The organism is Pseudomonas sp. NFPP02 (assembly GCF_900119355.1).
GTDB classification, from domain to species: Bacteria; Pseudomonadota; Gammaproteobacteria; order Pseudomonadales; family Pseudomonadaceae; genus Aquipseudomonas; species Aquipseudomonas paracarnis.
Map to the genome: position 1 here is coordinate 176407 of NZ_FPJI01000004.1, position 113519 is coordinate 289925.

The 113519-nt window shown below is 59.1% G+C and carries 108 protein-coding genes, 1 tRNA gene and 2 pseudogenes (2 of these 111 only partly in view); 62 read left to right on the forward strand and 49 right to left on the reverse strand.

Annotated features, from left to right (window positions below; translation table 11 throughout):
* Together BT204_RS09010 and BT204_RS09015 are read left to right on the forward strand one after the other, a co-directional pair.
* On the forward strand, positions 1-443 hold the 3' portion of the coding sequence (locus BT204_RS09010) for a glycoside hydrolase family 19 protein (protein ID WP_072446511.1). Its footprint begins 121 nt before the window's first position; 443 of the gene's 564 nt are visible here — the last part of the coding sequence; its start codon lies off the left edge, out of view; its stop codon occupies positions 441-443.
* Entirely contained in the window at positions 425-967 is a 543-nt protein-coding gene (locus BT204_RS09015) for a lysis system spanin subunit (RefSeq protein WP_072446513.1), read from the forward strand. Before BT204_RS09010 ends, BT204_RS09015 begins: the two co-directional genes overlap by 19 nt.
* 402 nt (positions 968-1369) lie before the next feature.
* Here the strand turns inward: BT204_RS09015 and BT204_RS09020 are convergent, their stop codons facing one another.
* Complete coding sequence (locus BT204_RS09020) at positions 1370-2365, reverse strand: LysR family transcriptional regulator (protein WP_072446515.1); 996 nt, start codon at positions 2363-2365, stop codon at positions 1370-1372.
* Between the two features lie 110 nt (positions 2366-2475).
* Here BT204_RS09020 and BT204_RS27300 point away from each other — a divergent pair.
* The 7 genes and pseudogenes from BT204_RS27300 to BT204_RS09050 form a co-directional block, all read left to right on the forward strand.
* Positions 2476-2553 (forward strand): annotated as a pseudogene (locus tag BT204_RS27300) (hypothetical protein); the annotation flags it as partial.
* 122 nt (positions 2554-2675) lie between these two features.
* The gene (locus BT204_RS09030; protein ID WP_072446518.1) at positions 2676-3995 is read left to right on the forward strand and encodes a serine hydrolase domain-containing protein; all 1320 of its coding nucleotides are present in this window, start codon (positions 2676-2678) and stop codon (positions 3993-3995) included.
* 171 nt (positions 3996-4166) lie between these two features.
* On the forward strand, positions 4167-5081 hold the full coding sequence (locus BT204_RS09035) for an alpha/beta hydrolase fold domain-containing protein (protein WP_239695912.1): 915 nt from the start codon (positions 4167-4169) through the stop codon (positions 5079-5081).
* A 296-nt stretch (positions 5082-5377) separates the two neighbouring features.
* On the forward strand, positions 5378-6316 hold the full coding sequence (locus BT204_RS09040; protein ID WP_239695913.1) for a DUF481 domain-containing protein: 939 nt from the start codon (positions 5378-5380) through the stop codon (positions 6314-6316).
* Positions 6317-6499: 183 nt separating this feature from the next.
* Positions 6500-6832: pseudogene (locus tag BT204_RS28095) on the forward strand (kinase); the annotation flags it as partial.
* Between the two features lie 159 nt (positions 6833-6991).
* The gene (locus BT204_RS09045; RefSeq protein ID WP_204840107.1) at positions 6992-7972 is read left to right on the forward strand and encodes an MBL fold metallo-hydrolase; all 981 of its coding nucleotides are present in this window, start codon (positions 6992-6994) and stop codon (positions 7970-7972) included.
* Between the two features lie 722 nt (positions 7973-8694).
* Positions 8695-9522, forward strand: a complete 828-nt coding sequence (locus BT204_RS09050; RefSeq protein ID WP_072446527.1) for a toll/interleukin-1 receptor domain-containing protein — start codon at positions 8695-8697, stop codon at positions 9520-9522.
* A gap of 1826 nt (positions 9523-11348) precedes the next feature.
* Here the strand turns inward: BT204_RS09050 and BT204_RS09070 are convergent.
* Positions 11349-12536 (reverse strand): hypothetical protein, encoded by a 1188-nt coding sequence (locus BT204_RS09070; RefSeq protein ID WP_072446531.1) that lies wholly within the window; start codon positions 12534-12536, stop codon positions 11349-11351.
* A gap of 693 nt (positions 12537-13229) precedes the next feature.
* Between BT204_RS09070 and BT204_RS09075 the strand changes: the two genes are divergently transcribed.
* Complete coding sequence (locus BT204_RS09075; protein WP_229999884.1) at positions 13230-13949, forward strand: META and DUF4377 domain-containing protein; 720 nt, start codon at positions 13230-13232, stop codon at positions 13947-13949.
* A gap of 436 nt (positions 13950-14385) precedes the next feature.
* On the opposite strand, the gene BT204_RS09080 is transcribed toward BT204_RS09075, so the two are convergent.
* Complete coding sequence (locus BT204_RS09080; RefSeq protein WP_072446534.1) at positions 14386-15327, reverse strand: aromatic alcohol reductase; 942 nt, start codon at positions 15325-15327, stop codon at positions 14386-14388.
* A gap of 96 nt (positions 15328-15423) precedes the next feature.
* Here BT204_RS09080 and BT204_RS09085 point away from each other — a divergent pair, with 96 nt between their 5' ends.
* From BT204_RS09085 to BT204_RS09100, 4 genes are all read left to right on the forward strand, one after another.
* Complete coding sequence (locus BT204_RS09085) at positions 15424-15873, forward strand: winged helix-turn-helix transcriptional regulator (protein WP_072446536.1); 450 nt, start codon at positions 15424-15426, stop codon at positions 15871-15873.
* Positions 15874-15995: 122 nt separating this feature from the next.
* The gene (locus BT204_RS09090; RefSeq protein WP_014718583.1) at positions 15996-16604 is read left to right on the forward strand and encodes a LysE family translocator; all 609 of its coding nucleotides are present in this window, start codon (positions 15996-15998) and stop codon (positions 16602-16604) included.
* A gap of 944 nt (positions 16605-17548) precedes the next feature.
* Entirely contained in the window at positions 17549-18532 is a 984-nt protein-coding gene (locus BT204_RS09095) for a GlxA family transcriptional regulator (RefSeq protein WP_072446538.1), read from the forward strand.
* 37 nt (positions 18533-18569) lie between these two features.
* Positions 18570-19484: an ADP-ribosylglycohydrolase family protein gene (locus BT204_RS09100; protein ID WP_072446540.1), complete on the forward strand. Its 915-nt coding sequence runs from the start codon at positions 18570-18572 to the stop codon at positions 19482-19484.
* Positions 19485-19487: 3 nt separating this feature from the next.
* Here the strand turns inward: BT204_RS09100 and BT204_RS09105 are convergent, their stop codons facing one another.
* The 5 genes from BT204_RS09105 to BT204_RS09125 form a co-directional block, all read right to left on the reverse strand.
* On the reverse strand, positions 19488-20735 hold the full coding sequence (locus tag BT204_RS09105) for an NAD(P)/FAD-dependent oxidoreductase (RefSeq protein WP_072446542.1): 1248 nt from the start codon (positions 20733-20735) through the stop codon (positions 19488-19490).
* A gap of 2 nt (positions 20736-20737) precedes the next feature.
* Positions 20738-22309, reverse strand: coding sequence for an aldehyde dehydrogenase (NADP(+)) (locus BT204_RS09110; protein ID WP_072446544.1), 1572 nt, complete (start codon positions 22307-22309; stop codon positions 20738-20740).
* A 162-nt stretch (positions 22310-22471) separates the two neighbouring features.
* Positions 22472-23419, reverse strand: a complete 948-nt coding sequence (locus BT204_RS09115) for a dihydrodipicolinate synthase family protein (RefSeq protein ID WP_072446546.1) — start codon at positions 23417-23419, stop codon at positions 22472-22474.
* A gap of 37 nt (positions 23420-23456) precedes the next feature.
* Positions 23457-24383 (reverse strand): 4-hydroxyproline epimerase, encoded by a 927-nt coding sequence (locus tag BT204_RS09120; protein WP_072446548.1) that lies wholly within the window; start codon positions 24381-24383, stop codon positions 23457-23459.
* Positions 24384-24394: 11 nt separating this feature from the next.
* Entirely contained in the window at positions 24395-26020 is a 1626-nt protein-coding gene (locus BT204_RS09125; RefSeq protein WP_072446549.1) for an APC family permease, read from the reverse strand.
* A gap of 187 nt (positions 26021-26207) precedes the next feature.
* On the opposite strand from BT204_RS09125, the gene BT204_RS09130 reads away from it, so the two are divergent.
* Both BT204_RS09130 and treS read left to right on the forward strand, forming a co-directional pair.
* Entirely contained in the window at positions 26208-26996 is a 789-nt protein-coding gene (locus tag BT204_RS09130; protein ID WP_032897151.1) for an AraC family transcriptional regulator, read from the forward strand.
* Between the two features lie 185 nt (positions 26997-27181).
* Positions 27182-29245, forward strand: a complete 2064-nt coding sequence (treS, locus tag BT204_RS09135; protein ID WP_072446551.1) for a maltose alpha-D-glucosyltransferase — start codon at positions 27182-27184, stop codon at positions 29243-29245.
* 163 nt (positions 29246-29408) lie between these two features.
* Here the strand turns inward: treS and BT204_RS09140 are convergent, their stop codons facing one another.
* Positions 29409-29837 carry a glycine zipper domain-containing protein gene (locus BT204_RS09140; RefSeq protein WP_034127523.1) on the reverse strand — a complete coding sequence of 143 codons (429 nt, stop codon included), beginning with the start codon at positions 29835-29837 and terminating at the stop codon, positions 29409-29411.
* A gap of 226 nt (positions 29838-30063) precedes the next feature.
* Here BT204_RS09140 and BT204_RS09145 point away from each other — a divergent pair, with 226 nt between their 5' ends.
* Positions 30064-30522, forward strand: coding sequence for an Hsp20 family protein (locus BT204_RS09145; protein WP_014718573.1), 459 nt, complete (start codon positions 30064-30066; stop codon positions 30520-30522).
* Between the two features lie 66 nt (positions 30523-30588).
* On the opposite strand, the gene BT204_RS09150 is transcribed toward BT204_RS09145, so the two are convergent.
* Entirely contained in the window at positions 30589-31485 is an 897-nt protein-coding gene (locus BT204_RS09150; RefSeq protein ID WP_054898127.1) for a LysR family transcriptional regulator, read from the reverse strand.
* A 339-nt stretch (positions 31486-31824) separates the two neighbouring features.
* Between BT204_RS09150 and BT204_RS09155 the strand changes: the two genes are divergently transcribed.
* The 9 genes from BT204_RS09155 (at position 31825) to BT204_RS09195 (ending at position 41050) form a co-directional block, all read left to right on the forward strand.
* The gene (locus BT204_RS09155; protein ID WP_057975819.1) at positions 31825-32511 is read left to right on the forward strand and encodes an isochorismatase family protein; all 687 of its coding nucleotides are present in this window, start codon (positions 31825-31827) and stop codon (positions 32509-32511) included.
* 66 nt (positions 32512-32577) lie between these two features.
* Positions 32578-33204 (forward strand): isochorismate family cysteine hydrolase YcaC, encoded by a 627-nt coding sequence (gene ycaC / locus BT204_RS09160; protein WP_003191542.1) that lies wholly within the window; start codon positions 32578-32580, stop codon positions 33202-33204.
* 442 nt (positions 33205-33646) lie between these two features.
* Positions 33647-34678: a phosphate ABC transporter substrate-binding protein PstS gene (gene pstS, locus BT204_RS09165; RefSeq protein WP_034127521.1), complete on the forward strand. Its 1032-nt coding sequence runs from the start codon at positions 33647-33649 to the stop codon at positions 34676-34678.
* A 74-nt stretch (positions 34679-34752) separates the two neighbouring features.
* Positions 34753-35718 (forward strand): phosphate ABC transporter permease subunit PstC, encoded by a 966-nt coding sequence (gene pstC / locus BT204_RS09170; RefSeq protein ID WP_003191517.1) that lies wholly within the window; start codon positions 34753-34755, stop codon positions 35716-35718.
* Positions 35718-36611 carry a phosphate ABC transporter permease PstA gene (pstA, locus tag BT204_RS09175; RefSeq protein WP_014718563.1) on the forward strand — a complete coding sequence of 298 codons (894 nt, stop codon included), beginning with the start codon at positions 35718-35720 and terminating at the stop codon, positions 36609-36611. Before pstC ends, pstA begins: the two co-directional genes overlap by 1 nt.
* 76 nt (positions 36612-36687) lie before the next feature.
* On the forward strand, positions 36688-37449 hold the full coding sequence (pstB, locus tag BT204_RS09180) for a phosphate ABC transporter ATP-binding protein PstB (protein ID WP_019817112.1): 762 nt from the start codon (positions 36688-36690) through the stop codon (positions 37447-37449).
* Positions 37450-37505: 56 nt separating this feature from the next.
* Positions 37506-38204 carry a hypothetical protein gene (locus BT204_RS09185; RefSeq protein WP_034127520.1) on the forward strand — a complete coding sequence of 233 codons (699 nt, stop codon included), beginning with the start codon at positions 37506-37508 and terminating at the stop codon, positions 38202-38204.
* Entirely contained in the window at positions 38204-38821 is a 618-nt protein-coding gene (locus BT204_RS09190; protein ID WP_072446554.1) for a hypothetical protein, read from the forward strand. Before BT204_RS09185 ends, BT204_RS09190 begins: the two co-directional genes overlap by 1 nt.
* Positions 38822-39190: 369 nt before the next feature.
* Positions 39191-41050 carry a calcium-binding protein gene (locus BT204_RS09195; RefSeq protein WP_072446557.1) on the forward strand — a complete coding sequence of 620 codons (1860 nt, stop codon included), beginning with the start codon at positions 39191-39193 and terminating at the stop codon, positions 41048-41050.
* A gap of 154 nt (positions 41051-41204) precedes the next feature.
* Here BT204_RS09195 and BT204_RS09200 read toward each other — a convergent pair whose 3' ends face one another.
* Positions 41205-41672, reverse strand: a complete 468-nt coding sequence (locus BT204_RS09200; RefSeq protein ID WP_233453309.1) for a MerR family transcriptional regulator — start codon at positions 41670-41672, stop codon at positions 41205-41207.
* A gap of 94 nt (positions 41673-41766) precedes the next feature.
* Here BT204_RS09200 and BT204_RS09205 point away from each other — a divergent pair, with 94 nt between their 5' ends.
* Positions 41767-42405, forward strand: a complete 639-nt coding sequence (locus BT204_RS09205) for an NAD(P)H-dependent oxidoreductase (RefSeq protein ID WP_034127517.1) — start codon at positions 41767-41769, stop codon at positions 42403-42405.
* 156 nt (positions 42406-42561) lie between these two features.
* Here the strand turns inward: BT204_RS09205 and BT204_RS09210 are convergent.
* Positions 42562-42648: transfer RNA gene (locus BT204_RS09210), tRNA-Leu, on the reverse strand.
* Positions 42649-42871: 223 nt separating this feature from the next.
* Between BT204_RS09210 and BT204_RS09215 the strand changes: the two genes are divergently transcribed.
* Positions 42872-43348, forward strand: a complete 477-nt coding sequence (locus BT204_RS09215; RefSeq protein ID WP_060764279.1) for a hypothetical protein — start codon at positions 42872-42874, stop codon at positions 43346-43348.
* Between the two features lie 131 nt (positions 43349-43479).
* Here BT204_RS09215 and BT204_RS09220 read toward each other — a convergent pair whose 3' ends face one another.
* Complete coding sequence (locus tag BT204_RS09220; RefSeq protein ID WP_072446559.1) at positions 43480-44007, reverse strand: DinB family protein; 528 nt, start codon at positions 44005-44007, stop codon at positions 43480-43482.
* 124 nt (positions 44008-44131) lie between these two features.
* Between BT204_RS09220 and BT204_RS09225 the strand changes: the two genes are divergently transcribed.
* A complete protein-coding gene (locus BT204_RS09225; protein ID WP_034127613.1) occupies positions 44132-44830 on the forward strand; it encodes a tellurite resistance TerB family protein in 699 nt (232 codons plus the stop codon).
* Here BT204_RS09225 and BT204_RS09230 read toward each other — a convergent pair.
* The 8 genes from BT204_RS09230 to BT204_RS09265 all read right to left on the reverse strand — a co-directional run bounded on the left by BT204_RS09230 (position 44827) and on the right by BT204_RS09265 (position 52674).
* A complete protein-coding gene (locus BT204_RS09230; protein WP_072446561.1) occupies positions 44827-45639 on the reverse strand; it encodes a hypothetical protein in 813 nt (270 codons plus the stop codon). The genes BT204_RS09225 and BT204_RS09230 overlap by 4 nt on opposite strands.
* An 18-nt stretch (positions 45640-45657) precedes the next feature.
* Positions 45658-46005: a DUF2493 domain-containing protein gene (locus BT204_RS09235; RefSeq protein ID WP_003191350.1), complete on the reverse strand. Its 348-nt coding sequence runs from the start codon at positions 46003-46005 to the stop codon at positions 45658-45660.
* Between the two features lie 64 nt (positions 46006-46069).
* Positions 46070-48784: a magnesium-translocating P-type ATPase gene (mgtA, locus tag BT204_RS09240; RefSeq protein WP_072446563.1), complete on the reverse strand. Its 2715-nt coding sequence runs from the start codon at positions 48782-48784 to the stop codon at positions 46070-46072.
* 236 nt (positions 48785-49020) lie between these two features.
* The gene (locus tag BT204_RS09245) at positions 49021-49314 is read right to left on the reverse strand and encodes a hypothetical protein (protein WP_054897297.1); all 294 of its coding nucleotides are present in this window, start codon (positions 49312-49314) and stop codon (positions 49021-49023) included.
* Positions 49315-49632: 318 nt separating this feature from the next.
* Positions 49633-50244 carry a LysE family transporter gene (locus BT204_RS09250; RefSeq protein WP_054919097.1) on the reverse strand — a complete coding sequence of 204 codons (612 nt, stop codon included), beginning with the start codon at positions 50242-50244 and terminating at the stop codon, positions 49633-49635.
* A 276-nt stretch (positions 50245-50520) separates the two neighbouring features.
* The gene (locus tag BT204_RS09255; protein WP_072446565.1) at positions 50521-51003 is read right to left on the reverse strand and encodes an arsenate reductase ArsC; all 483 of its coding nucleotides are present in this window, start codon (positions 51001-51003) and stop codon (positions 50521-50523) included.
* 11 nt (positions 51004-51014) lie between these two features.
* Positions 51015-52298, reverse strand: a complete 1284-nt coding sequence (locus BT204_RS09260; protein WP_057975833.1) for an arsenic transporter — start codon at positions 52296-52298, stop codon at positions 51015-51017.
* 19 nt (positions 52299-52317) lie between these two features.
* Positions 52318-52674 (reverse strand): metalloregulator ArsR/SmtB family transcription factor, encoded by a 357-nt coding sequence (locus BT204_RS09265; protein WP_034127507.1) that lies wholly within the window; start codon positions 52672-52674, stop codon positions 52318-52320.
* A 177-nt stretch (positions 52675-52851) separates the two neighbouring features.
* Between BT204_RS09265 and BT204_RS09270 the strand changes: the two genes are divergently transcribed.
* The 4 genes from BT204_RS09270 (at position 52852) to BT204_RS09285 (ending at position 54669) form a co-directional block, all read left to right on the forward strand.
* Positions 52852-53067, forward strand: coding sequence for a hypothetical protein (locus tag BT204_RS09270; protein WP_003191339.1), 216 nt, complete (start codon positions 52852-52854; stop codon positions 53065-53067).
* Between the two features lie 71 nt (positions 53068-53138).
* Positions 53139-53834 (forward strand): AzlC family ABC transporter permease, encoded by a 696-nt coding sequence (locus tag BT204_RS09275; RefSeq protein WP_054897293.1) that lies wholly within the window; start codon positions 53139-53141, stop codon positions 53832-53834.
* Positions 53831-54142 carry an AzlD domain-containing protein gene (locus BT204_RS09280; RefSeq protein WP_014718527.1) on the forward strand — a complete coding sequence of 104 codons (312 nt, stop codon included), beginning with the start codon at positions 53831-53833 and terminating at the stop codon, positions 54140-54142. The genes BT204_RS09275 and BT204_RS09280 overlap by 4 nt, the downstream gene beginning before the upstream one ends.
* Positions 54143-54315: 173 nt before the next feature.
* Positions 54316-54669: a hypothetical protein gene (locus BT204_RS09285; RefSeq protein ID WP_072446567.1), complete on the forward strand. Its 354-nt coding sequence runs from the start codon at positions 54316-54318 to the stop codon at positions 54667-54669.
* Positions 54670-54817: 148 nt separating this feature from the next.
* On the opposite strand, the gene BT204_RS09290 is transcribed toward BT204_RS09285, so the two are convergent.
* From BT204_RS09290 to BT204_RS09335, 11 genes are all read right to left on the reverse strand, one after another.
* Positions 54818-55522 carry a YoaK family protein gene (locus tag BT204_RS09290; RefSeq protein ID WP_072446569.1) on the reverse strand — a complete coding sequence of 235 codons (705 nt, stop codon included), beginning with the start codon at positions 55520-55522 and terminating at the stop codon, positions 54818-54820.
* 69 nt (positions 55523-55591) lie between these two features.
* The gene (locus tag BT204_RS09295) at positions 55592-57226 is read right to left on the reverse strand and encodes an ABC-F family ATP-binding cassette domain-containing protein (protein ID WP_072446571.1); all 1635 of its coding nucleotides are present in this window, start codon (positions 57224-57226) and stop codon (positions 55592-55594) included.
* Between the two features lie 124 nt (positions 57227-57350).
* A complete protein-coding gene (locus tag BT204_RS09300) occupies positions 57351-58400 on the reverse strand; it encodes a DNA topoisomerase IB (RefSeq protein WP_072446573.1) in 1050 nt (349 codons plus the stop codon).
* Between the two features lie 74 nt (positions 58401-58474).
* Positions 58475-59554: a molybdenum ABC transporter ATP-binding protein gene (modC, locus tag BT204_RS09305; protein WP_060764760.1), complete on the reverse strand. Its 1080-nt coding sequence runs from the start codon at positions 59552-59554 to the stop codon at positions 58475-58477.
* Between the two features lie 5 nt (positions 59555-59559).
* Positions 59560-60240 (reverse strand): molybdate ABC transporter permease subunit, encoded by a 681-nt coding sequence (gene modB / locus BT204_RS09310; RefSeq protein WP_003191329.1) that lies wholly within the window; start codon positions 60238-60240, stop codon positions 59560-59562.
* On the reverse strand, positions 60241-60993 hold the full coding sequence (modA, locus tag BT204_RS09315) for a molybdate ABC transporter substrate-binding protein (protein WP_072446575.1): 753 nt from the start codon (positions 60991-60993) through the stop codon (positions 60241-60243).
* 112 nt (positions 60994-61105) lie between these two features.
* Positions 61106-62170 (reverse strand): NAD(P)H-dependent flavin oxidoreductase, encoded by a 1065-nt coding sequence (locus tag BT204_RS09320; protein ID WP_054919079.1) that lies wholly within the window; start codon positions 62168-62170, stop codon positions 61106-61108.
* 71 nt (positions 62171-62241) lie between these two features.
* A complete protein-coding gene (ada, locus tag BT204_RS09325) occupies positions 62242-63315 on the reverse strand; it encodes a bifunctional DNA-binding transcriptional regulator/O6-methylguanine-DNA methyltransferase Ada (protein WP_054919077.1) in 1074 nt (357 codons plus the stop codon).
* A gap of 75 nt (positions 63316-63390) precedes the next feature.
* Positions 63391-64056 carry a DNA oxidative demethylase AlkB gene (alkB, locus tag BT204_RS09330; protein ID WP_072446577.1) on the reverse strand — a complete coding sequence of 222 codons (666 nt, stop codon included), beginning with the start codon at positions 64054-64056 and terminating at the stop codon, positions 63391-63393.
* A gap of 3 nt (positions 64057-64059) precedes the next feature.
* On the reverse strand, positions 64060-64227 hold the full coding sequence (locus tag BT204_RS27850; RefSeq protein WP_014718516.1) for a hypothetical protein: 168 nt from the start codon (positions 64225-64227) through the stop codon (positions 64060-64062).
* 26 nt (positions 64228-64253) lie between these two features.
* Positions 64254-64556, reverse strand: a complete 303-nt coding sequence (locus BT204_RS09335; protein WP_003191319.1) for a DUF1883 domain-containing protein — start codon at positions 64554-64556, stop codon at positions 64254-64256.
* Between the two features lie 213 nt (positions 64557-64769).
* On the opposite strand from BT204_RS09335, the gene BT204_RS09340 reads away from it, so the two are divergent.
* Together BT204_RS09340 and BT204_RS09345 are read left to right on the forward strand one after the other, a co-directional pair.
* Positions 64770-65120 carry a hypothetical protein gene (locus tag BT204_RS09340; protein ID WP_003191317.1) on the forward strand — a complete coding sequence of 117 codons (351 nt, stop codon included), beginning with the start codon at positions 64770-64772 and terminating at the stop codon, positions 65118-65120.
* A gap of 146 nt (positions 65121-65266) precedes the next feature.
* Positions 65267-65497, forward strand: coding sequence for a hypothetical protein (locus tag BT204_RS09345; RefSeq protein WP_034127497.1), 231 nt, complete (start codon positions 65267-65269; stop codon positions 65495-65497).
* 5 nt (positions 65498-65502) lie between these two features.
* Here the strand turns inward: BT204_RS09345 and BT204_RS09350 are convergent, their stop codons facing one another.
* Positions 65503-65784: a hypothetical protein gene (locus tag BT204_RS09350; RefSeq protein WP_054898427.1), complete on the reverse strand. Its 282-nt coding sequence runs from the start codon at positions 65782-65784 to the stop codon at positions 65503-65505.
* Between the two features lie 143 nt (positions 65785-65927).
* Entirely contained in the window at positions 65928-66113 is a 186-nt protein-coding gene (locus tag BT204_RS09355) for a hypothetical protein (RefSeq protein WP_034127495.1), read from the reverse strand.
* Between the two features lie 311 nt (positions 66114-66424).
* Between BT204_RS09355 and galU the strand changes: the two genes are divergently transcribed.
* Both galU and gorA read left to right on the forward strand, forming a co-directional pair.
* Positions 66425-67264 (forward strand): UTP--glucose-1-phosphate uridylyltransferase GalU, encoded by an 840-nt coding sequence (gene galU / locus BT204_RS09360; RefSeq protein ID WP_003173830.1) that lies wholly within the window; start codon positions 66425-66427, stop codon positions 67262-67264.
* 105 nt (positions 67265-67369) lie between these two features.
* A complete protein-coding gene (gorA, locus tag BT204_RS09365) occupies positions 67370-68728 on the forward strand; it encodes a glutathione-disulfide reductase (protein WP_072446579.1) in 1359 nt (452 codons plus the stop codon).
* Here gorA and BT204_RS09370 read toward each other — a convergent pair whose 3' ends face one another.
* The gene (locus tag BT204_RS09370; RefSeq protein ID WP_054919075.1) at positions 68729-69736 is read right to left on the reverse strand and encodes a DNA-binding protein; all 1008 of its coding nucleotides are present in this window, start codon (positions 69734-69736) and stop codon (positions 68729-68731) included. It lies immediately after the preceding gene.
* 170 nt (positions 69737-69906) lie between these two features.
* Between BT204_RS09370 and BT204_RS09375 the strand changes: the two genes are divergently transcribed.
* The 3 genes from BT204_RS09375 (at position 69907) to ahpF (ending at position 73232) form a co-directional block, all read left to right on the forward strand.
* Positions 69907-70839 carry a site-specific integrase gene (locus BT204_RS09375; RefSeq protein WP_072446581.1) on the forward strand — a complete coding sequence of 311 codons (933 nt, stop codon included), beginning with the start codon at positions 69907-69909 and terminating at the stop codon, positions 70837-70839.
* Between the two features lie 133 nt (positions 70840-70972).
* Positions 70973-71536 (forward strand): alkyl hydroperoxide reductase subunit C, encoded by a 564-nt coding sequence (ahpC, locus tag BT204_RS09380; protein WP_003191303.1) that lies wholly within the window; start codon positions 70973-70975, stop codon positions 71534-71536.
* Between the two features lie 130 nt (positions 71537-71666).
* Positions 71667-73232 (forward strand): alkyl hydroperoxide reductase subunit F, encoded by a 1566-nt coding sequence (ahpF, locus tag BT204_RS09385; RefSeq protein WP_072446583.1) that lies wholly within the window; start codon positions 71667-71669, stop codon positions 73230-73232.
* A gap of 132 nt (positions 73233-73364) precedes the next feature.
* On the opposite strand, the gene gloA is transcribed toward ahpF, so the two are convergent.
* On the reverse strand, positions 73365-73886 hold the full coding sequence (gene gloA / locus BT204_RS09390) for a lactoylglutathione lyase (protein WP_054919070.1): 522 nt from the start codon (positions 73884-73886) through the stop codon (positions 73365-73367).
* 178 nt (positions 73887-74064) lie between these two features.
* On the opposite strand from gloA, the gene BT204_RS09395 reads away from it, so the two are divergent.
* Positions 74065-74601, forward strand: coding sequence for a DUF4946 domain-containing protein (locus tag BT204_RS09395; RefSeq protein WP_054919069.1), 537 nt, complete (start codon positions 74065-74067; stop codon positions 74599-74601).
* 111 nt (positions 74602-74712) lie between these two features.
* On the opposite strand, the gene BT204_RS09400 is transcribed toward BT204_RS09395, so the two are convergent.
* Positions 74713-75078 carry a histone-like nucleoid-structuring protein, MvaT/MvaU family gene (locus tag BT204_RS09400; RefSeq protein ID WP_014718508.1) on the reverse strand — a complete coding sequence of 122 codons (366 nt, stop codon included), beginning with the start codon at positions 75076-75078 and terminating at the stop codon, positions 74713-74715.
* A gap of 194 nt (positions 75079-75272) precedes the next feature.
* Positions 75273-76817: an EAL domain-containing protein gene (locus BT204_RS09405; protein ID WP_072446585.1), complete on the reverse strand. Its 1545-nt coding sequence runs from the start codon at positions 76815-76817 to the stop codon at positions 75273-75275.
* Positions 76818-77110: 293 nt separating this feature from the next.
* On the opposite strand from BT204_RS09405, the gene BT204_RS09410 reads away from it, so the two are divergent.
* Genes BT204_RS09410 through BT204_RS27310 form a run of 5 tightly spaced genes read left to right on the forward strand, consistent with a single transcriptional unit; the run spans position 77111 to position 82936 of the window.
* The gene (locus tag BT204_RS09410; protein ID WP_054898434.1) at positions 77111-77671 is read left to right on the forward strand and encodes a fimbrial protein; all 561 of its coding nucleotides are present in this window, start codon (positions 77111-77113) and stop codon (positions 77669-77671) included.
* A gap of 45 nt (positions 77672-77716) precedes the next feature.
* The gene (locus BT204_RS09415) at positions 77717-78499 is read left to right on the forward strand and encodes a fimbrial biogenesis chaperone (RefSeq protein WP_034127487.1); all 783 of its coding nucleotides are present in this window, start codon (positions 77717-77719) and stop codon (positions 78497-78499) included.
* A 2-nt stretch (positions 78500-78501) separates the two neighbouring features.
* Positions 78502-81123 (forward strand): fimbria/pilus outer membrane usher protein, encoded by a 2622-nt coding sequence (locus tag BT204_RS09420; RefSeq protein WP_072446587.1) that lies wholly within the window; start codon positions 78502-78504, stop codon positions 81121-81123.
* A complete protein-coding gene (locus BT204_RS09425) occupies positions 81123-81872 on the forward strand; it encodes a fimbrial biogenesis chaperone (protein ID WP_054919065.1) in 750 nt (249 codons plus the stop codon). Before BT204_RS09420 ends, BT204_RS09425 begins: the two co-directional genes overlap by 1 nt.
* A gap of 17 nt (positions 81873-81889) precedes the next feature.
* Positions 81890-82936, forward strand: a complete 1047-nt coding sequence (locus tag BT204_RS27310) for a fimbrial protein (protein WP_139271495.1) — start codon at positions 81890-81892, stop codon at positions 82934-82936.
* On the opposite strand, the gene BT204_RS09435 is transcribed toward BT204_RS27310, so the two are convergent.
* Positions 82927-83814, reverse strand: coding sequence for a LysR family transcriptional regulator (locus BT204_RS09435; protein WP_054919063.1), 888 nt, complete (start codon positions 83812-83814; stop codon positions 82927-82929). The two genes, BT204_RS27310 and BT204_RS09435, sit on opposite strands and share 10 nt — an antisense overlap.
* Before the next feature lie 77 nt (positions 83815-83891).
* On the opposite strand from BT204_RS09435, the gene BT204_RS09440 reads away from it, so the two are divergent.
* The 7 genes from BT204_RS09440 to BT204_RS09470 all read left to right on the forward strand — a co-directional run bounded on the left by BT204_RS09440 (position 83892) and on the right by BT204_RS09470 (position 92437).
* Positions 83892-84812: a DMT family transporter gene (locus BT204_RS09440; RefSeq protein WP_072446589.1), complete on the forward strand. Its 921-nt coding sequence runs from the start codon at positions 83892-83894 to the stop codon at positions 84810-84812.
* Positions 84813-85058: 246 nt separating this feature from the next.
* The gene (gene hppD / locus BT204_RS09445; protein ID WP_034127483.1) at positions 85059-86135 is read left to right on the forward strand and encodes a 4-hydroxyphenylpyruvate dioxygenase; all 1077 of its coding nucleotides are present in this window, start codon (positions 85059-85061) and stop codon (positions 86133-86135) included.
* A 234-nt stretch (positions 86136-86369) separates the two neighbouring features.
* Entirely contained in the window at positions 86370-86933 is a 564-nt protein-coding gene (locus BT204_RS09450; RefSeq protein WP_034127482.1) for a fimbrial protein, read from the forward strand.
* Between the two features lie 93 nt (positions 86934-87026).
* On the forward strand, positions 87027-87818 hold the full coding sequence (locus BT204_RS09455) for a fimbrial biogenesis chaperone (protein WP_239695914.1): 792 nt from the start codon (positions 87027-87029) through the stop codon (positions 87816-87818).
* 68 nt (positions 87819-87886) lie between these two features.
* A complete protein-coding gene (locus tag BT204_RS09460; protein WP_060764754.1) occupies positions 87887-90559 on the forward strand; it encodes a fimbria/pilus outer membrane usher protein in 2673 nt (890 codons plus the stop codon).
* Positions 90560-90623: 64 nt separating this feature from the next.
* Complete coding sequence (locus BT204_RS09465) at positions 90624-91658, forward strand: fimbrial protein (RefSeq protein WP_080757688.1); 1035 nt, start codon at positions 90624-90626, stop codon at positions 91656-91658.
* The gene (locus BT204_RS09470) at positions 91655-92437 is read left to right on the forward strand and encodes a fimbrial biogenesis chaperone (RefSeq protein ID WP_052199965.1); all 783 of its coding nucleotides are present in this window, start codon (positions 91655-91657) and stop codon (positions 92435-92437) included. The genes BT204_RS09465 and BT204_RS09470 overlap by 4 nt, the downstream gene beginning before the upstream one ends.
* On the opposite strand, the gene rarD is transcribed toward BT204_RS09470, so the two are convergent.
* The 3 genes from rarD to BT204_RS09485 form a co-directional block, all read right to left on the reverse strand.
* Complete coding sequence (rarD, locus tag BT204_RS09475) at positions 92406-93287, reverse strand: EamA family transporter RarD (protein WP_034127481.1); 882 nt, start codon at positions 93285-93287, stop codon at positions 92406-92408. The genes BT204_RS09470 and rarD overlap by 32 nt on opposite strands.
* A 36-nt stretch (positions 93288-93323) precedes the next feature.
* The gene (locus BT204_RS09480) at positions 93324-94334 is read right to left on the reverse strand and encodes an aldo/keto reductase (protein ID WP_072446592.1); all 1011 of its coding nucleotides are present in this window, start codon (positions 94332-94334) and stop codon (positions 93324-93326) included.
* Between the two features lie 76 nt (positions 94335-94410).
* Positions 94411-95313: a LysR family transcriptional regulator gene (locus tag BT204_RS09485; protein WP_057975870.1), complete on the reverse strand. Its 903-nt coding sequence runs from the start codon at positions 95311-95313 to the stop codon at positions 94411-94413.
* Positions 95314-95414: 101 nt separating this feature from the next.
* Between BT204_RS09485 and BT204_RS09490 the strand changes: the two genes are divergently transcribed.
* Entirely contained in the window at positions 95415-96119 is a 705-nt protein-coding gene (locus tag BT204_RS09490; RefSeq protein WP_054898443.1) for an SDR family oxidoreductase, read from the forward strand.
* 48 nt (positions 96120-96167) lie between these two features.
* Here BT204_RS09490 and BT204_RS09495 read toward each other — a convergent pair whose 3' ends face one another.
* Entirely contained in the window at positions 96168-97478 is a 1311-nt protein-coding gene (locus BT204_RS09495; RefSeq protein ID WP_072446594.1) for an MFS transporter, read from the reverse strand.
* A 157-nt stretch (positions 97479-97635) separates the two neighbouring features.
* On the opposite strand from BT204_RS09495, the gene BT204_RS09500 reads away from it, so the two are divergent.
* Entirely contained in the window at positions 97636-98736 is a 1101-nt protein-coding gene (locus tag BT204_RS09500) for a sugar diacid recognition domain-containing protein (protein WP_072446596.1), read from the forward strand.
* A gap of 205 nt (positions 98737-98941) precedes the next feature.
* A complete protein-coding gene (locus BT204_RS09510) occupies positions 98942-100081 on the forward strand; it encodes a glycerate kinase (RefSeq protein WP_072446600.1) in 1140 nt (379 codons plus the stop codon).
* On the opposite strand, the gene BT204_RS09515 is transcribed toward BT204_RS09510, so the two are convergent.
* The 4 genes from BT204_RS09515 to BT204_RS09530 all read right to left on the reverse strand — a co-directional run bounded on the left by BT204_RS09515 (position 100071) and on the right by BT204_RS09530 (position 104300).
* Positions 100071-101183, reverse strand: a complete 1113-nt coding sequence (locus BT204_RS09515) for a class II histone deacetylase (RefSeq protein ID WP_072446602.1) — start codon at positions 101181-101183, stop codon at positions 100071-100073. The genes BT204_RS09510 and BT204_RS09515 overlap by 11 nt on opposite strands.
* Complete coding sequence (locus tag BT204_RS09520; RefSeq protein WP_072446604.1) at positions 101180-102334, reverse strand: MFS transporter; 1155 nt, start codon at positions 102332-102334, stop codon at positions 101180-101182. The genes BT204_RS09515 and BT204_RS09520 overlap by 4 nt, the downstream gene beginning before the upstream one ends.
* Before the next feature lie 22 nt (positions 102335-102356).
* Positions 102357-103229 (reverse strand): transporter, encoded by an 873-nt coding sequence (locus BT204_RS09525; RefSeq protein ID WP_072446606.1) that lies wholly within the window; start codon positions 103227-103229, stop codon positions 102357-102359.
* Between the two features lie 99 nt (positions 103230-103328).
* On the reverse strand, positions 103329-104300 hold the full coding sequence (locus BT204_RS09530) for a helix-turn-helix transcriptional regulator (RefSeq protein ID WP_072446608.1): 972 nt from the start codon (positions 104298-104300) through the stop codon (positions 103329-103331).
* 227 nt (positions 104301-104527) lie between these two features.
* Here BT204_RS09530 and BT204_RS09535 point away from each other — a divergent pair, with 227 nt between their 5' ends.
* The gene (locus BT204_RS09535) at positions 104528-105040 is read left to right on the forward strand and encodes a GNAT family N-acetyltransferase (RefSeq protein ID WP_072446610.1); all 513 of its coding nucleotides are present in this window, start codon (positions 104528-104530) and stop codon (positions 105038-105040) included.
* Between the two features lie 409 nt (positions 105041-105449).
* Here BT204_RS09535 and BT204_RS09540 read toward each other — a convergent pair whose 3' ends face one another.
* Positions 105450-106142, reverse strand: a complete 693-nt coding sequence (locus tag BT204_RS09540; protein WP_054896527.1) for an aspartate/glutamate racemase family protein — start codon at positions 106140-106142, stop codon at positions 105450-105452.
* A 357-nt stretch (positions 106143-106499) separates the two neighbouring features.
* Here BT204_RS09540 and BT204_RS09545 point away from each other — a divergent pair, with 357 nt between their 5' ends.
* The 5 genes from BT204_RS09545 (at position 106500) to BT204_RS09565 (ending at position 112409) form a co-directional block, all read left to right on the forward strand.
* The gene (locus BT204_RS09545; RefSeq protein WP_072446612.1) at positions 106500-108725 is read left to right on the forward strand and encodes a cytochrome P450; all 2226 of its coding nucleotides are present in this window, start codon (positions 106500-106502) and stop codon (positions 108723-108725) included.
* Positions 108722-109519 (forward strand): class I SAM-dependent methyltransferase, encoded by a 798-nt coding sequence (locus BT204_RS09550; protein WP_054896525.1) that lies wholly within the window; start codon positions 108722-108724, stop codon positions 109517-109519. Before BT204_RS09545 ends, BT204_RS09550 begins: the two co-directional genes overlap by 4 nt.
* 49 nt (positions 109520-109568) lie before the next feature.
* A complete protein-coding gene (idi, locus tag BT204_RS09555) occupies positions 109569-110138 on the forward strand; it encodes an isopentenyl-diphosphate Delta-isomerase (protein WP_054896524.1) in 570 nt (189 codons plus the stop codon).
* A 126-nt stretch (positions 110139-110264) separates the two neighbouring features.
* Complete coding sequence (locus BT204_RS09560; RefSeq protein ID WP_072446614.1) at positions 110265-111623, forward strand: M10 family metallopeptidase C-terminal domain-containing protein; 1359 nt, start codon at positions 110265-110267, stop codon at positions 111621-111623.
* Between the two features lie 114 nt (positions 111624-111737).
* A complete protein-coding gene (locus tag BT204_RS09565; RefSeq protein ID WP_054896522.1) occupies positions 111738-112409 on the forward strand; it encodes a DUF3313 domain-containing protein in 672 nt (223 codons plus the stop codon).
* 55 nt (positions 112410-112464) lie between these two features.
* Here the strand turns inward: BT204_RS09565 and BT204_RS09570 are convergent, their stop codons facing one another.
* A protein-coding gene (locus BT204_RS09570; RefSeq protein WP_054896521.1) for a DUF1254 domain-containing protein crosses the window boundary here: on the reverse strand, positions 112465-113519 show its 3' portion. 346 nt of this gene lie beyond the right edge of the window; 1055 of the gene's 1401 nt are visible here — the last part of the coding sequence; its start codon lies beyond the right edge, outside the window — the gene reads right to left on this strand; the stop codon is at positions 112465-112467.

Sequence of the window (113519 nt, forward strand, 5' to 3'; positions counted from 1 at the left end):
AGGCCGCATTCCTCGCCCAGGTCGGACACGAATCGGGTCAGCTGCAGTACGTACGCGAACTGGGCAGCGATCAGTACCTCAGCAAATACGACACCGGCTCTCTGGCGGCCAAGCTCGGCAATACCCCGGAAGCCGATGGGGACGGTCAGCGTTACCGTGGCCGTGGGTTGATCCAGGTCACCGGGCACGATAACTACCTGCGTTGCAGCCTGGCGCTGTTCGGCGATGAGCGATTGTTGCGCACACCGGAGCTGCTCGAGCAGCCGCAATGGGCGGCAGAGTCGGCAGCGTGGTTCTGGTCGGTGAACGGGCTGAATACGCTCGCGGATCAGGAGCAGTTCAACACCATCACCCGCCGGATCAATGGCGGCCTGAACGGTCTGGAGGAACGGCTGCAGCTGTGGGCGAGGGCGAGGGCGGTGTTATGCGTCTCTTCGACCTGATCCCTGCGCAGTTCCGCATCGCTGCCGTCGGCGTGCTGTTGTTGATGGTGGTCGCCGGATCTGCGGCGTTGGCCTGGACTGCCCAGGACTGGCGTTATGGCCGAGTGCTGGAGCGCCAAGCCCGGCTGCAAGCGGACACCCTCAATAAGTTATCCCAGGCGTCTGCTGCCCTGCAGCGTACCGAGCAGGAAAAGCGCCTGGCCTTGGAACAGCGCCTGCAGACCAAAGACGAAACCCACCACAAGGAATTGATCAATGCGCAAACCAAGCAGGCTCGTCTGCGTGATCGCCTGGCTACTGCTGATCTGCGGCTGTCAGTCGTACTCGCCGCCACCGATGCCACCAGCAGTTGTTCAGTGCCAACCACCACCGCCACCGGCCGCGTGGTTCATGGCACCACAAGAGCCGAACTTGACCCAGCGCATGCTCAACGAATTATCGGAATCACCGATGCCGGCGACCAAGGATTGATCGCCCTGCGGGCCTGTCAGGCTTACGCAAAAGAAGTTTCCACACCGAAGTAAAAGGAGCGGCCGGGGAGGATGCGTCAACATCCAGCCCGGCCACCTTTCCCGCAGATTGCCCCTGCAAGTCCAGCCAAGGCTCCTGCTTCGTGCAAAAAGCGGAGCGAGCCTAGAACTGTTTGTCCATACAGCAACGGTCTTGCTATTTATGTCTACACCCGTCATTCCTTGGATGGGCGGCAAACGCCGCCTGGCCGCGCCCCCAAATAGGGCTTCAAAGCCAGACCAAAATGGCGGCTGCTGACATCCTGAAGTTGGCATAATGGTGGTGCGTAGTCATGGCATCCACCGCCAGCCGGAAAGGCGGTTGCTCCAGCAGATTGATCCAGGTCGAAAGCGGCCTCCCCCCCCAGCCCTGTATACAACAGAGGGGAAAGTGAGAAAGTTCGGTTCTCATGCTGGTCAGCGCTTCTTTTGCTCAGATGGAACTCGACCGTAGTCTGAGATGACCGCTGGCTGAGTTATGACAGGCAGGCGTCTTTCTGCCTCTTCGACAATCAGTGCGATGGTTTTTCTGGCGATGGGTGACAACGTGCGGCCGGCATGAAACACGATGGTTTCCGGGATGTAGCGCAGATGTTTGGGGATCGCGGGCTGGATTTTTTGGATTAGATCTATCAGCACCCCACTCTCTAAATCAGGCGCTAGCCAAGATTGCCAAGTGAGCAGTAGGGCGTCGCTAGTCAGCGTGGCCTGACGCAGGCAGTTCAGCTCATTGCACACCAACGTCCACGGCAGTAGCGTCGTCGAGGGCATTCCGAATAGCGCCCGGGCGTGCACGTCGTCCGTGGTCACGGCAGCCCACGGGTAGGCGAGCAACTGCTGATACGTCACTGGCTCGACCTGTAGAGCCAGTGGGTGCTCGGGGCGACAGAAGATAGAAGCCGGTTGTGGCGGCAAACTCCGAACATCAAAGCGTGGGTCCACCCCCTGCTCGACCCGCACGCTCGCTACGACAAACTCGATGTCTTCCTGTGCCAGTTGGTTGGCCAGGTGATGCCAGTAATTGACCTCAGGCGTTACCACCAGCTTGGGTGCGTTCTTGCGCAAGGCGAGCAGCACGTTGGGAAGAGTGGTATTGGCGGTCATCATGCCGACGCCGAAGTTAAGTTCACCTCCCTGCCCCCCGGCGATATCGCTGGCCTCCGCGACCAGCTTGTCGGCGCACGCCAGCATCTCGCGCGCCCGAGCAATGAGCTGGTGACCGGCGCATGTCAGCGTCACTGAACGGGTGTCCCGATCAAACAGGCGCACCCTTAGGTCTTTTTCAAGCGATTGGATGCTACGGCTGAACGCCGTCTGCGAAAGATGGGCTCGCTCCGCAGCCCGAGAGAAGTGTAGTTCCTCTCCAAGCAAGACCAGGTGACGAATTCGCTTCAAGTCAATTAAGTCGTTCAATGCATCAATCGCTCTTCATATTTGCATTGGACGGTTGTACCTCACTCCCAGAAACTTCGCCATAGTTTGCGCTTGGGTGGCAGCCTGCGCGTTTGGTTTCGATGTCCTGGAACGATGACGGCCGGCTCAACTTTAAAAAGGGTCAGAACTTTTCGAAGATCCTCAAAGGCATTCACGACCTGCAATTGAGTACGGAGCTCGCTGGTGATCTTGCGGCCTTAGGTCTAATTGGTTGCCGTGAACGGAAAAGGACTACCGGCTACCCGATTGCGACGCAGTCCGAATAATCAAGCGTGCGAAGGAGACAAAAATGCAAGTGAAAATAGACGCTCTGCAAACCTTGCTGGACAGCGCGACCTCGTCAGGTGTTCTGGTCCAGGCTGACGGCCAGCCGCGGTTCCTCAGCGCCGACGACAGCAATCCGCAGGTCATAGGCTGGATGCAAGGTTCACCGCCGGTGCCGGGAAAGGTCGTGCGGTTCAGCGACATCTTGCAGTTCCCGCAGACGCGCTGGTCGTTCTCGCATCTGCGCGAGTTGTTGCCAAGCGTGCAGGTCGCGCGTGGAAAGGGAGCAGTCAGCCCGTTACCTCGCGCCGAACGCGGAGACATCGACGCCTTGGTATTCACTCCACTGGGCAGCGACCGCACTATGACTTGGGAACAGTCACTGAAAGCCAACTACACAGATGGGATCCTTGTACTGCACCGTGGGCAAGTGGTCTATGAACGCTACTTCGGTGCGTTGACTGATCAGGGCCAGCACATTGCGATGTCGGTCACCAAATCTTTTATTGGCACCTTGGGAGCGATGCTGGTCGAGGAGGGTAGTATCGACCCACAGGCTAAGGTCAGCCACTACGTTCAGGAGTTGAAGGACAGTGCATTTGGCGATGCCACGGTACGCCAGGTAATGGATATGACAGTCGGTGTTCGCTACTCGGAAGACTACGTCGACCCCAAAGCGGAAATCTGGGAGTACTTCCGAGCCGCCCATATGATACCGCGGCCGGAGGGATACGCTGGCGCTACCTCGGTGACCGAATATCTGATGAAACTGAGCAAAGAGGGCGAGCACGGTCAGGCCTTTGCATACAAGACGGTCAATACCGAAGTTTTGTCCTGGGTGATCCAGCGCGCGACTGGCAAATCCGTCGCGTTCAATCTACAAGAACGCATCTGGAGCAAGCTGGGCGCCGAGCAGGACGCCTACTTGATCGTTGATGAGGTGGGTACAGCGATTACCGGTGGCGGTTTCAACACCTCGTTGCGTGACTTGGCCCGTTTCGGCGAGATGATGCGCCTGGGCGGCAAGTTTAATGGCCAGCAAATCGTGCCCAAGAGCGTGATCGCCGATATTCGCGGAGGAGCGAGCCAGCAAGACTTCGCCAAGGCAGGCTATGAGCTGCTGCCTAACTGGAGTTATCGCGACATGTGGTGGGTGTCCCACGACACTCATGGCGTCTACTCGGCGCGTGGGCTCCATGGACAATGCTTGTATATCGACCCCAAGGCGAAAATGGTCATTGTGCGCTATGCATCGCACCCCCTGCCTAGCAGTTCCAACTTCGATCCGACTACCTTGCCCGCCTATCGAGCGGTGGCCAATTACCTGATGTCTAACTCGCTATAGTGAGATGAAAAGCGGTAATAACAGACATTGGCGAATGGGCGGCAGTGTACCGCGATGTACCGTTCGCCAATGTTGAGTCGTTTCGCTGGAACGAATACCGCTTAGACCGGTTGACCAACGTAGGTCTGAACAATTACTTGTTTTTTTAATAAGTTAATACTGGAGCATGCTGTGAGCTCGCTAACTAATTCTCAAAAACCTAGTTATAGAAATTGCGTGCTTATAGCATATCTTTTGCTGGCTAGGCGAAAATCAGTTTATGGTTCCTTGGATAAGCTGCTCAAAAATTTTCGAAAATTACGAGAGCAGGGCCCTGCAAGACCAACTATTAAAATGCAAAAAAAAATCTCCATACAACTCCAAATGGTTGATGGTGTCGAAGTTTACAGGTTAGCCCCTAAGGATGACCAAGCAAGCTCCAAACATATTTTCTATCTTCATGGTGGAGATTACGTTTTACCTATCACTTTTTTGCACTGGCGCTTTCTTCAAACTTTAGTCGAAAGATATGGCTATATTATTATAGTGCCGCTCTACCCACTTGCACCAGAAGCCAAATGTAAAATCGTTATTTCTCGCATGCTATCTATATATAAGCTTGCTTGCTTTAACGCTCGCCGTCACGCAATGAATGTAATGGGCGACTCAGCTGGCGGCGGCCTTGCAGTTGCCCTCTGCTACGCGTTAACAGACATCGGATCCATTCAACCTACAAAGCTAGTATTAATTTGTCCGTGGATGGATGTCACTTTGAGCAACGAGTTGATTTCAAAAACCGAAAAGTCAGATCCAATGCTCTCCGCGAGGGGGGTAAGAGCAGCCGGTATGATGTATGCGGGAGATCTTGGCACGGACCACAGCTACGTGAGTCCGATTAACGGAGATCCAGTAAATCTACCTCCGATCCTTATTTTCGCTGGCACCCGCGATATTGTTCACCACGATACAATTAATTTCTGTGAGAAAATGTTGGCTCTTGGAGGTGAGATTCAATTGCATATAGGGCGAGGAATGATTCACGCGTGGCCAATCTTCCCGATACCTGAAGCGAAACAAGCCATGGATAAAATAGCTTGTTTTCTTTAGCGTTAGTATGAGTGTCAGCTATCAAGTACATAAGTGTTTTAGAGTAATGCTATATGGTGCGAATTGCTCTATTTGGAAACTTAGATCTCGCGGCTAACGACGGCATTGAGATTGCGATGCTGACTTCATGCTACAACGCGAACGGAGGGCGCTTCTTTGTAACGTAAGATACGGTAGTTGTAATATATGGCAGGTGTCTCAAGACCAGTAGGTTCGTTATGCGATTAACAGTGGTAATATTATCCTGCTCTGTCTACGTGAGTATTTTTTCACTGTGCGCATCTGCGGATAACGTAATGCTGAAAAATGGTGACCGTGTTAGCGGAGACATCATTTTAATGGAGGGCGCAAATCTTGTTCTAAGTACTAGTTACGGAGGCGATATAACGATTAGTAAGAGCCAGATTCAAACTTTGGAAAGCAAGCAACCACTCATGGTAAAGCAAGTGGGCCAGTTGCAAGGAACTGTTGAATCGATTCAAGCCGCCCCGCAAGGCAATGTGCGAGTTGGTGTGGGCGTTGGTTTGAGTCTCGTCGATCTTAACAATATCAACCAAATTATGAAACCCCAGCCCAACCTCGCGACTGCAATTTGGAAGGGAAATATTGACCTTGCGCTTTATGCCGAAAAGGCTAAGACAGAGAGTGATAATGTTGAGCTTGCGACAAAAACAAGTTTTGTCAATGGCGCTTGGCGGCATAACGCGAATGCTCATTTCCGAGAAGACGAGGCTGAGGTTTCAAGTACGGCAAGCTGGAGTGCCGAGTACTCCGTTGATCGTTTCCTTACCGATAACTGGCTTTGGGAAGGAGGCCTCAATTACAAAAAGGATCAGTTTGAAGACCTAATAACTAGGCGAAAAATTGGCACCGGTCCCGGCTACCAATTCTGGGACGACCAATTAGGCAAGCTTACCGTTGTTACACTGTTGAATCGTATGCGTTTCGGTTACTCGAACGGTAGCAGCAATACATTTTACTTCACATCTGTCCGCTGGGACTTCAAGAGATTTCTGGTCGGAAGAAAGTTTGATTTTTTTGCATCGGGTGAGCTGGGAAGGCCACTCAGCGATATAGCATGCTATGCTTATGACTCTGAACTAGGCTTGCGCTACAGCGTCACGGAATGGGCTTCCTTAAATCTGAAATATGAGCGCGCGGTAGTCGCGGGTAAATCCGACAATACCAACTTGGATAGTGCTAGATATACAGCTGGTTTTGGTGTGAATTGGTGATGAATATTTTGCATGCATGGATGAGTGCCCAGTGCGAACTTGTACCCGAATTTCGGCCATCGGCAGAGCACTCGATTATAATCTCAAACACTGCGCAGCGCTGGTGGCTACCGCAACGGCGGGGCTGTGTCCATTGATAGTAATTGGGCGGATGAACAGATCAGCTCATGAGCTATTGGACGTAATTTCGTTTTGGCAGTACCGTCATAGTTGACTGTGTTAACCCAGTAATCAAAAACCGAAAGACGGCGAGTGATATTGCCATACGCTTTGGTGATACTTTAATGACAGCCAAGTGATCTGCTCTGATAAAAACGAACACCAGCACCGGGTAGAAATCAGAAAAATTGATATTCTTAGGCTGACTCCGCCGACCTGGCAATCTGTACTGGATCACGAATATGAGACGTGGGCAAGCGATCCATTTAATTTAGACACAGCCCTGACGTCTCCGGTGCAGCAGTGGCGATGATTACCGAATGTTTTATCCAAAGAGTAGCGTCATCTAAAGTCTAAATCGCAAAAAATGCGATTAGCAGACGCTTACTTAGAAGGTGCTTACGGCGTAACTTAATGCGTCTCGTCTTATATGAGGCGAGCTGTTTAGATGTAAAAACTCAGATTCGGCTATGGAGGGCTGCGACGCCTATCCATTTCAATACTAGGAGATAAAGCGTGAGTCGTAGCAAAAAATTGTTGGGTTGTGCATTTGTTATGGCCGTGTTGGTAGGGGCACTCTGGGGGGCATGGGAATTTTCATCACCCTCGGTTCAACCCTTTGCTTCGCTAAGACCGCAAGTCGGTCAAGGATCTCCAGACTTGACTGTGCGTTTTCTGGGCGCTGGCACATTGAGCTTCGATGATGGGGAAACTGCGATCATGGAGGACGGTTTTTTCTCACGACCAAGTATTTATTCGGTGCTACTGATGCCTATACAGCCTAATGAGCAGCGCATCGATGCAAGTTTGCGCAGCGCTGGCATTTCCAAACTTGCAGCGATATTCGTCGCGCACTCGCATTACGACCATGTCCTGGACAGTGGCTTGGTAGCTCTCAAAACAGGCGCTACCGTATTGGGAACAGCATCGACTGCCAACGCCGTTTTAGGTGCCGGATTACCTTCTGAGCGTATAAAGATAATCAAAGACGGAGAATCTTTTTCGTTTGGTCAATTTCAAATTAAAGCCTTTGAGACCCCGCACTCACCAAATCCCACCTCACCAGGCTTCATAGATCATCCGCTACACACCCCTGTCAGGCAGGGAGATTTCAAAGTTGGCGGAAACTTCTCATATCTGATCATTCATGGCAGCCGTCGCCTTCTGGTGATCGCCAGTGGTAATTACAGTCCAGGCAAGTTCAAGGATGTCAGGGCAGATGTGGTATTTCTTGGCATCGGAACTTTAGGTAAACAAACCCCGGAGTTTGTCGCTCAATATTGGCAAGAGGCGGTTGTCCAGACTGGCGCTAAAATCGTGATCCCGATCCATTGGGATAATTTTTTTGAGCCCTTGGACCAACCGTTGACCGCTATGCCGCGTATATTGGACGCATTCGATCAGAGCATGGGCATGTTGATCCCTCTGGCACAACGGGACGCTGTGAAGATGCAACTGCCTGTCGCTTTCGCCCCTATCAATCTAGATGCCTGGTAGCCATCGAATAGGCCCGCCATTCGGTTGGCATACGGAAGCCTCGGCCAAATTATGAAAGCGCAAGGACCTGATTTTATTAGGGAAATACGGGCGGGCTATGGCGTCCAAAAAATAGCCCCATGTGCTCGGTCTTGTGTCGGTTAAAGGCAGCAGTAACCAGCCAATTCAAGCTCTTTCTGAAGGAATGCTTTAGGCCGATAGTTGCGTCTTGCCGTTGTGTCGAGGGCCAATTCAGGGAGTGGGTGAAGCGATGGCGGCGATGCTGACCAGCCAAGATTGGAGCGAAAACAGTTCCGCAATGAAAAATCAACGTCGCGCAAACGAAGGTCTCCAGCCGTTTTGATACATCACAAATGCGGAAAAGTAGTTTGTTTAACTAATTGATTTTTAAGGTTTTACTTGTGGATTGCAAATCCGCCTACGCCGGTTCGATTCCGACCTCGGCCTCCACTCTTAGAAACCCCGTAGATTAGCGTCTACGGGGTTTTTTGTTGTCTGGGATTCGGGAAGTGTTCCGCAACCTAGAGGCAATTGCCACGTTATGGCGTACGCTCTGGGCGAAATCCTTGTGGTAGTCATGCCTGATAGCTGAGCCTTGCTTTTGAGCTGCATGAGCGAACGCTGGCAATCTGTGTTTTGTCATAGGCGCATGAAACAGTGTGGGGATTTAATATTTACAGTACTTATGGCATATTGCTTTTTTACATGCCAAGGGATCCGGGATGAAAGTTTTCGTAAGCTGGTCAGGTCAGCGCAGTAAAGCCGTTGCAGAGCTGCTGAGTGACTGGATAAAGTGCGTGTTGCAAGCTTCTCAACCATGGATATCTACGCGAGATATTGATAAAGGGGCCATCTGGTTTTCTGAAATTTCTGACCAGCTGCGTGAAACGGCCGCAGGCATAGTTTGTTTGACACAAGAAAATAAAAATAAGCCTTGGATCCTCTTTGAAACGGGTGCTCTTGCAAAGGGGCTGAGCACTAACCGCGTTTGTACATTTTTGGTTGATTTATCTCCGGCAGATATTGAAGACCCTCTCGCACAATTCAATCATACTTCTCCCGAACGTTCATCAATGTGGGGGCTCATAAGTTCATTGAACTCTTGCCTTGATAACGCACGTTTGGAAGAGCGCATATTAAAGCAAGTCTTTGATACGTATTGGCCTACATTCGAATCTTCTTTCAGGGATGTACTTGCAAACACGCCAGCGGAGACTGACGTGGCACCGAGGTCTGGTGATAGTATTTTGGCTGAAATACTATCCAATACTCGGATGTTAAGTAGCAGGGTTCGTGAATTGGAGCACCGTGTTTCGGGCTCCAGTGAGTCTGTGATTGAAGTAGGGCCACAATCCAATGTTGTTAAACTAATGAAAATGGCGCAGGCTCCAGAAATTTCAGTTGGTGAAATTCTCACCGCAGCGAATCTCTTGGGTGTGTCCGGGGTTGAACTTGAAAATATACTCGGCTCACATCGAAGTATCGACGGTCGGGTATATTCGAAGAGAAAATATAATGTGAAGGGCTCCGAACCTGATTCCTCGCAATAGAATTAGAGATTTACGCATCGGCCCGTAGGTAAGTTTATTTTTAGTATCAGTTATTTGGTTGGTTTAACTATCTCGCCAGCACGCCTATAGACTTTCTTGGTCATTTCTTCCGTAGAATGGCGGAGCAGTCGGCTGGCGTGAGCCTACTCGATCTCACTTACTGCTTTCAGCTGGCGAGTACGATGGTGGTTGGGGTACGCTGCTACGGCTAATGGGCATCATGATTAACTCAGGAACAAGCATGGAAGAGCTGAGAGCAGAATTTGCACGGGCGATTGAAGATGCGATCCAGGAATGCTACAGGATTAGCTACACGCCGTCGGTGTGGGAGCGGATGAACAGTCAGTATGGGGCAGTTGACGCGGCCATGAGGCTTGTAACGTCGGGAGATTTTCAGGATGGGTTCAAGCGGCTGCTTGCAGAGAATCGGCCTGAGCTAACAGTGGAATCACACATACTCCAACCTAGGTTCTCAGCACTATTTGGCCGTGAGGTTCAAGAGTTGGCTCAGTGGCGCTTAGATAACGCACAGCGATAGCTGTCTCTCAGTTGCTCTCCGCAAGTGACGGCAATTTGGGTTGGGTTGGGTCAAACCGCCAAGTTCCCCCTAATGCAGTTCAAGCTACAAGCCGTAGAAAGCTCTCTGGAGGCTCGGTAATATTAAATTGCCCTCGGTCATGCCTGAAGCGTAACGAGCGTGATTCGTGCGCAATTACTTGCAACTATCGTGAATTCTTGACCTTAACGTCCAGCCACTAAGCTGGGCTTTTCATTGGATGGGGCAGCGATGGAGCTGGTAGTAAACGAAGAGCAAATAGCAGAAAATCTTGCTGAGCTGGACCGTGCGGGTTCTTCTGCCGGGGACGATCAACAGATCTATCTTGACCTCGTCAAGCTGGGAAATGCTATCTGCCCTACCTAAATGAATCGGGTATCGCTTTTGCTCCGTCACGCTTTATCGGTTACGAGAAAAACAAGATCCGAGCCCATGGCTCCAATCTGGACAAACACGGTAGCAGAACTAACGCTGCCCTTAACAGGATCTATGGTTCATACCCTGTCCAGAATGGAAGTTTGCAGCTGGAGTTTGAACATTTCTGTATCTCAATTGGTGTTAAGCCAAGCCGCAATGGGAGCTTTGGTGCTACTCGAAAATATTGGTTAGCCGAGGATGTGGCCGAGGTCATCGCAAATGCACAAGAGCAGCAGATTCTGGCTGACGCGATGCTCACTGAAACAGAAAAGGTCTGATAATACTCGCGCGAGTCGGTCAGGGCGCTTTCCGCAAGAAACTCGTCAAGCTTTGGGGCAAATGCTCCGCCACGGGCTGCTCGCAAATCAACATTCTCAAAGCCTCTCACATCAAACCTTGGCGTGAGTCGAGCAACGCAGAGCGGCTCGACGTATACAACGGGCTGCTGCTGAACCCAAGCCTCGACACCCTTTTTGACAATGGCTATGTTTCGTTTGACGATGAGGGACATATCCTAATCTCACCATACCTGTCTGACAGTAACCGGAAAATCCTGAATTGCTCAGTAGATTTGAGCGTAGAGCTATCGCCTCCACACCTCAAATATCTCGCATGGCAGCGGGAACATCTGTTTCGAGCTTAGATCTAGGCATGAGTCTCACGACGCCAGTTCACCATCAATGGATGTCGCTAATCAATGCCTGCTTCTGGCCGGTTGCAGCCCCTTTGCGACAGACAGCAATCGGACAGCAGTAGAGGGAGCTGGATTGAATCAAATAGATCAGCCCCTCTTAGCTCGAGGTGCCGGCCGCCTTCCGCTCGATGCGGAATCCGCCAACTACGGGCTTCCAGTTTATTTTAGTCGCGAAACCCTCGAAAGATAAGCGATAGAAGGGCTGGCGGCCCGTTCGGCTTGTCGCTTTTCAGCGCGTGAGTCCAGCACGTGCGCCAGGCTTGAGTAAGCAACTCCACTTAATGCCCCTGTCAGCACGCCCATTGGTCCCCCGAGGAGGTACTCATAAAGAAGTGCCGCCGAAGTACCGGTTGCGAATGTGAGACCAAGCCCTTTAACCAAGTTCGGCCAAAGTTTGTCCCGGGCAGCGCCGATTGCGGCTTGGTACTCTCTCACTTCCTTTGAAATTTCCATACTCAATGCTATTTGGCTGCGGGATAATTCAGCATAGGAAGTCGTATTGGATATCTGTATAAGGCGGTTGGTCAATTCATTGACGAGCGCGGCACGATCACCACGCGTGTTCTCGCGAAAGCGAAGAATCGTATCAAACCTTGCGGACTCAAGTGCCTGACGCGGCATGAGTGATTCAAGAAGCTTTACGGCGGTGCTTGTCGCTGATTGTGACAATTGGGTAGAAACTGGATCCGTCCACTCGCTATCGGGCGTCAAAGTGCGGGTTGCCTTGCGCAACAGTAGTCTGTGATGTAATTCGCTGTCCGTTATGGGAGACAGTCCCAGATCCGCCGCCGCCGCCAAATGAAAATTCAAGGCTGCTGCAGAGCCCGCCGCGTATGACAAGGTCCACGCGTAATGGTCGTCCGCCTCGTTAATAAGATGCTCTCTTGCAGTATCGGTACCCAAAAAATGGCGAAATTCCGTCGGGATTTTCTGTGAAAACATCTGCCAAGTCGGCTGTTGTGTGTCGGTCTGCCTCTGGTGCGGCAAGCCGAATACAGATGGATTACTTGCCATTTTGCACCACAATGGATCCTGGAGATCACTTATGGCCGCTAAGGACGTCTCTGGTCTCTTAAAAGCAGCAAGGCTTTGCGGGTCGACGATGGATAACGCCCCTTCCTGCTCTAGAGTTTTGAGGTCCTGCTCCAAAACCCTATATTTAAAAAACCGTGGATCCTCATTAATTTCAAGGCTTCGAAATAGTCCGGCGCGCCATTCCGCGTCTTTGACCGGTTCCAGAAAAGTAACACCGTCGAACACCAGCATCAATTGTTTCAGCGCACAGCTGTCCATGCAGCGTGAGAAAGGATAATAGAGTCCCTGTAGTAATGTGTTTTCGACGCTCATAGTCCATTATGCCTTGTGGTATCGATTGGTAATGATATCAACTAATACACGTAATACGTGAATAGTTCCTCATTTTCTGAGCGTGGCGACATTCTCCTATTGGCCGAAAGCGGTTAGGTGAATGATCTGGATTTTTTACTCTTTTGGATTCGTAATGATTTTTTCCAACCTTATTTTATGAAAAAAAACAGGTACGAAAATCAGTTTCGTAACTCAAGTCGTACCTCTTGCCCTGCCTGGCTTACGGGCTCTGAGGTTTACCACCGTGCGGAACTGAGTTTTAGTCAGCTATTTAAATCTGTGGATTGCAAATCCGCCTTCGCCGGTTCGATTCCGACCTCGGCCTCCACTCTTAGAAACCCCGTAGATTAACGTCTACGGGGGTTTTTATTGCCTGGGATTTGGCAGCGCCTCTAACGCTGCGTGAAACTGAACCAAACAAATGATGTCCGATTGCTATCGGCCAAGTACGAGGTCCGCCAAGCGCGCATTGGGTCTACGCTCAGTAAAGCCTCAAGCGACCTCCTCATGCCGGTTTAGCCGCGCGCTTATCCTGCCAGCGCAGGATAACGCCCGCACTCATCAAAGCTGACAGAGTGACCCATGAAACAAAAAATTCTTCTTGTAGCCGTGTGTGCTGCACTCATCCAAGGCTGTGCCGCCCCTTCCAAAAGCCATGAAGAATCACCTTCAATGCCTATTACCTCAGCAGCTGTAGCCCAGCCAACCTTATCCGCTTACGACTGGAACCTGGTCTCGGCAACGGATGCGTCGGGCAAGCCTCTTGTGGCGATGAACAAAGGCATCGAGCGCAAGTTGCGCGTTGCCTTCGGTGACAAGAACCTGAGCATCAGCGGTGGCTGCAATCGTCAGTTCGGCGGCTTTCACTATCAGGACGGAGTGCTGAAGGTTCAGCCACTGGCCTCTACGCTGATGGCCTGTGACAAGAGCCTGATGGACCTTGATGCCCAAGTAGGGCGGCTGTTCAAGGGTGATCTGCGAGCTGTGATCACCGGCGATAACGTGGCGCCGATGCTGCAACTGACGACAGCGGATGGCTCGGTGCTCAAGCTGCAAGGCGAGGCCACCCCGCAGACCCGCTACGGTAGCGAGGGTGAGGTCAAGTTTCTGGAAGTGGCGGCCAAGACGGTCAAGTGCAGCCATCCTTTGATCCCAGGTTATCAGTGCCTGCAAGTGCGCGAGCGTCGCTATGACGACGCGGGCCTGCAACTGGCGACCCAAGACAGCTGGCATCCGCTGTACCAGCCTATCGAAGGCTTTGTGCATCATGACGGCGTGCGCACTGTGCTGCGGGTCAAACAGTACGAATGGAAGAATCCGCCAGCGGATGCGCCTTCGACGGTCTACGTGTTGGATATGGTGGTCGAGCAGGACGCTTCTGGCAGCAAGTAAGCGAACACAAACCCCGTAGATCAGCGTCTACGGGGTTTTTTATTGCCTGTGATTTATGCGTGTTTTCGACGAGTGACACGTCTAGATCAAGGGTCCTGGGTCGATCAGGGGTTGTCACGTGCGGATTTGCCGACTACCCTGAAAATGTTTGAATTATTACAAACAATTTCGGTGTGACTGTTTTTTAGGTCATACGGCTTCAGGACGAGGAACGAAAAATGTTTTCACATGAAGGTACTGCACTAGAGCTGTTGGTCTTGGTTTTTGGCGTCACTGGGTTATTGTTGATCGCCTGGTTTATTCACCATCAATACGAGCTAAAGTCGCGTAGGCATGTAAAAAAACAACATGTTTCTGGCCAGCAGCGTGAAGCTCAGAGCCGCTGACTGTCCCTTCACCCGTGCCAGCCTTTACGGCTGGCTTCAGCATCCGGTTTTCAATGGACTGCAAGGTTTTCCCGAGCCCACTGCTCAGCAGTGGTGACAGGAATCGATTGTTGCTCGTTGAACGTGGCCGCCTTAGGCCAGGCCACACCTTTGCCTTGTGCGAATACAGCACGGTACTTCTTGATGTGGTGCGTGGGGTCTTTTTCCAGTGCCTGCATGAGATAGTCAACCGTCCACACGTTGCGTTTGAACGGGCGATCCAGAACGCGTTCCAGCATGCTCGCAACCTGCCCATACGTGACGGTGTCGCCGGCGAGATAGACAATCTGATTGCGCATGCGCGGTTCGAAGAACACGATTTGCGCTGTCAGCGTACCGATGTCGTCCGGTGTCGTGAGCGTCACGCTGTTCTCGAGGCTGCCCAGGGCGTTCACTGTGTTGTTGTCGAAGTCGACGACCTCGAACACCGGCTCGAACAGGAAGCTGGTGAACATGCCTGTCGAGATGATGACCCATTCAGTGTTGTCCTGGGCGCGCAGCAACTCACGCACATCCAGTTGGGCATCGAACAGATCCTGGGGGCTGCCCCGGCCAATCACTTCGAAATCCACGCCAAACTGCCAGGGGAAGTAGCGCTTCACGCCGGATTTGAGTGCGGCGGTTGCCAGCTTCATCGGGGTTTCTCGGCCCGCGATCATGCCCGCGCAGCCGATCACGTTATCGAAGCGTGCGAAGACCTTGGCAAGTTGATCGATTGAGTCGTTCACCAGATCTGCGGCGACCATCTGGATGCCCAGGCTGCGCAGCTCATCGATGTCTGCCTTTTTCTCGGGCGCTTGAGTGTTGATGGTCGATTCCCTGAGTAATACGCTGATGGTGGAACCGGGCGCGCGTTTGGCCTCCCGCGCCAGGTTGCGCAAAACCGGCAGGCCGAGTTCGCCGGCACCTAGAACGAGGATCGATTGAGGGGGAAGTGGGGTCATTTCAGGCATGATTTCTCCGCAGACCTGTTGGCGATAAGATGAGCCCATGCTGGCACGATTCGGCAGCGCTCATAAGAAGGCACACGTGTGATACCAGGGGTAGAAATGACCGATCAGGAAACGCTCAGCCAGGCAGAAGTTATCTGCCAGTCGCTCAGGGAGGAGGACGATGGCGTCAGGCGTGAAGTCCTTGCTCACGCCGGTAGCCGCTGGGCATTGGGCATCCTGCATGCCCTGGGTGTGTACGGTGCAATGCGTCATGCCGAGTTAAAACGACAGATGACGGGTGTGACTCAGCGCATGTTGACCAAGACGCTTCGTGCCATGGAGCGCGATGGTTTGTTGGTTCGGCGCGAGTTCGGTGAAATTCCTCCCCGCGTCGAGTACGAGCTGACGCCGCTGGGCAGGGAGCTTTTGATTCGCATGTCGCCTATATGGACCTGGGTGGTGGAAAACGTGGAGGACTTTCGCAAGGCTCGGCGTATTTTCGACAGTCAGGAGGGCAAAAAACCGGCATGGCAGGTTCCCACACCGGTTCCCGATGCGCCTCGGTAAGCGCTACTTCTCGATGAAGGCTTTGCAAGTGTACGCCTCGATCCACCCCTAGCTGTACGGGGCGCAGCGCGCCATAACCCACTACTGTCGCAGGCACATCACCACCGCTTGGATGCCGCGCCATGTTCATGTCTACCAGCCTGTTATCAGCCTTCGTGCTGTTCGCTTTTGTCTCTTCGATCACCCCAGGGCCCAACAACACCATGTTGCTGGCCTCAGGCGTAAATTTCGGCTTTCGCCGTTCGATGCCCCATGCACTGGGGATAAGCATCGGCTTCATGCTGTTGGTGATCTGTGTGGGGCTTGGCTTGGGCGAGGTGTTCAAGCTGTTCCCGTGGGCCTATACGCTGTTGCGGTATGTCGGCGCCGCGTATTTGTTGTATCTGGCGTGGAAGATTGCCAATGCGGGCGGCATGTCTGATAACCCGGATGAACATGGCAAGCCGATGACCTTCCTCGGTGCGGCGGCCTTCCAGTGGGTCAACCCCAAGGCGTGGATCATGGCGCTGGGGGCGATCACTACCTACACGCCGGCCGAGGGTTATGTCACCAATGTGCTGGTGATCGCCCTGGTTTTTGCGGTGGTCAACCTGCCGAGCGTGTGTGTATGGGTGGGGTGTGGCAGCGGCTTGCGCAACTTGCTGCGTGAGCCGCGCTGGTTGCGGATGTTCAACTGGTCCATGGCCGGGCTGTTGGTGCTGTCGCTGTATCCGATGCTGTTTGTGGGCTGAGGTGGCGTAGGTAACGCGTTGATTGTCAGGCCGTCATCGCAGCATAGGTATCTACATAACTTAGGCACGACGCTAAATCTGTGGCGAGGGAGCTTGCTCCCGCGACGGCCTGGCAGCCGACACAGATATAACTGATGCGCCGCGATCCAATGTGGGAGCTGGCTTGCCTGCGATGACCATAGGTATCTATACAACTTTGCAAAGCACCCGTAGCAGCCGACGGTAACCACGATGCGAAGCGAGTCGCTCTTGATCTGCTTTTGATCTTAGGCGCCCCGTCAAACCACGCTGGCGGAGTACAGGCACACCGAGCCTAAGCGAGGTGCCGAGTGGTGGGGCAAGAGCGTTTTGCTTACTTTTTGGCTCTTTTCAAAAGTGAGCCGCTGTAAAAGCGGAACCCTAAGTGGCCGCTACCGCAGGAATGGATATGTACACGGTCCAACTGAGTTGACCGTCAGGCCGTCATCGCAGGCAAGCCAGCTCCCACATTTAGGTCTCGGGGCGTCAGGTAGATCACCGTCGGTTGGCAGGCCGTCACGGGAGCAAGCTCCCTCGCCACGATGCGGGATTAGACCGGCGAGATGGTCGCCAACATGCCGATGCCAATGGTCAATACCAAAAAGCCGAACAGGAAAATTGCCATCTTGGTCATAAGGCCTCCGAGGGGAAGGGGACGACAGGAGTGTCGGGATGGGGCTATTGTCCGCCTCAAGCGGTTTTCAATACAGGCGCAGATCGAAAAGAAAAAACCGTATCAGATCACCGCGCAGCGCCTGGGCCGTGGCTTTTCAAGCGAACAGTTTTTATCAAGATCAGTGCAATGGCCGCTGCCAGCCTCGAGCGTCACCTGAGACAGGCACTGCATTTGCCCCTAAGATAGCGCCCACTGCACAACAATAAGCGTGGGCCGACCCTCGATGGAAAGACGCCAGTTCAGCGGTGGCATGCAAGGCAAGAACCTGCGCTACCTCAGTGATAATCCCCAGCAATCGACCTCGGTCACCCGTGTCGGTTTTTTGCTGCTCGAACACTTCTCCTTGCCGGCCTTCACCCAGACCCTCGACACGCTGGTGACCGCCAACCTGTTGCGCCCTGATCTGTTCGCTACGCGCACTTTCGGGTGGGGCGAGGGCGAAGTCATCAGCGACTTGGGCCTGATCATTCGCCCGGATGCGAACCTGATGCTAGCGAGCTTGCAGGACTTGGACCTGTTGGTGATCTGCGGTGGTTTTCGCACCGAACTCAAGGCCAGCGAGCCATTTATCCAATGGCTGCGCAGTGCGGGTGAAGCGGGCGTGCGCCTCGCCGGTTTGTGGAACGGCTCGTGGTTCCTCGGGCGTGCGGGGCTGTTGCAGGGTTACCGCTGCGCCATCCATCCCGAACATCGGCCGGCACTGGCCGAAGTGTCCAAGGCGGCGCAGGTCACCAGCGAACCCTATGTGATCGACCGCGACCGCCTCACCGCGTCCAGCCCCTCGGGGGCTTTCCATATGGCCCTGGACTGGATCAAGAGCCTGCATGGCAAAGCCTTGGTCGAAGGCATCGAAGATATTCTGGCGTTCGAAGAATCGCGCTACCGCCGCATCAAACCCACCGAAAACATGTGTGTCAGCGCGCCGCTGCGCGAGGTGGTGAAGTTGATGGACGCGAACCTCGAAGAACCCCTGGAACTCGATCAACTCGCCGTCTACGCCGGCCGTTCCCGCCGCCAGTTGGAGCGCCTGTTCAAAGAACAGCTGGGTACCACGCCGCAGCGCTACTACATGGAACTGCGCGTCACTGAGGCGCGACGCCTGTTGCAGCACACCGAGTTATCCCAGGTGGATGTGCTGGTGGCGTGCGGGTTTGTCTCGCCGAGCCATTTCAGCAAATGCTACAGCGCGTATTTCGGCTATCGCCCCTCCAAGGAGAAGCGGTTGGTCAAGTAGCCTGGCGGGTGTAGCAAGATTTTCACGAGGAGTGGCAATGGATATCACGCTTTTGGATCGTTATCGCGGCAGCCTAATTGGGCTGGCGTGTGGCGATGCTGTAGGGACGACGGTTGAATTCATGCCCCGCGGCAGCTTTTCTCCCGTGACGGATATGCTAGGCGGCGGACCGTTTAGCCTCAAGCCTGGCCAATGGACTGACGATACGTCCATGGCACTGTGTCTGGCCGAAAGCCTGTTGCGCAAAGGCGGTTTTGACGCGATGGACCAGATGGGACGTTATCTGAATTGGTGGAAGTGGGGTTACTTGAGTTCTACCGGAGAGTGCTTTGATATCGGCATGACGGTTCGCGAAGCGCTGGAGCAATTTCAGCAAAGTGGCAACGCTTTTGCGGGCTCAACGCATCCGTATTCGGCCGGCAATGGTTCAATGATGCGTCTCGCACCTGTCGTGTTGTTTTACTTTCCAGATAGGGCGGACATCCACCTGTTTGCCGAGCAAAGCTCGCGAACTACGCATGCCGCGCATGAGGCTATCGAGTGCTGCCTGCTGCTGGCCGAGGCTATCAGCAATGCCCTGAGCGGCGTGCCAAAGAAACAGGTGCTGAGTTTTTCCCACACCGCGCTGTCGGTTCCTAAGGTCAAGGCTATCGCCTCTGGCGACTATCGCGATAAAACCTCTGCTCAAATCGTTGGCTCAGGTTATGCGGTGGCTTCGCTGGAGGCCGCATTCTGGTGTTTCGATCAGACCTCAAATTTTGCTGAAGCGATACTCGCTGCCGCCAACCTTGGGGATGACGCAGACACTACTGCCGCAATCGTTGGGCAACTGGCGGGGGCGTATTACGGCGTCCAGGCTATCCCTGTCGGTTGGTTGAACAAGCTATGGATGCGCGATGAAATCCAAGAAACGGCTGATGCGTTATTCAGCACTTCGCGCTTACCACGGTAAGGTTTAGAAACGATCTAGCCGATAAGGCTGTAGTTCTGGCACCCGCTCACCCGCAGCAAGTGGCCCAACCCGCTCGGCCGTCACCGCCGCTTGTGTCAGCCCTAGGTGCTGGTGACCAAATGCAAGCAGCACTTTGCCCTCGCACACCCGGTCAATGATCGGCAGCGAGTCGGGCAGGGAAGGGCGAAACCCCATCCAGGGCGTGGCTTCGCTGTCGCTCAGTTCGTGTCGGAACAACCCTTTGCTCAACCGGTGCAACTGCCAGGCCCGTTGCATATTGGCCGGGCGGTCGAGGCCGGCGAATTCGACCGTGCCGGCCAGGCGCAGGCCACCGGTCATGGGCGTCATGATGAATTTGCGCTCCAGCGAAGTGACCGCGAAGGGCAGGCGCTGTTGTTCGTGGGGCAGCATCAGGTGGTAACCGCGTTCGGTGTCCAGCGGCACTTGTTTGCCGGTGAGAGCTGCGGTGAGTTTGGCCGAGTGGGCGCCGCAGGCGATCAGCACTTGCTGCGCTGTCAGTACGCCTTGGTCGGTCATCAGAGAAACGCCACTACCCTCCAGGCGTCCGTCCAGAACGCGCTGCTGAAGAAATTGCACCCCCTCAGCCTTGGCCGCGTTCACCAGTTCGCCAACCACCGTGTACGGGTCCAGAAAGTGTCCGGTAGCGGGGAAGAACAACCCGCCTTGTATGGCGTCGCTCAGTTGCGGCGCAGCCTTGCGCACCGCATCGCCGCCCCAGAAGTCCACGGCGACGCCTTGCTGCCGCATGCGTTGCTGCACTGCATCCAGTGCAGCGCGGGATTCGGCGCGCTCATACACCAATAGCGAACCGTCTTCACGCAGCAATTGCGTTTGACCCATCGATTGCAGCAAGCGTTGCCACGCGCCCAGGCTGCCTTCGTTCAGCGCGCGAAGGCCTGCCACGGTGCGCTGGTAACGCGCTGGCCGCAGGTTGAGCAACAGGCGGATAAACCAGGGCAGGGCGCGGGGCAGGTAGGCCCAGTCCAGGCGCAGCGGGCCCATGGGGTCCAGGAGCATGGCGGGCAAGCGCTTGAGGATCGACAGGTCGGCGATGGGGAACACCTGCTCCGTTGCCAGGTGGCCGGCGTTGCCGTAGGAGGCGCCCATGCCGGGGGCCTGCGCGTCGACCACGACGACTTGGCGGCCTTGGCGTGCCAGCTGCAAGGCGCAGGCGACGCCGATAATGCCGGCGCCGACTACTACGATGTCTGCTTGCTTGGGATCGGCCATGATTATGCTTCTCGCTGGCCGTCGAGCAGGCGCCGCAACCGCAGCGGGTTGTCGTGCTGCAGCTCGGTGGGAAGTAAGGTGTCCGGGAAGTCCTGGTAACACACCGGGCGCAGGAACCGCAGAATCGCCGCCGTGCCCACCGACGTACTGCGCGCATCCGAAGTCGCCGGAAAGGGCCCGCCATGCACCATGGCGTCGCACACTTCTACGCCGGTCGGCCAGCCGTTCACCAGCAGGCGCCCAGCCTTGCGCTCCAGCACCGGCAGCAATGCCCGCGCCTGTGGCAGGTCGTGGTCATCCATGTGCAGGGTGGCGGTGAGTTGACCTTCCAGGTGCTCGGACACCTGGCGCATTTGCTCGACATCACGGCACTGCACCACCAGCGAGGCGGCGCCGAATACTTCGGCTTGCAGGTGTTGATTGTTCAGGAACGCCTCGGCCTGGGTCACGAACAGATGGCCCAGGCCCTGGTTCGGCCCGGTCGCTGGCAAGCCCTTGGCGGCGATGTGAGCGTGCTGGGCCAGGGTCTTCAGGCCGGTTTCGTAAGCGCTGAAGATGCCCGGTGTGAGCATGGGCTGGGACGGGCAACGCGAGAGCCGCTCACTGGCAGACTGAATAAAACGGTCCAGAGCGGCGCCTTGCAGGGCAATCATCAGGCCAGGGTTGGTACAGAACTGGCCGGCGCCTTGGGTCAGCGACGCGACGAATCCTTCGGCCAAGGCTTCGCTCCGAGCTTCAAGCGCAGCAGGAAACAGGTACACCGGGTTGATCGAGCTCATTTCCGCGTACACCGGGATTGGCTCCGGGCGTGCCTGCGCCGCTTGGCACAGGGCGATACCGCCACTGCGCGACCCCGTGAAGCCTACGGCCTTGATGCGCGGGTCGCGCACCAATGCGATACCCACCTCGTTACCCGCGCCGTAGAGCAGTGAAAACACACCCTCCGACAAGCCACACTCTTTAACCGCCTGGGCGATGGCGCGGCCCACCAGCTCGCTGGTGCCGGGGTGCGCGTTATGCGCCTTGACGATCACCGGGCAACCGGCGGCAAGGGCCGATGCGGTATCGCCGCCCGCCACGGAGAAGGCCAGAGGGAAGTTGCTGGCACCGAACACGGCTACCGGGCCCAGGGCGATATGGCGCTGGCGCAGGTCGGCACGGGGCAGGGGTTGGCGCTGGGGCTGTGCGGTATCGACGCGCACGTCGAGCCATTCGCCCAGGCGCACGGTGCGGGCAAAAGCGCGCAGTTGCCCGCAGGTACGGCCGCGTTCACCTTCAATGCGTGCGCGAGGCAACCCGGTTTCGGCGCAGGCGCGTTCGATCAACTCATCGCCCAAGGCTTCGATGTGGCTGGCGATGGTTTCAAGCAACGCGGCGCGATCTGCCAAGGTGGTTTCGCGGTAAGCGTCGAACGCGGCCCACGCCAGTGCGCAGGCCTGGTCGACGTGCTGCTCATCCCCGCAAGCGTAGGCGGGTTCCAGTGGGGTGTTGGTAGCGGGGTTGATCGCCCGGATCGCATCGCGATGGCCGCAAACCGATTGCTGACCGATCAGCATCTTGCCTGTCAGAGTCATGGGGACATCCTGGAAAACAGAGGAGTGTTGTAGGTGCGAGCTTTTGTGGCGAGCAAGCTTGCTTGCGCTGGGGTGCGAAGCGCCCCCAATAAAAGCCGGAGACTGCTGCGCAGTCAGCGGGAGCAAGCTCCCTCGCCACAGCAAGCTCGCTCCTACACAAAATCAAACGACGTTCTGTTCGGCCGACCAGTTGGCATACCACTGGCGGAACAGCGCGTACTGCTGCTCGGCATACCGGCGCTGGGCAGCGCTGAGCTCGTCGGTTTCGTTGAAGTGCAGGGCGTAACCCTGGTTGCCGTTGAGCACCATCAAATGCTTGTAATACAGCACCAGGTCGCAGCCCTCGTCGAACGATGACAACACCGCCAGTGCAGCTTCCAGTTCGCGGGCCTGGCGACGCGCCTTGGCATCGCCCTTGGCGGCCTTTTTGCTCAGGGCCACCAGTTGCAGCACCTCGCGCGGCAGTGCATTGCCGATGCCGGTGATAGCGCCGGTGGCGTTGCAGTTGACGAAGCCGTGTACCACCTGGGTGTCGACGCCGACCATCAGGGTCACATCATCATCCTGGGAGGTGATGTTTTCGGCGGCGTAGCGCAGGTCGGCTGCGCCGCCGAACTCCTTGAAGCCGATCAGGTTCGGGTGTTCGCGGCGCAGTTCGAAGAACAGGTCGGCGCGGGTGGCGAAACCATAGTAGGGGCTGTTGTAGATCACCGCCGGCAGGTTGGGGGCGGCGTTGAGGATTGCTGCAAAGTGGGCCTTTTGCGCAGTGACCGAAGCCCCTCGGGACAGCACGCGGGGAATCACCATCAAACCATGGGCGCCGACGTTGGCGGCATGGGCTGCGTGGGATACGGCTTCACGGCTGTTCACCGCCCCCGTACCGACGATGGTCGGCACACCCGCAGCCACCAGGCGCGCCACGCCTTCCTGGCGCTGGGCCTCGGTGAGCAGCGGCCAGTCGCCCATGGAACCGCAATACACCACGGCACTCATGCCGATGTCGATCAGCTCGCGGCCCTTGGCCACCAGTGCGTCGAAGTCCGGTTGGCGCTCGGCGGTGCAAGGGGTCATCAGGGCGGGCATGCAGCCGGTGAAGATGTTGTCGCTCATGGTGCTAACTCCGGTTTCAGTTGAATGAATAATGGGCTCAGATGCCCCAGGCAAACGGGTCTTGTTCGTCGATCAGCAAGGTGCTGTCGGCGGTCATGTAGGCGCGGCCGGTGATGAATGGGCGTACGCGTTCGCCGTCCCATTCATAGCGGCCCAGGAACTGGCTGCCGGTGATGCTGGCTTGTACCCAGGGTTCTCCTGCGGCCAGTTTTGCGTCGGCGGCCAGGCAGGCGAGCTTGGCGCTGGTGCCGGTGCCGCAGGGGGAGCGGTCATAGGCTTTGCCGGGGCACATCACGAAGTTGCGGCTGTCGGCGTGGGCGTCGTCGGCGAACAATTCGATATGGTCGATCAGCGCACCGTCTGCGCCATGGATGCCTTGGGCTTCGAGGGCCTTGAGCATGGCCCAGGTGTAGTCGGTCAGGGCCTCCACGTTATCCATCTGCAACTCAAGGCCGTGGTCCGACACCAGGAAGAACCAGTTGCCGCCCCAGGCGATGTCGCCCAGCACCACGCCATGCCCAGGCACATCAACCGGCACCTGCTTGCGGTAGCGGTAAGCGGGTACATTGCGCAGGGTCACGCTGCCGTCGTCGTGCAAGGTGGCCGCGACCGGGCCGACCGGCGTGTCAAGGCTGTGCACGCCCGGTTGGATCAGCCCCAGGTGGTGCAGCGAGGCAACCAGGCCGATGGTGCCGTGGCCGCACATGCCGAGGTAGCCGGCGTTGTTGAAGAAGATCACCCCGCAGGTCGCCCCCGGCGTAACCGGCGCGCAGTACAGCGCGCCCACCAATACATCATTACCTCGGGGCTCCAGCAGGCAGGCGCGGCGCCATTGATCGTGGTGGGTGCGCAGGTGCTCCAGTTGCTCGGCGATCGAGGCACCGACCAGTTCGGGAAAGCCGCTCATGACCAAGCGTGTAGGTTCACCGCCGGTGTGTGAGTCAATCACATGCAGCCGTTTCATAAGGCGCTCCATCAGTGGGTAGTCGGGGATAGTGGGGCGCTGTAGTGCGCGTCGCTGACGGCTTCGCTTTCGTCCTCTTCCTGCTCCAGGCGTACCAAGTGGGCGGGTACGCCGGTGGCGGCGCCCCAGTAGTAAATGCCCAGGGCGCAGGCCGCCACCACCAGGGTGTCAAACGGGTGGCTGATCACACCGATACCGCCAAAGCTGCCGAGCTTGGAGAGCAGGATGGTCACGGCGTAGAAGCCGATCAGCCAGGCCGAGGAGCGTACTTGTTGCTTGAGGTTCAGGTGCGCGGTCGGCACCCAGCGCGCGCACAGCAGGTACACCACAAACATCAGGATTTGCAGGCCCAATAGCCACGACACCGTGCTCCAGCCCGACCAGTAGACGATCAACGCAGCGATGATGAATGACAGCGGGCCCAGCACCGCCATGCCCTTGACCCGAAACGGGCGCGCCATGTCGGGTGCATTGCGGCGCAGGGCGGCGACTGTCACCGGGGCCACGGCATAACTGAGGATCAGGGCGGCAGACACCACGTTAATCAGCGCTTCCCAGGACGGGAACGGCAAGGTCCAGAACACCGACAGGCCAAAGGTCAGCCACAGCGCCGGGCGCGGGATGCCGGACTTCTCATCGATGCGCGTGAAGATCTTGAAAAAGGTGCCGGTCTGCGCCCATCCATACACCACGCGCGGGGTGGCGTTCATGTAGATGTTGCCGCAGCCGCTGGGGGAGATCACTGCATCGGCCACCACCAGGTAGGCCAGCCAGCCCACGCCCAGCGCCAGGGCGATATCGCGATAGGGCAGGGCCAGTTCCTTGCTGATGCCGGCCCAGCCATTGGCGAGCATTTCGGTAGGCACGCCGCCGAGGAACGCGGTTTGCAGCAGCACATAGATGGCCGTAGACAACAATACCGAGAGGATCAAGGCGATGGGGATGGTGCGCTGTGGGTTTTTCACTTCGCTGGCCACCGAAATGATCGGCGTCAGGCCCAGGTAGGCAAAGATCACCCCGCCTGCCGACACGGCCATCTCGATGCCCGACAAGCCGAACGGTGCAAAGCCATGCACCTGGAAGTTCTCCGGCTTGAAGAAGGTGAACAGCACGCCGATCACCAGCAACGGCACGATGAACTTGAATACGCTCACCAAGTTATTGGCGATGGCAAAGGTCTTCACGCTGCGGTAATTGAGCACAAAGAACAGGCACAGCAAGGCAAATTGCACCAGCCAGCCCAGGGTGGTGGGGTCGCTGGAGCCGGCCTTGGTCAGCTCTGGAAACCAGGCTGCCGCATATTGACGCGAGGCGACCACTTCAATCGCCACCAGGCTGGAAAACGCGATCAGCGTGATAAAGCCCATCAGGTAGCCCAGCAGCGGGCCATGGGAATACACCGGGTAGCGCACCACGCCGCCAGCGCGGGGTAGGGCGGCGCCCAGTTCGCAGTAGACAATGCCCAGCAACAGCACGGCGAAACCGCCCAGCAGCCAGGAAAAAATCCCCGCCGGGCCTGCGATGGCAGACACGTGACTGGCGGCGAACAACCAACCCGATCCGAAGATGGCTCCCAACCCGATAAAGGTGAGGTCCATCAGTGACAGCTGTTTCTTGAACTTGCCTTGGCCTGACATAGCGGCGCCTTCTTGTGAGTTATTGGATAGGCATGCAGTGGCGCTATCCTGAACCCATCAGGCAGGCTGACGATTGATGTTTTGCGCAGGGATGGATGACGAATTCAGCACAATTTGCCGCGCTCGACAGCGCTCGCCCCATGCCTCAATCTGCTGGCTGTCGACGAATAAAGGGGCTGAGAAAGTCATGTTGCAAAGCGCGTTCGCGAGCCTTTTCCAAGGCAGCCGACCCCACAGCATCGAGCAGCTATTAAGCGGGGTAGAGCAGTTGCTGCCGATGCTTGATGTACTGCCCAATGCTGCGATTTTCATCAAGGACATCGACGCTCGCTACGTGCTCGCCAACCGCACCCTGGTGCAACGCTGCGGCCTCAAACAACTGCAACCGCTGCTGGGCAAGACCAGCGCCGAAGTGTTTCCCGCGCAATTGGGCCCCGGCTATACCGAGCAGGACAGGCGCGTGCTGAAGCAAGGCCTAGTACTGGAGGATCAACTCGAACTGCACCTCTACGGCACCCGCGAACCGGGCTGGTGCCTGACCCACAAGTGGCCGCTGTACAACCAGCTCGGTGCGATCATCGGCCTGGCCGGGATCTCGGTAGACCTGCAATCAGCCAGTGAAACCCACCCGGCCTATCAGCGTCTGGCGGCGGTGGACGAACACATCCGCAGCCACTTCAACCGCCGTGTCACCCTGGGGGAATTGACCCGCATCGCCGGGATTTCCGTGGCGCAACTGGAGCGCTACTGCAAGCGCGTCTTTCACCTCACCCCCCGGCAAATGATCCAGAAAGTCCGGCTGGAACACGCCCGGCGGTTGTTGCATACCGAGCTGCCGATTACCGAGGTGGCGCTGCAATGCGGCTACACCGATCACAGCGCGTTTACCCGGCAGTTCAAATCTTCAACCGGGTTCACCCCTAGGCAGTACCGGCAAGCGACGCAAGGCGGCAGCGCAGGTGAATGTCTTCTGTAGGAGCGAGCTTGCTCGCGAAAAACTCACAGGCGCCGCGTTCATTCAGGAAGCACGCGTTATCGTTGACGTTTTTCGCGAGCAAGCTCGCTCCTACAGGGTAAGCGTTCTATTGCGATGCAACGAATGCCGCCCACGCCCCTCATATGCTTACACCGACCCTTTTCACCACGACAGGTACCGAGCTTATGACCGCGGCGAACAACGATCATGTGAACTGGCTGGTGCAACATTCCATGCTCCACGCAGCGCGCCAGCGAGCCAAGCTGTATTCGGGGCAAGGCCGCCTGTGGCAGCAGCCTTATGCACAGACCCGGCCGCGTGACGCTTCGGCCTTGTCGTCGGTGTGGTTCACGGCCTACCCCGCGTCGATTGTCACCCGCGAAGGCGGCACCGTGCTGGAGGCGCTGGGGGACGAAACCCTGTGGCATACCCTGTCGAAGATCGGCATCCAGGGCATTCACAACGGCCCGCTGAAGAAGTCCGGTGGTTTGTCTGGCACCGAGCACACCCCGACCATCGACGGCAATTTCGACCGCATCAGCTTCGACATCGACCCGCAACTGGGCACCGAGGCACAATTGCAGGCCTTGACGCGCATGGCTGCCGCGCACAATGCGGTGATCATCGACGATGTGATCCCGTCGCACACCGGCAAGGGCGCGGACTTTCGCCTGGCAGAAATGGCCTATGAGGACTATCCCGGCCTGTACCACATGGTCGAAATCCGCGAGGAAGACTGGCCGTTGCTGCCCGACGTGACTGCCGGACGCGATGCACAAAACCTCAGCCCCTCCCAGGTAGACGCACTGCGCGACAAGCACTACATCGTCGGCCAATTGCAGCGGGTGATTTTCTTCGAGCCCGGCGTCAAAGAAACCGACTGGAGCGCCACCCCGGTGGTGCTCGGCGTAGATGGCAAGCCGCGGCGCTGGGTGTACCTGCATTACTTCAAGGAAGGCCAGCCGTCGCTCAACTGGCTCGACCCTTCGTTTGCTGCGCAGCAGATGATCATCGGTGATGCGCTGCACGCCATTGATGTGATGGGCGCGAAAATCCTGCGCCTGGATGCCAATGGCTTTCTCGGCGTGGAGCGCAAGCTCGATGGCACGGCCTGGTCCGAAAGCCATCCGCTGTCGATCACCGGCAATCAGTTACTCGGCGGCGCCATTCGCAAGGCGGGCGGGTTCAGTTTTCAGGAACTCAACCTCACTGTGGACGACATCGCGTCCATGTCCCACGGCGGCGCTGACCTGTCTTATGACTTCATCACCCGGCCTGCCTACCAGCATGCATTGCTGATGGGCGACACCGAGTTCCTGCGTCTGATGCTGCGCCAGATGCACAGCCTCGGCATCGACCCCGGCTCGCTGATTCACGCGCTACAGAACCACGATGAACTGACCCTGGAGCTGGTGCACTTCTGGACGCTACACGCCCATGACAGCTTCCTGTTCCAGGGCCAGACCTTCCCCGGCAACATCCTGCGCGAGCATATCCGCGAACAGATGTACGAACGCCTGACCGGTGAGCATGCGCCGTACAACCTCAAGTTCGTCACCAACGGCGTGTCCTGCACCACCGCCAGCATCATCACCGCAGCCCTGGGTATTCGTGACCTGGAGGCGATCACCCCGGCGGATATCCAGCAGATTCGCCAGATCCATTTGCTGCTGGTGATGTACAACGCCATGCAACCTGGGGTGTTTGCCTTGTCCGGCTGGGACCTGGTGGGCGCGCTGCCGTTGGCGGCCGAAGACGTGGCGCACCTGATGGCCGATGGCGACACACGCTGGATTCACCGTGGCGCCTATGATCTGGTAGACCTGAACCCCGACGCCGAACTGTCAGCTGGGCAAATGCCGCGCTCCAAAAGCCTGTATGGCAGCCTGAACAGCCAACTGCAGGACCCGGAGTCCTTTGCCTCCCAACTGCAAAAAATCCTCGCCGTACGCCGCGCCTACGACATCGCCGCCAGCCGCCAGATCCTGGTGCCGGACGTCGAGCATCCAGGCTTGCTGATCATGGTGCACGAACTACCGGCGGGTAAGGGCACGCAAATCACTGCGCTGAACTTTGGCGCCACGCCGATCACCGAAACCCTGCACCTGCCCAACATCGCACCGGGGCCGGTGGTGGATATCATCAATGAGCGGGTGGAAGGCGATTTGACCGAGGAGGGCGCGTTCACGATTACGTTGGACGCGTATGAAGGGTTGGCGTTGCGGGTGGTGAGCAGCACGCCGATGTAAAGGCGACGAAACGGTAACTGTGGCGAGGGAGCTTGCTCCCGTTGGACTGCGTAGCAGTCCCAGCCTCTTTGAACAAAAGAGCGGGGCGGCTTCGCGCCCCAACGGGAGCAAGCTCCCTCGCCACAGGTCAGTGTTTGTTGGCTAACAGCGCCGTGCCACGCGATCAGTGGTGCTTGTTCTTGTGCTTATGCTTGTTGCCTTTGTGCTTGCCGCCACCGGAACGATGACCGCTCTCGTCATCCGCCAGGTTGTTACCCAGCGCGCCACCGGCTGCGCCACCCACGCCGGCGCCGATGGTTGAACCGGTGGTGCCGCCCAGGCGATTGCCAATCAGCGAACCGCCTGCCGAGCCCAAACCTCCGCCAATCGCCGCTTCGGTCTTGTTGCCCTTCTGCGCACCCACTGCACTCCCGGCTGCGCCCCCCACGCCGGCGCCGATGGCCGCACCTGTCGAGCCACCAAGCTGCTGGCCCACCACGTTGCCCAATACACCGCCGACACCGCCTCCCAGCGCCGCCGTACCATCTCCAGCGGCCAGGGCCCCTTGGGAGATCAGAATGCCCAATGCCAGGGCCGGGAATGTCATTTTCATTTTTTTGTACCTCAAGGGCTGTCTCAGGCGCTCACGGGGTAAAGCACGCCTGGCATTTTGATTAGAGCACACGCCATAACACTTGGGCTTGGGTGATCGCCCCTTGCACAAGAAAATTTTTTTCAGCCCTCTTGAATTCCTTTTACGCGTCCATAAATTTTTGATCACGCGATGCCGAATCCGGGTCGCGTACTAAATCACTTGGAGAAACTCAGGAGATTTTAAAATGGCTACTACCCTGTCGTTGGCCCCACTGTTCCGTCAATCGGTGGGCTTTGATCGCTTCAATGACCTGTTCGAGTCGGCGCTGCGCAGCGAGGCTCCGAATTCCTATCCACCTCACAACGTGGAAAAGCACGGTGACGACGCGTACCGCATCGTGATCGCCGTGGCTGGCCTGACCGAGGAGGATCTGGATATCCAGGTCGAGAGGGGTGTATTGACGGTTTCCGGCGGAAAACGCGAAACCGACGATAAGGTCGCTTACCTGCACCAGGGCATTGCCCAACGTGCGTTCCGGTTGTCGTTCCGCTTGGCCGACCATATCGAAGTACGTGGCGCATCCCTGACCAACGGTTTGCTCAACATCGACCTGCTGCGTGAAGTGCCTGAAGAGGCCAAGCCAAAACGCATCATGATTGGTGGTGAGACCAAACCCGAGCTGCGTCAGGTCAGCTTGCAGTAAAACAATCGGCGGTAAAAAGGCGCTCTACGGAGCGCCTTTTTTGTGCGCGCTGCAAACGCAAGCCGGCTAAGCCTGGGTATTGGGTGCAAACAACTGCTTGGCCTCGGCAAAACACTTCTCTGCAATGACCGAGCGCGGTTCGGTCTTGCGCATCACCATGCCCAGGGGCGCAAGGACGCTGGCATCCGGCAGGTGGATAAACGCCAGGTTCTCGATGGGGCTTTCCAGGCCGCTGTCCAACGGCATGATCGCGCAACAGAAGCCTTCGTGGATGGCCTGGAACAGTTGAAAGGTGGAGTCGCTTTCCAGAATCGGCTGGGGATCGAGACCGCGGCTGCGGAAACTCAAGTCGATGGATTTTCGGTAGTGCATGCCATTGCTGATCATCCCAAGGGGCAGTTCGGCGGCTTCTTCCCAGCTCATCTGTGTGCCTTCGAAGTGGAAGTGGCGGGTGTCGTACAGCAGGCCGACGCGGGTTTCGCCCAGCTCGAAAAACTCCAGGTAATTGGGGCTGACGTGGTCCAGGTAGCACACGCCCAGGTCCAGTTGGTTGGTGCCCAAGGCTTCGATGATTTTGTCCGAACTCATGGAGGTGAGGCTGAACTTGAGTTCCGGGAAGCTGTGGGACAAACCCTGGATAAAGCTGATCGGGTTGAAGCCGCTCAGGGGCACCAGGCCCAGGCGCAGGTTACCGACCAACTGGCCGCGACACGCAGCGGCTTCGGCGAACAGGCCGTCGTGTGCGGCGAGCAGGGTCCTGGCCCAGGCCAATACGCGTTCGCCGGCCTGGGTGAAACCTTCGAAGCGTTGGCCGCGGGTTACCAGCTCCAGGCCCAGTTCTTCCTCCAGGTTGCGCAGGCGCATCGACAGGGTGGGCTGGGTGATGTTGCAGCGCGCGGCGGCCTGACCGAAATGGCGGGTCTGCTCCAGCGCGATCAGGAATTTAAGCTGCTTGATGTCCATGAAGGCACCTGCCTGGAAATAAGTGAACGGTCATGATTGGCGCAAGTGCCTGAAACCCACGGGGTGGAGCCGATGATCGCATTGTAACGACCGCCACGTCCAAGTGCCCTTGCCACCGTGCGGCTGCATTGTTCCATTTTTGAGATGGAGCGGCCCGTTTCAGCCACTACCTAACCCTGAACGCGATGCTTAAGGTGGTCCCACTGTTTTTTTGGGGTGGGCCTGCTGACACACGTCCAGGTCGTTGCCCAAGCGTATCTGTACAGGAAGTACAGGCACGGCCGGGCGCAGTTCCGGCGCACACGCCAGGGAGGTATCGCCAAGCAAGAGGAAATGCAAATGACTGCATCAGGTAACGCTGCAAACTTCAATGGGCAAAAGCCGACGATTGACCCCGCTGACACCGCCATGTTGCTGATTGACCACCAGAGTGGTCTGTTCCAGATCGTCAAGGACATTGATGTTCCTCAATTGCGCGCCAATGCCATCGCGCTGGCCAAGGCCGCGACCCTGCTTAAAATACCGGTCATCACCACCGCCTCGGTGCCGCAAGGCCCCAACGGCCCGTTGATCCCGGAAATCCACGAAGCCGCGCCGCACGCCCAGTACGTGGCCCGCCGTGGCGAAATCAACGCGTGGGACAACCCGCAGTTCCATGCCGCAGTCAAAGCCACCGGCAAAAAGACGTTGGTGATCGCCGGCACCCTGACCAGCGTGTGCCTGGCATTCCCGTCCATTGCGGCGGTGCATGAAGGCTACAAGGTGTTCGCGGTGGTCGATGCCTCGGGTAACCACTCCAGGTTGGCCACCGACCTGACCGTTGCACGCCTGGCCCAGGCCGGCGTAGTGCCGATCGACATCATGGGCACGCTGTCGGAGCTGCAAGGCTCCTGGAACCGCCCGGATGCCCAGGAGTGGGCCAACGTCTACACCCAGGCCATGCCGCACTACCAGCTTCTCATCGAGAGCTATGTCAAGGCTCAGGAAGTGGCAAACAACCACGAAGTACTAGACTCACAGCGCTAGTAAACACGCTGGGTTCTTTACGGGGCGCCCACTCGGGGCGTCACCTTCTTTATCAGGAGTACCACGATGTCTACACCTTACGTTCGCTTGGACAAAGACAACGCCGCTGTGCTGTTGGTCGACCATCAGGCCGGCTTACTGTCATTGGTCCGCGACATTGACCCGGACAAATTCAAGAACAACGTGCTGGCCCTGGCTGACCTGGCCAAGTACTTCAAGTTGCCGACGATCCTGACCACCAGTTTCGAAACCGGCCCCAATGGCCCGCTGGTGCCCGAGCTCAAGGCACTGTTCCCGGATGCGCCGTACATTGCGCGCCCAGGCCAGATCAATGCCTGGGACAACGAAGACTTCGTCAAGGCCATCAAGGCCACCGGCAAGAAGCAATTGATCATTGCCGGCGTCGTGACCGAAGTGTGCGTGGCGTTCCCGGCGCTGTCGGCCCTGGCCGAAGGCTTTGAAGTGTTTGTGGTCACCGACGCCTCCGGCACTTTCAACGAACTGACCCAGCAGTCCGCCTGGGCCCGCATGTCGGCCAACGGCGCGCAACTGATGACCTGGTTTGGTCTGGCCTGTGAGCTGCACCGCGACTGGCGCAACGACATCGAGGGCTTGGGGACGTTGTTCTCCAACCACATTCCGGACTACCGCAACCTGTTCACCAGCTACAACGCGTTGACTGAAGGCAAGTAAGCCTGACGCGAGGCTGCCGCTAGCCCTGAGGGGGACGGTAGAGCGCCTATTTCACTGGCACCCCTAGGTCCACATGTGGGAGCTGGCTTGCCTGCGATGGCGGCATTGCGCCTGGCACCTATTTATCTGACACCGCGCGATCCAACTGTGGGTGTCAGGTAAATAGGCGTTGGCTGTCGGGCCGTCATTGCAGGCAAGCAAGCTCCCACAGTTGGATCGCGGAGCGTCAGTTGGATCGGCGTCGACCGTCGCGGGAGCAAGATCAGTACCGCTAGAGGGATGACAGCACTTTAGTCGTAATTTGTTACTAACCAATGCCCTAAAAATACAACGCTGTGGCGGCAAAGCGGGACAAAACACCCTCTCGCCATTCAATTTTCATAAAAATGTAACAACCCTGCTTCACAGTTCGGGAGCCCGTCACCACAACGAGTTCCTTTTAATGAAAAGCTTGATGAAGTCCGCAGCACTCGCCGTCACGGTATCCCTGTGTGCCTCCTCCTTGACCTTCGCCGCCGAAAACGTGCGCCTCACCGGCTCTGGCGCCAGCTTCCCTGCACCGATCTACCTCACCTGGTTCAAGGATTTCAGCAAGAAGACCGCTGGCGTCACCGTGGATTACCAGTCCAAGGGCAGCGGCGCAGGTGTGCAGGACTTCCTGAATAAAACCGTCGACTTCGCCGCCAGTGACTCGGCCATGAAAGACGAAGACATCGCCAAGGTCGCCGAGGGCGTGCAATTGCTGCCAATGACCGCCGGTGAAATCGTGCTGGCCTATAACCTGCCGGGCAATCCCAAGGGCCTCAAGCTGCCACGTGATGTTTACTCCAATATCTTCCTGGGCAAGATCACCAAGTGGAACGACCCACAGATCGTCGCCGCCAACCCGGACCTGAAGCTTGGCGACACGCCGATCACCGTGGTGGTGCGCGCAGACTCCAGCGGCACCACGGCGGTCTTCACCAAGCACCTGGCCACCATCAACCCTGAATTCAAAACCGCGCTGGGGGAGGGCAACACCGTCAACTGGCCGGCCAGCGACAAATTCATCAAGTCGCCCAAGAACGATGGTGTGACTGCCACCGTACGCCAGACCCCAGGCGCGATTGGCTACATCGAGTACGGCTTCGCCAAACTGGCCAAGGTTGACTTCGCCCAGTTGCAGAACAAGGCCGGCCAGTACGTGGTGCCAAACGCCGAAAGCGGCGCCGAGGCCCTGGCCGCAGTGAAGATGCCGGAAAGCCTGGTGGCCTGGCTGCCGGACCCGGACGGTGCCAAGTCTTACCCGATCACCTCTTACACCTGGATGATTTTCCGCAAGGACAACGGCAACCCTGCCAAGGCCAAGGCCATGCGCGAAATGGTTGAGTACAGCCTGACCGAGGGGCAGAAAATCGCCGACTCCATGGGCTACATCCCGCTGCCGCCATCGGTGGTGGAGCAGGTTCGCAAGGCATCCGCCAACATTCAGTAACACCCGTGAGGCCGCTCTCGGTGTTGGCTGTTTGCCGCGCCGGGGGCGTTTCCCCCCTGTTCCGGAATTAGCCAATGAACAAACCTTTCGTCGTACCGGTTAACCGGGATTCTGCCTGCCAACCTCCCTCGGCCAAAGACTTCCTGGTCGATCGCACCTTCCGTGGGCTCGCGCGAATCGGGGTGGTACTGATTCTGGCGTTGGTCGCAGCCTTGGTATTCGAGGTGGGACGCAAGGCCTTGCCGGGCATGGAAAAGCACGGGTTCGATGTGCTTTTTGGCAGCGTCTGGGACGTTAACCAGGGCAAGTACGGGATCTTGCCGGCCATTTGGGGCACGCTCTACAGCGCTTTCATCGCGCTGCTGATTGCAGGCTTTTTCGGTGTCAGCATGGCGATTTTCCTGACTCAGGATTTTCTGCCGGCCAAGCTGGCCGCTGTGTTTCGCACCATCGTTGAGCTGCTCGCGGCTATTCCCAGCGTGGTGTACGGCCTGTGGGGCATATACGTGGTGATCCCGGCCATTCGGCCACTGACCACCTGGTTGAACAGCGAACTGGGTTGGATACCGTTTTTCGGCACGTCCCTGAGCGGGCCGGGGTTGCTGCCTGCGGCGCTGGTGTTGGCCATCATGATTCTGCCGACGATTGCCGCCGTATCCCAGGACGCGCTCACCAGCGTGCCGATGAAGACCAAGCAGGCCGCCTACGGCATGGGCACCACCCATTGGGAGGCGATTCTCAAGGTGATGGTGCCATCCGCCGCCACCGGTATTTTCGGCTCCCTGGTACTCGGCCTCGGCCGTGCGCTGGGCGAAACCATGGCGCTGGCGATGCTGGTGGGCAACGCCAACAACATTTCACTCTCGCTGTTCGCGCCGGCCAATACGTTGGCAGCCTTGTTGGCGCTGAACTTCCCCGAAGCCGGGCCCAACGAGGTGGAGGTATTGATGTACGCCGCTCTCGTCTTGATGTTCATCACGCTGCTGGTGAATGTCATCGGTTCCATGATCATGCTCTACGCCCAACGGGGTAACCGATGATGACGAATCTCACATCCCCTATCACCGCTGTGCCGAGCCTGCAGCGCAAGTTCGAAGGCCGCGCCTTGCGCAGTCTGGTGTTGACCACATTGGTATGGTTTGGCGCGCTGCTGGCCAGTGTGCCGCTGATTTCCGTGCTCTACATGCTGATCACCCGTGGCGGCGCACGCCTGAGCCTGGAGGTGTTCACCGAACTGCCGCCCACCGGCTTCGAAACAGGCGGCGGTTTCGGCAACGCCATGGCCGGCACCTTTGTGATGGTCGGTATCGCTGCGGCGATTGCGGTGCCGGTCGGCATCATGGCCGCGATCTTCCTGGCCGAACTGGGGCCGGACAGCAAATTGGCCAACGCTGCACGCTTTGCCGCCAAGATGCTCACCGGCTTGCCTTCGATCCTGGCCGGGGTGTTTGCCTATGCCTTGGTGGTGATGACCACCGGCACCTACTCGGCACCGGCCGGCGGCGTGGCCCTGGCGGTACTGATGCTGCCCATCGTGGTGCTGACGGCTGAAGAGTCGATGCGCATGGTGCCCAAGATCATGAAGGACGCCGCCTATGGCATGGGCTGCACCCGCTCCCAAGTGATCTGGAAGATCATCTTGCCGACCGGCCTGCCAGCGATCCTCACCGGCGTAATGCTTGCAGTGGCACGTGCCGCAGGCGAAACCGCGCCGTTGTTGTTCACCGCGCTGTTCAGCAACTACTGGATCTACCACGACGGCGACTTGGCGGTGATGAACCCCACGGCCTCCCTTGCAGTGTTGATCTACAACTTTTCCGGCATGCCCTTCGACAACCAGCTGGAGCTCGCCTGGGCGGCCTCGTTGGTGTTGGTGATGATCGTGCTGGTCGTGAATATTGTGAGCCGTATCTTCGGCAAGCCTAAGTATTAAGAACGGGAGCATCTGAATCTTGAACGTCTCAACTGCGCAAATAGCCGCTCCGTTTGTTACCCAATTGCCTGTGGTCATGGACTGCAAGCTGGACAGGATTTTCTACGGCAACTTCATGGCAGTGCGTGACAGCCATGTGCCGATCGAGAAAAACAAGATCACCGGTTTCATCGGCCCGTCCGGCTGCGGCAAAAGTACGGTACTGCGCAGCCTCAACCGCATGAACGACCTGGTGAAGGGCTTTCGCTTCGAGGGCCACGTGCATTTCCTGGGTCAGGACGTATATGGCAAGGGTGTAGACCCGGTGGTGGTGCGCCGTTACATCGGTATGGTGTTCCAGCAGCCGAACCCGTTTTCCATGAGCATCTTCGACAACGTCGCCTTCGGCCTGCGCTTGAACCGCTACAAAGGCGACCTGGGCGACCGCGTCAAGCACGCCCTGCAAGGCGCTGCGCTGTGGGATGAAGTCAAGGACAAGCTCAAGGTCAGCGGCCTGTCGCTTTCCGGTGGCCAGCAGCAACGCCTGTGTATTGCCCGTGCGATTGCCACCGAGCCCGAAGTGCTGTTGCTCGATGAGCCTTGCTCGGCACTCGACCCGATTGCGACTCGCCGGGTAGAGGAACTGATGGTGGAACTGAAGAAGGATTACACCATCGCCCTGGTCACCCACAACATGCAGCAGGCGATCCGCGTGGCGGACACCACGGCGTTTTTCTCGGTGGATATTTCCCAGGGCACGCGTACCGGCTACCTGGTGGAAATGGGCCCGACCGCGCAGATTTTTGGCAGCCCGCGTGAACAGATGACCGAGGATTACATCAGCGGCAAGTTCAGCTGAGTAACTCCATGTTCGATAGAAACCGCACGTGCGCCACCGTCAGCCCAGGAATGCCAATGTCTGCAACGCATCGTCTTGATTTGTCAGCGATTGAACGCGCGCTCCGCAAAGTGCAGAGCCGCTTTGCCCAGCTCAGCACGCAATTTACCGAGCCGCGCGACCCCTTGACCGACGAAGTGCTGCACAACGTGCTTGAAGGCTATGCGCTGGTTGACGACTATGTCGCACGGGGCGTTGACCTGTTTGACCTTCATCATCTGGACTTGATGCTGGAGATCAACGCCACGGTGCTCTGCGGTAGTGACCCGGCGCGCCGCGTGGAATACGCGCAGCACCTGGCCGCCACCGAGGAGCACTTCTTCAACAACGTTGAAGGCGGTATCAAGGACTTGTTCAATTGGTATTGCGCGTATCGCAGTGAATCGGTGTGGAAGCGTGCGGCCGGTGTGTATGTGCGCATCCTCAGCAAGCCGCAGTTGTTCATCGAAGGCAACAACCGCAGTGGCTCGCTGATCGTCAGTTATCTGCTGATGCGGGCCGGGTTGCCACCGTTCGTGCTGACGCTGGAAAATGCCGAGGGTTACTTCAATCCTTCCTCGGTAATCCGCAACTCGGCCAAACATGGGGTGAAGGCGTTGTATGAATTGCCCAAAATCAAGAAAAAGTACGCCGCCTTCCTGGAGGAACAGGCCCCGGATCCCAAGGCGTTTTTCTTGAGCGACGCACCACAGCCTATTTATCAGGGAGGCCATTAATGCGCTGGTATCCAACACTCGCCAGCCGAGCCGTGCAAGCTATCCAGCAAGCGCTTCTCATGCGTGCCGCCAAGCGACCGCGTGTACGCATCTCCTTTGATATCGACGACACATTGGCTTGCCAGCTCCACCACGCTGATGTCGAGAGCAGTTGGCTACCGGCCTGCGCTCATCGTTGGTGGGGAGAACCGCTGCGTATTGGCACCCGTTCGCTGACGCGAGAGCTGCGGCGCCAGGGTTGCAGTATCTGGGTCTACACCTCATCGGGCAGGGCGCCTTCCTACATCAGGCGCTGGCTGATGCTGTACGGCATTCGTGTCGATGGCGTAGTCAACAGCGTGCGGCATAATCACGCCCTCACGGTGCATGGGCTGTCGAACACCCCCTCGAAATTTCCGCCGGCCTTCGACATTGATTTGCACGTGGATGATTCCGAGGGTGTGCGCCTTGAAGGTAACGACCACGGCTTTCGCGTGGTGGTGGTCGATCCGCAGGATGAGCACTGGGCACAACGAGTGCTTGAAGCCGTCGCGGGCGTGCAGGCGCAACTGGCCCGGCAGCAATTACCCAGGTTCAAGCAGCCTGTATGCCAAGGTGCTGAGGTTTATTCTTCCTGAGTTCCAGAGAAACCTGAACTTCTTGAGCCCTTATTGCAGTTCACAACTTGCTATAAGGGTTTGATTTTCTTTGACTCGCCAGTCACGAACAACACAGAACTTCACCTCTTGTTCGACAAACAGCGCTTATGGCGCTTTTGTCGTCTATCTCCCCAAGTACATACCCTTGTCATCCGATAGTCGGTCACTTTAACGCGGCACTTCTAGGCTAGTGTTGATGAGCTTCCTTAATGGTCAACCTCGATATTAAGCAACGAAGCAGCCTGAACAGAATGCACAACAACAATTTCAATGCATATTGTTTAGCCCGGCGCATCAGGTATTACCGTTGACTTTCGGTGTTGATCGCTGGGCTCAAGGAGTACTGACATGGCTATATTCGATTACAAGGGGCAAGACGCCCGCGTCCTGATTTCAGATGCCTGGACCCTCGCCACTTACACCAGCGGTGTTGCCACCGTCGGCGCGCTCTACAACATTCCGGGGCTTGTGCTGGGCGAGGGCAACACCTTCGCGCTGCCCAAGGGCTGGCGTGAGATCGGCGCGAGCGAACTGCAGGTTGATAGCAGCCACACCGACATCACTGGAAGTTTTACCGGCGACGGCGTCTTTGGTTCTCAAGCCAGAGTGTTTGGTCAATACGATGACAGCGGCCAATTAGTCAAAATGGGTTTTTCCATTGCCGGCACCAACTCGCCAATTGATCTGCTGGGTTGGCCGGCGATGATCGATAACTCTTATATCAACGGCTATGACTACCTGCTCAATTCAATCAAGGATTACGCCACCGGCCATAACCTGAGCGGCAAGGATGTTCTGGTCACCGGCTATAGCCAGGGTGGCTCCGTTACCAACAGCATGTATATCGGCAAGGACACTCTGGCCGACGGTTTTTTCAAGGATTCGGACTACTTTGGCATGGAGTCGCCCAAGTCCAGCAACAGCGACGGAATCTTCAACTTCGGATTTGAAAACGATGTGGTCCACCGTCTCACAGGTCAAGAGACCAACGTGGGCAGCGCCATTATCGATGCGCTTCAAGGCAGTGATGCCAGTTACACCTCGACGACTGACAACATCGTGCTGTTCGACACAATCTACGCGCTGCCAACCTGGCCCAATGGTCCGTTCTCGATTGCCAACCTGTCAGGATGGGCCGCGCACCTGGAAGGCATTTTTATCAACCCTATCCAGCGTATCGCCCAATCGACCTTCTACGATTACATCGAGCGCGACAGCACCATCATCATCAGCAACCTCGACGCCATCAGCCGCAGCTTTACCTGGGTCAGCGACAAACAGACCGCCACCTCCAACCACTACGGCACACCGGCTTTCCTGCTGGGCACCGACAGTTCGGACAAGCTGCAGGACGGCCGCAGCGATGACTTCCTCGACGGGTTCAAGGGTGACGACAGTTTCCGGGTGAGTACCGGTACCGATATCGTCGCCGGCGGCGAAGGCAACGATAAAGTCTTCCTCAAAGGCACCGCGTCTTCCTACGAAGCGGTGAAACTCAGCGATGGCACGTTGTTTCTGAACGACGGCAGCGGCCAATATGGCCTGAAGGAATTGCACGGCGTAGAGCATGTAGAGTTCGAAACCGGCCTGGCCAACAGCCTCGGCCATGTGCCCGTGCTCGGCGGGCTCTTCGGTGGTATTGGCGAGGTCCTCACGCCGGCCTATACGGTGACCAGTGGCAAACTCGACTTCGAAGGCCTGTTCGGCGCCGATAAGGCGTATGCCAAATCCATCGAAGGCAGCCAGCTGGCCGACACCCTCAAAGGCACCGCCGCTCGCGACCTGATATTCGGCCAGAACGGCAATGACCGGCTCGACGGTGGCGCCGGCAATGACCTGCTGCACGGCGGTGAGGGCAACGACACACTGCTGGGCGGCACCGGTAACGACGCGCTGTATGGCGCCAACGGCAATGACGTCTTGATCGGCGGGCAGGGTAATGACCAACTCAGCGGTGGCGTGGGCAGCGACCTGTTTGTTTTCGACCTGCGCGGGTTCGGCCACGACGTGATCAGTGACTTCAACATTCATCAGAATGGGAAAGACCTGCTGGTGTTCGCCAAGTCGCTGTTTGCCAGCGCCGATGCTGTGCTCGGTGCGACTACCCAGCACGGCAGTGACAGCGTGATTCTGGCGGGGGACAGCAGTGTCACCCTGGTGGGGTTCAATGCGGCGCAGTTGAGTGCAGAGATGATCAGCGTGGTTTGATGCCGGATCGGTAAAGCCGGTGATAAAACCTCACAGGATCGTTGATGCTGTGGGGTTTTTTCTTGCTTATCGCTTTATAGCAATCTGTCAGTGCGAGAGGCAGCATCAGGTTTGTATTTGGTTGAGATCCAGATCTCGCAGTATTGCGCTTTCTTTACTTGCTGGTAGCCATCATGTGTTTGCTTCGCATGACTACGGCTCGATCAGGTCGTAATCGCTCCACGCTGCTTGGGCAATCCAATCCAGGTGCGATGCCCGTACGAAGGCTTTCTTCGAGGACTTCTTGCAGCATCAACAACTCCTCACGCTGCACTTTTAGCGTGGCTTCGATGTGCTGTATCTCCTCCAGGCGTACATTGATCTGTTCCAGAGTGAGGGATTTGGAGCAGCTACCGTCATGAAGGAAGAGGCCACGAATGGTGTCGAGGGAAAACCCCAGCCTTTGCGCGTGGATCACGACTTCCAAGCGTTTAATGGTGGTTTCGCTGTAATAGCGATAGTTGTTCACGTCACGCGTGGGAGCGTCCAGCAGGCCTTGCTCCTCGTAGTAGCGTATTGCTGGAGCAGCAAGGCCTGTGCGTCGCGAAATCTCGCCGATCTTCATTTTTTGCTTGACCTTCAAGTTGACTTTAATCCGCAGTATAAGCCGGAGCGCAATCCTGAAGGTATTCGGATTGGGCTGGATAAAGACCGTTGACCTGCGTGGAATATGAAGAATGAGCAAAATAACCGAGTTACTGAATTGGCGTTATGCGACGAAAAGTTATGACCCGTCCAAGACCGTGCCGGCTGAAAAGCTGGAGCGAATTCTGGAAGCGGTACGACTGACGGCGACCTCGAGCGGCCTCCAGCCATTTGAATTGCTGGTGGTGACTAATCCGCACATTCGCGAAAAGATCAAGGCGGTCAGCTGGAATCAGTCCCAGGTGACCGACTGCTCTCATTTACTGGTGTTCGCCGCCTGGGATGACATAACGCCTGAGCGCGTCAACATGATGTTCGACCTGACCAATACTGTACGAGCTACTGTCAACCAGGGGTGGGAAGATTACCGTCAAATGCTCCTCGGCATAGTCGCCGAGCGTGGGCAGGAGGCCAATTATCAAGCGGCTGCGCGCCAAGCCTATATTGGCCTGGGCTCGGCTTTAATCGCCGCGGCGTCCGAGCAAGTCGATGCAACGCCCATGGAAGGTTTCGATCCCTCGGCTGTCGATGAGATTCTGGGACTGGGGGCCAGGCATCTGCGCAGTGTGGTGCTCCTGCCGTTGGGATATCGGGCAGCAGAGTCTGACTGGCTGGTAAATTTGAAAAAAGTACGGCGGTCTCGAGAAAACTTCGTCACTGAAATCAACTAGGGAGACCGTGCAGCCGCCTCACATTGCGGCAGTAGTGGGGTGGCGCTTCATGGGCCGAACGGATTGTGTTCGGTCGGCAGGACGCCGCTGATGAGAATTGCGGAGCAGAAAAGATAAGGGCCTGCCCAGGTTTCCCTGGCAAGCCCTTGATATCTATGGTGCCCGAACCCGGAATCGAACCGGGACGCCCTTACGAGCGGGGGATTTTAAGTCCCATGCGTCTACCAGTTTCGCCATTCGGGCGGTAGCGCGGTGTAACAGGGTTGGGAATATATAGATCCAGCCGCTTCAGCGCAACCTCCCAGCCGGTTTTCCCGCATAAAGATGCGCAGAAAAAAACGTGGCAGATCAGTGATCTACAGGGCCTTTGTACCAAGTCCTGATGAACGCTTGCAACCCAGGAACAAGCCCCATAAATGACAGTCATAGCGATATGCCATTTCGGCATTTCGCAGGGAGTCGTTTGATGCTCAGTATCCGTAAGCAGGCTTGGATCATGGCCGCAGGTGTAGCGGGGTTGTTGGGCACTGGCGCGTTCAGCTCGGCGCAGGCGGGGAGTGCGGTGCAGTGGGGCGAATTTAGTGCGTCGTCTTCAGACAAGTTGACGGCCGGCTCGATGGACGTGGGCGGTGCCTATGTGTTGAAGCCGTCGGGTGTTTCCGTGGGGGATGTCGAGGCGCTGCAAGCTGGGCAAAAACAGAGTCAAAGCGAACTGCAAAGCTTGAAAAGCAAAGTAGAGGGGCAGGAGCGTGCGTTTGATGAGTTCAAGCGCAAGGACGGTTCGAGTGCCAGTAGCAGTGACAGTCAGCTGTCGAGTCTCAAGCGTACGGTGGATGAGCAGAAGAGCACGATAGAGCGGCAGAAAAGCGAGCTCGACGGTCTCAAGCGCAGCCTGGATGATTTGAAGCGCAGCGTGGAGACCTTGAGCAGCAAGGTGAAGTGACAGCACTGATGCTTTGGGCAATATGGGGCAACTGTGGGAGCTGGCTTGCCTGCGATAGCGATGTGTCAGTCACAGGTATTGAACCTGTTACACCGCCATCGCAGGCAAGCCCCCACATTGACCGTCGGCCTTCAGTCAATCAGTGCCAGCAAGTCGGTGACCCCCACGTCCACACCCGCCTGGCTCAGCAGTGTCGTCACCTGGCCGCGGTGGTGAGTCTGGTGGTTGAAAAAGTGCACCAGCAAACCGAAGAAGGGTTTCTCGGCGGCCACGCCGCGCATGTTGTGATAGCGCAGGCGGTGGTCGAGGTGGGGCTCTTGCACGCTGTGGGCCCAATCGATGATGAGTTGATCCAGCCAGGCGCGATGGGCCGCTAGTTCTGCAAGGCTGGCGAAGGCCAGTTGCTTAAGGTCGCCGGGCGTGGCAACCCCGTTCAGCGGCGCCAAGGCCGCAAAGTTGGCCGGGTGTTCGGCGAAGCGCTTGAGCCAGACGGTGTCACCCAGCATCAGGTGGTTCAAGGTGCCGAAGATCGAACCGAAAAACGCTTGGCGGTCCAGGGTCAACTGCGCGTGCGTCAGGGCGGCGGCGGCGTCGTAGACCTTGCGGTTCATCCATTGGTTATAGGTGGCCATCAGCGCAATGTGCTCGATGCGGTTCACCGCGGTTCTCCCTTCTTGGCGTGATGGCGCCATCATAAAGCTTGCCCGCCCGACGGTCATGGTGTTCCATCAGGGGAGGACTATGTTTGATCAATGCCACTATTGCGCCCCGGAGGGCGACACCATGAATACCAGCGATCTACTGGAACAACTGTTGCGTGCAGGGCAGCAAGGCGGCGGGGCTTCGGGCGGCGGCCTGGGCGGGTTGCTTGGAGGGTTGTTGAAGGGCGCCGGCACCGGCAATGCGTCTGCGGCGGGTGGCGGTTTGGGTGGTTTATTAGGTGGCCTGGGCGGCTTGTTGGGCGGCGCTCCGGCAGGTGGTACTACCCAGACGCGCAGCGGCGGTGGGATGAACTACGCGGCGCTGGCGTCCCTGGGGATGGCGGCCTTCCAGGCGTATCAAGCCTGGCAACGCCAACAGGCTTCGGCACCGCAGCAAGCTATCCAGACCGTTGACCAGCTTGAAGGGCCTGAAGCCGAAGCCCATAGCCACGGCGTACTGCGTGCGTTGATCGCGGCGGCCAAGGCCGATGGCAAAATCGATGCGCAAGAGCAGCAGATGATTTCTGCCGAGATCGGCCGTCATACCGACGACCCACAGCTGCAGCAGTGGCTCGACGCCGAAGTCGCCAAGCCCCTGGATGCCGCCGATTTTGCCGAGTATGCCAATGACCCCGCACTCGCTGCGGAGATTTACCTGGCGAGCGTGATGCTGGTCAATGATCAGCAGGACGCCGAGCGCAATTACCTCGACGACCTGGCCGGTCAGTTGCAAATCGATCCGCAATTGCAGCTGCATCTGGAGCAGCAGGCCAAAGCCTAGAACCTCAGCGTCGCCCCAGTGGTCAGCCACTGGGCGCGATCGCCAATCAGGCTGCGCCCAACCAGCAGGTCCACGTCAACAAATTCACCAATGTGCAAACGCGGCCCAGCCTGCCAGGCCTGTTCGCCGCCTTCCTGGCCATACCGCTCGCCAATCAGCGTGAGCTTCTCTGCCAACTGATATTCGAACCCCGTGCCCCAGGTCAGGCGATGTCGTTGATCACCGTCGTTGTAGGCGTGGCTCCAGCCGGCGTTCAGGTTCAGGCGCAAGGCATCCAGGGGTTGCCATGTCAGGGGGATGTTCAGGTCTGCGCCGTCAAGCCCGTGATGGCGATCCAGCGCGACATGCGCCCCGATAGCAATCGCCAGTTCCAAGCCCAAGTCTTGCCGTGACAGCACCTGCACCTTGGCTTGCGGGCTGATCTGCGTCTCACCTTTGCCTGCATCCACGGCCCGTGACAACGCGGCGCCCCATTGCACGGCTGGCATGGCGCTGAACGTGCAGGCGGGCGACAAGGTGCCGTTATGGGTACTGCCCGCGTGCCGCTGGGCGCTGTACCAGGCGTCGACATTGCATTCACCCGGCGTGTTGATCGCGCCGTCGTCAACCACATAAGCGCCGCCTGCGGCTTGCGCTTTTGAAATCAACGCGGCCACCAGGACAACGCCCAGGGTCACGCCGATAAAGATCAGGTTGCGCTGCAATGCACGGCGCTTTGCTGGCGGCAGTAACAGCAGGGTGTGGCGAGAGTGGCGTGCGCGATATTTGGCAAACCCGTCGCGGCGTGCCGGCGTGTGTTTTTTGTGCATGATGCACCTCGCTTGAGTTCAGCTTTCTACGGTCAGCACCGAAATGCCGCTGGCTTTGGCCTGGCAAACCAGCTCCGAGGTATCGTCACCGCCCGGCAGGGCGATGATCAGATCGGGGCGGCTGTCGGCCAGCATGAAGTGATTGCGCTGGCGTTCCGCCTGTTTGCCATGGCGCTGCCAATTGGGTGGATAACGCACCACGTCGATACCGATTTCCCGGGCCCATTCCTCGATCTCACTGCCCAGGAACTGGTTGCCGCCGTGGATCAGTACCTGCACCGGGCGCAGGCGGTGGTAAGCGTCCAGCACATGGCGGGACTTTTTGGTGTCGGCGTAATGACGACCTGCACAGATCAACACGCGCATGAGCAAATCCTTGTATTGCACGCAGGCGACCGGGCGGCCGCCTGCGTTTGAACGGCGGGGAGGGTCAGTACCACTGTTTGAAGCGGCGGATGTAGATCGTCTTCATCAGTTGGGCGACGCAGCAGTAAGCCAGCAAGGTGCCCACCAGCCATGGGAAGTACGCCAGCGGCAGCGGTTGCAGGCCCACCAGGGTGCCCAGCGGTGAGAACGGCACGTAGATGCCCAGGGCGATCACGATGCAGGTCATCATCAACACCGGCCAGGCGGCCGTGCTCTGGAAGAACGGGATCTTGCGGGTGCGTAGCATATGCACCACCAGGGTTTGCGAGAGCAGCCCTTCGATAAACCAGCCGGACTGGAACAGCGTCTGCATTTCCACACTGTTGGCCGAGAACACGTACCACATCAGCGCAAAGGTGGTGATGTCGAAGATCGACGAGGTCGGCCCGATCCAGATCATGAAGCGGCCGATGTTTTTCGCATCCCACTTGCGTGGCTTGGCCAGGTATTCCTTGTCCATCTTGTCCCACGGCAGGGCCAGTTGGGAGATGTCGTACATCAGGTTCTGCAGCAGCAGATGGATCGCCAGCATCGGCATGAACGGGATGAACGCACTGGCCACCAGCACCGAGAACACGTTGCCGAAGTTGGAGCTGGCAGTCATGTTCAGGTACTTCATGATATTGCCGAAGGTTTCGCGGCCCTTGAGTACGCCTTCTTCCAGCACCATCAGGCTCTTTTCCAGCAGGATGATGTCGGCCGATTCCTTGGCGATGTCGGTGCCGCTGTCCACCGAAATACCCACATCGGCATCCCGCAGCGCCGGTGCATCGTTGATACCGTCACCGAGGAAGCCGACGGTGTGCCCGTTGGTTTGCAGCGCCTTGAGCACGCGGGATTTTTGCAGCGGCGTGAGCTTGGCGAATACGGTGCGCTCTTCTACGCGGCGCAGCAGGGTGGCGTCGTCCATGGCTTCGATTTCCACACCCAGCAGCGGCTGGCCGGGTTCCAGGCCAACCTGGCGGCAGATCTTGCTGGTGACCACGGCGTTGTCGCCGGTCAACACCTTGATCGCCACGCCAATCTGTTGCAGCGCCGCAATGGCCGGGCCTGCGGTTTCCTTCGGTGGGTCCAGGAACGTCAGGAAGCCCTGGATCACCAGGTTGCGTTCGTCGCTGGTGGTGTACTGCTGGCGTGCCAGCGCTTTAGGGATATTGCGGGTCGCTACCACCAGCACGCGGAAACCGTCTTCGTTGTAATCATTGGCGAGCGCCAGTAGCGCCTCACGACGGCGGTCATCCAGGGGCAAGGCTTCGCCGGCCTCCATGACATGGGTAGAAATGCTCAGCATCTCTTCCACCGCTCCCTTGCATACCAGCAACTGATCACCGGCGGCATCCTTGACCACGATCGACAGGCGACGACGGACAAAGTCGAACGGCAATTCATCGACCTTGCTGTAGGCAAACGGCACCTGGAACTTGGGGTTCTGTTCCGAGAACTGCACCACCGCCTGGTCCATCAGGTTTTTCATGCCGCTCTGGTGAAAGCTGTTGAGCCACGCCAGGGACAGCACGGCGTCATCGCGCTGGCCAAAGGCATTGACGTGATGCTCGAGGATGATCTTGTCCTGGGTGAGGGTGCCGGTCTTGTCAGTGCACAGCACATCCATCGAGCCGAAGTTCTGGATCGCATTGAGGCGCTTGACCACCACTTTGCGCTTGGCCATGGCCGTAGCCCCCTTGGCCAGGTTGGCGCTGACGATCATCGGCAGCATTTCCGGGGTAAGGCCGACGGCTACCGCCAGGGCAAACAGGAAGGCATCGCCCCAATCGCCCTTGGAGAAGCCATTGAGGAAAAACACGATGGGTACCATCACCAGCATGAAGCGGATCAGCAGCCAGCTGACACTGTTCACGCCCCGGTCGAAGGCGGTTTGCACCCGCGAGCCGACAATCGCCTTGGCCAGGGAGCCAAAGTAAGTGCGCGGCCCTGTTGCCACCACCACTGCTTTGGCGCGGCCGCTGACCACGTTGGTGCCCATGAAGCAGATGTTCGGCAAGTCCAGCAGGTTGCCCTGGTCGGCGGCCAGGGTAGAGGCGGACTTTTGCGTGACATCGCCCAGGGTGTCGTACTTCTCCACCGGCAAGGCTTCGCCGGTCAGCACGGCCTGGCTGATAAACAGGTCGCGGGACTCGATCAGGCGGATATCGGCGGGGATCATGTCGCCGGCTGACAGCTGCACGATGTCGCCGGCCACCAGGTCGCGCATCGGCACTTCGCGCAAGAAGGGCTGGGCGCCAACCTGCTCGCGGCGCAGCACGGTGGCGGTGGTGCGTACCATGGCCTTGAGGGCTTCTGCGGATTTGGCCGAGCGGTGTTCTTGCCAGAAACGCAGCAGGCTGCTGAGCAACACCATGGTCATGATGATGATGACTTTGGTCAGGTCGACTTCTTCACCTGCCTGAAGTGGCAACCAATAGTCGGTGACAAAGCTGATACCGCCCAGGGTCAACAGCACGTAGATGAAGGGGTTGTTCAGTGCCTGCAGGAACTGGACGATAGCGTGTGGCGGCTTGTCATGGGCCACTTCGTTATAGCCTTCGCGTTGCAGGCGCGCCGAGGCGTCCAGTTCGGTCAGGCCGTCCTGGGTGGCGCGTACATTGGCGAGGGTGGCCGCCAGGCCATTGTGGGCTTCGCGGGCGGCACGCATCGACAGCCTGGTGTCGGCAGCGGTGCCATTTTTCTTGTGCAGAGGCGTGTTTTTTACGGCGCTCATTGTCTGTACTCCTGTCGCCAATTCTCGACAAAACATACCCTCTACTTACCTGCAGACAGGCGAGCGAAAGCATGCCGAGCCGCGGACTTCGCGATCGGTTCAAATAAAGTATTCAAATAACTTCTGAAGGGCCCGCTAACAGCAAGTTAGTTAACTAGCGTGCAGCAGGCTACTACTGGACGTGTTCATAAAGAACTCCAGGGTCATCAATAAGAAAGTTGCTGTTTCCAGCGAGGTCAGGCGGCGTGAGTACTCAGGTAGAAACCGAGCATCAAGCGCGCTTGCGCCAGGCAGGAAACCTGGGGTCTCTGCGGGTCTTGAGGGTCGGCATGATCCCAGTGCTGCACCAGGTGGCCGCTTTCAGGGCAGATACGCCAGTGCGCCAGCGGCGGGGCTGGGCGCACTTGAGGGGAGGGTGTGACAAAGATCGAGCGGCTTGGCGAAAAGCCCGCCGGCGCTCGGCACAGCTTGGCGCGCAGGGCTGCGACCAGTGTGCGCGTATCAGGCAAAACAAGGAGTTGGAAGGTCATAACACACCTCGGGACCGGACGGGCGACCGGTGAGGCAGTTACGGTGGAGCATCAAGCTCTAGCGCAGCTTACCGGACCTGGAACGCGAGTCCTGTCATATTCTGGGTTTGGCGCCCGATGCCCGCAAAGGCGGTGCTCGGACAGCGACTAGATACTGTGTCCATTGGCTTCTTTTGTGAGGTTTAAAAAAGGCCCCAGTTGCGGGCACGGGCAATCTACTCAGGGCGTCAGTGAATGTCAACGTATGATTAATTAAATTAACCAGTGTTCAGAGTTTGTTCAGACAAGAGGCGCGCGTAAGTTGTGGGTTGAATAACTTCATACACCTTGCGCGGCGAGGAGTGCCAGATAGATCAATACTAAACCGCAGGCCGCATAACTCGCACGCTGCCAAGTCGGTGATGCGTTCTTGCGTAGCAGGTTCACCAAGGCGGCGGTAAGAAAACACGAGAGTACCGACGCCAGCATGAAGCCGGCAAAAAACATCAGGGTCTGCCCGTGACTGGGGGTGGTGCCGACAATCCCCGACAGTGCGCTGCCCAAGGCGCCCCAGTAGACGATGTTTTTCGGATTAGCCAAGGAAATCGCCGCGCCCACCGCCAACGCATTTTTGCCTGAGCTGGCAGGGGCATTGTCCATTGCCGGTAACTGCCAGGCATCAATCAGGCTGCGAATGCCCAGCCAGGCCAGGTACAGCGCGCAGACGATTGTAAGTGGAACCCGCACTGCATCATGCTGGATCAGCAGTGCGATACCGGTGAGGCCAATCACGGCCCAGACGGCGTCGCCCACCAGTGAGCCGAACTGCACCAGCAACGCCGGCGTGAAGCCATGGAGCAAGCCGCGGCGCAGAGTCTCTGCCAGCACGGCGCCAGGGGAAAGGCAAAATACAAAACCGAATACCAGCGCATAGACAAAGATCGACAGCATGCTCAGTTCCTTTCGAGAAAGTGCCAGAGCATACGTCAGTCCGAGAGAGGGATACCACGCCCTCTGTAGGAACGCCCGCGATGGCGGCGCGTCAGCGACTGAATCTTCAACTGAACCACCGCTATCGCAGGCAAGCCAGCTCCCACACTGGCCGTGTATTGCCCACAGGATCAGCGCCCCCTGTAGGAGCGAGCTTGCTCGCGAAAAGCGTCAACGATAACGCGCGTTTCCTGAATGACCGCGGTGCCTATGAGTTTTTCGCGAGCAAGCTCGCTCCTACACAGGCTGCGGCGTTGAGGCAATGCGGTGGAGTTCAGCCTTCAATTCATCCGGCGATAGACGTGCAAAGGGCAGCGCAAAAAACGCCTCGCAGCGTGCGGTGATAATGTCGAGGGTGGCCTTGAATGCAGCCTCTACTTGCGCCTCGTCACCCTGCACTTCGGAAGGGTCCTCCAGGCCCCAATGCGTCTTCACCGCTGGGCCGAAATATACGGGGCACGCTTCACCGGCTGCTTTATCGCACACGGTGATGACCACATCAGGCGGGCTGTCTTGAAAGGCCTCATTGCCCTTGCTGTACAAACCTTCGATGCTGATGCCCGCCGCCTGCAGCGTGCTCAGGCTACGTGGCAACACCTGGCCCTTGGGAAAACTGCCGGCGCTGATCGCTTCAAAGCCCGGCGGCGCCAGGTGGTTGAACATCGCTTCGGACAAGATGCTGCGGCAACTGTTGGCGGTACACATGAACAGCACTTTCATTGCAGTCTCCTTTAGATGCTCAGGCGCAAGGCGAGGGCGGCGAGGGTGACCAGCAGGACGGGCAGGGTCAGCACGATCCCGACCTTGAAGTAGTAACCCCAGGTGATGGTGATGCCTTTGCGTGCCAGGATATGCAACCACAACAAGGTGGCCAGGCTGCCGATGGGGGTGATTTTCGGGCCCAGGTCGCTGCCGATCACATTGGCGTAGATCATCGCGTCCTTGACCACGCCCACGGCATGGCTGGACTCGATGGACAACGCGCCAATCAGCACGGTCGGCAGGTTATTCATGGCTGATGAGAGCAGCGCTGTCAGCACCCCGGTGCCCATGGCCGCGCCCCACACACCATAGGTGGCGAAGGTGTCAAGCCAGGTGGCCAGGTAGTCGGTCAGGCCGGCGTTACGCAGGCCATAGACCACCAGGTACATGCCCAGGGAAAAAATCACGATCTGCCACGGGGCTTCCTTGAGGACTTTACGCGTGGAAATTTGATGACCTTTGGCAGCAATCACCAGCAGCAGTACCGCACAGAACGCGGAGATCGCACTGATGGGAATGCCCAATGGTTCCAGAGCGAAACAGCCGACCAGCAAAATACCGAGTACCCACCAGCCGGCACGAAAGGTCGCACGGTCATGGATGGCACTGGCGGGATCTTCCAGGTCGGACGGGTTGTAGGTCTGCGGAATATCCCGGCGGAAAAACCACAGCAGCACCGCGAGCGTGGCGGCGACACTGACCAGGTTCACCGGCACCATCACCGCGGCGTATTCGTTGAAGCCAATCTTGAAATAGTCCGCCGAGACGATATTCACCAGGTTCGACACCACCAGCGGCAGGCTCGCCGTGTCGGCGATAAACCCTGCGCCCATGACGAAGGCCAGGGTCGCCGCCGGGGAAAAGCGCAAGGCCAGCAGCATCGACATCACGATAGGCGTCAGGATCAACGCCGCACCGTCGTTGGCAAACAGCGCCGATACCAGCGCACCCAGCAACACCATATAGGCAAACAACCGCCGGCCGCGGCCACGGCCCCAGCGCGCCACATGCAGCGCCGTCCAGGCGAAGAAACCGGCTTCGTCCAGCAACAGGCTGATGATGATCAGCGCGACGAAGGTGCCGGTGGCGTTCCAGATGATCTGCCACACCGCCGGGATGTCCGCCAGGCTGATCACCCCGCAGGCCAGCGCCAGGATCGCGCCCAGTGTGGCACTCCAGCCAACGCCCAGCCCCTTGGGTTGCCAGATGACCAGCACGATGGTGACGAGGAAAATCGCAATTGCGACAAGCATGAATAAACGCTCCGATGGCTCAGCAGCAGGTGCTGGCCCGTTGTGGTCTGTCGCCCATTGCATTCAGACGCAGTGCGTCATCCTGCAACCATGGCTGGTTGGCTTGTAGGGTAGTGTCGAGCACCTGGGTGACCCAGGCGGGCAGTGCCGGATTGATGCGGTAGTAGATCCATTGCCCTTGACGTCGGTCCACCAGTAGCCCGCAACTGCGCAATTGCGCGAGATGGCGGGAGATTTTTGGCTGGCTGTCGTCCAAGGCATGGATCAACTCACACACGCAAAGTTCGCCCTCGCGCAGGATCAATAAGGTCACCCGTGCACGGGTGGCATCGGCCAGGCACTTGAACAGGGTGGGAGGAGAGAAGAGGTCTGACATGGTCAAGGACTTTTCAAGTGGATATATTCGAATATACGTATTTCCATATATATAGGTCAAATCTTGTTTCAATTGATATGGATCAAATCCCTTTGAAAGCGCCACAACTGTTTGAAATTAAAATGAAACACAAATGTCCTAACGTGCCTGCCCATTGCTGATGAAGGAAGACCCCGCGTGACCCGAGCCACCCGCAACCTGCGCAAGACCCTGGATTCCGTCGCGGAAAATAACGAAACCGCGGCCTTCGACCTGATGCGCGCCGTGGAAAAACTCGGCGATGAAGTGCTGCGCCAGCGCCTGCTCAATACCATCCACCGGCTGAACCAGGATGCGTATGAATTGCGCGAAGCCCGGGATTCGGTGGAGCAGGTTTCGGTAAAGCTCGCCTGAGCAAGATCGTTCAAGACAAGCTTTCGTTCGTGCTGGCATGCTTGTCGACTGTCTGTCGATGAGCCGCTTCCATGCCCACTGCATTACCTCATTACGCCTTCACCCGCGGCGCCATCGCCGTCATTCCCTTATCCCTGGCCTGTGCGCCCTGGGGGTTGCTGGCCGGCTCCATGGCCATCGACGCGCAATTTACCCCGCTGCAAGCCCAAGGCTTGTCTGCCATTGTGTTTGCCGGTGCCGCACAACTGGTGGCCATCGGCATGGTCAAGAGCGGTGCCAGCCTGATTTCCATCGTGCTGACCACCTTGCTGCTCACATCACAGCATCTGCTCTATGGCATGCACATGCGTCCTACGCTGTCTTCGCTCAACACCCGTTGGCGCATGAGCCTGGGGTTCTTGTTGACCGATGAATTCTTTGCCCTGGTCAACCACTACGACCGCGAGACCTTCAATCGCTGGTACGCCTTGGGCGTCGGCCTGACGTTTTACCTGGTCTGGAACCTCTTCACCCTCGCCGGCATTGTGCTGGGCAAAAGCATTCCCGGCCTTGATCAATTGGGGCTGGAGTTCTCGATTGCTGCGACCTTTATTGCCTTGATCACCCCCGTGGTGCGCGACGTGCCCACGGTGGTATGCGTTGCCGTGGCACTGCTGAGCTCGGTCTGGTTGAGTTATCTGCACTGGGAGTCGGCGGTGGTGGTCTCGGGTGTGTTGGGGATGAGCGCGGGGTTTGCCTGTAAACGGCTGGGAGTGGGGCAACGATGATTTACCTGATGATTGTGGCCATGGGCCTGGTGGTGTTCTTCAACCGTTACCTGTTTATCGAGCCGCGCTTGCCAGTACGGCTCAATCGCGGTGCGCGTGAATTTCTGGGCTTCGCCGTGCCGGGCATGCTCACCGCGATCTGCGGGCCGATTATTTTCCTGGCTGACCATCGGCTCAACCTGAGCCCGAGCAACCCTTATCTGCTGGCCGGCATCTGCGCCGTGGCGTTGATGTACTGGACGCGCAGCGTGTTGACCACGGTGCTATTGAGCATGGCGCTGTTCTATCTGTTCCGTTGGTGGTTTTGACACCCGGGCAAAAAAAAAGCCCGCGGGGTGGCGGGCAGAAGGGAGACTTCTAAAAAATGAGCCTGGCCACTATAGGCGGCGTGTTTGCCCTTCACAGTGAAACAAAGTTCATGGGCGCGTCAGTTGGCAGACGCACAGTGGTAGAGTCACGGTTTTTCCAAGGAAGCAATGGCATGCACAAAGTGGTAATGGGCGCATTGATACTGGCGGCACTGACCGGTTGCGCCGGTTCGAAGATGAAGGAAGCGCGCGCAGGCAGCCCCTACAAGACCCTGGCATCAGACAAGGCCACTCTGGTCGTTGCCCAGTGCATCCAGTTCGGCTGGCAGGATGAAAGCGTGTTCGGCGTCGATGCTGGCGGCTTCAAGGAAGCGACCGAGGCGGGTGGTTTTACGGTGTATACCACCGCTGGCGATTACTTTGTCGATGTACTCAGCACCGGCGCGGGTTCTACGGTCAACTACTATGCAGCACAGGACAATATGCCGGCCAAACGTCGCCTGGCAGCACTGGCCACTTGTCTGTAAGTCGGTTGCCTTAGTCATATTCCGAAACGCCTGGCGGGACAGCCGCCGGGCATTGGCTTATGATTCACGTGCTCGTTCGACGTGATGGCTCTTTACCGGTACACGGATGTCGAGGCTTAAACGTCGAACGAGCTCCTCCACCCCAACCTCACCGGGGCATGAAACCCAAGTGCCAGCGTCGCGGAATCAACAGTGTCGCCACCCCCAGGGACGCAGCCAACGCACCACTGACCCACAATGCGCGCAGGCCCATCTGCTGTTCCAGCAGTGCACCGATCACAGCGCCAATGAACATCCCGCCCCACGGAATCAATTGCACGCGCCAGCCATTGCGGCGCTCGCCCAATAACCAACGGCCCAGCCCGCGACCAAAGCGTGACAGCGCTCCGGTGACGTAGGTCAGCCCCACCGGCAGCCCGTTCACTTCCTCGACGGCCGCGTTGAGCATGCCCATGGCAATGATAGCCGCGAGCAACGCGGGCAAGGTGTCGGTCGATGGCCACAACGCAGCAGCGCAGAGCAAGGCGCCGATGCACAGTAATAAGGGCAACGCATGGCGCTTGCTGAAACGGCTGACCAGCACGCCCAAGGCATTGCCGACCACGAAGGTGGTGACCAGCAATACCAGGCGCCCGGTGAGCCCCAGGTCGCCCGCACTGATGGCCACCGCCAGGCGCGTGGTGTTACCACTCATGAACGAGACGAAATCGCCGCTGGCCATGAAACCGATCGCATCGGTCATGCCCGCCAGTACCGACAGGCAGGCCACCAGCATCAAGCCCACGCGCCCGCGCCAGCGCTGACGACGGGCGAGCGTGGCATTGGTGTAAGGCTTGCGGGACGAAGGCAGCATGGGGCTGGTTTCCTCGGTGAGATTATCCGGCCACTACCGTAGGGCGCTTTGCCTGTCCGCGCAATGACCTCAGACACGCTCCAGTTGCCAGCCGGTGGCGTGCCACGTCAGATGGTGAGTCGGCTCGATCGCCTGCAAGAATGCCTCGTCGTGTGATACGGCCAGCAGCGCGCCGGTAAACCCCTTCAAAGCCTGCTCAAACGCTAGCACTGACTCCAGGTCCAGGTGGTTGGTGGGTTCATCCAACAACAGTAATTGCGCCGGTGTATCACGCCACAAGGCCAGGGCCATCGCGGCTTTCAAGCGCTCGCCGCCGCTGAGTTGCCCTGCCGGCTGCGTAACCCGCAGCGCGTCCAGCTGCAAAAACGCCAGACGTGTGCGCAGTTCGGCTTCGGCCAGCGGCGTGTCGAGCAGGTTGAGTTGCTCGACAAGGCTGCGCCGGTCGTCCAGCAGCGCCAGGTGCTGATCAATGTACGCACTGGGCACCGCTACGCTGCACTCGCCACTGACCGCCTGCCAGTGGCCGGCCAGCAGTTTGAGCAAGGTCGATTTGCCGCAACCGTTCGGTCCACGCACGGCAACGCGAGCCGGACCTGTCAGGTTGAGCGTCAGGTAGCTGACGGGCGCCAGGGGATCGAGCCAGGGCAATTGCGCCTGTTCCAGCACCAGTACCTGGCGGCCATTGGGGACGGTCGAGCCTGATAATGCGAGCAGTGTGGGCGTCTCATCCGCCACGCGCTCGTAAGCCTGGCGCACCTGGGCGTCGAGTTGGTTTTTGCACGCATGATGGGCGCTACGCACGCTGCTGACGATCTCCTTTGCGGCGCTTTTCCAGCGCGCCTTGGTAAAACGGTCGACGTTGGCGGTCTCGGCCTGTTTACGTGCGCGTGCGGCATGGCGCTGCAGGTCGTCGTGGTCTTTTTGCAGACGCCGACGCTCACGGCTGCGGGCCAGACGCGCCTGTTCCCACGCAGCAATCGCGGCCTGCTGGTGAGTATCGCGTTGCTGGCGATAGGCGTCGTAGTTGCCGCCGTAGACCTGAATGCCAAGGGGCGAAAGCTCAATGATGCGACCCATGACGTTGAGCAACTGTCGATCATGGCTGACCACCACCAGGCCACCTCGCCAATCGCGCAACACACGCAACAGCCAATCGCGCCCGGCAGCATCAAGGTGGTTACTGGGCTCATCCAGAATCAGCAACTGCGGCGCAGCCAACAACGCCCCGATCAGCGCGACCCTGGCGAGTTGGCCACCGCTGAGTTGATCGGCCGGGGTACTGGCACTGAGGGTCTGCAAACCCGCTGCATCCAGTGCCTGGCGCAGGCGCTCGGCGAGGTCCCAGCGATCGTCGATCAGCTCCAGGTCACCGAGGCGTGCATCGCCCTGGGCCATACGTGCAAGGGCAGCCAAGGCTGCGGCAGTTGCGGTGATATCGGCGATGGATTGCCCTGGTTGAGCCGTGATGGCCTGGGGCACATAGGCAACATGGGCCGGTTTTTTCAACGTGCCGGAGGAGGGCAGCAGCACGCCGGCCATCAACTTGGCCAGGATACTTTTGCCCCGTCCATTGCGCCCGACGATACCGGTAGGCGTTTGATCAATGGACAGGTTCACGTCGACCAGCAAGGTTTCGCCATTGGCGAACTGGAAAGACAGGTGTTGCAGGGAAACAAGTGCGGGCAGCCGTTTGACGTCAGTCATCAGCACCTCCAAAAAAATGTCGAACAGGCCAACAAGCGCGCCAGGCGGCTCGTTGCAGATACATTTTGGAAGGCTTAGATGTTCACGTCGGCGGTCATCCCGTGAGTCAGAAGGGAGGCAGAGCCTAACCCACCTTAACTTTGTGCGGCAAGTCTTCGGCCAGTTTTTCCAGGAACATCGCCAGCGCGACTTCTTCGGCTTTCAAGCCTTTGCGCACCCGCGGCTTGGGCAACTTCGACAATTCGCCGAGGCTGAAATGCTCGAGCACCGCCGGGTGGATATAGCACTTGCGGCACACCGCCGGCGTGTTGCCCAACTGCCGGGCGACATCCTTGACCATCGCCACCACATGCCGCTTGGCGTCGGATTCGGGCTGCCACGCCAACTCGCGCAATACTGCCAGCGCCATTGCTGTACCAGCCCAGGTGCGGTAGTCCTTGGCGGTAAAGTCTTCGCCGGTCAGGCTGTGCAGGTAGTCGTTGACGTCCTGGGAGCTGATGGTATGCCGCTCACCGTCTTCGTCCAGGTACTGGAACAGGTTTTGCCCTGGCAATTCCATGCAACGCTTGACCACCCGGGCCAGGCGCCGATCCTTGACGCTGACTTGGTGCTCCACGCCACTCTTGCCACGAAACTGGAACTGGATCTCACTGCCCTTGATGTCCACATGGCGGTTGCGCAAGGTGGTCAGCCCGTAGGATTTGTTTTCGCGGGCATATTGGGTATTGCCGACGCGGATCAGCGTGGCGTCCAGCAACATCACCACCGTGGCCAACACCTTTTCGCGGGTAAACCCCGGCTCGGCGATTTGCGCTTCGAGCTGTTTGCGCAATTTGGGCAACGCGGCGCCAAAAGCCTGCAAGCGCGAGTACTTGTCGCTGTCGCGCACCTCGCGCCAGCGTGGGTGGTAACGGTATTGCTTGCGGCCACGGGCGTCGCGGCCGGTGGCTTGCAGGTGGCCGCGAGGGTCGGCACAGATCCACACGTCGGTGTAGGCGGGCGGCACCGCCAAGGCGTTCAGGCGTTTTATTTCGTCCGCGTCGGTAATGCGCTCGCCCTTGGCGTTCAGATACTGGAACTTGCCTCGCACTTTTTTACGGCGGATGCCGGGCTGGGTGTCATCCACATAATGCAGGTCGCGGGGCAGGTCGGCGGGTAGCGAAGAGTCAGGCATGGGGCGGTTTCCTTGGCAACAAATCAGGCCGGTATGTCTGATTGACCGCAGCACCCTGCGGTCGTGCCAAATGGTTAAGCCAGCACCGCCACCGCCTTGATTTGCGCCCACAGTGTCTGGCCCGGATGCAGTTGCAACTGGTCGTGTGAGAAGCGCGTGATGCGTGCCAGCAAGGGCGTGCCGCCGGCGTCGAGGCGCACCAGCACGTGGGCGCTGTTGTCCGCGCCAATAGTCTGGGTGACGGTCACCGGCAAGCGGTTGAGGATGCTGCTGTGTTCCTGGGCCTGCAGGCTCAGGCTTACATCCCGTGCCTGGACCTTGACCCGCAGCGGGTTGCCCACCGCCAGCGGGACATGGGCCACGCGCATCTGCAACGGGCAATCGGGCAACTGCAGAGTGAGCAACTGATAGTGCGCGTCGTAGGCAACGACGCTGCCGGCAATCACCACGCCGGCATCGTCGCCCAGCGCCAGGGGCAGATCGAGGCGCGCCAGGGTCTCGCCGATCGGGCCGCTGGCCAGGGCCTTGCCGTCGCTGAGCAAGACAATATGGTCGGCCAGTCGCGCCACTTCGTCCTGGGCGTGGCTGACGTACAGCACCGGGATATCCAGCTCGTCGTGCAGGCGTTCCAGGTAAGGCAATATCTCGCTTTTGCGCTGGCTGTCCAGGGCCGCCAGCGGTTCATCCATCAACAACAACTTGGGGCTGGTGAGCAAGGCGCGGGCGATGCCGATGCGCTGGCGCTCGCCGCCGGACAAGTGTTGCGGGTGACGCTCAAGCAAGTGCCCGATGCCCAACAGTTCGGTGGCCTGGGCCATGTCCACGCGCCGTTGCAGACGAGGGATACGTTTGAGGCCGAACTCCAGATTGGCGCGCACCGACAGGTGCGCAAACAGGCTCGCCTCCTGGAACACATAGCCCAGGGCGCGTTTATGCGGCGGTACAAACAGCCCTTTGCTGCTGTCTTGCCAGACCTCGTCGTTGATCTGTACAAAACCGTGTTCGGCGCGTTCCAATCCGGCGATGCAACGCAGGCACGTGGTCTTGCCGGAGCCAGAATGCCCGTACAGCGCGCTCACGCCACGGCCGGGCAATTGCAGGTCAACATCCAGTGTGAAGGCGCAATACTTCAGGTGCAGGCGTATATCCATCATCGCGATCAGCTCCAGCCCATCTTGGTTTTACGGCTGGAATAGAGCGCCAGCAACACGAGGAAGGCGAACACCACCATGGCGCCGGCCAGCCAATGGGCCTGGGCATATTCCATGGCTTCGACGTGGTCGTAGATCTGCACTGAGACGACACGGGTCTTGTCCGGGATATTGCCGCCGATCATCAGCACCACGCCGAACTCACCGACAGTGTGGGCAAAGCCGAGGATCGAGGCGGTGATAAACCCAGGGCGTGCCAGCGGCAGGATCACCGTGAAAAACGTGTCCCACGGGTTGGCGCGCAAGGTCGCGGCCACTTCCAGCGGGCGCGTGCCGATGGCAGAAAACGCGTTCTGCAACGGCTGCACTACGAAGGGCATGGAGTAGATCACCGAGCCAATCACCAGCCCGGCGAAACTGAAGGTGAGGGTGCCCAGGCCCAGCCATTGGGTGAACTGGCCGACGTACCCGTTGGGCCCCATGGCCAACAGCAAGTAAAAGCCGATGACCGTTGGCGGCAACACCAACGGCAGTGCGACCACTGCGCCGATGGGGCCGCGCCACTTGGAACGGGTGCGTGACAGCCACAGGGCGATCGGTGTGCCGATGATCAATAGGATCAGGGTGGTCAGTGAGGCCAGTTTGAGGGTCAACCAGATCGCAGAAAAGTCAGCACTCGACAGGGGCATTTACAGCTCGTAACCGTAGGATTTGATAACGGCAGCCGCTTTCGGGCCTTTGAGGTAGTCCACCAGTGCCTTGGCGGCGGCGCTGTCCTTGCCCTTATTGAGGATTACGGCGTCCTGTTTGATCGGGTCATGCAGGGAGGCCGGAACAACCCACGCCGAACCGCCGGTGACTTTGCCGTCCTTGTAGATCTGCGACAAGGCCACAAAACCCAGCTCGGCGTTGCCGGTGGAAACAAACTGATAAGCCTGGTTGATGTTCTGGCCCTCGACGAGCTTGTCCTTGACCTTGTCGCTCAAGCCTTCCCTGGCCAGCAATTGGGTGGCGGCCAGGCCGTAGGGCGCTGTTTTGGGGTTGGCGATGGACAAGTGCTTGAATTGGTTTTTCTTCAGCACATCACCCTTGGCGTCCACATAGCCTTCTTTGGCCGACCACAGCGCCAGGGTGCCGACCGCGTAGGTGAAGCGTGAACCCCTGACGGTAGCGCCTTCGCTTTCGAGTTTTTGCGGGGTGGTGTCATCGGCGCTGAGGAACACCTCAAATGGCGCGCCGTTCTTGATCTGAGTGTAGAACTGCCCGGTGGCACCGTAAGCCGCGACCAGTTTATGGCCGGTGTCTTTCTCGAAGTCGGCGGCAATCGCCTGGATCGGGGCGGTGAAGTTGGCGGCCACGGCCACCTGCACTTCATCGGCATGGGCCGTACCCAAGGCAAAGGCGGCAAGCAGGGGGGCCAGGCGCGAAACGCGGGTCATCATGAAGCAACTCCTTGAAGGTGTACGGCAGGTTGTAGGTAAAGAGGCTTACCGCTATGTATGGGAATATATAGCGGTAGGCTATTGCCGGTACAGCATCAAGTTGCTGCGCAGGTCAGTCGCGGGTGAATCGGGTTATCGCGTGCTCGGCCAGTTCGCGGGTCAGGTCATAGGTGGACAGGTCTTTGCCCAGCCTCAGGGCCTGGCCTGCCCACAGGTTACTGAAACCGGCTTCATCCTTGGCCTTGAGCGGCATTAATGCGCCTCCGGCTTTGGGGAATGCCGGCGCCGCCGGGTTGATTGCGCCGAGTTCACGCATTACGCGGTTGACGATGCCCCGCGCCGGGCGGCCGGTAAACAGGTTGGTCAGCGCGGTTTCGCTAGCCTGGGCATGGCGCAGCGCGTGGTGATGGGAAGCGCTTACAGTGGCTTCGGGAGTGAACAGGTAGGCCGTGCCGACCTGCACGGCCGAAGCGCCGAGTGCAAAGGCGGCGACGATGCCGCGCGCATCGCCGATTCCGCCCGCAGCAATCACCGGCACGCTGACCGCGTCGACAATCTGCGGTAGCAGCGCCATCAAGCCGATCTGGCTGTTGAGGTCATCGCTGAGAAACAGGCCACGATGCCCACCAGCTTCGATGCCCATGGCGATAATCGCGTCGCAGCCGTGCTGTTCCAGCCACACGGCTTCCTCGACAGTGGTGGCCGATGACAGCACCTTGGCACCCGTGGCTTTTACCCGGTCCAGCAAAGACTTCTCTGGCAGGCCAAAATGAAAGCTCACCACTTCTGGCCGAAACGCTTCCACTACCTGGCAGGCTGCGTCATTGAACGGCGCGCGGTTGGACACCGGGGTTGGCGCATCGAAGTCGGCGCCCAGCTCATAGTAGTAAGGTTGCAGCAAGGCCTTCCAAGCCTGGTCCCGCGCGTCATCGGCATCGGGGGGTTGATGGCAGAAGAAGTTGATGTTCAGCGGCGCATGACTGGCCTGGCGAATGAGAGCCAAGGCATCGCGCAGTTGCTCCAGGCTCAGCGCCGCCGCAGGCATCGAGCCCAGGGCGCCGGCCTGCTGGGCGGCGATGACCATGGCGGTGGTCGTCGCGCCAGCCATCGGCGCCTGGATAATCGGCACCTCAATGCCCAACAGGTCAAGAATGCGGGTGTCTGGCCAGGTGCTCATGGGGTGCTTCTCCAGCGTTAGTAGGGCTTTTCGCTGTTTTAGCAGGGCAATCAGCACCCGGCCAGTCTGTTTTATTCACTGGACGGAAGCGGCGTTTTGTGGCGCTGGGTTTCGCGCTCGAGTAACTGGCGCTTGCGCTCTACGCCCCAGCGGTAGCCCGACAGCTCGCCACTGCTGCGCACCACGCGATGACAGGGAATCGCCACCGCCAGGTGGTTGGCACCGCAAGCCTGGGCCACGGCGCGAAAGGAGGAAGGTGCACCGATACGCTCGGCAATCTGCGCATAGCTGGCGGTGCTGCCCGCAGGGATTTCGCGCAACGCCTGCCACACCCGCTCCTGAAAGGCCGTGCCGCGCAGGTCCAAGGGCAAATCCAGGCCCACGGCAGGGGCCTCGACAAAGCCGACGACGTGGGCCACCAGTTGTTCGAAACCCTGATCCGCGCCGATCAACTCAGCCTTGGGAAACTGGTCTTGCAGGTCGCGCACCAGTTTGTCCGGATCATCACCCAATAAAATCGCACACACGCCACGTTGGCTTTGCGCCACCAGAATCGCCCCCAGCGAGCACTGGCCAACGGCAAAGCGGATGGTGTTATTGGCGCCGCCGCCTTTGTAGTCTCCAGGTCTCATGCCGAGCACTTGGTCGGCGGCTTCATAAAAGCGGCTATTGGAATTAAAGCCCGCGTCATACAGGGTGTCCGTCACCGAATGCTGGCCCTTGAGGCCGTCGCGCACTCTGCGCGAACGCAGGGCGCTGGCGTAACCCTTGGGGGTCAACCCGGTGTTGGCTTTGAATACGCGGTGGAAGTGAAAGGGACTCAGCCCGGCGCATCGGGCCAGCACATCCAGGCTAGGCGGAGTTTCGGCCTGCTCGATTTGCCGGCAGGCCTCGGCCACCAGTTGCCCATGGTGAGCGGCCAACTGGGTCTGGTCGCCGGCAGCGCGTTTACTGGGACGATAACCGGCGGCTTCGGCCTGCGCCGGCGTGTCGAAAAACTCGACATTCTCCGGGCGCGGCAAACGCGAAGCGCTGCTGGGGCGGCAATACACGCCGGTGGTTTTCACGCCGTAGACAAACAAGGCGTCGGCCTTGGCATCACGGGCAATAATGGCAGCCCAGCGCGGATCGTGTTCGTTGTTCATGGCCTGCACTCTTGACGGTTCAGGAGCAGATTAAGCCTGCCGCTCGCAATCGACACTCCGAAGCTTGCGGTCAAATTAACCGGCGGTGCGAAAGGTCAGGTTGATGCGCTGCGGGCCCATGACCGGATGCACGCCGTCCTTGATCGGCATCACGCCATGAAAGCGCAGGCGATCAACGCCGCCCCACACCACCACATCACCATGAAACAGCGAGACCTTTTGGGTTTTGTCGCTGCGCGCATGGCCACCGAACAGGAAAATCGCCGGCAGCCCCAGGGACACCGACACCACGGGCGCGCTGTAGTTGCGCTCGTTCTTGTCCTGGTGCAGGGACATCTTCGCCCCCGGTACGTAACGGTTGATCAGGCAGGCATCGGGTTGAAAACCGCCAAAGCCGGCCTCGGTAGCCGCAGCCACCGCCAGTTGGCGCAATGTGTCGGGCATGACGGGCCAGGGTTGCTGGCTGCGCGGGTCGAATGGGCTATAGCGATAGCCACGGGCGTCGGTGGTCCAGCCCAGCTCGCCGCAACTGCTCAGCGCCGCCGACATGGTAAAGCCGCCGGGGGTGACCATCTGCCGAAACGGTGATTGAGCCAGGACACGCCGCAGTTCAGGCAATAACCGCTCGATCCAGGGCAAGGCATAGCCCCTCAGTACATACGACTCTTCGCCAATTTGCTCGCGCCCGGCAGGCTGTTGCAGGGCCTCATCGGCAAACAAATCGGCGGTAGGGCCTGGCATGGCCTACAGCGCCTTGCTCACGTTGATGTCGGTGATTTCGTCGCTTGCATCATGAATTTTTGCCAAGGCTTGCTTGGCTTCTTCGACGCTGTTGTTTTGCAACTGGGCAAATTCAAAGCGGCGTTCGCCGTTGAGCTTGTACTTGATGACATATTTGGTTGTGGTGGTCACAGCTTTTTTCCTGTCAGGTGTTCGGGTCAGCTCAGCTTGCTGCTGGTACGACGAACGATACGAATCTTGTGGGACAACGCAGGCTTGCGGGTCACGCTGATGGCGCGACGGGTCACCACATCCAGGGTGATGTTCCAGAAGCCGGTGCTGGGCGCGGTGATCTTGGCCGGGAATTTATCAAATGCGCCGCCGTGGTAGGTATGGCGGCCGCCATTTTTGAAGCTGCGAAAGTTCGCATCGCTCATCAGGCGAATATTGCAGGTCTGCGAGCATTCGATGACGACAATGTCTCCCTCGTTGAGGTGCTCACGCTGGTGGATGAATTTCATGGGGGTGTCTCCAGAAGGGCTTTTTCTGAAAAATCAGAACGATACGTAGGTTAAGATGGAGTTTATCAGCCCCAGCGCGTTTATTATCGGGCCGTCGTCGACGACTTCGACAATTTAAAACAGTTATTTACCGAGTTATCACAGATAAATCCTACGTTGGTGGGAGAAAATTACCATCCCCGCTGTCGTAGGGTCTTTATCGGAGGTTTTTGTATGAAGTGGAGTGTGTTGGTGCTGGCCTTGGCAATAGGTGGGTGTGCTTCGGTTGCAGATATCAAGCAGACCCCGCCAACATTGGTGGTCATCTCAGGGAAGAAACCGCAGGAATATGCGGCGTGTGTGGTACGCAAATTGGAGGCGACCCGTCGGCCGCCGCAGATCGAACCCCATAAAGACGGCATTCAGGTGATCGTGCCGCAGAAGTTCTCGGCAGACCCGTCGGCGATCTTTGAAATCGAAGACCGCTCCAGCGGTAGCAGCATCAAGCTTTATGAAAGCATGTCCAATGTGCCGATCCGCCCGGGCGACGTGAAGAAGGCTGGGGAAGAATGCATTTCCGGTTGAGCTCCAGACTCATCCCTCACACCCGATAAAAAAAAGCCCTTACCCTGCAGGGACGGTATGCATCCGTTAAACTGTCGGGCATTCACTATAAAGATGCCGCTCAAACCCGGGGTTTGAGCGGCATTTGTTTTTCTGGAAAGCCGGTTATGAAACGAGAACACGTCAAAGCCCGCCATGCCGAAGGGCAGATCTCGGCCACCCATGTCATCCAGAACCCCGCCGATCTGGGCGAGTGGATCGTATTTTTCAAGAAGAGCGGCGGGCGCAGCTACTTCCTGGTGGACGAACAGGATGAGGTCGAATCATTTGCTCGCCTGGATGACTTGATCGAAATCCTGCGGGGCCTGGGGATCAAGTTCGCTGAAGTGCACTTGTAGCAACGTTACTTGCAGACCACCACCACGCTGCGGCCTTTGAAGTTGCCCACGTCCTGGCCCAGGGTCTTGTCGCTTTCCTTGAGTGCCGGCGTGCCATTGGTGCCGACGATGCGGTAACCGGTGCCCGCGCAGGAGGCGTCCGCCTTCTCGTAGCAACTGGCCCATGAATTGGCCTCGCCCGAGCAGTCGATGGTCAGGCCTTGCTCGCCATTTTTCAGCAGGGTGTCGGAGGCGGTGGTGCAGCCGGCGATTGCCAGTACCGCGGTCAGTGCCAGGATTTTTTTCATAGAGGGGGTCGTCATCGAGGGTATTGGAAGGGCGCGCTGACACTGTCGTGGCGTTGTTGAAGATTATAGCGAACTGCCATCTAGGTACAGACAAACACAAAAAAGCCCCGTTTAACGGGGCTTTCAAAGCAGTGCAAAGAGGCTTACTTGGTTTTCGGCCGCTTGCTCGATGCATGGCCTGCCTCATCCACAAACACTTCGGCGACGGCGATCGCCATGCTTTCGGACTCGAATACGCCGGCAACGCTGTCACCGTGAAAATTGATCAAGTGCCAGCCGTCTGCTCGCTTAGTGATCAGGTAGCCGTTTACACCTTTTGGTTCTGACATCTGTTGGCAATCTCGTGGTCTTGGTTCAAGGCGCCCATGATAGCGCCAAATGCCGGGGCAGGGCGCAAGTTGTTGCGGGTCAGTGTCAGGGGCGCAAAAGCGTGCTAAAACCATTGCAGCCCTTTCAAACAAGGGGTCGACGCGAGTTCTGACCAACCGTTGGTGACACCCATTGCAGGATCAGCGGAACTTACGCCGACATTTTTTCTCTATGATGACATCGCAACGCCAGCAGAACCCCATTGTAAGGTGACTGCGGCCTGATTAGACTGCGCCGAATTCCGTACGCACAGCCCTTTGTAAGGACTCATATGATCAAGAAATGCTTGTTCCCAGCAGCCGGTTACGGCACTCGCTTCTTGCCAGCGACCAAAGCCATGCCCAAAGAAATGCTGCCAGTGGTGAACAAGCCACTGATTCAGTACGGTGTGGAAGAGGCTCTGGATGCCGGTTTGAACGAGATCTCCATCGTCACGGGTCGTGGCAAGCGCGCGCTGGAAGACCACTTCGACATCAGCTATGAGCTGGAAAACCAGATCAAGGGCACCGACAAGGAAAAATACTTGGTCGGTATCCGTAAACTGCTCGACGAGTGCTCGTTCTCCTACACCCGTCAGACTCAGATGAAAGGTCTCGGCCACGCCATCCTTACCGGTCGCCCGCTGATTGGTGACGAACCCTTCGCCGTGGTCCTGGCGGACGATTTGTGCGTCAACCTGGAAGGCGACGGTGTGCTGACCCAGATGGTCAAGCTCTACCAGAAATACCGTTGCACCATCGTTGCGGTGATGGAAGTCAACCCAACCGAAACCAATAAGTACGGTGTTATCGCCGGTGACGATATTGGCGATGGCCTGATCCGCGTACGCGACATGGTCGAGAAGCCAGCGCCGGAAGACGCGCCATCGAACCTGGCGATCATCGGTCGTTACATCCTCACGCCGGACATCTTCAAGCTGATCGAAGAAACCGAGCCAGGCAAGGGTGGCGAGATCCAGATCACCGACGCTCTGCTCAAGCAAGCCAAAGACGGCTGCGTGATTGCCTACAAGTTCAAGGGCCAGCGTTTCGACTGCGGCGGCGCTGAGGGCTACATCGAAGCGACCAACTTCTGCTACGAGCATTTCTACAAGACGGGCAAGGCTTACTGATCCACGCTTGCCGGCACGTTTTAAGCGAAAGCCACCTTCGGGTGGCTTTTTCGTTTTTCAGCCCCATGTAAGTCGGTATGCTGGTGTACTGCCGAGGAGAGTGAAATGGCCTACGATTTTGACCTGTATGTAATTGGCGCCGGTTCCGGCGGTGTTCGCGCGGCGCGCTTTGCCGCGGGCTTTGGCGCCAAGGTGGCTGTGGCCGAGAGCCGCTACCTGGGCGGCACCTGTGTGAACGTCGGCTGCGTGCCAAAGAAGCTGTTGGTGTACGGCGCGCATTTTGCCGAAGATTTTGAACAGGCCAGCGGCTTTGGCTGGTCCCTGGGCGAGGCGAACTTTGATTGGGCGACCCTGATCGCCAACAAGGATCGTGAGATCAACCGCCTCAACGGTATCTATCGCAACCTGTTGGTCAACAGCGGCGTGACCCTGCATGAAGGGCATGCACGCCTGGTCGATGCCCATCAGGTGGAGATCAACGGTGAGCGCTTCACTGCCAGGCACATCCTGATCGCCACCGGCGGCTGGCCGCAGATCCCTGAGATTCCAGGGCGCGAGCACGCCATTGGCTCGAACGAGGCGTTCTTCCTTAAAGAGCTGCCCAAGCGCGTGCTGGTAGTGGGTGGTGGTTATATAGCCGTTGAGTTCGCGGGCATCTTCCACCGCTTGGGCGCGCAAACCTCATTGCTGTATCGCGGTGACTTGTTCTTGCGCGGCTTTGACGGTTCGGTGCGCAAACACCTGCAAGAAGAGCTGACCAAGCGCGGCCTGGACTTGCAGTTCAATGCCGACATCGAGCGCATCGACAAACAGGCCGACGGCAGCCTCAAGGCCACTTTGAAGGATGGCCGCGTGCTGGAAGCCGATTGCGTGTTCTACGCCACTGGCCGCCGTCCAATGCTGGATAACCTGGGCCTGGAAAATACCGGGGTCAAACTGGACGAGCGCGGTTTCGTCGCGGTGGATGATCTCTATCAGACCGCCGAGCCGTCGATCCTGGCGATTGGCGATGTGATTGGTCGTGTGCAGCTGACGCCGGTCGCCCTGGCTGAAGGCATGGCCGTGGCGCGGCGGTTGTTCAAGCCCGAGCAATACCGCCCGGTGGATTACGCCAATATCGCGACGGCGGTATTCAGCCTGCCGAATATCGGCACAGTCGGCCTGACAGAAGAGGATGCACGCAAAAATGGCCACAACGTGCAGATCTTTGAAAGCCGGTTCCGGCCGATGAAGCTGACCCTGACCGATTGCCAGGAAAAGACCTTGATGAAGCTGGTGGTCGACGCCGACACCGACAAAGTACTGGGTTGCCACATGGTCGGCCCGGATGCGGGTGAGATCGTGCAAGGACTGGCGATCGCGCTCAAGGCGGGCGCGACCAAGCAGCATTTCGATGAAACTATCGGCGTGCATCCTACGGCGGCGGAAGAGTTCGTCACCATGCGCACGCCTGTAGCGGACTGATCAGGTTGGCTCTGCCGCCTCTGGCGCCGTTGCAACGACGGTCGCCAGGCGCAGGGCTTCGATGCTTGCCTGGGCCTTGACCAGGTCCAGCTCAAGCGCCTTGTTGTGCTGCTGATACTCCAGCAGTGACGCTTGGCGCGATTGGCTGTCCAGCACGGCAACCCGTAGGCGCTCCTGGAGCAGGGTGCGCTCGCTGTCGATCTGGCTGAGCTGCTCCTTGAGTTTCAGCTGTAGCGCCTGGTCCTGGCGAGCTTGCTCCTGCAGCGTATTCAATTCCTTGGTTGTCACTCGCTGCTCACTCAGCAGGCGCTCGTTGTCGCGATGCAGTTGGGTGATTTCGTCCTGGCGCACCAGTGCGCTTTGCTGCGCCTGACGCAATTCGGCCTGTACCTGTTGCAATTGGCCCTCATGGCGACGCTGTTCCTGCTCGCGCTGCTCCTTGATGGCAGTGCGGTAATGCTCAAGCGCATCGCGGGCGTGCAGGTGTTTTTCTTCCAGTGAGCGAATCTGCTCGTCTTTGTCGTTGAGCCTTAGCTCGTAGTCGCTGCACGCCTGGCTCAGCCCGGCGTTACGGGTTTGCTCGGTCTGCAGGCTGGTGCTGGCGGTTTGCAGCGCCGCGCTTTCTTCAGCGAGGGCAGCGGCCTGGATATCAAATTGCTGTTTGAGTTGGGTATGCGCTTCTTCCAGGGTTTCTACCTGGGCGAGCAGGGCGGCTTTTTGTTGCTCGAATTGCGCCAGGGCCAGGTCGATCGGCTCTTGGGCCTTCTCTTTCAGGCGTTGGGACAGGCGTGCAACTAGCTCGCCCAGCTCATCATCAATCGGTGCTTGGGTGATGGTCTGGCGCGTCTCGCTTTCGTCCAGCTCTTTCAAATAGCGATGAATGGTGGTTTTCGAGCCGGTATTGCCCATTTCGATACGCACCGCATCGATGCTGGGGTTTTCGCCACGGGCGAGGATCGCCAGGCGTGCCGTTTGCACTACTGCTTTGTTTATGCCGCCGCGAGCCATGGGGTCTCCGTCGATTTAGTACTGTGGTACATAGTATGTATATACATACTATATCATGATTGAAAACTGGTTGAAATTCATGATTTAACAGATGGGATATTGGCGTATTATCCCGTGTCATAAGCATTTTCATCAGCCATCCACCCCTTCAGCAGTACGAAAACACGCCTATGAGCGACCTCGACCGATATCTCAACGCCGCCACTCGCGACAACACGCGCCGCAGCTACCGCGCGGCGATCGAGCATTTCGAAGTCAGTTGGGGAGGGTTCCTGCCGGCCACCAGCGAGAGTGTGGCGCGCTACCTCGTGGCGCATGCCGGGGTATTGGCAGTCAACACCTTGAAATTGCGGCTCTCGGCCTTGGCGCAATGGCATACCAGCCAAGGGTTTGCCGACCCGACGAAGGCGCCGGTGGTACGCAAGGTGCTCAAGGGCATCCGCGCCGTGCACCCGGCGCGGGAGCGGCAGGCCGAGCCTTTGCAGCTCACGCAGTTGGAGCAAGTAATCGCTGCTTTGGACATTGAAGCCAAACAGGCCAGCGAGCGTCACGACCAGCCGCGCTTGCTGCGGGCCAAGCGCGACGCTGCGCTGATTCTGCTGGGCTTCTGGCGCGGCTTTCGCAGTGATGAGCTGTGCCGATTAAGCATTGAGCACGTGCAAGCCGTGCCAGGCGCAGGCATCAGCCTGTACTTGCCACGCAGCAAAAGTGACCGTGACAACCTCGGCAAAACCTACCAGACCCCAGCGTTGCTGCGGCTGTGCCCGGTGCAGGCTTATAGCGAGTGGCTCAGCGCCTCGGCGTTGGTGCGCGGCCCGGTATTCCGTGGGATTGATCGCTGGGGCAACCTGGGTGAGGAGGGCTTGCACCCCAACAGTGTGATCCCGTTATTGCGCCAGGCCCTTGAGCGCGCAGGCATCCCCGCCGATCAATACACCAGCCACTCCCTGCGTCGGGGTTTCGCCACTTGGGCGCATCGAAGTGGTTGGGATTTGAAGTCGCTGATGAGTTACGTCGGCTGGAACGACATGAAATCTGCGATGCGCTATGTTGAAGCGACGCCGTTTCTAGGCATGACCCTGGCAACACAACCGCTGATTTGAGATTTTTTCTATTAATAGCGTCACCTGATAGAGAAACCCAATCGTCAGCATCAGGTTTGCCAATGAGCCATCGACCGAGAGAGCCGGTAGGATTCACCTCATCAACTTCTTAACCCCTGACGGAGAGTCAACGATGCCTATCATCAACAGCCAAGTAAAACCGTTTAAAGCCACCGCTTTCAAAAACGGCAGCTTCGTCGATGTGACCGACGCTGACCTGAAAGGCAAGTGGTCGGTTGTCTTCTTCTACCCAGCCGATTTCACCTTCGTCTGCCCGACCGAACTGGAAGACCTGGCTGACAACTACGCCGAATTCCAGAAGCTGGGCGTCGAAATCTACAGCGTTTCCACCGACACCCACTTCGCCCACGCTGCCTGGCACAACACTTCGCCAGCCATCGGCAAAATCCAGTACACCATGATCGGCGACCCAACCCTGACCATCTCCCGCAACTTCGACGTACTGATCGAAGAAGCTGGCCTGGCAGACCGCGGCACCTTTGTGATCAACCCAGAAGGTCAGATCAAGATCGTTGAACTGAACGATGGTGGTGTAGGCCGTGACGCTTCCGAGCTGCTGCGCAAGATCAAGGCTGCTCAGTACGTTGCCGCCCACCCGGGTGAAGTGTGCCCAGCCAAGTGGAAAGAAGGCGAGGCCACTCTGGCGCCGTCTCTGGATCTGGTCGGCAAGATCTAAGTCTGTGAACGCGTATCAAGGGCGGGTATCCGCACTTAAGTAAGCTGCATCCGCCCTCAAAACGCCCGGGCGAGATTCGCTCGGGCGTTTTTTTGTCTGCAATAAACCGAATGAACAGGAAATCGCCCGTATGTTGGACGCCAATCTTAAAGCTCAGTTGAAGTCATACCTGGAACGGGTCACCCAGCCGATCGAGATCGTCGCCTCCCTCGACGACGGTGCGAAATCCCAGGAAATGCTTGCTCTTTTGCAGGACGTAACCAGCCTATCCACGCTGATTACTCTGAACACCGATGGCAATGATGCGCGCAAGCCATCGTTTTCCATCAACCGCCCGGGTGCCGAGATCAGCCTGCGTTTCGCCGGTATCCCCATGGGCCATGAATTCACTTCGCTGGTGCTGGCCCTGCTGCAAGTCGGTGGCCACCCGTCGAAGGCCAGTGTCGAAGTGATTGAACAGATCCGCGCCCTCAAAGGCGAGTTCAGCTTCGAGACTTACTTCTCGCTGTCGTGCCAGAACTGCCCGGACGTGGTTCAGGCGCTGAACCTGATGGCCGTGCTGAACCCGAACATCCGCCACGTTGCGATTGATGGCGCGCTGTTCCAGGCTGAAGTCGATGAGCGCCAGATCATGGCGGTCCCGAGTGTCTACTTGAACGGGGTCAACTTTGGCCAAGGCCGTATGGGCCTTGAAGAAATCCTCGCCAAGCTCGACACCAGCGGTATCGAGAAAGCCGCGGAGAAAATCAGCGCCAAGGATGCCTTCGACGTCCTGGTAGTTGGCGGTGGCCCGGCCGGGTCTTCGGCTGCCATCTATGCGGCACGTAAAGGTATTCGTACCGGTGTGGCGGCTGAACGCTTTGGTGGCCAGGTGCTGGACACCATGTCCATCGAGAACTTTATCTCGGTACAGGAAACCGAAGGGCCGAAACTGGCCAGCGCACTGGAAGCCCATGTGCGTCAGTACGACGTGGACATCATGAACCTGCAACGCGCCAGTAGCTTGATTCCGGCAAAAAATGCCGGTGAGCTGCACGAAATTCGCTTCGAAAGCGGTGCGACCCTCAAGTCCAAGACCGTGATCCTGGCCACAGGCGCGCGCTGGAGAGAGATGGGTGTGCCCGGTGAGCAGGAATACAAGGCCAAGGGCGTATGCTTCTGCCCGCATTGCGATGGCCCGCTGTTCAAGGGCAAGCGTGTGGCGGTGATCGGCGGCGGTAACTCCGGCGTAGAAGCGGCCATTGACCTTGCCGGTATCGTCAGCCATGTCACCTTGCTTGAATTCGACAGCAAGCTGCGCGCCGATGCCGTGTTGCAACGCAAGCTCTACAGCCTGCCGAACGTGGATGTGATCACCAGCGCGCTGACCAGTGAAGTCAAAGGCGATGGCCAGAAAGTCACCGGCCTTGCCTACAAGGACCGCGACACTGGTGAGTTCAAGACCATCGACCTGGAAGGCATCTTTGTGCAGATTGGCTTGCTGCCCAACACCGACTGGCTCAAAGGCAGCGTAGAGCTGTCGCCGCGTGGCGAGATCATTGTCGATGCCCGTGGCGAGACTTCACTGCCTGGCGTGTTCGCCGCCGGAGACGTAACGACTGTGCCGTACAAGCAGATCGTGATAGCAGTAGGCGAGGGCGCCAAGGCTTCGTTGAGCGCGTTCGATCACTTGATCCGCGCCTCTGCTCCGGCGTAATCCTGGGCTGCAAATAAAAAACCCCATGAGCGATCATGGGGTTTTTCTCGTTCCCACGCCCGGCGCGGGATTCTCGTTCCCACGCTCCGCATGGGAATGCATCCGGTGACGCTCCCCGTCACGCAGTGCTTATTACATCGGCGCCGGCTGGATGATCTCCACCCAATAAGCATCCGGGTCTTTGATGAACGCGAGGCTCTTCATACGGCCATCCGTCAGGCGTTTCTGGAAGTCGCAACCCAAGGCTTCGAAACGTTCGCACGCCGCGACAATGTCCGGCACCGAGATGCAGATATGACCAAAACCACGCGGGTCGGTGTTGCCGTTGTGGTAGGCAAAGTCGGCATCGTTTTCGGTGCCGTGGTTGTGGGTCAGTTCGAGAATGCCCGGAATCGACTTCATCCACTGAGTGCGCTCGGCCGCGTCGGCCGGGATCTGGGCCTTGTCCACCAGGGCCAGGAAGTACAGGCTGAATTCGGCTTCCGGGAAGTCACGTTTCTCGACCAGGGAGAAACCCAGGATGCGCGTGTAGAAGTCCAGCGACTTGGTGATGTCCTTGACCCGCAACATGGTGTGGTTGAACACAAAGTTCGCCGTGGCGCTGTCGGGTTGGGCAGTGACGCCCGGGAAGGTGTTCAATTCGTGCAGGCTCATGGGCCCTCCAGAAAAAATGTGAGATGAGCGGTCCATTGGCTTGCGGCCTGCGTCCATGCAGGCGGGCCATGATACGCAAGCCGCACCGGGTGCGCCAAATGAAAAAGCGCGCCCAACCCTTGCAGTCAGCGCGTGCCGGGCCGCACACTTTGCCGCTGGAACCTTGGGTGTTATTGCAATGATCGAGTTTCGTAGGCCACTGTTGAGTGCTGTGTGCGTGTTGTTGGGCAGCCCGTTTGTGCTGGCCGCCGAGCCGGAAGTCCATTGGCCCAGCGGTTGGCAGGTCGAGGAAGTAGTGCCTGACGGCGAGCTCCTTGCCAAACCCCAAGCAGTGTCCCGGCAGCGAGCGATCAAGAATGATGAAAATGGCGCCACGTTGATGGTGATGGAGTTGACCGGAACGCCGATTGAGGCCGGCCATAAAGTTAATCTTCCCGGCGTGTTGCTGGAGATGCGCAAGTCGATCCAGAAAGACTTTGCCCGTGGTGGTTATCAAAGCGTGTGCAGCAAAATGCACCCCACGACATTGAGTCGTCTTGATGCGCTGGAAACTACCTGTGTGATTACCGAGAACGGTCGACACGTATTGTCGCAAACATTAGTCGGTGCGCTGGATGTCGACAAAGCCTATGTTTTTTCATACGCAGGCCAGGCGCAAGCGTACGAGGCGAGCAAGGAGGAAGTCAGTCTGGTGCGCAACAGTCTGAAACTTTGACAGGTTCAAGCTGAGCGAATTTGAACAATACGAACCCTGAGTTAAGTTCGATTCCGAACCGTTAGAGCAAAAAAAGCCCCGCGTATGCGGGGCTATTTTTTAGTACATGTTTCAGCCACGAAGCCAGGAGTCTACAGTGGCGGCGCCGTACTGCTCTTTCCAGGCTTTGAGGCCGCGGTGGTTGCCACCTTTGGTCTCGATCAGCTCGCCGGTGTGCGGGTTGTGGTAAACCTTGACCACCCGTGCGCGGCGCTGTTTTGGCGCCGCGGCGGCCGGTGCGCCGCCTTTGCGTGGCGCTGGATCGAGGATGGCGATCACATCGCGCAGGCTTTTGTCGTATTTGCCCATCAGCGTCTTGAGCTTTTCTTCGAATTCGATTTCTTTCTTCAGGCCAGCGTCGTTCTTCAAGGATTCCAGCTGGGCAAGCTGCTCTTGAAGGGCTTTTTCTGCTGCGCGAAATTCGGCGAGTCTGGACAAAATATATACTCCAATAATGTAGTTGCTGATATCAACTGCAGACAAAGCTATAAGCCAAGAACGTTAAGCCACGTCAACGAAAAAGACCCTTCTGCGAGTTCTGCACAGGCAGAAAAAATTGTAGTAGTTAATTCATCTCGAGTAAATCATGTCTTTTAAAGAAAGACCAATCTTTCATGGTAGGTGGTACGCGGCTATTCAACGATACCCAACGATTTAATGAATTCATCGCAGGGTAATGGTCGACCAAACAGGTAACCCTGTAGGAAATCCACGCCCTGGGCAACGAGGTATTCACACTGTTGGGCTGTTTCTACGCCTTCGGCAACAATGCCTAGATCCAGCTTGACCGACAACTCTATGATGCTGTCTAGAATATGCCGCGACAGCGCATCCGCACCGATCATGGCGACAAAGCTTTGATCGATCTTCAAGTAGTCGACATTGAAATTGCGCAAATAGCCCAAGCTGGAGTGGCCGGTGCCGAAGTCATCAATGGCGATCATGACCCCCATTTGATGCAGCGCCTCGAACAGGCGGCGGGTGGTCTCGGTGGGTTCGATCAGTTCCCGCTCGGTCAACTCCAGCACCAGGGTGACCTGGCCGGGTGGGAACGCGGCGAGGAATTCCCGACAGTCCTGCACCAGCGCCATGTCCTGGCAATGGCGCGCTGTGATGTTCACGCCAATATGAAAGCCAGGGCTGAAGCGTGCGGCATGGGGCGCCAATTGCACGGCGGTCTGGCGCAGCAGGGCACGGGTCATCGGCACGATCAGGCCAGAGTCTTCGGCCAGGGGAATAAACAAGTCCGGGCGTACCAGGCCTTCTTTGGGATGCTTCCAGCGCATCAGGACCTCACAGCCGGCCCATTGGCGTGTGTCACCCCGTACCACCGGTTGGAAATACGGGATGAACTCATTGGCTCCCAAGGCGCGTTGTAACTCGTGGGTCGGCGCGGACGAGCGTTTTTGCAGCCAGTGAGCGAGCAGCCCCGCCAATATCCCGAAGAACACCACCAGGCTGAACAGCGCCGGATACCGCGCCTGCATGTAGCGCCAGACTTCACCCTCGGGCATCCCGGCCTCGACACTGTATTGATAGCGCTCGGAAGCCAGGCGTTGTGGCGCCACGGCAAATACCGGCAGCGCGCCTTGATGCACCTTGCCGTCGGCACCCAGCCAGTTCGGGCCGACGTGCAGTACCAAGTGCGCGTAACGGCTGATCAGGCGCAAGGCGTTGGTGAGGTGGTAACCGTCAACCGAGGCAAACGCGCCTTGATCGCCTTCCACCAGGCGATACACCAATAGCGCGGTATCGGGTGTAACGGGGTTGCCATTCATCAACCACAGGCGCCCATCGACATAGTCGTCCGGGTTGACGGGCGATTGGTAGCGACCGCCAAACAACGAACTGCAATAGATGTTTTTCTGCCAGGACAGCGTCGTGGCCCGCACAAACGGCCGGCGCGTGACTTGTTCACGTAGCGCCAACTTGGCGACGCTGTCACAAGGTTTACCGGCCAGCGGCAGCAAAGCTTGGGCAGCGATGGCGGTATTGTCCAGCATCAGGTCGAACTGGCGCACCGCTTCTTGAGCGGTTTGCGCTGTGCTTTGCTCGAGCGTGCGTTCGGCTTGCCAGTAAAGAATTACCACCCCCAACAGAATGGGCAGCAGCCCGCACAGGGTGCTGATGAAATAGCGTGCGGCTGGGCTTCGTGGGCCTTTGACGGTCAGGGGCATGGGAGCAGTCAATCGTGAAAAAGAGAGTGGACTCTGCCGATGATAGATGGCATTGCACGGGGCTGCTCACTTGTTTAACGCCTACTGACCTAGCCGTTCGGTCAGTTGTGGCGGGCACTTCAACTTGGCAACATAAACTTCATTGCAAAACGTAAGACTCGGTAGCCCTTAATCCCTACAGCCTCTTTCATAGCCGCTCAGCCCAATTTTGGCGGGAGGGCCGCGTCTCGCCCTTCGATTGATGAGTCATGGCTTGCAACTCTTTCACTGACATTCACGAGGAAGTATCTGTAATGAAAACTATCGCATTGGCCGTTGTATTTCTGGCGGTCACCGGCGTTGCCGCTCTGCCTGTTGTCGCCGCAGACGGCAAGATCACCTTGACCGGTGAAATCACCGGCACCACTTGCAGCATCAGTGGTGGCACGGGCTCTGCGCCCGGCACCAGCCCGGACTTTTCGGTGCCACTCAACAAGGTCCAGGCCAGCGCGCTCAAGGCGCCCGGCCAGACTGCCGGGGCGAAACCCTATTACATCCATGTCGGTTCCTGCCCGAAGGATACGACCGTCGCCGTGATGTATGAGAGCAGCAGCCCCGCGATCAATCCGGCGACCGGTAACCTGGTCAACCAGGCACCCGCCAAGCCGACGCCTGCCACCCTCGTTGAGGTGCAACTTGTGGATGGCGTCACCCACCAGCCCATGGATTTGCGCCTGGGCCAGAACTCCAGCCCCGCGAAAGTCCCGGCAAGCGGCGAGGTGTCGCTGCCCTTTGCTGCCCAATACATTGCCACGGGCACTGCTACGCCAGGCCCGGTCAGTACGCAAGTGCTGTATTCGGTGACGTTCCCCTGATCGAGGCCCCGTTGCCTGGCCGTGCGCCAGGCAAGGACAGACGAAATGCTTGCCCGGACATTGCTAGTGACCCCCCTGCTGAGCGCACTGCTGACCAGTGTCGGGTTGCTGTCCGCCGCTCACGCCGGCGTAGTGATCGACGGCACGCGGCACATCTATCCGCAGCAGCGTCGAGAAATCACGCTGCGCCTGACCAATGACGATCAGCGAGCGCCGCGCCTGGTCCAGGTGTGGCTGGACCAGGGCGACCCGGCGCAAGACCCCACCGGCAGCGACGTGCCGTTCAGCCTGTCGCCGCCTGTGTTTCGCATGGACGCGGGCAAAAGCCAGGTAGTGCGACTGGTGTATACCCAGGACCCACTGCCGGATGACCGCGAATCGTTGTTCTGGCTCAACGCCCTGGAGATACCGCCCAAGGTCAACGTGGCACCGGGCAGCCCGCAAGAGGCCCCTTCGAACCACCTGCAGTTCGCTTTTCGTATCCGCACCAAAGTGTTTTTCCGCCCGGCCCAATTGCCGGGCTCCGCGGACGAGGCGCCCACCCACTTACGCTGGACCCTGCACCGGAGTGCCCAGGGACCGCTACTGGAAGTGCACAACCCATCGGCTTATCACGTGACCTTCAATGAGGTTGCCTTGGCCATGGGCTCGGGCCCGGGTGCTCGCCTGTTACCGGCGGGAGAGGGCATGGTGCCCCCCGGCGGGAGCCTGAAGCTGCCCGTCAAGGATGTCGCACAAGCAATACCCGCCGACGCCCAGGTGCATTTCAAATACATCAATGATTACGGCGCATTCTCCGTGCCGCAGCGTGCTCCCCTGAAGTTCTGATCATGTATGCCTTATTGCAAATACCCGTTCACCGCTTTACGGCCTGGCTGTTTGCCAACCCCAACTTACTGCTGTGGCTGGGCCTGCTCAGTACCTTATTGATGTCGGCAGAAGCCGCGCCACTGGTGTTTGACATCGAGGCGTTCGCCAGCGGGCTGTCCTCTTCGGCAGATATCTCACGCTTCAATACCAGCAACGTGTTGGCGCCAGGTGTCTACCGCGTAGATGTGATGCTCAACGGGCAATCGATGGGACGCCGCGAGATCACCTTCGTCCCCCTTGCCGGACAGGACGACGCCCAGCCTTGCCTGAACGCTGCCGAGCTTGGCCAACTGGGGGTTTCTGTGCAGGCGCCGACGGATAACACCGAGCATGCCTGCCGGGATTTTGCCGAGTGGATACCCATGGCCAGCAGCCGCGTCGATATCGAGACCCTGACCCTGGATGTCAGCATCCCGCAGATCTATATCAACCGTTCCGCGCGCGGCTCCATTGACCCGTCTGAATGGGACAATGGCATTGACGCCGCGCTGCTCAACTACAACTTCAGTGCCGCGACGGCGACAGCGGGCGCCGGTGAGGATCGTGGCTACCTGGGCCTAAACGGCGGCCTCAACCTGGGCGACTGGCGGCTGCGCCATCAGGGTGGGCAGGCATGGGCATCCGGTAGCGGCCTGGCGCGTTATCAACACACCGCCACCTACCTGCAACGGTCCCTTGCCGCCTGGCGTTCACAACTGACCGTCGGTGACAGCTTCAGCAGTGGCCAGATCCTCGACGGTGTGCGTATACGCGGCATCACCCTGGCCACCGATGACCGCATGCTTGCCCAGTCGCAACAAGGCTATGCGCCTCAGGTGCGAGGCATTGCCGACAGCAATGCAACGGTGACAGTGCGCCAGAACGGCTACACCCTTTACGAAACCACAGTGGCCCCGGGGCCGTTTGTCATCGATGACCTGTACCCCACCGGGTATGGCGGCGACCTGCACGTCAGTGTCACCGAGGTCGACGGCCGGCGCAGCAGCTTCGTGGTGCCTTACGCCGTGGTGCCTTACCTGCTGCGTGACGGTGCCAGCCACTACAGTGTGACCTTGGGGCAGTTGCAGCAATACGGCGTCAGCGATGCCAGCCCGCTGATCTTGCAGGGTACGCTGCAGCATGGCCTGGGCGATCGTCTGAGCGCCTATGGTGGCAGTACGCTTTCCCAAGGCTACGGCCAGGCCAAGGCCGGCCTGGCGATGAGCACTCCGATTGGCGCGTTCTCCCTCGACAGCACCTACTCGCGCACTCAGGTTCGGGGGCTGGGCGTAGTCGGCGGGCAAAGCTGGGGCCTGGCCTATAACAAGAACCTGCCGTTCTCGGGAACGCACTTTGCGCTGGGCGCCTATCGTTTCTCCACGGCCGGGTACCTGAACCTGCCTGATGCGCTCAATGTGCGGGAACTGGCCCGCCAAGGGGGGAGTATCAACAGTTACGCCAGGCAGAAAAGCCGCCTCGACCTGACAATCAGCCAGCAGTTGGGCGCAGGCTCGCTGAGCCTGTATGGCAGCTCCATCGACTACTGGGCGGGCCGCCAAGGGCGCCAGACATCCTTCACCCTCAGTTATGCGGCTAATTGGAAGTCACTCAACTGGAACCTTTCGGCGCAGCGTTCGCGTGTCAGTGAAACCCATCAATTGAACGATCACGAGCGCAGCGACGAAATCTTTTTTGGCCGGTCGGCGCAAGCCGGGCGCGTGGATAATCACCTGGTTCTGACACTGTCCATGCCATTGGGCGCAGGAACGCGTGCGCCAACCCTGAGCAGCAGCCTGTCGCACGATGCTGGCGATTCACGCGGCAGCCAGCATCAGGTGGGAATCAATGGTTTGCTGGGTGACACCGGTGAAGCCAGCTACGGGCTGACTGGCAGCCGTGGCACGGGCCACCAGCAAGGCTCCAGCTTCAATGCCTACGCGGGCTATCGCAGCCGGGCTGCAAGCCTGCGGGCCGGCTATGCCCAGGCCCGCGACAGTTCGCAACTATCCATGAGTGCCGATGGCGGGCTGATAGCCCACGAGGGTGGCGTGACTTTCGCGCAAAACCTCGGTGAAGCCTCGGCACTGGTGTATGCGCCGGATGCACAAGGTGCCCGGCTCGGCAGCAGCGGGGCGCGTATCGATAAGCAGGGTTATGCTGTGCTGCCAGCCCTCAGGGCTTATCAGCGCAATGAAGTAGATATCGATCCCGAGGGCATGCCCATGGATGTCGAACTCAAGGAATCGAGTCACGCCGTGGTGCCGACGCTGGGAGCCGTCTCACTGGTCAGGTTCGAGACCGTCAGTGGCCGTGCCGTGGTGATCAAGGCCACTCATATGGGTGGCAAGCCGTTGCCATTTGCCGCGCAAGTGTTTGACGAGCGCGGCGTCGAAATCGGCGTGATCGGCCAGGCTGGCAAGGCTTTTGTGCGCGGGGTTGCCGACCAGGGGCGGTTGACGGTGCGCTGGAATGCAGGGGCGGCTGACCAGTGCTTCATCCATTACCGTTTGCCGCCGCGCAGGCCCGAGCAACGCCAGGAAAGCGCGGACCAGTTGGTCAGTCAATGTGCCGACCATGGTGATGCGGACGAGGAGCGCAGTTGATGACTCATCGATTGCTCCGCGTGCTGCTTGGCCTGGCCCTGGCGGTGCAGACAGTATTGGCCCATGGGGAAATCGTCATTGACCGCACGCGCATCATTTACCCGGCCAGCGCCGCTGGGGTAACGGTCAACCTGCACAATGAGGCCGACGGCCCGCGATTGGCCCAGGTGTGGATCGATGCGGGCGACCCGCAGGTCGCGCCCGAGTCCAGTGATGTGCCCTTTACGGTGACCCCGCCGATCCTGCGCCTGGATGCCGGCAAGCACCGCGCATTGCGGGTGATGTACCACGCGACCCAAGACAAGGCCATGGCCGTGCCTCAGGAGTTGGTGTACTGGCTGAATGTGCTGGGGATCCGCCCGTCTGTCGACACCGGCAACCAGCTGCAATTTGCCTTTCGCACACGGATCAAGCTCTTCCTGCGCCCGGACGCGTTGCCAGGCCAAGCGCAGCAGGCGGTGGATACGTTGCAGTGGCGCCTGGCGGGCGACGGCCCGGTCCTGCAGGTGCGCAATCCCAGTGCCTTTCATGTGACGCTTTCCAGCGTATTGCTGACCGTGGATGGCGTCGAGTACCACAGTGAGGCCCCGCCGATGCTGTTGCCGCGCTCGGTTGCCCGCATCGTGCTGGAGGGCCCGGCGCCGTGGGGGCAGGGTACGGTCGCGCTGCGATTTACCACCCTGGATGACCATGGCATGACGCGTACGCACACAGTGTCTTTGGGGCACACGAAGGATTTGGCGATATGAACGGTGTCCGGCAATTTATGTTCAGGTTTTTACAGATTGGCGTGTGCTTGAGTATTTGCGCAGTCGCGATGGACGCACAGGCGCATTTCAATGCAGGCGTCTGCACCCCCCAAGCCCCGGTGACGCTGTTCGTCCCGCCCATCACCCTGCCTGACAACCTGCAGGTGGGCGAGGCGATTGGCTACCCAAGTGGCTATGACTTCGCCGGCAATGGCTTTGTCATGCGGTGCCGCTATACCGACTGGCCATTGTCGCAGCCGGTGTCGGCCAACCTCAGCGTGGTCAATTCGCAGGCAACCGGCATGACGTTCAACGCAAATGGGCTGACGTTGCCCGTCTATGCGACCAGCTACCCTGGCGTCGGGTTCGTCATGATGGCCGGGGATCCGTCCCAGCATTTGAAGGTCATCACCCACACCGGCGTCACGCTGTTGGACACCAAGCACAACAAACCCAATGGCTGGGGCCTGCAAGGGCGCGTGTATCTGGTGGCGACGGGCCCGATCACCTCGGGCACCATCCCTGGGAACACAGTCGCCAGGTATATGCTGACCAATGTCAATATCGAAAGCCCCGGCGCTGCCTCGGTCAACTTTGCCGATACGGTGATATTGCCGCCGCAAAAGCCAACTTGCCGGGTGACCACGCCGTCGCTTGCAATGCCGCTGGGGCAGGTGCCCAGCCGTGATTTCAAGGGAGTAGGCAGCAGCGCCGGCAGCGTTAGTCGCGACATAACCCTGGACTGTGCCGGCGGCACCGGCGGCATCCTGGATGTATGGATCACCGTGACTGACCAGACGGAACCCGGCAACCGCAGTAACCAGTTGTCCTTGACCCGCAACTCGCACGCCCGCGGCGTCGCCCTGCAATTGCTCAGTGGCGATCGGTTGGTAAGCTATGGGCCCGATTCCTCCGGCGTGGGCAACCCGAACCAATGGCAGGTCGCAAACACGGGCAACGGCACCCTGACGATTCCCTTGACCGCCCGTTATGTTCAGACCGCGTCGACCATCAAGCCTGGGACCGCCAACGGCCTGGCCTCGTTTACCCTGAGTTACCGGTGAGCCCCGGGATCAGGGTACAGCGTTTGCGCCAGTGCGATAAACGCCAGGGTTGCGGGAGAGGCCTGGCGGCGATCCAGCACCGCCAGGCCTATGCGGCGCGGTACGCCCGGCGACAACGGGCGGGCAACGTAGCGCTGGTCGGCATCGGCCGGCAGTGAGCCCTGGGCCACGATACTCAGGCCGTCGCCGCGGCTGACAGCTTCCAGGGTAGTGAGTAGCTGAGTGCAGCGATAACGCACTTTAGGTTGCAACTGCGCGTCACCAAACAAACGCGTGACCAGCTCTGCTGAGCCTGCCTCGGTCAGGATGAACGGGTCATCGCACAACGCTTTCAAAGGTACCGCCATGCTTGCCGCCAAGGCATGGCCGACCGGTATCAGCGCCACCAGTTGGTCTTCGAGCAGGGCCACGGTGTCGAAGCGTTCCTGCTCCAGTACCACGAAGCCCACATCCACCCGGCGCTGATCCAGCCATTGAATGACCTGCCGGTCCGGCCCTTCGTCTACATGCACCTCGATACCCGGATAGTCCCTTCGAAAGTGGCTGAGAATGGTCGGTAGCAAACGGTTCGAAGCGGTGGGGCCGAACGACCCTATACGCAATGTCCCGCGCTTCATCCCGCGGGCATCGGCGGCTTCCTGCTGCAAGGTGTTGGCCAGGCCCAGCATGCCCCGTGCGCGCCCAAGTAACTGCGCGCCGATATCGCTCAGTTCCACCAGGGTCTGGTGCCGGCGAAACAACTCTACCCCCAGTTCCTGCTCCAGGGCCTTGATCGCATGGGACACCGCCGATTGGCTGATGCCCAGGCGATGCGCCGCACTGGTGAAGCCTCGGAGTTCGGCGACCAGGGAGAAGATTTCCAGCTGGGTCAGGGTCATGAGTAAAGCCTTGTTTTACGATGACAGATCATTAGTAAAAGAATAGTCCCATCCTTTCTCACGTTGAGCACATTCTTATGCATGCCCGCGAAGGCCTCACTTACCTGAAGCTGGCCGCTGTCACCATGATCTGGGGCGGGACCTTCGTCGCCGGGCGCTTTCTGGCCGATCACGTGGACCCGCTGCTCGCGGCCTGCCTGCGGTTTATCCTGGCCAGCCTCGCGTTGCTGCTGTTCCTGGCCTGCGCGCGCATCCCACTGGCGCGCCCAACTACAGGGCAAATGGCGCGGCTGGTACTGCTGGGCCTATGCGGCATCTTTTTCTACAATCTGTGTTTTTTCTATGGCCTTCACTACATCAATGCGTCGCGGGCGTCGTTGATCGTGGCATTGAACCCGGCAGTGATCGGCCTGGCGTCCTGGTTGTTGTTCAAGGAGCGCCTGGGCCGGGCCAAGTGGCTGGGTATCGGGCTGTGCCTGCTGGGGGCGGCTGTGGTGATCGTGAGCCGCAATCCCAACCTCATGCAGGGGGCCCGCAACGCTTGGATCGGTGACCTGTTGATCCTGGGCTGCGTAATGGCCTGGGGGGCCTATTCGCTGCTGTCTCGGGAACTCAACCAGACGTTGGGGCCGGTGCAAACCGTCACTTGGTCGGTGCTGTGGGGTACGCTGATGTTGACCCTTGCCACCCTCGCCACCGGTCGGCTGACGCTGCAAGGTTTCAGCGCGCTGCAGCTGGCGCAGTGGTACAGCCTGCTGTACCTGGGTGTGCTGGGTTCGGCCCTGGCCTATATTGGTTACTACGACGGCATCCGGCGAATCGGCGCGACCCGCTCCGGGGTGTTCATCGCCCTCAACCCGCTGACAGCGGTGATATGTGGCGCGTTGCTGCTGGACGAAGCCTTGACGGTGCCGATGCTGGCGGGTGGCGCGGTCATCCTGTTGGGCATCTACCTGTGCAACAAACCCCTTGCGCGGGGCAGGGCAATGGGGATTTGATAAGAGTACGGACAAACCTGGTTACGCTGTGTAGAATCAGTTTACGCATACAAGAATATGGACTTGCGCTCACGCAAGCCTCGGCCGTCAGAGACTGATGACACCATGAAGCTACTTGGCTCCCCCCTCATCTTTGGTGACTTCCTCGCCCGCAGCGTGCGAGGCCTTTCTTGTGCGCCACCCTCCAGCCTCATCCTTGCTTGCAACTAAACAATTGCTACCCACAAGAATGATGAGGCACCGAACATGACCGACCAACTCGACAACCCAATGGGCCTGATGGGCTTTGAATTCATCGAATTTGCATCGCCCACCCCAGGCACCCTGGAGCCGATCTTCGAGATCATGGGTTTCACCAAAGTGGCGACCCACCGTTCCAAGAACGTGCACCTGTATCGCCAGGGCGAGATCAACCTGATCCTCAACAACGAACCCGATAGCCTCGCTTCTTACTTCGCGGCCGAGCATGGCCCGTCGGTGTGCGGCATGGCGTTCCGCGTCAAGGACTCGCAACAGGCCTACAAACGTGCCCTGGAGCTGGGCGCCCAGCCGATCCACATCGACACCGGCCCGATGGAGCTGAACCTGCCGGCGATCAAAGGCATTGGCGGTTCGCCGTTGTACCTGATCGACCGGTTCGGCGAAGGCAACTCGATCTACGACATCGACTTCGTCTACCTCGAAGGGGTTGATCGCAACCCGGTAGGCGCTGGCCTGAAGGTCATCGACCACCTGACCCACAACGTCTATCGCGGGCGCATGATCTATTGGGCCAACTTCTACGAGAAGCTGTTCAACTTCCGCGAAGCGCGTTATTTCGATATCAAGGGCGAGTACACCGGCCTGACCTCCAAGGCCATGAGCGCGCCGGACGGCAAGATCCGTATCCCGCTGAACGAGGAGTCGTCCAAGGGTGCCGGGCAGATCGAAGAGTTCCTGATGCAGTTCAACGGTGAGGGTATCCAGCACGTCGCGTTCCTCACCGACGACCTGGTCAAGACCTGGGATGCGCTGAAGAAGATCGGCATGCGATTCATGACGGCGCCGCCAGACACGTATTACGAAATGCTCGAAGGCCGCCTGCCGAACCACGGTGAACCAGTGGACCAGTTGCAATCGCGCGGCATCCTGCTGGACGGCTCGTCGATTGCCGGTGACAAGCGTCTTCTGTTGCAGATCTTCTCGGAAACCCTGATGGGCCCAGTGTTCTTCGAGTTCATCCAGCGCAAAGGCGACGATGGGTTTGGCGAGGGCAACTTCAAGGCACTGTTCGAGTCGATCGAGCGCGACCAGGTGCGTCGTGGCGTATTGACCGCCGACTGATCCATGTGAGGCCGGGCAGGCTGTTCCGGCGCTTCAAGCACAGGCTCCGTATCGAAAGGTACGGAGCCTTTTTTTTGCCTGCCAAACAGGTCCGACCGATCTTGTAACAGACAAATCCTCGGGGCAGGGGAACGGCGTCGTCATGGCTTCCACTCAGGAGTGACGCAAGAGCTGATCTTCTCCTGTGTCGCAACCTTGCGTTTCGCGAACCCCAATTGTGAGGAAAGACTGATTATGACAAAACAAACTCTGGCGGCTGCAGTGCTCGCTTTGTGCGGCTTCGCTGCCAGCTCCGCGCATGCGGCAGACGGTACCATCACGATCACCGGCTCGGTCAGTGGCACCACCTGCACCATCAGCGGCGGTACCGGGGCCTCGCCAGGCTCAGGCGCCAACTTTCCGGTAGTGCTTGACCGCGTACAAACCTCGGCTCTCAAGGCAGCAGGCGATACGGCAGGCGCCAAGCGCTACTTTGTGTATGTGGGCGGCTCGGGCGGGTGCCCGGACGGTACCAAGGTCGCCGTACGTTATGAACCGACCAGCCCTGGCATCAACCCGGCAACCGGCAACCTGCGTAACACGGCAACGGCGACACCCGCCTCCCGGGTAGAGGTACAAATTCTCGATGGGGCTTCCAACACGCCAATGGACTTGCGCACAGGTAATAACTCGACCGTTGCCACCGTTACCAGTGGTCTGGCGACCTTGCCGTTTTACGCACGCTACATCGCCAACGGCGGAGCGGCAGGCGCGGGCAATGTCACCAGCAGCGTGCAGTACTCGGTTACCTTTCCTTGATGCAGCCAGGCTGATGACCACTGCGTTTGTTGCCTGAGATCCTCGCTCGACCCAGTGGTCGGGCGCAGGACAACCGTTTTCAAGGATTACCTGATGCAGGATTTACTGATGATCTTGAGTCGCCGTGTGGTGCGGGTCGCGCTGAGCCTGGCCTTGGGGATGGCATCGCACACGGTACACGCGGGAGTGGTTATCGACGGTACGCGACAGATTTACCCCGAGCCGCGACGTGAGGTCACCGTGCGAGTAACCAATGATGACAAACACGCGCCCCGCCTGGTCCAGGCGTGGCTGGACGCGGGTGACGCGCAGGAAGCGCCGACACTGAGCGATGTGCCTTTCGTCCTTTCTCCTCCGGTATTTCGCCTGGACGCCGGCAAAAGTCAGTCCATGCGCCTGTCCTACACCAAGGCACCGCTGCCGACGGATAGAGAGTCGCTGTTCTGGTTGAACGTACTTGAAGTGCCTGGCGCTACCAGTGAGTTTGACCCCACGCTTGAAGACAGCCAGCGGAATCACTTCAAGTTCGCGTTTCGTATCCGCACCAAAGTGTTTTTTCGTCCGGCGCAGTTATCTGGAACACCCGAGGAGGCGCCTGGGCTGTTGCGCTGGTCCGTGGAACGGGGCGCCCAAGGCAGCGTGATACAGGTGCATAACCCCTCGGCGTATCACGTCACCTTCAACGACATTGTCCTGCTCATGGGCTCTGGTCCCGAAGCGGAAAAACTGTCCCTGACGGAGGGCATGGTGGAGCCAGGAGGCACGTTGAAGATGCCGGTGCCGAAAGCCGCGAAGGTAATACCCGCCGATGCGCGGGTGGATTTCACTTATATCAACGATTTCGGCGGCTTTTCATCCGCGCAGCCTGCTGTATTGCACCGCTGAACGCGGCCCCGAAACGTTGCTGATGGCAAGCAAACGTACATTTCTCAGCGTCCACTGAAGTCATAACTATGCCTAGTCACATCCAAGTACGGGTGCATCGCTGCGCCCCGATTTTGCCATTCCAGCATCGCACGATAATGCTGGGCGGTCTGATGAGTGCGGCCGTGATCGCCAGCGATGTCGCGCTTGCGTCTGAGTTGAGCTTTGATCTGAACGCATTCTCCAGTGGCCTGGCGTCATCGGTTGACACGTCACGGTTCAATACCAGCAACCAGATGAGCCCTGGCATATACCGCGTAGATATCGTAGTCAACGGCCAGACCCTGGGGCGCAGGGAGGTGGAGTTTGTTGCGGCCCATGCAAAGACCGGGGCGCAGCCGTGCTTGAGTCGTGAAGTATTGGAAAAAATCGGTATCGCGATGGATAAAGTCGATACTGATGCCCATGGGCGCGAACTCTCGAACCCTGCCGCCGCCGGCCAGTACTGCGGCGACCTGGGGCAGTGGATTCCGATGGCATCCAGCACGTTCGATCCGGGTGCACTCGAGTTGGCGGCCAGCGTGCCGCAGGCCTACATGAAGCGTTCCATGCGCGGCTACATTGACCCCGAGTTGTTGGATGAGGGCATTGCCGCCGGGCTGCTCAATTACAACTTCAGTACCAATACGGTCACCGCAGGTGAAGGTGACGGTCGTACTTACCTGGGCCTCAATGCCGGTATCAACCTGGGTGCATGGCGCTTGCGACATCAGGGCGCCCAGGCCTGGAGCAACCGCACTGGCTTTGAGACTTATCAGAACACGTCCACTTATGTACAGCGCAGCATCATCCCCTGGCAGTCACAACTGACCCTCGGAGACACCTTCAGCAACGGACAGATTGTCGACGGGGTGCGCGTGCGGGGCGTCACTCTGGCCACCGACGACCGGATGCGCCCGCAGACGCAGCAAGGTTACGCACCGCAGGTTCGGGGGACGGCCGACAGTAATGCAACGGTCACGGTCAGCCAGAACGGCTACACCATTTATGAGACCACGGTGCCGCCCGGCCCCTTTGTTATCAGTGACCTGCATGCCACCGGCTACGGTGGTGATTTGATCGTCAGCGTGACCGAAGTCGACGGGCGTCGGAACACCTTCGTCGTGCCGTACTCGGTGGCCCCGCAGTTATTGCGCGCCGACGCGACAAAGTACAGCGCCACCTTGGGTAAGGTGCAGCAAAAGGGCGTTGATGCGAAGGGCGCCAACGTCTTTCAAGGCACTTTGCAGCACGGTTTGACCGATGATCTGACGGTCTACGGTGGCGGTAGTGTTTCCAAAGGCTATGAACAGGGAAAGCTCGGTATCGCGTTGAATACGTCCTTCGGTGCGTTCTCTCTGGACACTGCCACCTCCCATACCGAGGTGCCCGATCATGGGCGCCAGTCCGGGCAAAGCCTGGGGCTGGGTTACAACAAAAGCCTGCCGGCCTCGGGTACGCATTTTGCGCTGGGTGCGTATCGGTTCTCCACCGAGGGTTACCTGAACCTGCAGGATGCACTGAATGTGCGCGAAATCGCGAGCCGGGCAGGTGACATCAACAGCTATGCCCGGCAAAAAAGCCGGCTCGACATGACAGTCAGCCAGCAGTTGGGTATCGGCACCTTGAGCTTGTACGGCAGCTCCGTCGACTATTGGGGAGGACAGGAAGGGCGCCAGGTTTCATTCACCGCCAGCTATGGCTCGACCTGGAACAAGGTCAACTGGAACCTGTCGGCACAGCGTTCCAGGGTCCAGGACACGCGACAACTGACCCAAAGCGAGCTCAGCGACGATGTGTTTTTCGGGCGTATCGGCCAACCCGGACGTATCGATAACCGCTACATGCTCACACTGTCGATGCCGCTGGGGGGCGAATCGCGAGCGCCGACGATCAATACTTCGTTCTCCCGGGACACCGGTGATACACGGGGCAGCCAGCAGCAGGTGGGCATCAACGGGTTCCTGGGCGAGGACACCGCGCTCAACTACGGTGTTTCAGCCAGCCGCGCAACCAGTGAAAGCACGCACTCCGGCCAGTTCAACACCTATGCCGGCTATCGCACGGATGCCACCCAACTGCGTGCCGGATATAGCCAGAGCCGCGATAGCTCGCAGCTTTCGTTTGGCGCCGATGGTGGGGTGGTCGTTCATGCCGAAGGTATCGCGTTCTCGCAAAGCCTAGGCGAAGCCTCGGCGCTGGTGCATGTGCCAGGTGCAGAAGGGGCCAGGCTCGGGGGGAGCAGCGGTGCACGGGTCAACAGCAGCGGGTTCGCTGTCGTGCCCAATCTGACGGCGTTCCAGAATAATACGGTGGAAATCGATCCGGAAGGCATGTCGATGGATGTAGAGCTCCAGGAGTCGACGCGCAACGTCGTACCGACCTCGGGCGCAGTATCGCTGGTCAAGTTCGACACGCTCAGTGGCCGGGCGGTACTGGTCAAGGGCGTCCACGAGAATGGCAGCCCGCTGCCATTTGCAGCACAGGTATTTGATGCGCAAGGGCGTGAGGTAGGCGTGGTGGGGCAGGCCAGTAAAGCCTTCGTCCGAGACATCCCGCAGGAAGGTCGTCTGACCGTCAAGTGGGGCAGCAAAATCGCCGAGCAGTGCGATATCTACTACCACATGCCGCCAATCACCGAGGGCCAACGACAGGCCACTACCGATTACCTTCAGGGGGTGTGCGTGGCAAGCCAAGGGCGCCAGGTTGCGGGGCAGCTATGAGTGAGTGCCGATGGATGACTGTTGCGGCGCATGACTTATTCGATATGACAGAGGTGTTGTTTTCATGACTAGGTTTTCACTTGCCAGCGTGGTGCTGGGAGGATGGATGGTGGCGCTGGAAGCTCAAGCGATCACCTGTGCCCCCGGCCCGGCGGTGAATATTTCCATTCCCCCGATCACGGTTGCGGCCGGGCAGCAAATCGGGCAGGTGGTCGGGTCCGCCAATGGCTATCGCTTCGACAGTCCTCCATCGTCCGCGCTTCGGTGTACCACACGAATTGCTTTAGGGGCACAGGCCAGGCTGGCACTGGTCAATAGCACGCCGACGGGCCGGACATTTTTCGCTAGCGGGCTTTCAATGCCAGTGTATGCCACCAATGTGCCTGGGGTGGGGTTTGCCCTGATGGCGAGGGACCCGAACCGGCCGTTCATGGCCATCAACACGGCAGGTGTCACACTCATTGTTGGAGATGCCAGAGCAAGGCCCATCGTCCTTGGGCTTGATACCCGAATTTATTTTGTCGCCACAGGCGCCATAACGGGTGGCACGATCACCGCCAGAAACATTGCAAGGTATACGATCACCGGCACGCCCATCACCGGCGCTGGCTATTACGCAGTGAACTTCTCCAACGTCACCATCAATGCGCCACGAAAACCCACCTGCAGGGTCTCAACACCTTCGGTCGCCATGCCTATGCCGGCCGTGGCTGCTCGTGATTTTCGCGGCGTGGGCAGCTTCGCCGGCAGCGTGACCCGCAATATCACACTGTCATGTGCGGGTGGCATCGGCGGGGCAACGCGTGACGTATTTGTGACGGTGACAGACCAGACCGTGCCGGCTAATCGCAGCGACGTACTGTCCTTGACCCGTACCTCTATGGCCAGTGGCGTTGCTCTGCAATTACTACGGGGGAACACGCTGGTGCGCTACGGGGCTGACTCCACGACGATTGGGAACCCGAATCAGTGGCTGGTCGGCAGTACTGGCAATGCGACTGTCCAGATCCCTTTGACCGCACGTTATATCCAGACCGCCTCCTCGATCCGTCCCGGCAGCGCGAACGGGTTGGCGTCATTCACAATGAGCTACCGATGAGCAGCGCGCTTTGGCGCGGGGGCCTGGGCGTGCTGATGAGCTTGCAGGCAATCGCCGTGCAGGGCGAAATCGTGATTGACCGCACGCGTGTCATCTACCCGGTTACCGCGCGCACGGTGGTGGTCAATCTGCACAATGAGGCTGACGGTCCGCGCCTAGTGCAAGCGTGGATCGATGATGGCGATGCGATGGCGGCCCCCGAGAACAGTGATGTGCCGTTCACGATTACGCCACCCATCGCCCGTATGAACGCGGGTACCGGGCGCGCCTTGCGGATCATGCATGATCAAACGCCAAAACAGGTGGCCGACCGGGAGTCGGTGTACTGGCTGAACGTACTGGCAATCAGACCGAGCGTTGAGGCATCCGATGAAACCAACGCCCTGCAATTTGCCTTTCGTACGCGGATCAAGCTTTTCCTCCGGCCCGCCCAATTGCCGGGAAAGGTGCAGGACGTGGTTCATGCGCTTCAATGGTGCCTAAGCCGAGGGGACGACGTGGGGTTGGAGGTGCTCAACCCCACGGCGTATCACGTGACCTTGTCTGGTGTGGTTTTGACACTCGGTGGTGTGGAGCATCACAGCGAAGATCCGCCGATGGTTGCACCTTATGCTACTGCACGGGTTGCGATACCTGAGTTGCCTAGCGGCGACCTATCCGGCCCGCAATTACAGTTCACCACCTTGGATGATGATGGGGCTACTCAACATCATCAAGCACAGTTGCAGTTTGTCGACTGTTCGTCGGTCAAACCCTACGCTGCCGCACCAGATGCTTGAACCCTTCGAACACCAGCACCATGACCGCGATCCAGATCGGGATGTAGGTCAGCCATTGGCCTGCCTTGATCCCTTCACCCAGCAGCAGCGCCACCACCAGCAACAGCACTGGCTCGACATAACTGAGCAGCCCGAACAGGCTGAACGCAAGCAGCCGGCTGGCGATGATATAGCTCACCAACGCCGAAGCGCTGATCAGACCCAGTATCGGGATCAGCGCATACAAATTGGGGTGGGCATCCATCACTGCGAAGCCCTGTTCGCCGCTTTGCACAAACCACCATGCCACCGGCAGCATCAGCGCCATGTCCAGCCACAGGCCGCCCAGGTGGTCGGTCTTGAGGTATTTACGCACGATAAAGTACAGCGGGTAACCGATGATCACCACCAGCGTCGCCCAGGAGAACCCACCGGCCTGGTATAACTCGTTGAGTACACCGAGCCCGGCAAAAAAAACCGCGATCTTTTGCAGGTAGGAAAGCTGTTCGCCCCACACCAGGCGCCCGGTGAGCACCATGGTCAGCGGCAGCAGGAAGTAACCGACCGACACATCCAGGCTGCGCCCGTTCAGTGGCGCCCACATGAACAACCACAGCTGCACGCCGAGCAAGGCCGACGACACCAGCACACCGCCGATCAGCCGTGGCTTGGCCGCGAGCATGCGCAGCAGTTCCCAGACCCGGCGCCACTCGCCGCTGACAAGCATGAACACCGTCATGCAGGGCACGGTGAGCAACATGCGCCAGCCGAAAATCTCCAGGCCACTCAAGGGCGTTAGCAGTGATGTGAAGTAATACATCACGGCAAACAACACCGAAGCCAAGACCGATAACACCACACCTTTAGACACGTTGTCCTCGCGAAAGCCAATTATTGCGCGGGTAGTCTACAGGCGTGCCAATCGACCGGATACAAAATGCCCGACATCGTTGAAGCCGGGCGAGGACGAATGCCCCGGCGTGACCAGCGAATCAATGAACGCCTCGTCTTCAGCGCTGATCTTCACCGCCAGCGCCCCGGTGTAGGCGTCCCACTGCGCCTCGGTCCGTGGCCCGACAATCGCCGAGCTTACCGCCGCATTGTTCAGCACCCAGGCGATTGCGAACTCGACGATCCCCACGCCACGCCCTTGGGTGTATTGCTGGATCTGCTGGGCAATGCGCAGTGATTCAATTCGCCACTCGGTTTCCAGGATGCGTTTATCCTGGCGCGCGGCACGGCTGCCGGGCTCGGGCGTGACATCCGGTGCGTACTTGCCGCTGAGGACCCCTCGGGCCAGTGGACTGTACGGCACCACTCCCAAGCCGTAGGCCGCTGCAGCGGTGATCTGCTCGGCCTCGGCCTGGCGATTGACGATGTTATACAACGGCTGGCTGATGATGGGTTTATCGACGCCCAGGCGTTCGGCCACGCGAATCACTTCAGCGATGCGCCAACCCCGGTAGTTGGACAGGCCCCAATAGCGGACCTTGCCCTGGCGGATCAGGTCACCCATGGCGGACACGGTGACCTCCAACGGCGTGTCGTGGTCTTCGCGGTGCAGGTAGTAGATGTCCAGGTAGTCGGTATCCAGGCGTGCCAGGCTGGCGTCCAGCGCGTTGAACAGACGCTTGCGGCTCAAACCGCTGCGGTTGGGCACGCCATCGGTAGGGCCGAAGCCGACCTTGGAGGCCACCACCCAATCCTGGCGGTTGCGCGCGATCGCCTCACCGACGATTTCTTCGGAGCGCCCGCCTGTATACAGGTCCGCCGTGTCGATGAAATTGATGCCCTGGTCCCAGGCCTTGTCGATGATGCGCAGCGAATCTTCGGTGCTGGTCTGTTCGCCAAACATCATGGTGCCGAGGGTCAGAGCGCTGACCTTTAACCCGGACTGGCCCAATGTGTGGTAATTCATGCAAAGCTCCTCACGGAAATGTAAGTGATGCAATACCAGACCCGAGCGCTCTGGAACAAGCCCTGGGGGCATTTCTTCATGTGCGTAGCAAAGTCAGGCAGCGGGCCTGTAAAAAACGGTGCAGCACTTTCACGCGTTCCGACACTTGCAGGCGGTGCGGGCACATCAGGTTGAACGGCGAGGGTTCGCCTTGCCAGTCGGGTAGCAAGGGTACCAACCGCCCAGCCTGGATATCACGGGCCACATCCAGGTTGGCCTTATAGGCAATGCCATGCCCCGCCAACGCCCAGCGGCGGACAATCTCGCCGTCATCGCTGAGGTAGTCACCGCTCACCTCGACTTCTTGAAGCAACGCCCCCTGGCGGAAATACCAGGTGCTATTGGCCTGGCCCCGGCGCATATAGCGCAGCGTGCTGTGGTGGGCCAAATCTTCGGGCGTATGCGGAGTACCGTGGCGCGCCAGGTAGTCGGGGCTGGCGCAGGCAATGCGATGGTGATCGGGTACCACCGGCAGGGCCACCAGGCTGGAGTCTCTAGGCACGCCAAAGCGCAAGGCGATGTCGACCGTGTCGCGAAACAAGTCGGCATTGCTGTCGTTGAGCAACAGTTGCAGACGGATGGTGGGGTGCTCCAGCTTGAACTCATCCAGCCAGCCCAGCAGCACATTGCGACCAAAGTCCGAGGGCGCGGCCAACTGCAATAAACCACTGAGGCTTTGGCCCTGTTGCTTGATGGCGTGCTCGCCGTCCGACAGCGCCTCCAGTGCCACCCGCACACTGTCCAGGTAACGCCGGCCTTCTTCGGTCAGGCGCATGCTGCGGGTGGAGCGGGCGAGCAGGCGGATGCCGAGGCGGGTTTCAAGGCGCTTGAGGGCAATGCTGGCCGCCGCCGGCGTGAGGCCAAGGCCACGGGCGGCGGCCGTCAGGCTGCCGGTGTCCGCGCTGCGCACGAAGACTTCAAGGTCGAGAATGGAGCTCATTGATAAAAATCCTTTAAAGATCTTGTCGTTTTACCCGGATTTTTCATCGATTACCAAGCTGGGAAGATGAACGCTCACTTTCTGACCCAGGTAGTTTTCTCATGACCTCTTCTCTGAGCGGTAAAACCATCATCGTCATCGGCGGCAGCAGCGGTATCGGCGCGGCAGTGGCCCAGGCAGCCTTGGCGCGAGGCGCGCATGTGATCGTGGCCGGGCGCCGCTTGGCGCCAGGTTCCGACAGCGGGCTGCGCAGCGAGCCGGTGGACGTCACCGACAGCGCCTCGTTAACGCAACTGTTCGAAACCGTGGGGCGCTTTGACCATCTGGTCTACACCTCGGGGCCTTCGGTGCGGGCCAAGCCTTTGATTGAAACAGACCTGGATGAAGCCCAGGACAACTTCGATGTGAAGCTCTGGGGCGCACTACGCGCCATTCAACACGCGCTGCCCTTTTTGCACGAACAGGGCAGCATCACCCTGACCTCGGGCCAGTTGGGGCGCAAGTTGGCGGCAGGGCAGTTCATCAAGACGGGCATTAACGCTGCGACCGAGGCCTTGGGCAAACAACTGGCCAAAGAACTGGCGCCGCGTCGAGTCAATGTGATCAGCCCTGGGGTGATAGACACACCGGCCTATGCAGGGCTTGGCCAAGAGCAACGCTTGGCAATGTTTGCCAAGGCGGGCCAAGGGTTGCCGGTTGGGCGGGTGGGGCAGGCTGAAGAAGTGGCGGCGGGGTATGTACTGGCCATGGAAAATGGCTTTATGACCGGTGCGGTGGTTGATATCGACGGTGGCGGCCTGTTGTAAATACATGGTCCAAGTGGGAGGGAGCAGATCCCTCCCACGTTGAAGGCGTCAGGCCTTGAGCGTGCGCGTCATCCGCAATGCCAGAACACTGCCGCCCACAATCACCGCCGCCAGCAGGTACAACGCCACATCCGTAGACCCGGTGGCATCCTTCACAAAACCCACGATATACGGGCTGAGAAAACCCGCCATCTGCCCCATGGAGTTGATCAACGCCAAGCCACCCGCCGCCGCACCCGCGCTGAGCATGGCGGTGGGCACGGGCCAGAACATCGGCAGGCCGGTCAGGGCGCCCATGGTGGCGATGGTCAGGCCGAGAATGGCGATAGCGGGCGTAGTGGCGAAGTTAACGGCGATCACCAGGCCAATGGCGCCCATCAACATCGGTACCACCAAATGCCAGCGGCGCTCCTTGCGCAAATCGGCAGAGCGGCCCACCAGCAACATGAACACCGCCGCCAACAGATACGGGATCGCGCTGAGCCAGCCAATCACCAGGTTGTCGCTGAAGCCCATGTTCTTGATGATCGACGGCAGCCAGAAGTTGATCGCATACACCCCACTCTGGATGCAGAAGTAGATCAGACCGAATGCCCAGATCGCCGGGTTCTTGAACACTTCGGCCAGGGAGTCGCTGGTGGTTTTCGGCTTGTTTGCCAGGTCTGTGGCCTGGTCCGCTTCCAGTACCGCACGCTCGTGGGGTTTGAGCCACTTGGCGTTGGCGAAGCTGTCACTGAGCAGGAAGTAGGCGAGGGCGCCGAGGATCACGGTCGGGATGCCTTGCAGCAGGAACATCCACTGCCAGCCCGCCAAGCCACCTTGGCCTGCGGCAAAGTGATTCAGAATCCAGCCGGAAAACGGGCTGCCGAGCAAACCGGACACCGGGATCGCCGACATGAACAGTGCCATGATTCGCCCACGGCGGAAGGTCGGGAACCACTGCGAAAGGTACAACACCACGCCGGGGAAGAAGCCCGCTTCAGCGGCACCGGTGAGCAGGCGCAGGGTGTAGAAATGCGTGGGCGTGGTCACAAACAGCAGGCATGTGGAGAGCGTACCCCACACGATCATCATCAATGCGATCCAGCGCCGCGGGCCAAAACGGGTCAGCGCCAGGTTGCTCGGCACGCCGCATAGCACGTAGCCGATAAAGAAAATCCCGGCTCCCAGGCCGTATACGGTTTCACTGAATTTCAACGCGTCGAGCATCTGCAGCTTGGCAAAGCCAACGTTTACCCGGTCGAGGTAATTGAACAGATAGCAGATAAAAATGAAGGGGATCAGGCGCAGGGTAATGCGCTTGTAGATGGCGTTTTTATCGTCATCGCTGGCCAGTGCGGCAGTGGCGCTCTGTGACATGGGATTCTCTCTTTATTATGATTTTTCGCGGTGCGAGGGTAACGTTGACCGCCCTGACAGTCTCGGTGACGTGATGGGCAACTGTCTTTGTGCCGGCGCACAGTCAAGCCATCTTTGCGCTGTGCTGGTGAACAACCTTTTTCAGGAAATTAGCCCCATGTTCGAGCTGGATCATGCCCTGGCGCAGGAGATTGTCGATCGCACCATGGCAATCCTGCCCCATAACGTCAATGTCATGGACAGCCAGGGCTTGATCCTGGGCAGCGGCGAGCCGGAGCGTATCAATACCCGCCATGAAGGTGCCCAGCTAGTGTTGGCCAATGGGCGGGTGGTGGAAATCGACGGGCAGACCGCCAAGCATCTCAAGGGTGTGCAACCAGGTATCAATCTGCCGCTGCTGCATGATCAGCGCCTGATTGGCGTACTGGGTATCACCGGCGAGCCGGATGGGTTACGCACCTATGCCGAACTGGTGCGCATGACCGCTGAAATGCTGGTCAGCCAACGCCATCAGCAAGCCGAACAACAATGGCGGCGCCAGCGTTGCGATGATCTGCTGGCCCTGCTGTTGGCCGACAGCGGCGACTCCCCGCGCCTGGTGGACGAAGCCCAGCAACTGGGGCTCAAGCCACAACTGGCGCGCACGCCATACCTGTTTGAACTGGGCCCGGGCCAAACGGCGGAGGCCCTGAGCGCCTGGCTCGCCAGCCGCTACCCCGACAGTTGGTGCGTCAGCTCTGCGCAGTTTTCCTTGCTGTGGTGCCGACCTGCTGGGGTGCAGGTCGATAACCCCCGCTTGCTGGAAAAGCTCGACGGCCTGGGTTGGAACGTCCTGCGCGTGGCCATCGGCGGGCAAGCGGAGGGCTTGGCGGGACTGCGCCGCTGCTATCGGCGGGTGGGTGATCTGCTTGCTTATGGCCGCGATATCCTGCCGCAATCACGCCTGTTGACCCTCAACCGTTATCGCCTGCCGGTGATGCTGTGGCGTCATCGCAACGACGACGCCCTGGACGAATTGCTCAACCCGTTGCGCAAAGTGTTGGCCAAGGACAGCAACGGGCAACTGCTTGCCACGTTGCGCAGTTGGTGCGAGCACGATGGGCAAAGCCAGGCGTGTGCCGAAGCCTTGGGCATTCACCGCAACAGCCTGCGCTACCGCATGGAGCGCATAGCCGAACTCAGCGGCGTGGATCCGCTGACGCTAGATGGGATGCTTGCCTTGTACCTGGGCGTCCAACTGCTGCCCCACCCCCTGTAGGAGCGAGCTTGCTCGCGAAAAACGTCAACGATAACGCAGGTTGCCGGATTCACCGCGGCGCGTTCCGGTCTTTCGCGAGCAAGCTCGCGCCTACAACGGGCATTGTAGAAATGAACAACAAACCCGCCCCACACTTGTGCATCGGCCCCGCGTCATTGCCCCAGCCAACTGGCAGCATGGGCGTTATAAAAACCGGAGAACGTCCATGAAAATCGTGATCGCCCCTGACTCGTTCAAAGACAGCCTGAGTGCCGCAGGCGTCGCCCAGGCGATTGCCGAGGGGTGGGCCGAGGTCTGGCCGGATGCGCACGTGCTTCAATGCCCGATGGCCGATGGCGGTGAAGGCACGGTGGATGCGGTGCTCGCCGCGTGTAAGGGGCAATTGCGTCGGCAAACAGTCCGAGGCCCGCTGGGCGACAGCGTCGAAGCACGTTGGGGCTGGTTGGCCGACAGCCATACCGCGATGATCGAGATGGCCGAGGCCAGCGGCCTGCAACTCGTCGCGCCGGGGCAGCGCGACGCCTGTTCCAGTACCACCTATGGCACCGGCGAGTTGATCCGCGCCGCGCTGGATGCCGGGGCGCAGCGCATCATCCTGGCGATTGGTGGCAGTGCTACCAACGATGGCGGCGCGGGGGCGATGCAGGCCCTTGGCGTGCAGCTATTGGATAGCGAACGTCAGCCACTGCCGGCGGGTGGGTTGGCATTGGCACGCCTGGCCCATATCAGCCTTGAACAACTCGACCCGCGCCTGGCGCAGGTGCGTTTTGAAATCGCCGCCGACGTCAACAATCCCCTGTGCGGCCCCCACGGTGCCTCGTCGATTTTCGGCCCGCAAAAAGGCGCGAGTCCCGAGCAAGTGGCACACCTGGACGCGGCCCTTGAGCACTTCGCTGACCATTGCGCTCAGGTGCTGCCCAAGGATGTGCGCGACGAACCCGGCAGTGGTGCCGCCGGTGGACTGGGCTTTGCCGCCAAGGCGTTCCTCGCCGCCCAGTTTCGCCCAGGGGTCGAGGTAGTCGCTGAACTGGTTGGCCTCGATGAAGCGGTGCGTGGCGCCGACTTGGTAATCACCGGTGAAGGTCGCTTCGACGCCCAGACGCTGCGGGGAAAAACTCCGTTTGGCGTGGCGCGCATTGCCCGGCGACACGGCGTGCCGGTGGTCGTAATCGCGGGTACCTTGGGCGACGGCTACGATCAGATGTACGCCCACGGTGTGGATGCAGCGTTCGCCTTGCCGTCGGGGCCGATGTCTCTGGAGCAAGCCTGTCACGAGGCGCCGCGCCTGTTGCGTGAGCGGGCCTCTGACATTGCACGGGTATGGCGCCTGGCAGCTACTCGCTGACCCCGCGCGCCAGCCGCTCCACCCACTGCTCTTGAAACCCCTGTAGCTCCGCACTGGGTTGCTGCAACTGCACAAACTCAAGCATCGGGTCTAGCACCGCTGTGCGCACGCCGCTCAATTCCTCCAGGGTCGCCAGGCCGCAGAACGGTACATAGGCTTCGCTGTAGCCGCCTTCATGTACCAGCACCAGGCGGCCCTGGCACAGACGCTCGGCGGCCAGGCGCAGGGCGCGGGTCAGCAGCCGGAACGATTCACTGTGCAACAGCATACGCGCCAACGGGTCGACGGCGTTGGCGTCATAACCACAGGCGACGATGATCAACTCCGGCTCGAAGCGCTCCAGCGCGGGCACTACGATGCGTTCCATGGCGTGTAGATAGGTGGCGTGCCCACTGCCTGGCGGCAACGGAATATTGATGTTGGCCCCCACGCCGGCCCCGCGGCCTCGATCCTGCTCGCCGCTGTAGCCAGGCGGGTAGCAGCCGTCCTGATGCAGGGAAATCGTCAACACATCGGCCCGTTCTTCGAAGATCGACTGCGTGCCGTTGCCGTGGTGCACATCCCAGTCGATCACGGCGACTTTGCCCAGTCCGTTGCGGGCCTTGGCGGCCTCGATGGCAATGGCAATGTTGGCGAGAAAGCAAAAGCCCATGGCGCTGTCTGCCAGGCAGTGATGCCCCGGTGGCCGCGACAGCGAATAGGCATTGTACGCCTGGCCCTTGAGCACCGCGTCCACGGCGGCCAGGGTCAGTCCGGCGGACAGTTGCGCAATCTCGTAGCTGCCCGGCCCAATCGGCGCCTGGGGGCCAAGCTCACCGCCGCCAGCATCGCTCAGGGCCTTGAAACGCTGCAGATAGGCACGGCTGTGGACGCGCAGCAGATCCTCTTCACTGGCTGGCGACGCGCTGCGCAGTTGTAGTTGGCGGCTCAGCCCGGAGACATCCAACAGGCTTTTCAAGCGGCGCTTGGTCTCCGGTGACTCGGCATGCCCGCTGCCGGCCGGCGGCTGCACCCAGCCGCCCACGGGCAGGGTCAGCGCGTGGGCGCCGGCGCTGTGCCACAGGCTAATTTCGTCGAAGAAAAATGCGGTGGTTGGGTTCATACCGGTTCCAGTTCAGTGGGGGAGTGGGGACGGCTGGCGATGATCATCACCAGCGACAGCAAGGTGATAGCGGCTGCACCAAGCAGCAACAGGCTGAACCCGCCGCTGGCCTCGATCAGGCGGCCGGCGAGCGCTGGGCCGATGGCCAGGCCGCCGCCGATGACCAAGTTGGAGGCGTTCATCAGCTTGCCGCTGTGATCGAGGTCGGCCAGGCAGGCCAGGATCAGCGGCAGAATGAAGGTCCAGGTGAATTTGAACAGCAGCGCCGCCAAGGCAAATCGCAGCAATGCGGGCTGGCCAAGCAACAAGAGCACCGCTGCCGCCATCAACAGGTAGCCCAGCAGCAACAGCACTCCACGCGGCAAGCGGGCCCCGATCAGTGAAGCGCTCGCTGCCCCGGAAATGCCCATCACGGTGGCGATGGCGAGGATTTCGCCGCCGTGCTGCGCCGAAATCCCGGCACTGGCGCCCAAGGCACCGATAAAGGTCCATACGCCCCCCAGGCTGATGTAAAAGGCCAGCACCGCGCCAACCCCCAGGGCGGCTTTCCAGCGTGAACCGGGCAAGACCGGGGCGCGGTTGGCGGGCAACGCAGGGCTACCGGCGGGAAACGCCCGCGCCAATGGCAGCAGCAGAGCCATCAACCCCGCCAGGATCAAGTAGCAGGCATTCAAGCCAAATCGTTCGAACAAACCAGGCAACACCACCAGGCCAAGGGCACCGACGATCAACTGCCCCATCACCCACAAACCATAGACCCGGCTGGGGTTGGCGGTGGTGGCCGCACTGGCCAGGCAGAGGATCATCAGCGAGCCGCCGGCCAGGGCGCTGGCAGCGCGCAACACCAGCAGTCCGGCGTAGGTGTCGACCAGCATCGACAGCAGGTTGGCGGCCATGAACAGCAGCGCGGCGACCCGGGCGGCGGTGCGCCAGTCAACCCGCTTGAGCCACCACCAGGCGGGCAAGGTCGCCAGGCTCATAGCGCCCAGCTCCACGGAAAACAAGTCGCCAATACGCGCTGGGCTCAGTTGCCACTGGCTGGCCAACTGCGCGGCCACGGCGGGAGCGGTCATCAGGATGGTCGGGGTGATGGCGGCAAACAGCACGATCGCTGCCAGCCGCGCCGTTATCGCAGGGTTGGAAATGGGCATTTTCAAGCTCCAGGGAAAGGGGTCAGAACACATGCACCAAGCGCAACAGCGCTTCGGTGCCGGCATAGCCATTGGAAGCCGCAACGCTTTGCGAAAGGCTGACCATCAGTTGGTTCTGCCGGTCGAGCCAATGCCCGAGTTCGAAGCCGACTTGGGTGTAGCGCTTGTGGGTGTCGTCGAGGCGGCGGTTGTCGAGGCGCAGGGCGCCACCGTCGGCCTGGATCAGGCGCAGTGCACCGTAAGTGGCGGCGCTGAAGTCATACGAGGCAAAAGCCTGCAGGCGATACAGCGGGGCTTGCTTGAGTTCGCTGCCAAAGTAATCGTCATTGCGGCCATAGAGCTGGGCTTCCAGGTTGGCTTCCAGTACCCAGTTTTCGCCGATGCCGTGGGTGTAGTTGTAGACAAAGGTGGCGCCCCAGCGATTGGCACCGGGAGAGACGTCCGGGTTTTGACTGTGGTACTCACCCACCGGCACGGTGATCAGGCTCAACAAGCCGCTGTAAGTGCGCGAAGCCGGGTCGTTGACGAAAAACAGCGTGCCGCCCACCTGTGGATCGCCCATGCCGCGCTCGCGGCTGCGCTGGTTGGCGCCGGGCAGGCGTGCGCTGATGTCGGCAAAGGGCAGGATGAATTGCGGCGTGCACAACGTGCCGCAGGCGTCGGTGAAGTACACCTGGCGGTAAGCCACGGCGTTGACCCTGAGGTCAGCCTTGCCTGTGCTGTCGGCGGGGCCATGGAAATCGCCGGCACGGGTGGCGGGCAGGTACAGCACACCCAGGCGGGTGCCTGGTGGAGCGGCGAAAAAGTCGCGGGCGTTGAGGTCGGCAGCCTGGCTGTCGAGGCTGAACAGGCTGGCGCACAGCACTGCCAGGTTACGTAAGCGTGTGGAAGTCATGGCGAAGCGTCTCGTGTCAGAGAAGGCCGGAAAATGGGCAACAGCAGCCCGAGACCGTAAAAAACGACCGTGGCAAAACCGTGGGAGAAACGGGCAGGGTCAGTCGGGCGGGGCGTGCACCAGGTGCGCTATGCGCGCCTTGTCCTTGACGCCGAGCTTGGCGTAGATGGCGCGGATATGGTGACGCACGGTGTTGGGTGAGAGGCCAAGGTCGCGGGCCACTTCCTTGTAGGTCTTGCCCTCGCCAAACCCTTGGGCTACGTCGTTTTCCCGTGGGCTGAGCTGGGGCAGGGCGCGGTTGAGGCGCGCGGCCAACAGCAATTGGTCGCCCACCGGTGACGCCTGGATATGGATGCGCTTGCCGTCATGCCCGCGCTCATCCAGCAACACCGGCAGGGTGGGGCCACGCCATTGCGGCCATTCGCTGAGCAGCAGGTCGACAAAACCGCGCTCGGCGCATTGCAACACACCCCGTGGGTCACACACCGCCAGGGCCAGATTGCGCGGGCTGGCCAGGGTTTCGCGCATGGCCACCAAGGTGCGAATCTGGTTTGCCGAGACCGCCGCCACCAGATGCAGCATCAGGTTATTGAGCAACTGGCAATCCTGCGCGTTGAACGTGGGCGCAGTGGGCTGGCGGTAGAGCGTCAGGTGGTGACTGAGGTGGGTTTGCGGGTCGATATGGATCACACACAGCAATTCACCCAGGCCGTGGCGTTGCCCCAGCCAATTCAAGGCGCTGCCGTTGGCGGGGTCGCGCATATCGATAATTACTGCCTCGCCAGGCGAGGCATGCACCCGTGCAACGGTAACGTCCAGATGGCGGATCGACTGCCAGTCCGCCAGGTAGTCGGGTGGCAACTGATAGAGGTAGCTGTTGTGCTCTTGCGGCAGACCGTGGATGACAGCCGAGCGTCCCCACCAGGCACTGTCGAAGGCCAGCAATTGGCTGACGCGTGCCAGGGCATGGCGCTGGAAGTGTTCGATGTCCTGATGTTGGGCCAGGCGTTGCAGGTCCAGGGTCAGGGTGCTGAAGGCCTGCAACAGGCCCGAGTGATCAAAACGGCTCATGGGTGTTCCTCTGTGGGACTTTTTTTGTTGTTCTCGTCACAGGGTGAAGGCCGAAGCGTCGGGTTGACGGGGCAGGGCCTGGGCAGAGTATCGGCGCTGCGCATATGGATCGCCATCGTTCAGATGCAGGATGGTGCTGGTCGGCCAGTGGGAAAACTCCCGGCTCGTCAGCCAGGCGCTTAGCCTCTACACTGGCCCGCCACTTGTCTTTCAAAGGATGAAATGCAATGCACCCACCTGAACCGTCTATCGTGATCCAGCGTTTTACCGAGGCCCACCTGGAGGGCGTCGCCGCGCTCTACAACGAACCGGCTGTTTGTCGTCAGGTGCTGCAAATGCCTTTTCAGTCTGTTGAGATGTGGCGCAAGCGCCTGGTGATGGATAACGAGCGGCGCCTGCAACTGGTGGCGGTGCAGGGCGGTGAGGTGATTGGCCAACTGGGGCTTGAGCAATATCTGCGTGTACGCCAGAGCCACGTTGGCTCGTTGGGTATGGGCGTGGCGCCCGCCTGGCAGGGCAAGGGTGTCGGTTCGCGGCTGTTGGCGGCCGCGCTGGAGGTGGCTGACAACTGGATGAACCTGCACCGTGTGGAGCTGACTGTTTACGCGGACAACGAGCCTGCGCACAACCTGTACCGCAAGTTCGGCTTCGAAGTGGAAGGGCGGCTGCGCGATTACGCCCTGCGCGACGGTATGTTTGTCGACACCCTGAGCATGGCGCGCCTGCGCACGTCGGCTTGATCCTGTAAAACCGTGGGAGCTGGCTTGCCCCAATGCCAGTCAGTTAATACAGAATCGGTAACTGTGGCGAGGGAGCTTGCTCCCGCTGGGGCGCGAAGCGGCCCCAAAAATGGGACTGCTACGCAGTCCAGCGGGAGCAAGCTCCCTCGCCACAAGTCACTGGTTGTCTGCTCTAGCTCTTAACTGACTGGCATTAGGGCAAGCGCGCGAAGGCGGAGTGTCAGTCACTGAATCTACAACTGAACCACCGCTATCGCAGGCAAGCCAGCTCCCACACGGGTCATGCATTACCCACAGAATCAGCGTCTGGTACAGATCCCCTGTGGGAGCGGGCTGACCGCCCGCCAGGATGTTGGATCAGACCGAGTACATACCCGTTCAGGCAAGGACCACAAAGTTGTGTAGACACCTAAGCCTCTAAGGCAAACCCCACTGCGGCCTGCGCATGCAACGCGGTGGTGTCCAGCAGCGGCAGGGCGCTGTGTTCGGGCTGGATCAGCAAGCAGATTTCCGTACAGCCGAGGATGATCGCCTGGGCGCCTTGTGCAGCGAGTGCCTGGATCACCCGCTGATACACCTGGCGTGACGCGTCACTGATGATGCCCACGCACAGTTCTTCATAGATGATTCGGTGCACCTCCTGGCGTTCATCCGCGTCTGGCACCAGCACGGTAAGCCCCTGGGCGGCAAGGCGGGACTTGAGGAAGTCCTGCTCCATGGTGAATGCGGTACCCAGCAAGCCTACCGTCAGGGTCCCGGCCTCCAGAGCCGCCGCCGCCGTGGCATCAGCAATATGCAGGAAGGGGATCGATACCGCCGCCTCAATACGCGGTGCCACCAAGTGCATGGTGTTGGTACACAGCACCACACAATCAGCGCCCCCGGCCTGCAAGCGCCGTGCGGCATCTTCCAGGATCAGCGCGGCATCGTCCCAACGCCCGGCATGCTGAGCCTGTTCCACCGGGCCGAAATCTACGCTGTACATCAACACTTGCGCCGAGCGCAGCGGGCCAAGACGGTCGCGCACGCGCTGGTTTATAAGGCGGTAATACTCGGCGCTGGACTCCCAGCTCATGCCGCCGATAAGGCCGATGGTGCGCATAGGGTGCTCCTGAAAAAGGATGAGCCTTCACCTTACCCACTCGAGGCTGATGAGTCATACGCAGTTGCCGACCCATTCACCGGAGCAGTTCAAGCAACGTGGGTGATCGGTCATCGTCCGGTGCTGAGCGACTCGTCCATACCTGTGAGAAATGACAGTATATTTTGCTGAAAACCCCATATCTAATCAGCACGAACGACCGAGCAGCCCCTGAGCGCTCATGATGGCGACGCTCCGTTTTCCCCTACGCCGAAAGACCGCCATTGCCGAGTGACCTTCGGATACCTCTCACATCCAGAGTTTTTGATTTCAAATAAGGTCAGCCCTACTGAAAGTTTGATTCCAGAGGAGCGTTTCATGGCACCGCAACACTGTGAAGGCGACACCGATACCCGCCACAACAGTCATTCGTCACCGGCGCCGCTCACGATTCCCGATATCCAGCTACCTTTCGCCGTTGCACCGCCGCGTGCCGACACTGAACGGCTGCGTGCGCATGCGCTTGCTTGGGCGCAGCGATACGGTTTGATCGGCAGGCGTGGCGCGCATCGGTTGACCACCACGGCACTGCTCGACCTGGGAATAGCATTGTGCGGGCGGGCGCCCACGCACCGAGCGCAGACTCTGGTGTGCTGGTACCTGTGGGCGCTTACGCTGGATGACCGTATTGATGACGGACCCTGGGCGGAAAACGGCGCGCTGGAGCATTTCATCGCCGCCGTGCAGGCGTTGACCGACAGCGGCGATGCTGTGCCGTCAGGTGAACGCGACCGGTTCGAGGACCCGATGCTGGCTGTTCTGGTCGATGACTTGTGGCCCGAGACCCAGCGTTGGGGCAGCGGGCCTTGGCGGCAGAGGCTGGCGGGGCACTTAATCCAGCATCTGCGCGCGCAGGCGGCGCAGGTACGCATGCGAGAAACCGATACGGCGCTCGCCCTGGCTGAGTATCTGCCGTTGCGCCGGGATTCCTTCGGCGCCCTGTTCTTTTTTGATCTGATCGATGGTGCCGAAGCCCTGGACCCGCACGAGCATCCTGCGCAGGTGGAAACATGGAGCAGGTTGCGTAAGCACGCTGCCGATATCATTGCGTGGACGAACGATATCCACTCGGTTGCCAAAGATGTGGTGTGTGGCGAGCGCTTCAATCTGGTGTCAATACTCGCGCACACCGCCGGCCTGGACTGGCCTGGCGCGATAGAAGCAGCCCATCAGATGATCAACACGGCAGTTGCTCAATTCACGGCAGCCGCTACCGAGCATGCCCATTACCCGCCGTGCGCTGCGACCGATCCGGACCGGTTGCGTCAGGTTGTCCGGGCGGCGGGGGACTGGCATCGCAGCGTTTCGCGCTATCACCTACAGGCCGATGGCTGCGCGGTACAGCACAGCCGACAAGTGGACCTGGCGCTGACTCCGCCGACCCTCAAGTCCCGCCAGTTCGAAATCGACCCGTACCCCTTGTATGAGCGTTTACGCACCACACTTCCGATCGCGTACGACGAGCCCACCGATGTGTGGCTGGTCAGTCGCTATGTGGATGTCAAAGCCGCGCTGACCCACCCAGGGGCAAGCAATCGCAACTACACCTGGCAGATTGGGCCGCTGCTGGGGCACACCATTGTGACCATGGACGGCTGCGAACACGCCCAGCACCGAGCATTGCTCACCCCGTCGTTTCGCAGCAAGGCGCTGGTGGCGCTCGAAGCGTCTGTCACCGCAGTGACCGCAGACTTGCTGGCGCGTATGCAGGGCCGGCCTCAGGTCGACCTGATTGCCGATTTCACCGCTGCGCTGCCGGTGCGAGTGATGGCTCATGCATTGGGCCTCCCGGCACACACACGAGAGGAGGTGGAGCGGCTCAAGCGTTGGTGTGCCATCGGCTTCGCGTACATGGGCAACTATCGTCAGGACCCAGCACTGTTGACTGGCGGGTTATCCAACCGAGACAGTTTTTACCACTTTATCCAGCCCTACATCGACGCTCGGCGTATAGAACCCAAGGACGACTTGATTTCACAACTCCTGGCGGCACGCATTGACGACCAGCCGTTGTCCGAGTCCTTTGTACGGTCCTATTGCGCGATCCTGATGACGGCAGGCAGCGAGACCAGTCACGGCGCCCTGGCGAATCTGATTGTCAACCTGTTGAGCGAACCTGGCGTGAAAGAGGCGGTGATCGCTGATCCAGCACTGATGGACAACGCCCTCACTGAAACCCTGCGACGCAACCCGCCATTGCAACTTGTGCTGCGGGAGGCGACTGAACCGCTGCAACTGCCCTCGGGAACAATTCCGGGTGGCGCAACCCTGGCCTGCCTGATCGGTTCAGCCAACCGTGATCCGGCCCGGTTCAGCGACCCGGACACCTTCAATATGTTGCGCGCCGAACAGGCGACCAGCCATTTCGCTTTCGGAGCGGGGCGCCACTTCTGCCTGGGCTCCATGCTCGCCCGGATGGAGATCACGATCGGTGCGCGCATGCTGCTGCAGACCTTTCCCAACCTGCGCTGGGCTCCGGGGTTCAAGCCCGAAGAGCGCGGGTTTCTCAATCGCTGCCCTGATCAATTGGAGGTCGTGCTTTGACCACATCTGTTTCCACCGAGCAACCCGGCTACACCCGCAGCTATCTCGCGGACCAACACGCAGGCCAATTGGCGAGGTTGCAAACCCTGGAGCGCGCCTTTGACCCGTTAAGCCATAAGGTTTTTGAACGATTGGATCTGCCGGACGCGCCCGCCATCCTTGATCTGGGCGCCGGTGCCGGATCGCTCGCCGGCTGGTTGAGCCAGCGATATCCCGACGCAACGGTTACCGCCACGGATATCGATACCCGCTTCCTGGTCGATATCCCCGGCATCAAGGTGATGACCCACAATGTCACGACCGATGATTTTCCTGCCGCATCGTTTGACGTGGTGCACGCCCGGGCGTTGCTGTGCCACCTCACTGACCGCGAGGAGATAGTGACGCGAGCCGCCACTTGGTTACGTCCCGGAGGCTGGTTGGTGATCGAAGATGTGAGCCTGCAACCGAGCCTCAGAACGACGAACCCGTTGTTGCGCAAAGTCGCCCAGGCCGGAATCACACTGTTGGAGCAGTCCATCGGGTCTGACATGTTCTGGGCCGATCGACTGCCTGATCGGCTACGTGACCGGGGGCTTGTCAACGTGGGGCATCGCACCCTCGAAGGCCGAATCGGCGACAACAGCCCGGCAGATGCCTTCTGGGCGGCAACCACCGCGCAGGCAGGGCCTGCATTGTTGGAACTTGGGTTACTCACCCAGGCAGAGCTGGATGCCATGGTCATGCTGCGTGCCGATCCAGCGTTCACCGACGCCGCGTTGACCTTGGTCAGTGCCTGGGGACAAATTCTTTAGCTCGATACTGTGTGGCGTGCGCGCCTCATTGCACAAAAGGAGATCCAGCATGATCCACGAGGTAGTGTTAGTCGACGCACAGGATGTACAGATTGGCGTGTGCGATAAACGCGATGCTCACCTGGGAGCTGGGCAGCTTCATCGCGCTTTTTCAGTGCACTTGATTGACAGCCGTGGGCGTCATCTGCTTCAGCGTCGGGCGGCGGATAAAATGCTCTGGGCAGGTTTCTGGTCGAATGCCTGCTGCAGTCATCCGGCACCTGGAGAGACTATTCTGGATGCCGCCTCTCGTCGTCTGCGTGAAGAGCTAGGCGTCTGGGCTTCGTGTCGAGCTCTCTATTACTTTGAGTATCATGCTTTGTTTGGCTCGATCGGCGCCGAGCATGAACTCTGTCATGTGCTGGTTGCTCAATCTGACGCTGAGGTCTCGCCCGTCCCAGAGGAAGTCAGCGATATCAAGTGGCTGACCCGCGCCGAAATAACGGCCCAGCTTGCAGAGCCCCGAGCGCCATTCACGCCCTGGTTTCGGATGCAGTGGCAGCGCCTTCTATCAGAGCATCCTTCGTTCGATGCGCCCAGGGCCGAGGCCACGCTCCCACCGCTGGGTCGCGGAGCATGAGGTAGATAGGCGTCGGCTGCCAAGTGAGTTTTTGGAACTGTTTTGCGTAGGAATACCACTGATACGCAGGTCGCCGGCCTGCCGTCAGGCGAGTAGACAAATGCCAAGTTCCCATAGGACTACCTCATGAATATTGATCCGAACATTGCGTTGGCAAGAGCATGCGCCACCAGCGTTGCACACAGGACTGTCGTTGAAATTGCTCATGCTGACGACCGCGGCGATAAGATTAAACATCGCCAAGTTTCATTGTCCATGGACCAAGTATTAAAAGGGTCAAAAGGTGCAGCCGGATTTGCCGGTTCACTGGGTTCCAGGGACCCTGCGGAGGTGACGTATGAGTTCGCCAATCGTCCCGAAACGGGGGGCACGACCAGCCAGTTCACAGAAGCACAAAAAGGCGTGATCCGTGAGACCCTGAATAATTTCAGCGATACTGCAAATATTCGGTTCAAAGAGTCTGTCAATGCACAATCCCATCATATGCAGATCAAGGTTGATGGCGGTAGCTTCAAGTGGCAGGCCCCCTGGTATACGCCCGTGTCCGATGACGAGCCCGGCAAGGTGCAGGTATCGCTGAACCAGCGCCATGCCGATGAGCTGGTAAAACCCAATAGTTTTGGGCGTCACATCATTGCAAAGGCTGTGGCCTTTAAATTAGGTCTTCCTGACCCAGCGTCTGCAGTATCGAGAAGCAACTACGCGGAAAATACGTCGGCTTACACGGTAAGGAGTCCTTTTCTGGAAACCCGCTCAGACCATCGCTTTAATAAGTTCCATGGTGATAAGACTCAGTATTCAAGTGCGCTGATGATGGATGATATTGCAGTCACGCAAGATAAATTTGGTGCGAACCTCCAAACGCGGACCGGGGATACGACGTATGGCTTTAACTCCAATGCTGATCGTGACGTATTCAAACTGCAGTCGAGCGACGACTTGCCGGTGTTTTGCGTGTGGGACGCCGATGGTAATGACACCTTCGATTTCTCCGCCTTCAGGCAAGATCAGGTTCTCAACTTGAAATCGGGCAGCTTCTCTAATGTTGGGGGAGGCCTAGGCAACGTTTCGATCGCCAATGGCGTCACCATCGAACGGGCTATTGGCGGTGCGGGCAATGACATTTTAATTGGCAATGACGTCGGTAACGAACTGGAGGGCGGCGAGGGCGATGACATTCTTTATGTCAAGGCGAACTCGGGTTTTAACCGGCTGACAGGCGGGCCGGGTAAAAATACCTTCGTTATCGGCGCGAACGACTCATCTGCCAGCTTCGCAAACACCGTAATAATGGATTTCGTCAGCGGCAAGGATAAATTGGATATTTCAGCCCTGCGCGCAGCCCACCCTCGACTCACCTTCACCCACGAATATTATCGCAGCCATAATCTCACCTTTTTGCGTTTCGATTTCGATGGCGACAAAAAAGAAGACTTCATGGTGAACATATATGGGCGAATCGCGGATTCCGATTTCCGCTTCTGACCTGAATGTTTAACGCATGTACTGGCTGGCGCCGAGCGAAATCAGGTGTGCTGCCCAAGTATTGGCTATACCTATAGCTCATTCTTACGATGATGGTCGCCAGGGAGTTCACTAATGAAGCTAAGGCTAATAATCGGCACAGTGTGCGTCGCCTCGCTCGGTTTGGTTGGTTGCGCCAGCAAAGTGGTGCAACCGAATGAATATTCAGGGTTCCTTTCCAACTACAGCCAGCTCAAGGAAGCCAAGTCACCGTCGGGGGCTGAGGTGATGCGCTGGGTTGATCCACAGCTGGACCTGAGCCGCTACACCGCGGTCTACATCGAGCCTACCCAGTTTTACCCCAAGCCCCAGGCCACTTCCCGAATTCCCGAGAGCACGTTGCGGGGCATCAATGACTATTACAACCAGGCGCTCAAGCGCGAGCTGGGTCAGTCACTGCCCGTGGCCAATGCCCCAGGCCCAGGGGTAATTGTTGTGAGAGCGGCGATTACCGCCGTGAGCAGCAAGACCGAGAGTCTCAAGCCATATGAGTTTATTCCCGTCGCCCTGGTGGCTGCGGCAGTGAGCACGGGCACCGGCATTCGCGACCAGGAAACCACCCTGGGCACCGAGGCGCAGTTCATCGATGGCGCCACTCATAAAGTGCTGGCCCAAGTGGTGCGCAAAGGCACCGGCAAGCCGCTGGCTAATGACTCCCAAGTGATGAAGGCCGACGATGTGAAAAGCGTTATCGACGGTTGGGCGTCGGACCTGCACCAGTCCTACGTGAAACTGAAAAAACACTGAGTCAAAAAAAAGCGCGGCGGGTCATCGCCCGTCGCGCTTTTTTTATTCGCCGAGCTTATTTAAGCGGCGTCAACGCTGGTAGCTTCCACTGGCCGCTGCCAACTTCAGGCTTGGGCAGGTAAATGCGCAAGACCGCGTAAAACGGGCCGGGTGGGGCCGGCAACCAGTTGCTCTGCTCAGCCTTGGGAGGTTCGTGGTGCTGCAGCGCCAGGGTCAAGCCACCATCGGCATCGAGCTTGAGGGTGGGCAGCATCTGCGAGTTGATCAGGTAGCGCTTCTTGTGATTCGGCACCAGCAATTTGGTCTTTGCGTCATACATCGTCAGCGACCAGAACGCATCAGCCGGCGGCAACTGATCCTTGGCAAAATGCACGGTGTAGCTGTGGCGTGCACCATTGGCCGGCTTGCCCTCGCTGTCAATGACGTAGCTCAAGTGCGCGGCTTCATCACTGGAGTTGCCGAACATCCCCAGCTCGGCACCGGCGTAGCGGTACAGGTAGTTGTTTTGCAGGTGATCGCGGCTGCCGTACAGGTCTGCGCCGGTTACTTGGTGGGTGTCGACCTTGGCCTTCTTGAACGCGGCGAATTCTGCGCGGCCATCGGCGATGCCGTCTTCCAGAGCCTTGCGCTGCTCGGCGGTCAACTGGTTGACTTTGAACGGCGCGCCCGGCGCAATACCGATCCTGGCAAAGCGCGCCAGCAGGTCTTTTTCATTGTCCTGGGGCGCGGCGAAGGCCAGCATGAAGTTCAGGTAGCGAAACAGCTGCGGGCCTTCGGTCATCGTCGCCATCGGCTTGGGCCATTGGATCTTCGGCACGTTGGCGGGGGCGGGTTGCTTCACATAACTGCTCAGCGCCTGCACCTTGTAGCCGCTCTGGATCTGCTTGACCTTGCTCAGGTCTTTGTCGTCAAACAGTTGAGTGCGGTAAAGGGCGTAGGCGATGTTGCTTTCGCTGTAGACCACACGGTCGATGTCCACCGGCTGCTGACCTTTCCAGTCTGGCCCGGCGATCATGTAGTGGCCGCCGTTATTGCCGGTACTGCGGGTGCCCAGGTAGGCGAAATTTTGCGTATAGAGGTCGATCAACTGCACCGAGTAATAGCGGTTGT

Coding starts and splice junctions, on each gene's coding strand:
- BT204_RS09370 (WP_054919075.1), bottom strand. CDS start 69,736: ATGGCTCGCGGCGGCATAAACAAAGCAGTAGTGCAAACGGCACGCCTG.
- BT204_RS09095 (WP_072446538.1), top strand. CDS start 17,549: ATGCAAGGCAAGAACCTGCGCTACCTCAGTGATAATCCCCAGCAATCG.
- BT204_RS09080 (WP_072446534.1), bottom strand. CDS start 15,327: ATGCCTGAAATGACCCCACTTCCCCCTCAATCGATCCTCGTTCTAGGT.
- BT204_RS09295 (WP_072446571.1), bottom strand. CDS start 57,226: ATGACTGACGTCAAACGGCTGCCCGCACTTGTTTCCCTGCAACACCTG.
- modA (WP_072446575.1), bottom strand. CDS start 60,993: ATGATGACCCGCGTTTCGCGCCTGGCCCCCCTGCTTGCCGCCTTTGCC.
- BT204_RS09545 (WP_072446612.1), top strand. CDS start 106,500: ATGGCACCGCAACACTGTGAAGGCGACACCGATACCCGCCACAACAGT.
- BT204_RS09440 (WP_072446589.1), top strand. CDS start 83,892: ATGCATGCCCGCGAAGGCCTCACTTACCTGAAGCTGGCCGCTGTCACC.
- BT204_RS09495 (WP_072446594.1), bottom strand. CDS start 97,478: ATGTCACAGAGCGCCACTGCCGCACTGGCCAGCGATGACGATAAAAAC.
- galU (WP_003173830.1), top strand. CDS start 66,425: ATGATCAAGAAATGCTTGTTCCCAGCAGCCGGTTACGGCACTCGCTTC.
- BT204_RS09520 (WP_072446604.1), bottom strand. CDS start 102,334: ATGCCCATTTCCAACCCTGCGATAACGGCGCGGCTGGCAGCGATCGTG.
- BT204_RS09030 (WP_072446518.1), top strand. CDS start 2,676: ATGCAAGTGAAAATAGACGCTCTGCAAACCTTGCTGGACAGCGCGACC.
- BT204_RS09285 (WP_072446567.1), top strand. CDS start 54,316: ATGCACAAAGTGGTAATGGGCGCATTGATACTGGCGGCACTGACCGGT.
- BT204_RS09235 (WP_003191350.1), bottom strand. CDS start 46,005: ATGCGCGTGTTGATCTGTGCAGGTCGTCATTACGCCGACACCAAAAAG.
- BT204_RS09040 (WP_239695913.1), top strand. CDS start 5,378: ATGCTGAAAAATGGTGACCGTGTTAGCGGAGACATCATTTTAATGGAG.
- BT204_RS09410 (WP_054898434.1), top strand. CDS start 77,111: ATGAAAACTATCGCATTGGCCGTTGTATTTCTGGCGGTCACCGGCGTT.
- BT204_RS09150 (WP_054898127.1), bottom strand. CDS start 31,485: ATGGACATCAAGCAGCTTAAATTCCTGATCGCGCTGGAGCAGACCCGC.
- BT204_RS09195 (WP_072446557.1), top strand. CDS start 39,191: ATGGCTATATTCGATTACAAGGGGCAAGACGCCCGCGTCCTGATTTCA.
- alkB (WP_072446577.1), bottom strand. CDS start 64,056: ATGCCAGGCCCTACCGCCGATTTGTTTGCCGATGAGGCCCTGCAACAG.
- BT204_RS09465 (WP_080757688.1), top strand. CDS start 90,624: ATGACTAGGTTTTCACTTGCCAGCGTGGTGCTGGGAGGATGGATGGTG.
- ahpF (WP_072446583.1), top strand. CDS start 71,667: ATGTTGGACGCCAATCTTAAAGCTCAGTTGAAGTCATACCTGGAACGG.
- BT204_RS09510 (WP_072446600.1), top strand. CDS start 98,942: ATGAAAATCGTGATCGCCCCTGACTCGTTCAAAGACAGCCTGAGTGCC.
- BT204_RS09290 (WP_072446569.1), bottom strand. CDS start 55,522: ATGCTGCCTTCGTCCCGCAAGCCTTACACCAATGCCACGCTCGCCCGT.
- BT204_RS09130 (WP_032897151.1), top strand. CDS start 26,208: ATGTTGCAAAGCGCGTTCGCGAGCCTTTTCCAAGGCAGCCGACCCCAC.
- idi (WP_054896524.1), top strand. CDS start 109,569: ATGATCCACGAGGTAGTGTTAGTCGACGCACAGGATGTACAGATTGGC.
- BT204_RS09105 (WP_072446542.1), bottom strand. CDS start 20,735: ATGGCCGATCCCAAGCAAGCAGACATCGTAGTAGTCGGCGCCGGCATT.
- BT204_RS09560 (WP_072446614.1), top strand. CDS start 110,265: ATGAATATTGATCCGAACATTGCGTTGGCAAGAGCATGCGCCACCAGC.
- BT204_RS09405 (WP_072446585.1), bottom strand. CDS start 76,817: ATGCCCCTGACCGTCAAAGGCCCACGAAGCCCAGCCGCACGCTATTTC.
- BT204_RS09515 (WP_072446602.1), bottom strand. CDS start 101,183: ATGAACCCAACCACCGCATTTTTCTTCGACGAAATTAGCCTGTGGCAC.
- BT204_RS09245 (WP_054897297.1), bottom strand. CDS start 49,314: ATGACCTTCCAACTCCTTGTTTTGCCTGATACGCGCACACTGGTCGCA.
- BT204_RS09085 (WP_072446536.1), top strand. CDS start 15,424: ATGACCGATCAGGAAACGCTCAGCCAGGCAGAAGTTATCTGCCAGTCG.
- BT204_RS09350 (WP_054898427.1), bottom strand. CDS start 65,784: ATGAAAAAAATCCTGGCACTGACCGCGGTACTGGCAATCGCCGGCTGC.
- BT204_RS27310 (WP_139271495.1), top strand. CDS start 81,890: ATGTTCAGGTTTTTACAGATTGGCGTGTGCTTGAGTATTTGCGCAGTC.
- BT204_RS09250 (WP_054919097.1), bottom strand. CDS start 50,244: ATGCTGTCGATCTTTGTCTATGCGCTGGTATTCGGTTTTGTATTTTGC.
- BT204_RS09565 (WP_054896522.1), top strand. CDS start 111,738: ATGAAGCTAAGGCTAATAATCGGCACAGTGTGCGTCGCCTCGCTCGGT.
- BT204_RS09535 (WP_072446610.1), top strand. CDS start 104,528: ATGCACCCACCTGAACCGTCTATCGTGATCCAGCGTTTTACCGAGGCC.
- BT204_RS09255 (WP_072446565.1), bottom strand. CDS start 51,003: ATGAAAGTGCTGTTCATGTGTACCGCCAACAGTTGCCGCAGCATCTTG.
- treS (WP_072446551.1), top strand. CDS start 27,182: ATGACCGCGGCGAACAACGATCATGTGAACTGGCTGGTGCAACATTCC.
- BT204_RS09280 (WP_014718527.1), top strand. CDS start 53,831: ATGATTTACCTGATGATTGTGGCCATGGGCCTGGTGGTGTTCTTCAAC.
- BT204_RS09215 (WP_060764279.1), top strand. CDS start 42,872: ATGCTCAGTATCCGTAAGCAGGCTTGGATCATGGCCGCAGGTGTAGCG.
- BT204_RS09490 (WP_054898443.1), top strand. CDS start 95,415: ATGACCTCTTCTCTGAGCGGTAAAACCATCATCGTCATCGGCGGCAGC.
- BT204_RS09145 (WP_014718573.1), top strand. CDS start 30,064: ATGGCTACTACCCTGTCGTTGGCCCCACTGTTCCGTCAATCGGTGGGC.
- BT204_RS09300 (WP_072446573.1), bottom strand. CDS start 58,400: ATGCCTGACTCTTCGCTACCCGCCGACCTGCCCCGCGACCTGCATTAT.
- modC (WP_060764760.1), bottom strand. CDS start 59,554: ATGATGGATATACGCCTGCACCTGAAGTATTGCGCCTTCACACTGGAT.
- BT204_RS09540 (WP_054896527.1), bottom strand. CDS start 106,142: ATGCGCACCATCGGCCTTATCGGCGGCATGAGCTGGGAGTCCAGCGCC.
- BT204_RS09375 (WP_072446581.1), top strand. CDS start 69,907: ATGAGCGACCTCGACCGATATCTCAACGCCGCCACTCGCGACAACACG.
- pstS (WP_034127521.1), top strand. CDS start 33,647: ATGAAAAGCTTGATGAAGTCCGCAGCACTCGCCGTCACGGTATCCCTG.
- gorA (WP_072446579.1), top strand. CDS start 67,370: ATGGCCTACGATTTTGACCTGTATGTAATTGGCGCCGGTTCCGGCGGT.
- ycaC (WP_003191542.1), top strand. CDS start 32,578: ATGTCTACACCTTACGTTCGCTTGGACAAAGACAACGCCGCTGTGCTG.
- BT204_RS09395 (WP_054919069.1), top strand. CDS start 74,065: ATGATCGAGTTTCGTAGGCCACTGTTGAGTGCTGTGTGCGTGTTGTTG.
- mgtA (WP_072446563.1), bottom strand. CDS start 48,784: ATGAGCGCCGTAAAAAACACGCCTCTGCACAAGAAAAATGGCACCGCT.
- BT204_RS09100 (WP_072446540.1), top strand. CDS start 18,570: ATGGATATCACGCTTTTGGATCGTTATCGCGGCAGCCTAATTGGGCTG.
- BT204_RS09530 (WP_072446608.1), bottom strand. CDS start 104,300: ATGAGCCGTTTTGATCACTCGGGCCTGTTGCAGGCCTTCAGCACCCTG.
- BT204_RS09275 (WP_054897293.1), top strand. CDS start 53,139: ATGCCCACTGCATTACCTCATTACGCCTTCACCCGCGGCGCCATCGCC.
- ahpC (WP_003191303.1), top strand. CDS start 70,973: ATGCCTATCATCAACAGCCAAGTAAAACCGTTTAAAGCCACCGCTTTC.
- pstB (WP_019817112.1), top strand. CDS start 36,688: ATGGACTGCAAGCTGGACAGGATTTTCTACGGCAACTTCATGGCAGTG.
- BT204_RS09320 (WP_054919079.1), bottom strand. CDS start 62,170: ATGAGCACCTGGCCAGACACCCGCATTCTTGACCTGTTGGGCATTGAG.
- BT204_RS09470 (WP_052199965.1), top strand. CDS start 91,655: ATGAGCAGCGCGCTTTGGCGCGGGGGCCTGGGCGTGCTGATGAGCTTG.
- BT204_RS09425 (WP_054919065.1), top strand. CDS start 81,123: ATGACTCATCGATTGCTCCGCGTGCTGCTTGGCCTGGCCCTGGCGGTG.
- BT204_RS09345 (WP_034127497.1), top strand. CDS start 65,267: ATGAAACGAGAACACGTCAAAGCCCGCCATGCCGAAGGGCAGATCTCG.
- BT204_RS09190 (WP_072446554.1), top strand. CDS start 38,204: ATGCGCTGGTATCCAACACTCGCCAGCCGAGCCGTGCAAGCTATCCAG.
- hppD (WP_034127483.1), top strand. CDS start 85,059: ATGACCGACCAACTCGACAACCCAATGGGCCTGATGGGCTTTGAATTC.
- pstC (WP_003191517.1), top strand. CDS start 34,753: ATGAACAAACCTTTCGTCGTACCGGTTAACCGGGATTCTGCCTGCCAA.
- BT204_RS09460 (WP_060764754.1), top strand. CDS start 87,887: ATGCCTAGTCACATCCAAGTACGGGTGCATCGCTGCGCCCCGATTTTG.
- BT204_RS09265 (WP_034127507.1), bottom strand. CDS start 52,674: ATGTCAGACCTCTTCTCTCCTCCCACCCTGTTCAAGTGCCTGGCCGAT.
- BT204_RS09525 (WP_072446606.1), bottom strand. CDS start 103,229: ATGACTTCCACACGCTTACGTAACCTGGCAGTGCTGTGCGCCAGCCTG.
- BT204_RS09050 (WP_072446527.1), top strand. CDS start 8,695: ATGAAAGTTTTCGTAAGCTGGTCAGGTCAGCGCAGTAAAGCCGTTGCA.
- BT204_RS09155 (WP_057975819.1), top strand. CDS start 31,825: ATGACTGCATCAGGTAACGCTGCAAACTTCAATGGGCAAAAGCCGACG.
- BT204_RS09230 (WP_072446561.1), bottom strand. CDS start 45,639: ATGCACAAAAAACACACGCCGGCACGCCGCGACGGGTTTGCCAAATAT.
- BT204_RS09485 (WP_057975870.1), bottom strand. CDS start 95,313: ATGAGCTCCATTCTCGACCTTGAAGTCTTCGTGCGCAGCGCGGACACC.
- BT204_RS09075 (WP_229999884.1), top strand. CDS start 13,230: ATGCCTATTACCTCAGCAGCTGTAGCCCAGCCAACCTTATCCGCTTAC.
- modB (WP_003191329.1), bottom strand. CDS start 60,240: ATGCCCCTGTCGAGTGCTGACTTTTCTGCGATCTGGTTGACCCTCAAA.
- BT204_RS09500 (WP_072446596.1), top strand. CDS start 97,636: ATGTTCGAGCTGGATCATGCCCTGGCGCAGGAGATTGTCGATCGCACC.
- BT204_RS09355 (WP_034127495.1), bottom strand. CDS start 66,113: ATGTCAGAACCAAAAGGTGTAAACGGCTACCTGATCACTAAGCGAGCA.
- BT204_RS09225 (WP_034127613.1), top strand. CDS start 44,132: ATGAATACCAGCGATCTACTGGAACAACTGTTGCGTGCAGGGCAGCAA.
- BT204_RS09185 (WP_034127520.1), top strand. CDS start 37,506: ATGTCTGCAACGCATCGTCTTGATTTGTCAGCGATTGAACGCGCGCTC.
- BT204_RS09115 (WP_072446546.1), bottom strand. CDS start 23,419: ATGAGCGACAACATCTTCACCGGCTGCATGCCCGCCCTGATGACCCCT.
- BT204_RS09125 (WP_072446549.1), bottom strand. CDS start 26,020: ATGTCAGGCCAAGGCAAGTTCAAGAAACAGCTGTCACTGATGGACCTC.
- BT204_RS09120 (WP_072446548.1), bottom strand. CDS start 24,383: ATGAAACGGCTGCATGTGATTGACTCACACACCGGCGGTGAACCTACA.
- BT204_RS09420 (WP_072446587.1), top strand. CDS start 78,502: ATGTATGCCTTATTGCAAATACCCGTTCACCGCTTTACGGCCTGGCTG.
- gloA (WP_054919070.1), bottom strand. CDS start 73,886: ATGAGCCTGCACGAATTGAACACCTTCCCGGGCGTCACTGCCCAACCC.
- BT204_RS09415 (WP_034127487.1), top strand. CDS start 77,717: ATGCTTGCCCGGACATTGCTAGTGACCCCCCTGCTGAGCGCACTGCTG.
- BT204_RS09110 (WP_072446544.1), bottom strand. CDS start 22,309: ATGACTCTGACAGGCAAGATGCTGATCGGTCAGCAATCGGTTTGCGGC.
- BT204_RS09455 (WP_239695914.1), top strand. CDS start 87,027: ATGCAGGATTTACTGATGATCTTGAGTCGCCGTGTGGTGCGGGTCGCG.
- BT204_RS09140 (WP_034127523.1), bottom strand. CDS start 29,837: ATGAAAATGACATTCCCGGCCCTGGCATTGGGCATTCTGATCTCCCAA.
- BT204_RS09070 (WP_072446531.1), bottom strand. CDS start 12,536: ATGAGCGTCGAAAACACATTACTACAGGGACTCTATTATCCTTTCTCA.
- BT204_RS09435 (WP_054919063.1), bottom strand. CDS start 83,814: ATGACCCTGACCCAGCTGGAAATCTTCTCCCTGGTCGCCGAACTCCGA.
- ada (WP_054919077.1), bottom strand. CDS start 63,315: ATGAACAACGAACACGATCCGCGCTGGGCTGCCATTATTGCCCGTGAT.
- BT204_RS09450 (WP_034127482.1), top strand. CDS start 86,370: ATGACAAAACAAACTCTGGCGGCTGCAGTGCTCGCTTTGTGCGGCTTC.
- BT204_RS09205 (WP_034127517.1), top strand. CDS start 41,767: ATGAGCAAAATAACCGAGTTACTGAATTGGCGTTATGCGACGAAAAGT.
- BT204_RS09340 (WP_003191317.1), top strand. CDS start 64,770: ATGAAGTGGAGTGTGTTGGTGCTGGCCTTGGCAATAGGTGGGTGTGCT.
- BT204_RS09090 (WP_014718583.1), top strand. CDS start 15,996: ATGTTCATGTCTACCAGCCTGTTATCAGCCTTCGTGCTGTTCGCTTTT.
- BT204_RS09480 (WP_072446592.1), bottom strand. CDS start 94,334: ATGAATTACCACACATTGGGCCAGTCCGGGTTAAAGGTCAGCGCTCTG.
- BT204_RS09260 (WP_057975833.1), bottom strand. CDS start 52,298: ATGCTTGTCGCAATTGCGATTTTCCTCGTCACCATCGTGCTGGTCATC.
- BT204_RS09015 (WP_072446513.1), top strand. CDS start 425: ATGCGTCTCTTCGACCTGATCCCTGCGCAGTTCCGCATCGCTGCCGTC.
- BT204_RS09335 (WP_003191319.1), bottom strand. CDS start 64,556: ATGAAATTCATCCACCAGCGTGAGCACCTCAACGAGGGAGACATTGTC.
- pstA (WP_014718563.1), top strand. CDS start 35,718: ATGACGAATCTCACATCCCCTATCACCGCTGTGCCGAGCCTGCAGCGC.